The organism is Bacillus sp. LBG-1-113, from assembly GCF_020708615.1.
Classification (GTDB): Bacteria; Bacillota; Bacilli; order Bacillales; family Bacillaceae; genus Bacillus; species Bacillus mojavensis.
Genome location: NZ_JAJFDG010000001.1, coordinates 913,442 through 1,028,784, shown reverse-complemented (window position 1 = coordinate 1,028,784; position 115,343 = coordinate 913,442). Strand labels below are relative to the sequence as shown.

The following is a 115,343-nucleotide window of genomic DNA, read 5'->3' as shown; positions in this document are numbered from 1 at the left end:
AAAATGACCCGGATAACATCATTATTACCGGGACTGGCACTTGGAGTCAGGATGTCAATGATGCTGCGGATGATCAGCTTAAGGATGCAAACGTCATGTACGCGCTTCATTTTTATGCCGGTACACACGGCCAGTATTTAAGGGATAAAGCCGATTATGCGCTCAGCAAAGGAGCGCCGATTTTTGTAACGGAATGGGGGACGAGTGACGCTTCCGGAAATGGCGGGGTCTTCCTTGACCAGTCGAGGGAATGGCTGAATTATCTCGACAGCAAGAAAATCAGCTGGGTAAACTGGAACCTTTCTGATAAGCAGGAATCTTCCTCAGCTTTAAAGCCGGGGGCATCTAAAACAGGCGGCTGGCCGTCATCAGATTTATCCGCTTCAGGGACATTTGTAAGGGAAAAGATCCGTGGCTCCCAACATTCGGCTGAAGACAGATCTGAGACACCAAAGCAAGATAAACCCGTACAGGAAAACAGCCTCTCTCTGCAATACAGAACAGGGGATGGGAGTGTGACAGCAACCAAATCCGTCCTCAGATCCATGTGAAAAACAACAGCAAGACCACCGTTAATTTAAAAAATGTAACTGTCCGCTACTGGTATAACACGAAAAACAAAGGCCAAAACTTCGACTGTGACTACGCGAAGATCGGATGCAGCAATGTGACGCACAAGTTTGTGACATTACAAAAACCTGTAAAAGGTGCAGATGCCTATCTGGAACTTAGGTTTAAAAACGGGACACTGTCACCGGGAGCAAGCACTGGAGAAATCCAAATTCGTCTTCACAATGAGGATTGGGGCAATTATTCACAAACCGGGGATTATTCTTTTTCTCAGTCAAATACGTTTAAAGATACAAAAAAAATCACATTATATAATAACGGAAAACTAATTTGGGGAACTGAACCCAAATAGTTACTGTATTGACGGACATCACAATTGGTGTCCGTTTTCATTATCTAATAAGCAGCAGAACAAGGAGGTGTAAGCTGTGGACGAAACATTGAAACAGTATATGTTGCTATTCAAACAAAACAACGACCTGGTTAACGGACCGGACTATCCAAATAAGGAAAAAGATATCCAAAACCAAAAAGAACAGATTGAAGCCTATGAAAAACTTCTGCAGCAAGGTTTTACCAGTGATTACGATTATGATGAGTTTGCTGATTCGGTGATCAAATGCGCATACGGTGATATGACATTAGAAGAGCTGGAAGCCGTTTATTATGGGTTGACATCGCCATTTTAAAGTTTCTTAATAAGACTTGCTGAAGCTCAGAACATTTTTTTATTCCGTCTCACTGACTTAAGTATACTTTGTTATTGAGACGTAATTTCTTTAAAATTGATTACTTCCTAGAATATATATTATGTAAACTAAAAAAGCCCAAGTTTAAGTTTTGGTTGTATTGAAAATCACTATTACTTGGGCTGTTTTGCTGTTTAAGGTTTAGAAAAAGCTCTAAACCTTAAACCTATTATATAAACTGAACATTATCAAATCTTTCAAATTCAGTTTCTTTTAAGTTTGGAGACCATATACATAGTAGCTTTCTTGCTCGAGTGAATGCTACATAGCCTACTCTTGCTTCTTCAGACGTATTATTATGGTTCAGCCATTCTTTTATTTGTTTTGTTGTTTCGGCTATTACCAATACACATTCAGCTTCCATACCTTTTGCTGAGTGAATACTATAAATGTTTTCTTGATGCTTTGAAAGTTCATGTTCATTCACAATATCATTTATTAAATCGCTAATTTTTATTTTTGAGACCGTTCTTTTCTGGCCATTCCAGTCATAATCTAACATTTTTAACTTTCTTCCTATTCTCAATTTAAATACTTCAATAGATTGGTTGACTAAAAATGTTTTTAGAGTTTCAAATAAATTATTAGGATTTAAATTCTCTATCTCAGGATTAGTTAAAAAATGCAAAACAAAAACATTTAATTTTTTCCACATAAAAGCATCATACTTAATTTCAGATAAGCTTACATATGCTGGATGTGAATTAAACATAAGGTAGCTTAAACTTTCCGAAATATGATCCATAGCTTTATTTAAGTCATGTCTTTTTTTATAAGCTATGGCTATCAACAAATTCTTAAGGATTAAGTAGCGTCTATAATGATTTTTCTTTAATTTTTCTAAAAATGAATTCCCTTCTATATTATTTTTGTCTTGGACTATCTGTTTAATTTCCTTTAAATTTTTGTTATATCTAGTAAGTATTAAATAAGGCTTGTACTGTTGATTAGTTGTAATTTTCAGCCTTTCCTGTTGAAACATACGAATTGCTCCGTCAAAATCCTTAATGTCTTTAAAAAAGACAACTGCCTTATCTGTTGAAGTATAGGTGTTAAAAACATTTTGAATAAGATCTGATTTTAAATTTGAAAACTCAACTATATTGCGTGTACTGCGGAAATTATTTAATAAGTCGTATTTCTTGAATTTTTTATTGTTCTTATTCGAATTGAATATTTTGGGTTCTGCCCCAGTAAAACTAAAAATCGATTGATTATAATCACCTACACAAAAAAATGAAGTGGATTCTAATGATTCAAATATTTTCTCTTGAAAATAAGTAACATCTTGATATTCATCGATTAACATATTTGGGAAGCGAGAGCTAAACGCTTTCTTTATATGCTCAAATTCATTTAAAATTTTGTAAGATAGATAAATGACATCTTGTTGGTCAATTAACCCTTTCTCATGCAAAATACTTTTCCATTTCGAAGCATTTTGAGCAGATACTCTACTTCTATAGCAGCACGGCTTTCCATTTTCATCATAACCTAGACTCTCAAAATTTCGGAAATCACCTTCTGATAATTTAAATGGAGATCTATTTAAAATACTCGCTATTTCGTTTTTTAAGCCTCTTGCGAAACCATTAGTAGTTACTCTAAAAGGTTGGTTAGTTCGATTGATTAAGTGAGAGTAGGGCTTTATTAAGTTTTCATGCAAAAAAGAATGTATGGTGCCAATAAATAACTCTTTTGGTTGTATATAATTTTCTTTTTGTAGCCTTGTGATAATCTCATCTTTTGCTACATTTGTATAAGTGATGCATGCGATACCACTATGAGAGTGTCTACGATTTTCAATTATATATTTTAATCTTTCGACCAGTAACGTTGTTTTTCCACTTCCGGGTCCTGCTTGCACAATTATGGAGGTATCTAAAGCGCTTTGTGCAATTTTTTTTCTGTAGGTATCGTTATCAATTATCATCAGTTTCGTCCTCCTTCATGAGAAATTCAAATGCACTCTCAATATAAGAAGGGATATTTAAGTGTTTTCCATTATTTAATTCATCAAGAATATACTGAGCAAATTGCCCCTTCTCTTTGGAGATAATATCATAAGCAACTTTAGCAAATTCTTTAAGGTTTAAATTTGTTATTTGAGCACGTTCTTCACTTGTCCCTATTTGATATTGTTCAATCAAATCAAGAAAAAATTGTTTATTATCTTCCAAAATTAAATCATACTCAAATGTTTTAAGGTTGTAAGAAATATATACATTTTTGTTTTCCGTAAAGTCCTCTTTTAATTTTTCCGTTCTAGAACATAATGTTCTTTCTTTTTCACTTGAAGGATAAACACTTATTTTAATCGTTTTTCCGTCCTTATCCTTAACTTCCTCGCCTTTATCATTTGTTAATGGGACTGCCTCAGGATCACTATCTGTTAAGACAGCGCATTTCATATTAAGACCGTTAGTATTAAATAATTGCAAAAAAGGACGAAAGGTCACGCCGTCTACAGATATAACAGAGATACCTTCACTCTCTAGTGTATTCTCCCACTCTAAATTATCAGCCTTTTCACTATAAATCATAGAGAAAAACTTTGGTATTAACAATCTTTCTGCAATTCCTTCGACTAATAAAACCTTTTTACCGAAGAAAATATCAGATTTAGTAGCATCTAACCAACGTTTCAAGTGCAGTTTGTATTCTTTTTCCTTTTTGATATTTGTATCAAATAGTGTACCTACACGCTTGGATAAATTACGTCCAGAAGATTTATAAAATACGACTAAACTGTCTAAGTCCGCATGTGAACTTACATGGGTAGAGTGTGTGGTCATAAATACCTGACCAACAACCTCTTGTTCAAAAAAATACTTAGATAAAAATTTTTGTAAATGTGTATGGAGATGAGCTTCTGGTTCTTCTACAATTAATATAGGAAATTGATAGTCGTAACTTTTGTTTAATTCTTTTATATTAGAGAATTTAGTTAGAAGTAAACTTATGTATAACAAATTATTATAGCCTAATCCATTAATATTAACCGAGTGTGGATTTTCTCCAATTGATCCTATTAGTACTTTTAAGTCTTTAAGTAGTGAATTATAATCATTTTCCCCCATCAATATTTTAATTTCTTGTCTAGTAGTGCCGGTCAATCTTTCTAGGTAATTATTGATACTTTTTTGTATTTTTTGAATTCCTTTGCCCTTAATAATTACTTCATTGAGATCTTCTAATTTTTTAGAGATTTGCGATGCTTCTTTTTCGGAGATGTCAGATTTCTTCAATATTTGTTGTAACTGACCGGAAGATTTTTTTAATTCCAATGTGGCATCTCTAAGAGCCCCAACATATTCAATTCCAAATTTAGATAGCATATTAAAATCAAAAGCATCTGCAGTTTCTATCTCACCACCGTAAATAACCCATTCGTATTCTTCCAAGGGGAGTCTAAGTTGATTAACCGATTTAGCTTGTTGAGGTGGATTTTCTGAGATATTTGCTTTTGGTCTATATTTATAAGTGAGTTTTGCTTCACCTGGGTTCCTTGTTAACCATTTACTTGTTACACTAAGTTCGTTTTCTGACTCAATTCCTTGTAAGATAACTTCTATTTTTATTTCTGGCCATCTCTTCTCAATAATTAAGCCACTCCAAAAATCCTCTTGCTGAAGTATCCTTTTTGATAATGAGTAATTCCGATTAAAAATCAGATTTATGCACTCTAAAAAATTTGATTTTCCAACATTATTCTCCCCTATTATTATGGAAAGACCTTTGTTTAAATCGACTGTAAAATCGCTGAAATTCCTGAAATTTTCAATGTGAACTTTAGATATATACATGATTATCCTCCAATTAAATATATTTAATCAATTATTGATCTCGTCATTTATCATTATTTTGTGTGATGCAAATTTTAGGTAAGGTCTTGTTCCTTCATAAGATAGCCCTAACCCTTCAAGAATTTTGACATTTCCTGTTTGAGCGATATTAATTAATCTAGTTGCTCTAAGTGCTCTAGTGCTGATGTTATAGGAATGAAGTTTGCTTAAAATAAATGCAGAGCTAACGGGTTTATTTAATTTGTATGAGCGCCTTGTTACAAATAGATAATCACAGTTGGCCCCTTTAATAGAGTATTCTCTCCATTCTAAGTATCGGTTTAGAACTGTAGTGATTTTAACAGGAATTTCAATTTGAATAGAACGATTGGAAAAATTAATTTGGTTTGAACTTAAATCTTCTAATTTTATTCTGGAGATTTCTAAAGGTGAACATGCATAAACTAATGCTAATAAACCAATAGAAGCTTCTAAGGGGTCGCAATCAGGATGTAACCACTGTGAAATCAATTTCTTTTGATCTTCAGTCGTTAATGCCTCAGATGTCTGGTGGAAGTAATTTATATTTAAGTTATTCATAGGGTTGAAGAATACTTTTTTATTGTCGTATGCCCACTTAAAAAAAGAATCTAATTCTCGGGAGCGTGTATAAACGGTTTTTTGCGAATTTTTCTGTTTGAGGTAAGTTAAATATTCAATAGTATGGGTTCGTTGAATTTGGATAAGGCTTGAAACATCTATTTCATGAATAAATACAAAAAAATACTTTAAGTTAAAACATATTTGATATCTTGTCCAATATTTTAATTTCCTTTTCTCTTTTAAGAAGTATAAGTAATCGCGTGTGATGTTTTTAAATTTTGCAGGGATTTCTTCAACTGTTTTTAAAATTAGAGTCTCGTTCCACTCGTCTTTTAATTGAAACTCTTCTTTTAAGAATTCTATAAGGTGGTATATTGCTGTTCTCTTGGCTGCGGATAAAGGCTGTCTATAAATATCAAGTTCCACGAGGTAGCTTAATTTCCAGGTATTTTTTAGTTTTAGCGGATTTTCTTCATCTTTCAAACAACTTAGAATCGATTGTATTCTAGTCGCTATTTCACGCTTTTGGTAACCATAAACTGAATCTAGGTATAACATGAACTTATACAGGAAAGAATGTTGTGGATTTGTAGAGGCTGCGAACCTTTCTTTGAAAAGGCTGTATTTCTTTATCATTAGTTTGTCTGTTTCGCAGGTTCTGCAAAGTCTACCATAGCGTTTTAAACTTTTTCCACAAATAATGCAATTTAAGCACTTACTCATCCATTTCTCCTCCTAAAAATCCTCTTCTGGATATAGATTATTTTTGGATGTTTCATCTGTTTTTGACTTTCTAGCATAAGGTCTGATAGCACCAGAACTTCCTCCTGCAACTTGTTCATCTTGTTTGCTTTGTTGATTTGGTTTGTATTCAATTAAATCCCAAGGATTACAGTCTAATGCTTCGCATAAAGCATCTAGCGTTTGAAAGCGTATAGCTTTAGGTTTTTGCTTTATTAACTGCATGGCTGCAGTATGTGAAATTATTATTCCTGCTTTTTTTTCTAGAGCATTCAAAAGCTCTTGACCTGTCCATATACCTTTCTCTGCCATGACTTGTCTTAGGTGCCATTTAATCATTGTTGATATCTCCTATTATTTTATTGAAATTCCCATTAGTAACTTCATCAAGCTGTTCTTTCAGAAATTCTTTGCTTGGTTTTAAATAACGTTGTGTAGTTCCTAGAAGCGAGTGTCCAAGTATGTGCCTAATGGCTTCTATCTTAGTCGGATTTTCCTCGTAAAAATGTGTTGCAAATGCTCTTCTAAAATCATGACAAGTAAAGTGAGGGATAAATACTTTTTCTTGTTCACATTTTTGTAGAGCTTCAATAAGTCTATTTTTGATGGTAGTCGTACTAATGCGTTTTCCATGTTCGGATAAAAAGAGAGCTTTCTCTTTTTCTGCATTTAAGAAATGGGGTCTTACTTGTTTTAAATAAATCGAAAGAACACTTTCAAGACTATATAAAGAACCCGGTACCCACCTCTCTCTTTTGCCAGAACCGTTAGAGCCCTTTCCGTAGCGAACATGTATAGTTCCTCTTTCAAAACTAATGTCTTTAATATCAAGCATCATTAGTTCGCTTAATCGAAGTCCAGTGTGGTACATCAATCGAAACATTGCATAATCTCTATTAATAACAAGAGGTTTGACAGAATTGGATGCACTATTTCGTAAAGTTTTAAAAAAATTACGCATGTTATCTTTGGAGGGAATTGAAGTTTTCACTGCTATATCATCGGTTACATGTTTTTGAACAAACCACTTGTCTACAGGATGTATGAGTTTAACATTATACTTAATGTCAGCTCTTTCAAGTGGTTTTCCAGCTTGTAGTTCAAGAGAATTTTGTGGAATCTCTGGATGATCGATAAAGAAGTTGTAGAAATTAGTAATGTTATTAAGATAACCTCTTCTTGTAGAGTGAGAAAGACCAGCATCAATTAAGCCACTATGATAGTCATTTACATCCGTAATTGTTATTTCCCAGCAAGGTTTTCCGACTATATCAAAGAACCTTCTAAGTACACTTAACGAACCTTTAATCGTTGTTGGAGAGTGGTTTCTGAGCTTCTTTGAAATTAAGTAATGTTCAATAATTCTTTTATGGTCTCCTATTACCTCTGAATAGTCTATTATATTTTTATTCTCTGAATTTTGAGGTCGGCTAGAAGTAGAACTAATAAGTTTAAACGAGCTACTTTTACTCATAATAGCTTTTCCTCCATAATCAAACTTTTAATTGGATTATACAATCAAAAGTTTGATTATGCAATTGAATGCTGTTTCTTTCCGACAAAAAAAGACTTATGTCGATAAAATGACATGAGCCCCTTCCAGCAACAAAATGAAATTCATATTTGGATTTCTTTGTTCTTTGCCTGAAATATGAGAGAGCCGATAACCGCGTAATAGAGTTATCGGCTTTGTGTCTGTATGGCTAGCTCTTTGATATACGTTTATCAGCAACCTCTCGGTTATGTCACTTGTTGCTGGTCTTCTTGATCAAGTTCACTCCATCGTATGCCAGACTTTCCACACTTGCAGCCTTCTGCAGTAAGTAATGATCAAAAAAGTTCTTCGTATAGTCTGTAACAAGATTTCGCATCTCCATAGCATCCCGTTTGCCTCTGAGTTCCTCATTCACACTGGTAAACACGATGTCGCAGTAATCTAAATGCGCAACACGATCAACAGAGAAATAATAGGTTTCCATGCTATTGTTAGCGCCAATTATCGCATTCATGTTATAGTTAGGTTCACAAAACAGTAGCAAAAAGGGTTTCTTAAGGTCGCTGTCGAGAAGGCCGAACGCACCGCTATCCAAGCCAATCCCGCAGGCGAACCGGTCGTCGTCCCGGCAAACAATCGCCGTCGTAGGCCCTCCATAAGAATGTCCGACTATGCCCATGCCGATGTCAAGCAACAATCTGCCCTTAAAGCTGGAATTCAGCTCTCCAGAGTCCAGTTTGTAAAGATAATCGGCTACATACCTTACATCTTCTGTCTGGAATTCACTATACTCTGTTAACTTGGCAAGTATCGGCAGTGTAAGCACGTTATGGCACATCTCAATGGCAGTTTCATCGTCAGGCCGCATCTCCATCTTACCAGCCAACGCCAGCATCTCCGGATCTTCAGAAAACGCCATAATGACATCCGAAAAATCCTTTGATACATTAAACAAGCGCCCATCTTTACGTTTATACATCGTGCTATTCTGATGGCCGATGCTTACCACAATATATCCCATGCTTGCCAAGTCTGTACAGATCACTGTACCCCATTCTGGAGAACCGCCCCCGCCGCAAACATAGAATAACACCGGATAGCGCTTTTCCTTCCCGGAGAGAGCAAGGTCGTCGTAACACTGGGTCTTGATATCGATAGAGAAAAAATCCTTCTTTTTAAGATACTCAGTGACAAGTGGCTGATCATTAAGCATCTCATAGACTTCAGAAAACATGTACGTTGATGTAGTCTTCCCTTCGCTGCTGTCAGATGGATAATACACAAACGCCGTCAGTTCTCTTTTTGAGTGATCTGATGCCGTGTACTCAACATCCATCTGGGTTCGACCGACAGTATAGCCGCCAATTGGTTCTGGAAATGCGTCATAAGTTTTCACTTTCTTGTTCCCCCTTCATTAATAAAAGTGGCGAATGCTCTTATTTGCTTGCAGATATCATAGCCTTCACCGTCTGGCAGCATGATATCCAGTAAAACCAAATCTGGATTTTCTTGATGAAATTGAGCCAATCCATCACGGGCAGTAGAAGCTGTGATCACACGCTCAATACCTTCTCTTCTTAATACTGTTTTGATCAGTTCCAAAATTTCTTTTTCGTCATCTATTATTAATACTTTGTTGTGTAGCTGTTATACCCAATGTCCGTGCATTGTTAAAAAATCAACACTTCTCTTCTACCACAGAAAATAAGCCAATTTTCTTTTTCGTGTGAGAAAATTGGCTTATTGCTATGATCTATTTGAACAATCAGATGTCTTTAACGCTGTACAACAAATGTTGTCACGCTTTGAGCTGGAAGATGGGCCCAAAAATGATTGTCCGTTACATTGAGATTCGTTCCAGGTTGAAGATTGCTGCTTCCGCTCGTGATCCATCTAGATACCTGAGAAGCAGATCCATTCTGCAACACAAAGTTTTGGTTGACCCCTGTGTTGCTTTTGTTAATGGCAACGATAACGACCTTGTTGTCACCTTTATAGGCTGACACGTAAACGTTCGCATTAGGATTTTTCGTTGCATCTACCCTTATATAGCCGGGACGCACAAACTTCGAGAAATGAGCCATATTGTAACCGCGTTTGCTGATCGTACCGTCCTCTTTCATAGGACCGTAAGATCTGCGGATGTACCACCAAACATAAGTTTGAAAATCTCCCTCCACCATTGAATGGTGAATATGCTCTGAAACGCCTAATGCCTCGGGCCAGCGATCCGCTGAATTGTTGTCACTGTTTGGATAGTATACTTCCGTCATCCATAGCTCTTTCCCTGCTCCTTTTTGTTTGAAAAGCGGATAAGGAAACTGACTGACCTGAGTACCGTACAGGTGAGTTCCGAGAATATCCATGTTCCTAAGCGCCTGTGGATCGTTCAAAATGGGGTCCGATATATTTTTCAGATATTGAAATGATTCTGGTGCAATGACACGTGCATTAATGGAACCGGCATTTTCTCTCATGAAACGAAGTATTTCTTGTGGCGTCCACCACGTCCATTCGTGTGCATAATCAGGCTCGTTTTGAACAGAAATCGCATAAAGATTCACGCCATTATTCTTCATGTAGGTAACAAAATCGTTAAGATGCTGCGCGTATGCGGCGTATTTATCGTATCTTAGCCGTTTAGCTGATGCGTCACCATTATGATTGAAGGTTTCAACCATATTGCTTGGAGGATTCCAGGGAGAAGCAAAAACGATTGCTCCATGTTTGATTGCACTCTTTGCAGTCTCCACCTCTCTGTACCAATTATTTCTATTTTCATCTATATGAATTCTTAAAATTGAAAAGCCTAACTGATTCTGTCCATTACCAAAAGCGGTTTCTCTTTGAGCAGCTGTCAAATCTCCGATCCAAGCCGGGTGGTTCATTCCTCCAAAACCGCGAATCACTTGTTTTTCTGCAGATAAATTAATTGTTACATCACTTGCTGCCAAAACTTCAGTAGCACCTGGCCCGGCTAACATGACTGACAGCATAGTGAAACATACCAACAATAAACAAATTGGTTTTTTTACGCATGACATCATTTTTTCCTCTCCTTCATATGTCTTTTTCTGTCTCTTTTTATATTGCAAACAAAAGATTTTTATCTCTTTTGAAACAGCCCTTTGCTTTATGCGGTATAACAAACTTTTCATTACTTAACCCGTTATAATTACCTGAACCCTTTTTTCGCCCAAGTCGCACGCGCATTAGAGTTGACTTATCCGATCAATGGAGGGCTGCTCCGGCGTTGGTCAGTTCTGCACCCTTCTCGTTTCTTAAGCGGTGCCATTACAGGTGCTATCGTTGCGTAAACTGCCAGTAATCAAAATTAAACAAGTTTCCTGTACCTGTTCCGGTAAATACAAAGAATACTTTGTGCACACCGGTTACACCGCTTACCGCAGTTTCTATTTCTCTCCAGGTTTGCGCTCCACCTGTGGAAGGTACATTCAGGGTTCCTACAAGCTTACCGCTTGCACTGTCGAGGCGCACTTCTATTTTCCCGCCTATAGTGGATGCTACATTTGCTTTAAACGTCCTGGCACCGCCCGCCCCGAAGTCTGCATTTCCTACAGCAATCCAGTCTCCGTTATGAATACTTGTTACATGTTGATTATTTACCGGCCCGCCGGGTGCTGAGGATTTCTCTGTCAAAATGTGTCCATTCCAGGCAAACGTTTCAGCTTCTACCCGGTTATATGGATTCAAATTGGAAAGCTGTGTTACGCCTGCATAATTTGCCGCAACCTCTTGAATGGATCCATCTGCATTGTGCACCAGCTTATTAATATGGGGAGAACGGTATCCTTTGCCGGCCCCGAACAGAGCGGAACTGACAGTTTGAGTATGGTACACCACATACCACTCGTTTTTAAAATTGAAAACAGCATGGTGGTTGTTTCCGCCACCTCCGAAAAATGCACCCGGATTTTTCAGGAAGTGCCCTCTATATGTAAAGGGACCCATGGGACTTGAACTGGTCATGTAGCCAATCTCACCTGGGGGTTTATCGGCCGGGTGCGTGCCCCCGAAATTGATGCAATAGGAATAGTAATATTTTCCGTTATGCTTATGCATTCCCGAGTCTTCAAACATAAAAGGCGCATCAATTGTAGCTGCACTTCCAACAACACTGGTCATATCAGGGCCCAATTTCATGACTCTTGCTGTTTTAGGATTGGCCCATTGTCCCTGCGTTGGATTTGAACCGCCAGGAACGCCTCCCCCGGCATACAGGTAACCGGTGCCGTCATCATCTACAAATACTGCCGGATCAAAAAGCCATACAACACCAGACATTCCTGGCGTACTTGGCGTTACGAGCGCTTTTCCGATTGGGTCGGTCCATGGACCAATCGGGCTGTCTGCGGTGAGAACCCCGATACCTCCGCCGCTGTTAGCGAAATAAAGGAAGAATTTATCCTTGCCATTTATCTTTTTAACTGAGATTGACGGGGCCCAGGATGCACCTGCCCATTTCGCAATCCCCCGGCCGCCATTAGCCCCGTTGGCACCTGCTACCGGAATGGCTCCGTGGTCTGTCCAGTTCACCATATCCGCTGAAGAGATGACGAATACTCTATTCAAATTGGCGAATGAATTATCCTTAATCGTTCCGTCGCTATTATATTCATAGTCATCGCTTGACATATAGATGTAGACTCTTCCGTTATAGGTCAGCGCAACCGGATCTGCTCCCAAATGATGGTCGATAAGCGGGTTTGAATTTCCTATATGTTTTGCAATTGTAGTACTGGCAGCATACGCAGACTCCCCAAATAAGCAACTCAATAATAAAGCAAGAACCCATAAACATACGCTACACTTTTTACCCATAACTAAACATCCTCCTTTTTCCTTAAAATGAAGGGGGTTCTTTTAAAAATTGAGGACACAGGTCCAGAACGCAAAAAATAGATAATTTCTAGAGTAAACCGTTGATTTCCTAGCCTTGATTCCCTATCAGCCTCCAGTATTTGAACAGCGGAAATGATCGGCCATGCGGCATCCCGGAAGGAATACTGGTGTAATACAGTCTGGAATTGTTCGGATGCTGATCATATCGTCGAACTGTGAAAAGGCGCACTGACATTCAAATAAGTATATTTAGCTCCCTTTTCCTTCGTCATCCTGATGACACGTTTCACAGCTTGCCGATGTCCGGACAACACTGCTGCTGTCTGAATTCATGCAAGTTACATCAGCTCCTTCCGATCACAATGAACAGTGATACAATATTATACAAATTATCCTTTATATAACATCCTAGCATGATTATAATAAATGTGTATAGAATACTTTCGGAGGAATTATTGTTCGGTTTTACAAAGAAACTGGATACATTTATTCACTAAATATATAAGATGGGGCTTACACCGAAAAATCAGTCTTAAAGAGAGATGATCAGAGCCGTGATGGAAGGTTGTACCAACTCTTCTTCCTTAGACTGTGCCTTCAAGGTTTACAGGCACAAAAAACAGCCGTTCAGAGCGGCTGTTTTTTCAAGAGGATAAGAACTATTGAGCGGTATATCCGCCGTCCATGACTACGGCCTGACCTTTTACTTTGTCGCTGTCCTTCTTGAGTGTGAGAAGCCTTTATGTAATAAGCCATTCACCCCTTCCTGTAATCTGCTGTAAGTGATGACCCGTTTTCCGCCTGTTCATGGGGGCGCCCTGGGAAGCTCTCATTCTGACGCTGTAATATGTTTCTTCCTGCATCATATTCCCCTCCTTTCTTACCTTGAAAATGAATGTTAACTAAAAATTAAAGGTTAATAATTGTGCAGAATATTAGTGTTGCTCGTAAAATTCGTCAACCTAAACGATCAAACTATTAACTTAATGGATCTGCAAGGCCTCATTACTTTTTCATGTTTTGTTCATATTTTAGTAATTGTTTATTCAACACTCTCCGCTAAAGTAATCCATATCACCAAATATGACAGCAATATGCATCTTTTATGAAGGGAGGTCAAAACCGGGTGCCGTTATGTTGAAAGAAAAAATAAAAACATTAGGGCGTTTTTGCACCGTGGGCATCGGCAATACGCTGATAGATTTTGGTGTCTTCTTTTTCCTCACCGCTTGTCATATCCCTTATCTGCCGGCACAGATCTGCTCTTATTCGGCAGGTATCATCAACAGCTATGTGTGGAACCGGAATTGGACGTTTCAGGTAAAACGTAAGGCTGGCGGGAAAGAGATCGTGCGCTTTCTCATGATTAATATTGCCGCGTCGGGGATTACCTTTTTGCTGCTTTATTTGTTTCAAAGAGGCGGCTGTTCGCTTTTGGTGAGTAAGCTCGCCGCCACTATCGGCGGAATGATGATGAATTTTATCGGAAACCGAATCTGGGTATTTGGAGATTCGCTGAAAAACATACAGGATCAGGAGTGAAAATGAATGAGAACAAAAGTGAGAAAAGCGGTCATTCCCGCAGCGGGTTTAGGAACGAGATTTCTGCCGGCGACAAAGGCACAGCCGAAAGAAATGCTCCCGATCGTAGACAAACCAGCAATCCAATACATTGTAGAAGAGGCTGTAGAGTCAGGTATTGAAGATATACTGATTATTACAGGGAGAAACAAACGCTCGATTGAAGATCATTTTGACCGGTCGGCGGAATTGGAATTCAATCTGCGGGAAAAAGGCAAGATGGAGACGCTTAAGGAAATGCAGCAGATTGCCGATTTGGCCAACGTTCATTACATCCGCCAGAAAGAGCCGCTCGGATTAGGTCATGCGGTGCTGTGTGCGGAGCATTTTATCGGAGATGAGTCTTTTGCCGTTCTTTTAGGCGATGATATTATGGTGTCTGAAAAACCGGCTCTTCGGCAATTAATGGATGTATACGATGCTTACGGCACAGAGGTTGTCGGTGTACAGTCAGTTCTCCCTGAGGATGTCAGTAAATATGGTATTATAAATACATCAGGCTCTCAAGGGCATGTGTATGAAGTGAAGGATTTAGTTGAAAAGCCTTCTCCTGAAGAAGCGCCTTCGGAAATCGCCGTGATGGGACGATATGTACTGACCCCTTCTATCTTCCCTGTGTTGAAGTCGATTGGGAGAGGCGCAGGCAACGAAATTCAATTAACAGATGCACTTCGTGAGGTTTGCCGCACCCAGCCTATTCATGCGCGGCTTTTAAAAGGAAAACGATATGACATTGGCGATAAATTGGGCTGTTTTAAAGCAAGCACTGAAATCGGCTTAATGCGTCCTGAAATGCGATCTCAGCTTTTAGCTTATCTAGAAGAATTGCTCGAGCGGGAAACACTTGAACGGGAAACAAAAGAAGTGCTGCAATTAAAAAATTTGTAACCATCTTGCTCGTCAATCAGTCATATAATAGTGAAAAAGATAAGGACAGGTTGTGAAGAATGTGGGTAGTTTGATAAGCGAAATTTTAACATGGCTGACGAATATGGGATATGCGGGCATTGCGATTGGTTTGATGATCGAAATTATACCGAGTGAAATTGTATTGGCCTATGGCGGCTATATGGTATCAGAAGGCACGATTGGATTTATCGGCGCAATCATTGCGGGTGTTATCGGGGGCACCATTGCCCAGATCTTTATTTATTGGATTGGACGCTATGGCGGCAGACCTTTTTTGGACAAATACGGGAAGTACTTATTGATTAAAAAGCATCACATTGACATGTCAGAAAGCTGGTTTCAAAAGTACGGCACGGGGGTTGTCTTCTCGGCACGTTTTATACCGGTTGTCAGACATGCGATATCCATTCCTGCAGGCATTGCCAAAATGCCGTTTCTCAAATTTGTGATACTGACTGTGCTTGCTATCATTCCGTGGTCTATCCTCTTTGTTTATTTAGGCATTCAGCTCGGAAGCCAGTGGGATGACGTTGAGAACATAGCGGGCACCTATACAACGCCGATTATGATATTGGCGATTGTGGTCATTGCACTTTATTTTGTCATAAAAAAACGCACAGCCATTTTTAAACGATAGCTTATGGAAATGCATAGGGATGACTCTCCCCTATGCATCTTTTTTGTTATCTTCGATGATGATTAGAAAGCTTCATATGTTCCGCTAAAAATGCGACAAACACTTCATCCCGTACAAGAGATGCGGCATAATTCCTTTTAATAAACCTTTCTGCTTCCTCAAAAGCCGCAAAGGTTTCGTCCTGTGTCTCCCCGTTAATTTGAATATTCCATGCGTTGTCCAAAGGAAACAGGAAGAATCTCATTTGTTCTCGATTTTCGTATAATGAGCCGTTTGCAGATCCTTTCAAATTATAGAAATTACGGAATGCATCTGGGCGGACCGGTTCCATTCGGAATGCTTCAGCTACAAACAAATCGTATACTTCGTCCGTTATGGAACAGCCGGAAGCCTTCGCATGCCCCCCGCCTCTGTACCGGCCTGCTACTTCTGAAACATCAATGTAATCATGAATGGTGCGCAAGCTGGCTCGTTTTGATCCCATGCTTAAAATGGCAATGTAATCAAGATGCGGATTGTCTTTTCCGAGTCTGTTTCCGAGTTCAGAATGGTACGATTCTGCGTGAACGATACCTACACAGTGTTCGTGAACAAAGGTTTGCACCATTTCTCTTTTTTTCCTGCGAAGGTAGCGCTCGATTTTTTCTTCTTCTAGGTCAAGCAGTTTTACTTCAAATTCATCAAAGAAGAATTCGTCATGGGCAGAAAGCCGCTGGATCATTTTTTGTTCATATTCATCAATTGAAAGCAAAAAGAAAAGGTCATTAAGCCGCTTTGCCTGTTTTTGATCGTACTGCTCCCACTCCCAAGTGTCGTATTGGCGGATGAGCTCTGTAAATTGATCTAATGCGTTTGTCGGCTTCATCAGATCATTTTGGACAAGGTAGTCGTATAAAAGAGATGTAGCCGATGCAAGACGTCCGTCATCGTATTCCACCTGAACAAATCCCCACTCATGCTCATTCAAATGGAGGGCTGTTTTATGATGGTCAATCAGTTTCACTTTTCCGCCAGCATGGACATACTCGTTCAGTCTTTTTTCATTTTCTTCATTGACAGCAAGATCCGTGATAAATAAGGCATCGTGTCTGCTGGTCTCTTTTGCTTTTTCTAAGAAGTATTGGACTTGAGCATTTAAGCCGTTGACAGAGTTATAACGGACCTCAACTTCTTTCCCGAAAGCCAATTTCGCAACGATCCCGCACCCTACTCCGTCCAAGTCGTTATGTGAATATAAATGGTACATAATAAAGGCCCCTTTTTATCATACTGGAGATTGCCGCTATAGGTGTGCGGCAGCCTTTATTTACTATTGTAAAAAACAGATGGTTTTATGCACAGCTGATTAGTTTACATAATAATATTATCAAAAACAATAAAAAGAGCGCTTATTCACGCTCCTGGTGCTTCCTTTTAAACTGGATAAACCGGATGTTTTCGATTGGTGAATGTCATTTCCTTTGTCATGTATGCCCTAAGCCGTTTGTGCAATTCTTCGCGCAATGAATTGGCTGGGATTACCGCGTCAATGATCATTTCTGAAGCCAAGCGGTATATATTGATGTCCTCTTTGTACTCCTCGCGTTTGCTGCTGATAAAATCAGCTCTCTCCTCTTTTGGCAGCTCGGAGATTTTTTTGGCGTAGACAGCATTTACGGCTGCTTCAGGGCCCATTACGGCGATTTGTGCGGTTGGAAGCGCTATGCAGCAATCCGGTTCGAAAGCCGGTCCGGCCATTGCATATAATCCCGCTCCATAGGCTTTTCTTACAATCACAGAAAGCTTGGGAACGGTTGCTTCTGACATCGCTGAAATCATTTTGGCTCCATGACGGATGATTCCGGCCTGTTCTACCTTTGTTCCGATCATGAAGCCGGGAATGTCCGCTAAGAACAGCAATGGAATATGAAAAGCGTCACATAATGTGATAAATTTAGCGGCTTTGTCAGCGGAATCGTGGAACAAGACGCCGCCTTTTACTTTCGGCTGATTCGCGATAATTCCGACAGGCTGTCCGTGAATCCTCGCTAGACCTGTAATGATTTCTGGTGCGAATAAAGCTTTGATTTCAAAGAAAGAGTCTTCATCTATTACACGATTGATCAGCTCAAACATATTAAAAGGTGCATTTTGGTTTTGCGGAATAACGTCGGAAAGCGGTATGTCAAAGGGCTTTGGCGGCCGTTTTTCTTGTACAGGGGCTTTTACTTTATAATTTGCCGGAAAGTAAGATAAATATGAGCGTGCCAAGTGAATGGCTTCTTGTTCAGTTTCTGCGAGAATATCTCCGCATCCTGAAACTGAACAATGCATGCGGGCGCCTCCCATCTCTTCAAGAGACACCTTTTCGCCGATCACCATTTCCGCCATCCGCGGCGAGCCTAAATACATGGACGCGTTACCGTCTACCATGACGACAATATCGCAGAAGGCAGGAATATAAGCGCCCCCAGCTGCGGACGGGCCGAATAGAAGGCAGATTTGGGGTATGCGCCCTGACAATTTGACCTGATTGTAAAAAATTCTCCCTGCGCCTCTTCTGCCCGGGAATACATTGATCTGGTCGGTGATTCTGGCGCCTGCCGAATCGACTAAATAAATGAGCGGACAGTTTAATTTTTCTGCTGTTTCTTGTATTCTGATGATTTTTTCGACTGTTTTTGCTCCCCAGGAGCCTGCTTTCACTGTAGAATCATTCGCCATGGCGCAGACGGTTTGGCCGCCGATTTTACCGATGGCGGTTATGACTCCGTCGGCGGGAAGCCCGTCTGACATACATTCTGCAAAAAAAGCGTCCTCAAGCTCGATGTCATCGTCAAATAAGAGGGCAAGCCGCTCTCTTACAAAGAGCTTGCCTTTTTCTTGGTTGCTGCGATGATACTTCTCCGCTCCGCCTTTTTGTATTCTTTCCGCCCGTTCTGTTCGTTCTTTTTCATAATCCATAAGGCATTCCCTCCGCTCTTTATTCTCCCGTGTATACGGCACGTCTTTTTTCTTGAAAGGCTTGAAGTCCCTCTGTCCTGTCCTTTGTCGGGATCGTGTGTTCATATGCTTTTTGTTCAATTGATAATCCCGTTGCCAGATTTGTATCCAATCCTTTATTGATCGCGAATTTAGCCTGGCGGACGGCAATTGGTCCGTTGGCTGAAATGGCTTCTGCCAGTTCCTCTGCTTTGGCCATAAGCTCACTAGAAGCCGTAACATGCTCTACAAGGTTTATCTCTTTGGCTTCATGGGCCGTTATGCGTCTGCCTGTATAAATTAATTCTTTTGCCTTTCCTCTGCCAATCAGACGGGGAAGTCTTTGTGTCCCTCCTGCGCCTGGGATAATGGCTAAAGCCGTTTCCGGAAGGCCTAATGTAGCATTCTCGGCTGCTATCCGGATGTCGCATGCCATTGCCAATTCAAGCCCGCCTCCTAAAGCACTTCCGTTTATGGCTGCTATCACCGGCTGCGGTAAGGCTTCGAGTAAAGCAGCGGTTCTCTGAATGAAGGATACATTTCTGAGAACCTGATCTTGCTTCATTTTTATTCTTTCTTTTAAATCTGCTCCAGCGCAGAACGCTTTTTCGCCGGCGCCTGTCAGGATGACGCAGCGGATTTTCGGGTTGAATTCGATTTCTTGGACAATGGATTGCAGGTCTCTAAGCATTTCTGCCGAAAGGGCATTTGCCGCATGGGGCCTGTTAAGGGTGATGACAGCAATGTGTTCTGTTTTTGCAGTAAAAAGGATAGATTCTCCCATTGTTTTTTCCTTTCTTTTATAAAGATGATTTATACACCTGTAAATTTCGGCTCGGAAGATGTTTCCCGATTTTCTCCTCGATCCATTTGGCTGCAGGAAGCAACTTGGCGAGCTTTACGTTTGTTTCGATTCCCATTTGCTCAAACATGTACACGATATCTTCTGTCGCAGCATTTCCTGATGAACCTGGAGCATATGGGCAGCCGCCAAGCCCGCCCGTTGAGCCGTCAAATATTGTGATGCCCATTTGCAGTGCGGTGAGGATATTGGCGAGAGCTGTTCCCCTTGTATCATGAAAGTGGAGTGCGAGCTGGCTTGCCGGGAACCGTTTCAAAAGCGCTTCAAGTACGATTTCAACCTGTACAGGATTTGCCGCTCCGATCGTATCTCCAAGCGATAGTTCAGAAATTCCGAATTCAAATAAAGAATCTGCTAGGCGAATCACTTGTTCAATCGGTACACGTTTTTCATACGGACAGCCGAAAACTGTGGAAAGATAGGCTCTTACTGTAAGATTTGCTTTTTTTGCGTCGTCGGTTACTTGTTTGAGGACTTGGAGAGTGTCAACATTGGATTTGTTGATGTTTTTTACGTTGTGTGTTTCGCTTGCGGACATAAAGACAGAAGCTTCGTCAATACCCCCTTCCAGCGCATTCTCCAGTCCCTTTTGATTAGGGACAAGTGCTGCGTACGTGACGCCTTTTACCCGGCTGATGCCTTTTGCCACATCTAGAGCATCTCGAAGCGCGGGAATCCATTTTGGATGAACGAAGGATGTCAATTCGATATAGGAGAGTCCTGTTTGGGACAGCTGGTTGATCCAAGCGATTTTATCTTCTGTTGCAAGCCACACCGGTTCGTTTTGCAAGCCGTCCCGAGGGCCGACTTCTCTTAACATGACTTTTTTAGGATAGGACATGGTCTGGCCTCCCTGATCATTGAGTTGGATCGTTCAGTTCGAGCAGCACATCACCTTCATTCACGAAATCACCTTCATTTTTTTTGACTTCTTTTACTGTTCCGCTTCTCTCTGCAACAATCGGGATTTCCATTTTCATTGATTCTAAAATGGCGACTTCCTGGCCTTTTTCGATGTGGTCTCCGGCTTTAACATGTACCTTCCACAGGTTCCCTGCCATTTGAATGTGTATCGTCATGACAGCTGCCTCCTTTATAAGTTGTTTTTCAAAAAATCAGTTGTGACGTCTCCTTTTTTGAATGCTTCTGATGAAGCAGCCTGTAAAAGAAGCGGAATATTCGTTTTAATCCCTTCTATCCGATAATCACGGAGCGCCTCCTTTAGTCTCTCAATCGCTTCCTCTCTGTTTTGGCCTTTGACGATCATTTTGGCGATCATCGGATCATAAAAAGGCGTGACTGCGCTCCCTGCTGCTACTGCACATTCGTGCCGTACTCCCTTTTGTGCCGGGAGAGAAAAAGCGGTGATTGTTCCCGGTGACGGATAAAAGGTTTTCGGATCTTCCGCATAGATTCTGACCTCTATGGCATGCCCGTTTCGGCTTATGTCCTGCTGAGCGAATTTGAGAGTCTGTCCCTCCGCAACCCTTATTTGCTGCTCAACTAAGTCTAAACCTGTAATTTCTTCAGTCACGGGATGCTCTACCTGCAATCTCGTGTTCATTTCCAGAAAATAAAAGTTTTTATTCTCATCGACTAAAAATTCGATTGTTCCCGCATTGGCATAGCCGATCGCTTTGGCTGCTATCACTGCCGTTTCTCCTATCTTCATTCTCAGCTCATCATCAACAAATGAAGATGGGGCTTCTTCAATGACCTTTTGGTGGCGTCTCTGGACAGAGCAATCACGTTCAAACAGATGCACGGCATGCCCGTGGTGATCTGCAAGAATTTGAATTTCAATGTGGCGGGCGTGTTCAATCACCTTTTCTATATACATGGATCCGTCTCCGAAAAAATCTGCTGCGCGCTTTTTGTTTCCTTCATACGCCTTTATCAATGCTTCTTCGTTAGGAACGAGCTGCATTCCGATGCCGCCTCCCCCTGCTGAGGCTTTCAGCATAACGGGGTAGCCGATTTCACTCGCGGCGAGGCAGGCTGCCTGAATGTCTCCAAGGGATTCGGAAACGCCGGGCACTACAGGAACACCTGCCTCCTCCATTGCCTTTCGTGCTTCAATTTTACTTCCCATTTTGGCAATGACAGCTGGTGAAGGGCCGATAAACACAATGTTTTCTTCTTTGCAGCGTTGCGCAAAACGGCTGTTTTCTGACAATAATCCATATCCCGGATGGATGGCATCGGCATTTGCTTTTTTCGCTGCCTCTATGATTCTCTCAATATTTAAATAGCTCTCACTGACTCTCGATTTTCCGATATAATAAGCCTCTGTTGCTGCCTTTGTATGGAGCGCATCTCTGTCTGCTTCAGAATATACGGCTGCCGTTTTGATCCCAAGGCGGCTGCACGTACGAATGATTCTCATTGCGATTTCTCCCCGATTGGCAATCAGCACTTTTGTAAACAAATGAATTCACCCCTCATTAACTTGATGGTAAGTGAAACAGCTGAATCGTTTTTTCACGCAACTTATATTTTTGAATTTTGCCTGAGGCTGTCATAGGATACTCGTCTGTAAAGATGAAATAGCGCGGAATTTTGTGGCGGGCGATTTTCCCTTTGCAGTAGGCTTTCAGCTCTTCGGGTGAAGCTGTTTTCCCCTCTTTCAGCTTAATCCAGGCAGCAGCCTCCTCCCCGTATTTTTCGTCAGGCACACCAACTACCTGTACATCTAAAATATTTGGATGGCGGTATAAAAATTCTTCTATTTCTCTCGGATAAATGTTTTCACCGCCTCTGATGAGCATGTCTTTTAATCTCCCGGTCACGCGGCAGTATCCGTCCTCATCCATAACAGCGAGATCACCGGTAAATAGCCATCCGTCTGGGTTAATTGCCTTTTGGGTAGCATCTTCGTCTTTATAATAGCCCTTCATGACATGATAGCCGCGGGTGCAAAGCTCTCCCTGTCCACCTCTTTGAACCTCATGAAACGTGCCGGGCTCCACAATTTTCACTTCGACCTCAGGCAAGGCTCGGCCGGTTGTTTCCACTCTTCTTTGGAAGGAATCATTAGCTCTTGTTTGTGTGATCACCGGCGAAGCTTCCGTTTGTCCATAAGCGATTGTGATGTCTGTCATGCCCATTTTTTCAATGACAGCTTTCATCACTTCGCTTGGACAGGATGATCCGGCCATGATGCCTGTTCGCAACGAAGACAGATCATAAGAATCAAAATTCTGATGATGAAGCTCCGCGATAAACATGGTCGGTACGCCGTGAAGCGCTGTGCATTTCTCGTTTTCAACCGTTTTAAGGACTGTGACAGGTTCAAATTCTACAACAGGTACCATGGCTGCACCGACGGACACACATGCCAAAACGCCAAGCACGCAGCCAAAGCAATGGAAAAACGGAACCGGGATGCACATGCGGTCAGATGAGGTTAATTTCATACATTCAGCGATATTTACGGCGTTGTTGATGACATTAAAATGAGTCAGCATCACTCCTTTAGGAAATCCTGTCGTTCCTGACGTGTATTGCATGTTAATCACGTCATTTTTTTCATGGCTGTTCATTCTTGCTTCCAGCTCGGCATCTGTCACTGTTTGTGCCAGCATCTCTGTATCGTCCCAATGATACATACCAGGTAAACGTTTTTCACCGATATAAATCAGTGTTTTTAAACACGGATAGCGTTCTGATTGCAGCTGCCCTGGCTCTGCATCCTTCAGCTCAGGAATTAAGCTGTTGAGGATCCCTGTATAAGAAGTGCCGCGATAGGAATCCATGACGATAAGCGCATCCGCATCTGATTGTCTCAGCAAGTAATCAAGCTCTTGGGCTTGGTAATTCGTATTCACGGTAACGAGCACGGCCCCGATTTTTGCGGTGGCGAATTGAGCAGCAAGCCATTCCGGTATATTCGAAGCCCATATGGCCACGTGGTCTCCCTTTCCAATCCCCATCCCCATAAGCCCTTTAGCGGTTTGGCGGCACAGCCTGTTAAATTGCGCGTACGTGTAGCGGAGATTCCGGTCGGGATAGACAACCGCTTCTTGATCAGGATAGGCTGCTGCCGTTTGTTCCAGCAGCCTGCCGATTGTGCAATGGATGAGTTCGGCCATGTTTCGGTCCTCCTTTCACGAGATCGGAAAGCGTTTACATTTTATTTCAGAAGCTGTCTGGCGATCACGATACGCTGAATTTCTGATGTGCCCTCTCCAATTTCCATCAATTTTGCATCCCGCAGCATCCGTTCAACCGCGTATTCCCTCATGTAGCCGGAACCGCCGTGGATTTGAATCGCTTGGTTGCATGCCCTTGTTGCCATTTCAGAGGCAAACAGCTTGGCATAAGCCGCTTCTTTCGTAAACGGGCGCTTATGATCTTTCAGCCAGGCAGCTTTTAATACCATTTGCCGGGCCAGATCGATTTCCATCGCCATGTCGGCAAGTTTAAACTGAATGGCCTGAAAGGAAGAAATCGGCTGTCCGAACTGCTTTCGTTCTTTTGCATAGGCTAAGGATGCGTCTAGTGCCGCTTGGGCAATGCCGACTGCAAGAGCGGCAATTGAAATGCGTCCGCCATCCAGGGTATGAAGAAACTGTTTAAATCCTTTTGAAGGGTCGCCGAGCAGGTAATTTGCGGGTACACGGACATCCTCTAGCAAAATTTCCGCTGTATTTGACCCGCGCACACCCATTTTATCGTACGGGCTCGTTATGGTAAGGCCGGGTGTATCAGTCGGAACAATCAATGCGGAGATGATATTATGTCCGCTCTCATTTTTGCCTGTCACTGCCGTTACAATCACCGTACGTGCATAGCTGGCATTTGTGATCCAGCATTTTTCGCCGTTAATCACATATTCATCACCATCTATAACCGCTTTCGTTTGCGTGCCTCCTGCATCAGAGCCGGCATTTGGTTCTGTCAGACCGAATGATCCGAGTGCTTTGCCGGAAGCTAGAGGAATCAAATGCTCCCGTTTTTGTTCTTCTGTCCCGAAGTAGTATAGAGGGCTTGCACCGAGTGAAACTGCAGCTGCATAGCTTAATCCTGTACTGCCGCATGCTTTGCCGATTTCTTCAACAGCTAAGGCATAGGAAATCGTATCTCCGCCTGATCCTCCATATTCCTCAGGAAAGGGGATGCCCATCAGCCCGAGATCACCCATTTTTTGAAACGTTTGTATCGGGAATTCACCCGTTTGATCCACATGTTCTGCGTGAGGAGCAATTTCTCTCTTTGCAAAATCCTTTACCATTTCACGTACCATTTGCTGTTCTTTTGTCAGCTCAAAATTCACTTGGTTTCCTCCTTCACATCTTTGTAACATCCTATTAAGTGAATTCAGTAATCATTCCCTGACAAAAGAAGTCTGAAAATTAAAACGGAATCACTTTCTATATGACAGCAGCAATGGAATGAACAAATATATGGCGTAAGCACATACCATCCATATTGAAAAGCAATCTCTTGCCCTTCAGAAAGTGCCAGGAGGAGGAAGGCATGGTTCCAAAGGAAAAACGTATCAATAAACAAGCCGCTGCCCCCATTTTTCTCGTTTCATACATCAAAATCTGCAGAGTCAGATGTATTCCTATATATTTCTAAGTCGACAACTCCTTTGCCGGCATTACCTCTGCTTGAATTCGGTTTACGTTGACTTTTTTAAATAAAAAAGTGACCAGCATTTTGACGGCGCCAGTTGCAATGCCTTTACGCCAATAATCTTGTCCTAGAAAGTATCCTATGGTTATCATGTTTACTTTTTGGTCAAGATCCATTGCTTCAATGATCCCAACCAATGTAGTCCCTTGATACTTCTCGAAAATCCCCCATTTAATTTTGCTTTTTTTCTGATAATCTCTCTCAAAATGGTTAATCATTTTATGTATTGTCTTTATGTGATGTTTCGGAATGATGCCGCAGTATTCAAATACTTTGTCATTGTTATAGATTGAAAATACAGCTTGTAAGTGAGTCTCTTCGATCTTTTTTAATACTAAATGCTCGGATTCCAATACAGGGAAATCGGTAAAAATCATTTCCAAATTTACGTTCTTTCCTCCATTTGTATTTCTTTTATTTATTTCTCTTAGTCCTTCAGCACCGGCCATACGTTTCCTGTCTATTCATGAAAAATGGAATATAAAGAGACGGCTAGTAAATAGCCGTCTCTAAGGGCTATTGATTTATTTTTCTTTTCGAGGCCTTACTTTCGTTGTGAAGCCGATCTGCTGACGTGACATAATACGTATAGGTTTTATTTGGTTTTGCCGTGTCATCCAGGAAGGTTTGCTTGTCGTTTGTTTTTCTTGCGGTGGCCAGTAATGCTTGCTTCTGTTTTCCTTCAGATCTGTATATCGCATAATAGGCTGTTTCCTTTGTTTTTCGATTTGATGGGTGGTCTTGTATGTGCAGGAGATTTCCGTTATCGTCTGCGGTTACTTTGGTCAGTTTCGGTTTTTTTGGCGCTTTGCTGTCGAGCCAAGGCATTTCGGGTACCAGTGCGGGCTTACTGTACAGGTCGGTTATGAGTCTGTCTTTGATGCCGAGCGGATTATTATTGAGGTCTTTGAGGCTGAAATGCATGCTTCCTTTCACCAGCTCCAGCTGACGGTTGAGGTTGATTTGTCGGGCGTATTCTTCAGGATCGGACCATGGCGGGTCAAAATTGTTATTGATTTTATAAGCTGCCTGCCCGATGTATAAATGAACGGGTCTGTTTTTGACTTCGTTGCTCCACCAATCAGCCAGCACGTCATAAGCCGCTGCGTTGAAGCCGATGCTCCAGTAAATTTGCGGGGCGATATAGTCGATGTCGCCTTGCTGGATCCAATGTCTCGTATCTGCATAAAGATCATCATAATTTCTGACGCCTGCTTTGGTATTTGATCCGGTAGGGTCGTCTTCTATGTTTCTCCATACACCGAATGGGCTGATGCCGAATTTAACATATGGTTTTTCAGCTTTGATTGTTTGATTGATTTGGCTGACAAGCTGGTTTACATTGTCTCTTCGCCAGTCATCAATATCGGGAAATGTGTCTTTCCCGTATTGTTCGTACTGTTCTGAATCAGGGAATTCCTGTCCGGCTATTTTATAAGGGTAAAAATAATCATCCATATGAACGGCATCAATATCATAATGCTTTACGACTTCTTCAATGCCCTCGACGATAAAATCCCTCGCTTCAGGAATGCCGGGATTATAATAAAGCTGCTTTCCGTAAGCAGCGACCCAGTCAGAATGCTTTCTTGCCGGGTGATCCTCAGACAATTTATTGAGATCTGTATGGTTCATCGTAATGCGGTAAGGATTAACCCAAGCGTGAAATTCAAGATTTCGTTTATGGGCTTCTTCAATCATAAAAGCTAGCGGATCATAACCTGGGTCTTTTCCTTGAACACCAGTCAAATATTCAGACCAAGGCCCGTAAGCAGACGGATAAAAGGCATCGGCCGTCGGCTTAATTTGAACAATGACGGCATTCATTCCCATTGACTGAACGTCATCCAGCAGGCTGAGATACTCCTGTTTTTGCGCTTCAATCGATAACCCTTTTTTTGATGGCCAATCAAGGTTTAATACGGATGCAATCCATACGGCTCTCAGTTCCCTGTCCGTTTGTGCTTTGGCCAGATATGGAACGGTTATGATCAACGTTCCGATGAGCAAGCTGACAAGAATACGTACGATCGGCTTTTGGCAACCCTTCATTCTGTTTCTTCTCCCCCATTACATCGCTTTCACTATTTCGTTAATACGGTATTCCCCGGCTGTAAAAGGGTGCTTAATCGATTGAAGAAACCGGAATTATCACCGGGTGAACGTAAAAAAGTCCCGAAGCATCTTTATCTGCTTTAGGACTTTTTATCATTTATGAGTATTTGGACACTTTTTAACACGTCAACGAGTTTTACGCCTACGCCGACAGCTGATTCAAGAATGGCCTGTGCGCCTGCGATCGATAATATGAAAATCACCGGAACAGCGATATCAGGTAAAAAAAGATAGCCCAGCCCAATCAGGATGGCACACCAAACGCCGGCGCACCAGTAGCAATTTAACATATAGCCAATGTTTGAGGCCGGCACGTTTTTTTCATTCACATGCCCGTTTGCATCAACGGTTCTTTTCTTTTTCATAAAAGGTTTTCGGATGAATTCAGTAATTTTGTCGAATACAATTAAGTGTGTCAGCCTGTAACTCGCCAGTATCAGCATAAAAAAAGTAAGCCAAGAAAGATGTTCCATGACAAGCCTCCAAGAAAAAGGATGATGTTATCATTCCCCGCTTTTTTGCATCCATTCTTATGCGCGACTCTCTTGCAAAAAGAAAACCGGACAGAGATACGCTTCTGTCCGGCAAGTATTTGTTTAATGCTTATTTGGCAGCACTTTTTGATATGACGTAATCTTGTCTAATATATCAAGTATGATGCTTGCATTCTTTTCAGCAAATTCACCTTCCAGCATGTCTTTGTGCGCGCCGTACCCGGTGTATTCGGTATAGCCTTCCTCAGCGGCGTCTTGCCATTTCTGTAATACCATCGGTCTGCTTGTTTCCGACTGAATGCCAGCTTCAATGAAATGAATGTTTGACTTGGTGCGGCCTTCATTTATTAGCTGAGCCCAATAATCCTGATAGCACCTTTTTTTCTGCATCACTGTTTCTCTGACTGCTTCCGGCAAGTATGCGGCTGAGTCGTCTTTTTCGGTATCTGCTGTTATAGACTGATCCTTTTTGTAGGCGTCTACGATAATGAAGTCACTGACTTCAAATCCTTTCTGCTCCATAGCCTGTACGACCTCAAAAGCCAAGTTTCCGCCCGCGGAGTAGCCTAATAGAACGTACGGTCCTTCTGGCTGTATGTCGGTGATGCGGCTGACGTATTGTTCGATGCGGCTGTCTTCCTCAATAAAATGAAAGCCATATACGGCTGCTTTGTGATTCAGCTGTAGTGCCAAGTCTTTGAAATAAATCCCGAATCCTGAAATCGGCGGGAAGCAGAACAGGTTTTTTCCGCCTTGCTCGTTCAGTTGGATTACATGCTGTTCGCCAGCCGCTGTCAGCTGATTAGAATAAAGCTTTTCCGCAAGCTGGGCGATCGTCGGATTTTCGAATAAGACATCGATCGGTATATCAATATGCTGATGATGTTTAAGCATGTGTATCACTTGAAGCGCTTTTAGTGAATGTCCGCCAATAGCAAAGAAATCATCATGTATTCCGATCGTTTTGACACCGAGTACGCTTTTCCAAATTTGCATCAATTCCTGTTCGACCCAGTTTCTGGGCGGTGTAAGATCCTGACGATTTTCAGACTCGGTTTCTGGTATAGGAAGTGCGCTGCGATTGATTTTTCCGTTTCCAGTAAGCGGCATACGGTCAACCCGGACCCAGCGCTGCGGAATCATATAGTCAGGAAGCACACGTGACAATGCAGCGCGAATTTCCTTTTCGTTTCTGCTGTCATCACTAACATAATGCGTGTATAACTGCGCCTCTCCGTCTGTTTCCACCAATGTAACTGCTGCTTCACGGACCCCTTCAATTTCTAACAGCCGCGCTTCAATTTCAGCGGGTTCAATCCGTTTTCCGCGAATTTTAATCTGCCTGTCAATCCGGCTGATATATTCTAGATTCCCATCTGGCAGCCATCGCGCCAAATCACCGGTACGGTATATTCTTTCTCCAGGTATGAAAGGATCAGGAGAAAAAACGGCAGCTGTTACATCATCTCTGTTCAAATAGCCTTTTGCCACCCCGTCACCGCCGACACATAGCTCTCCGGGAACGCCTATTGGCAAGAGACGTCCTTTTGCATCTAAGATGAAAGCGGTACAATGGCTGATCGGTTTCCCAATCGGGATTGGGGTCGCATAGTCTCTTTTAATCTCAAAAAAGGTTGAGAACGTCGTGTTTTCCGTTGGTCCATAGATATTATAAAGCGAAAGCTTCGGACACGCGTGTCTGACAGCATTTATAAGCTCGGGCGACAGCGCTTCGCCTCCGACATATAGCGTATGAAGCCTGCGGAACATGTCAGCTTGAGCTTGTGCCAGCTGATTAAAAAGAGCGGTTGTCAAAAACAGCACTGAGATGTTGTTTTCAAGCAAATACGCGCCAAAACGATCTGGTGTCAGCATTGTTGATTTATCAATGATATGCAAAGTTGCTCCTTTTAAAAGGGCCCCAAACATTTCAAAGGTGACGGCGTCAAAGCTGATGGATCCTGTCAAGATAAAGCGGTCATTTACAGAAGCTGATGTGTAATTGCTGTTGCAAACAAGGGACACGACATTGCGATTGGTGATCATAACGCCTTTAGGCCGGCCTGTCGAACCGGAAGTATACATGATGTACGCGAGATCATCCGGGCCAGTGACAATTTCCAAAGGTTTCGTATCTTCTTCAATCAGCGCCTTTACATCTGCAGAAATGAAGGTTCCTGTAAACGCTGTGTTTGGCTCCAGTCCTTTTTGAACAATCAGCATAGCGGCTTTTGTCTCGTCGAGCATATAGCTGATCCGTTCAGGCGGAAGCTCCGCGTCAAGAGGAAGGTAAGTTCCCCCTGCTTTTAAAACAGCCAGTACACTAATGATGAATTCAGGAGAATGACCACCCAAAATACCGGCTGTCCCGTTTCGGCGCAGCCCGTTTTCGTACAATGTTCTGGCAAATGCATCCGATTTTTGATCGAGTTCACGATACGAGATGGACCTATTTCCGTAAGCTAAAGCCGTTTGATCTGGTGTTTTTGCTGCCTGTTCGCGAAATAGATCTATCACTGTTTTGTTTTTCGGATACTCCGTCGAAGTGTCGTTACATTGTGTTAACATCTGCTCTTTTTCTTTCGGATCAAGAAAGGAAAAGTCTGCAACGGGAATGTCAGGGTGATCTGCAGCAGCTTGTAACGCTTGTGTAAGCTGTCTTTGGATGCAGGTCATCCAGGCAGCATTATACACGTGCGCATTATAGCTGAACTTGATGACGAGTTCATCACCGGGAGCAACGACAAGGTTAAAATTGTACCCTGACTGTTCAGACACGTTTACATTGTCTATTTGCAGAGGTGAATTAATCCGATCAGCTGAGTCAGCCATTTTTTGCTGTAATGGATAGTTTTCAAAGACAATAATGTGGTCAATCAGTTCCTGTTTTAAGGCAGTGTTTGCCTGAATATCGAATAAAGGATGGCAGGTAAACGGCTCGGCGTCCAGCATATCTTTTTGACAGCGGGTGAGCAGTTCTGCTAACGTTTCTTCTTTGCCTGTTTGAACACGAACCGGAACCGTATTGATAAACAATCCGATCATTGACTCAACACCCGGGATTTCAGATGGTCTGCCTGAAACGACTGCGCCAAAAACGACATCGTCCGTTCGGTTGTAGCGCTGGAGCATGACACCCCAGACCGTTTGAATAAAGGTGGCAAGCGTGACGCCTGTTTGTTTGGCGGTCTCTTTCAGCTTGTCCGTCAGCTTTTGATGTAGAGTGAAAATTAATTCTTCGCGGTAATACCCTTCTTTTGCTTCTCTGTCCGTCACCCGAGGCAGCGGTGAGGGGGTGCTGTAGTTTTTCAGATAAGCACGCCAGTAGTCCGCTGCCGTTTCTTTGTCTTGTTTTGTCAGCCAAGAAATATAGGTGCTGTAGGGACGGACAGGCTCCATAGAAAGGTGATTTCCTGTATGGATAGATTGATAGATTTGCATAAATTCCTGCAGAATGATCCCGAGACACCAGCCGTCCATTAAGATGTGATGATGACTCCAGACACAGACATGCTCATTATCCGCTTTTTTGAGCAGAGAAATCCGCATCAGCATGTCTTTTTGCAAATCAAACCCTTTTTCCTTATCTATCTCTTTAAACTGTTCAATATATTCATTCTGTTCATTCGTTTGCAGGCTGGAAATGTCCTCATTGTGCAAATGGAATTTCCGTTCTGTCATCACGACCTGCCGAGGCCCCGATAAATTGGGGACGTGCGGCAGAAATACGGTTCTGAAGATATCATGGCGGTCGATGATGGCTTGAATACTGCGCTGAAACATCTCATAGCTAAGGTTTCCTTTTATCGTAAAGAGCGACTGCTCAACATATGCTCCCTCCTCTTTTTGGAGGAAGGAATGAAACAGCATGCCCTCCTGCATATAACTCAGAGGATATATGTTCTTGATTTTTTTGGTTTTCCCCATTTGGCCTGCACCTTTCTATACGGTTTCATTAGTGAAAACTGAGCATATCAGCGATCTCTTGGAGTGCGTCCTCGGTCAGTTCATGATCATCAAAATCACTGATGGTTTTTTCTGTTTCTGTTTTGTTCAGACAGTGATCAATCAGCTTCAGTAAGTAGTGATGGCAATTCTCACAAAGCTGTGCAATTGTTTTATGCTGGAAACGGGATGTTTCATACGTCATGTTGACTGTCATTTTTCCTTCTGCTGCCATCGCACTGATATCAAGCGTTTGCTCACGGTTCCAAGAGGTGCTGATATCTTCTCCGGTCCCGAGTGGAGAAAACGAGAAGGTGTTTTCATCAGGCGCTTCAGCTGTACGGCTGTTTTCAAATTGACCCAGATAGTTGAAGCTGATTTCCGTTGTGCCGCTGAAATCCACGTCAGTTTTCTCAGGCGGGGTCAAATACTTGAGTACACCGTAGCCGAATCCTTTGTCCGGTACACGTCTCAGTGTATCTTTTGTTGTTTTTAACACATGAACCAAGTATTCTTCTTGATCCTTGTCGGTCAAGTCTGAATCTAGTTTGACGAATAACGGATAAATGGCGGTAAACCATCCAACCGTGCGGCTGACATCTATGCCGTCTAACACACCCTCGCGTCCGTGGCTTTCTAATGACAATTTGACGGTAGATTGTTTCGTCCAATCCCGCAAAGCTAGAATCACGGAAGCCAGCAGCATATCTTGCGTATCTGTGTTATATGTGCGGTTGACGCTTTTTAAAAGCGCCTCCGTCTCTTTTGTATTGAGAGAGAATGAAACTGTATCCCGTTTTCTCTCATTTAACGTTTGATCGTTTATTTGATCAAACGGCAGTGCTTCTGCCTGATACTCTTCAGTTTCGCGCCAATAGGCTAGCTGTTTCATAAGCTGACGGCTTTCAGCATAGTCGGCGAGTTTTTCCGTATATGCTTTGAAAGAGCTAGTTTTAGGCGGCAAATCAATGCCTTCTCCCTTTACAGCCTGACGATATCCGGTTGCCAAATCCTCCAGCAGGACACGCCATGAGATGCCGTCAACGATGAAGTGATGAGCCGTTAGGAACAAAAAGTCTCCGTCATCTGTACGGAAAAGTCCGGCCTGCAATAGCGGCCCTTTTTCCAAATCTATGTTCTGTTGAATGCCACGTACATGGTGTTTCATAAGAGATTCATATGCATTGACTTCTGAACCTTTAAAATTGATGATCTGAAGGCTGTACAGCGCGTCGTCTGAATGACTGACCGGCCGATTATATTGAACCCATTTGCCTTGCTCAGACTGTGTGAACACCATTCGCAACGCATCGTGGTGAATGGTGATGGCTTTTAACGTTTTGCGCAGCGCGTCTTCTTGGACGGAGGCATTCCGATGCAGCATAACAGATTGATTAAAATGGTGTTTCTCTTTTATATCTTGAGAAAGGAACCATTTCTGAACAGGTGACCATTGTACTTCTCCCTCAACCGGAGCTTGGCTGGCACTAGTATCGGAATCACGAATATAGGCTGCCAGTTCTTTAATTGTCGGATGACTGAATAAATCTTTAACCGACATTTGCTTCCCGATTCGATGAAGCCGTGCTGACACCTGTAACGCTTTAATGGAATCTCCTCCAAGCTCAAAGAACGAAGCGTCAATTCCGATTTTTTCTGCACCGAGCACTTCACCCCATATATCTGCCAGTTTTTGTTCCATCTCGCTGTTCGGTGCATGAAATGTCCGTACTTGATTGAATGCCGGTTCTGGAAGTGCCCGGCGATCCAGCTTGCCATTTGGTGACAAAGGAAGCCTGTCCAGTGTTTGAATAAACGCCGGCATCATATATAAAGGCAGCTGTTTTTTTAATTCGGCACGCAGCATTTCTGTATTGAAGTCTTGCTCTGCCACAAGGTAAGCACATAATTCGGTTTGAGCAGGCGCTGTCTCGCGAGCAAGGACAACGGCCTCTTTTACTCCGTTTATACGGCGGATAACCGATTCAATTTCTTTCGTTTCTACACGGTGGCCTCTGATTTTGACTTGATCGTCCAATCGTCCTACGTACTCGATCGTACCGTCTGCCATCCATCTGGCTGCGTCACCTGTTCGATACATGCGTTTTTCGGGCTGGAATGGGTGCTGAACGAACGTTTTTGCTGTCAGTTCCGGAAGATTGACGTACCCTCTCGCAAGCCCTGTTCCTGCTATGCAAAGCTCGCCGGCAACGCCGATTGGCTGAAGCTGATCCCCGTTTAAAATCAGCACTTCAGTATTGTCGATCGGCCGGCCGATGCATACGTTTTTCTGCCGTTCCATATGTCTCATGGCTGTGGTTGCCACACTGTTTTCTGTCGGCCCATATTCATTTGCTAGCTCTGTATTCGGGCATATTTCCATGCTGCGGTCTATCAATTCCCGGTCAGCTGCTTCTCCTGCAAGCGTGACTACTCTAAGCGTCTTCGCATCTTCCGGCTGTATGACGTCCAAAAGCGCCCGATATAAAACAGGGACGATAATCATATGTGTAACTCGATGATGAGATAGATCATGCTTAATGGACAAAATATCTTTCGCTTCGTTTTCATCAGGCAGCACTGTCTTTGCACCTGACAAAAGCGGTGTGAACATACTTGTTAAAAAGCCGTCAAACGAAAAAGAAAAGAGCTGAAGGACTGTGTCTGTCTCATTCAAAGCATAAGCATTTCGCCGCCACTGCAGGGTGTTGGCTATTCCTTTATGCTCGACCATCACGCCTTTTGGCTGGCCTGTCGTTCCTGAAGTATAAATGATATAAGCCAAATGCTGAGGGCGTGACACTTGCGGAAGCGGTGATCCGTCGTATGTCTCCGCGGTCTCTATAGCGAATATCTCACCTTCAAAATCTTCAAGTGCTTCTTGCTCCGCAGCAGGTAAAGTGATGAGCAGTTTGGTTCGGCTGTCGCCGAGTATATAGCGTTTCCGTTCCGCCGGGTATTCCGGATCAATCGGGACATAACAGCCGCCGGCTTTCCAAACGCCCAGAATGGCTGCAATCATGCTGAACGAACGAGGCATCATAATTCCGACTGGTGTGTCCGGTTTAACCCCGCGGTCACGCAGTGCCCATGCAATGCCATTGGACCATTCGTCCAGTTCCTGATAGGTGAGCGTGTTTTCTCTGCTGACGAGTGCAGGAGCATTCGGAGTCAGCGCTGCTTGTTTTTCAAACAGGTGATCGATTGTTTGCCCTTTATGTTCATTTTCTTGGCCGCTGTTAAACTCATTCAGCAGTTTGTTTCGTTCTTCATGAGTCAGAATGTCGATATCGTTAAGAAGGGTGTTCGGGTTTTCGACGATATAGCTCAGCAAATTTGTCAGATGATATGTCCATTGTTTTACCGTTGCTTTTTGAAAAAGAGCAGACGAATATTCAAATTGTAAATGAATTTGCTCGTCACCCTCAGAAGCCTGCAATGTGATGTCAAATTTAGAAACATGATGAGAAACGCTGGCCGGCTGGAGTTGTATGTCATCCAGCTCCAAAGTCTGTTGCTCTGTATTTTGTACGACTAACATGGCGTCAAACACTGGATTTCGGCTCATATCCCGCGTTACACCGAGCTTGTCGACAAGCTCTTCGAACGGATAATCCTGATGTTCGTAAGCTTCCAATGCGGTCTCGCGAACTTCCTGCAAAAATTGCGCAAACGGCTTCCCGCCCTCCGGGCGTGCCCGAAGCGCCAGGGTGTTGACGAACATTCCAAGTATCGGCTCAAGGTCCTTGTGAGGACGTCCGGCAATAGGCGACCCGACGATGATGTCTTCCTCCTGTCCGCTTAAGCGTGACAATAACGCTGTGTAAGCTGCCAGGAGCACCATGTACAGGGTGCTTCCATTCTCGCGTGCGAGCTTGTGAAGCCCGGCTGTGAGTTCTTGATCGAGCGTAAATGAGACTTGATCACCCGCGAAGCTTCGCACCGGCGGCCGGGCGTAATCAGCCGGCAGGTCCAGTACGGGCAGCTCGCCTTCGAGCTGCTTCAGCCAGTACGCCTCCTGCGTCTTGAACGTGTCTCCTTTTTTAAAGGCCTCCTGCCATACGGCATAGTCTTTATATTGAATGTGAAGCGCAGGTAGCTCCTGATTGGCGTACAGCTCTCCGAATTCCCGAATGAGCGTATTGACTGAAACACCATCAGAAATAATGTGATGCATATCGACCAGTAATAGATGCCGCCCGTCTGATATCTTGACGATTCCCCCTCGGAACAGCGGAGCTTGGCTGAGATCAAACGGCTGGATAAACGCTGCCGCGGCTTCCTGTTCAGTTTGTCCGCCGAGCACAGAGGTGTGGAATGTAAACGGCACTTCGTCATGGATGCGCTGAACCGGCTCGCCGTCTGTGTCCGTTGTAAAGGACGTCCGCAGTGACTCGTGGCGTTTGATCAGTGCTTTAAATATCGCGTCTAATCTTTCCACATCCAAGTTTCCTTCAAGCTCCAAGACCGCCGGCATATTGTAGCCTGTGCCTCCATTCTCCAGCTGTTGGAGCACATACATTCGCTTTTGGGCAGAGGAAACCGGGTAGGTCTCGCGTTTTTCTGCCGGCTTAATGGCTTCATACGGACTTTCCGTTCCTTCGCTGATGACAGAAGCCAAACCTTCTACCGTCGGATGGGCAAATACCTCCTTCAGCGGCACCTGGACGCCGAATTCCTTGGCGATCCGGGAGACAAGCGCGGTGGCTTTTAAGGAATGGCCGCCCCGGTCAAAAAAGTTGTCGTGAATGCCGACAGGGCCGCTTTTCAGCACTTCCTCCCACAACTGGGAAAGCTTCATCTCTGTCAGGTTTCTCGGCGCCGAGTAGATTTCCCGATCTGCCGCTCCGTCAGGAGCAGGCAGCGCTTTTCGGTCGAGCTTCCCGCTCGGGGTAACCGGCCATTGTTCCATCTCAATGATATGAGCAGGAATCATGTAGCCCGGCAGCAATGTCTCAAGCTGCTTGCGCACTTCATTTCTTCCGAGCCCTTCTGCATACGCACATAATTCCGCCTCGCCGCTTTCTGTACGAACAGTCACAGCCGCTTCCCGCACGCCTTCTATGCTTCTGAGCGCCGCTTCGATTTCTCCCGGCTCAATCCGGTAGCCGCGGATTTTCACCTGGTCATCCAGACGGCCGAGGAATTCCACTTGTCCGTCTGGCAGCCAGCGCGCCAAATCACCCGTTTTGTACATGCGTTCACCCGGATAAAATGGATCATCAAGAAAACGTTCTTCTGTTAATTCCGGGCGATTCAAGTAGCCTCTGGCGACACCGGCTCCGGCGATATACAATTCCCCGATACATCCAGCAGGCAGCACCCTCTGCTTCTGGTTCAGAATATACAATCTGACATGATGAATAGGTTTGCCAATGGGAATGCGGTCAAGTTTTTCATCAACCGGGCAATCGAAGAATGCCGCTTCTACAGTAGCTTCGGTAGGACCATAGGAATTGGTTAATGTAACATCTGGCAGCAATTCACAGAACCGAGAGACAAGATGAGCCCCTAGCTGTTCGCCTCCAGAAAACACTCTCTTCAGCCTGTTCGTTTTGATCGGTACAGGGCCATTTTTTAGATATTCTAAAAACGCATGAAGCATAGAAGGCACAAAATGCATCGCGGTAATCTGCTGTTCTTCTATGACCTTCAATATCATGTCCGGTTCTTTTTCGCCTCCTTGAGGAAGCAGGTAAACAGAGGCGCCAGCGTACGGCCACCAAAACAGCTCCCATATCGAAGCATCGAAGGAATACGACGTTTTATGCAAAATGACGTCCGATTGATTCAAAGGATAGCGGAACTGAAGGGAATTCAAAAAATTCACTGCAGATTGATGCTCAACCTGTACCCCCTTAGGTCTTCCAGTAGAGCCGGATGTATAAATCATATAGGCTAAAGAATCCGGATAGACTTCAACATTTGGATTGGATACACGATGTGTCAGCCCGTTGTTTAATTGACTGAGATGAACGATTTCTCCTTTAAAAGCCGGAATGTCTAGATTGTCAGATTGAATAAGGAGAATCCCAGAATCGCTGTCCTTCAGCAAAAAGCGGATCCGTTCCTCTGGATAATCCGGGTCAATAGGAAGATAAGCGCCGCCTGCTTTTAGAATCGCATAAATCCCGATCAGCATTTCAGGGGAACGCCTTCCCATAATGGCAACAGTCGTTTCGGCTTTTACTCCGCGGTCGATCAGCTCCCAGGCTACTCGGTTCGCCCGTTCGTTCAATTCCTTGTAGGTTATCGCTCCGTCTTCAAAAATCACGGCCGGTTGGTAAGGTGTTTTTGCCGCTTGCTGTTCGAGTGCATGGTGCAAGGTCTGATTCAACGGATAGCCTGTCTCTTCAAGCGGATGGCATGAGTCAATGAAAGACCTTTCTTCTGCTATTGTCAGGATCGGAATATCGTCCAATTCCATCTCAGGACTGGAAGCCGTGTTTTCCACAAGTGTTATAAAAAGGTCGGCCCATCTTTGAACGGTATCTTTTTCAAACAAAGCGGTACTGTATTCAAACTGACAGTACAGCTCAGCTTCATGCTCCGTGACATACAGGGAAATATCGAACTTAGATATCGGATGCTGCAAATCGTTCCATCTAAGCAGCAAATCATTCATTTTCAGTGTTTGCTTTTCCATATTTTGCAGCACAAAGGTTGTATCAAACAGCGGATTCCGGCTCATTTCCCGCTGCACACCGAGTTGATCAACCAGCTCCTCAAACGGATAATCCTGATGCTCATAGGCCTCCAGGGCAGTCTGCTTGACTTCCTTCAGAAAATCCGTAAATGTCTTATTGCCGGCTGGGTGCGTCCGGAGCGCTAATGTATTGACGAACATGCCAAGGACCGATTCAAGATCGGCATGCGGGCGTCCGGCAATAGGCGAACCGATCACGATGTCTTCCTGACCGCTTAACCGCGACAAAAAAGCTGAATACAATGCCAGCAGCGTCATGTACAGCGTACTCCCATTTTTGCGGGCTAGCTGCTTCAGGCTGGACGTGATTTCTTCATTCATTTGAAATAAAATTTTTCCGCCTGAGAAATTCCATTCTGCCGATCGGCGCTTGTCTGTTGGGAGCTCAAGCACCGGCAGCTCACCGCTAAACTGTCTCAGCCAGTAAGTCTCCTGCTTTTTGTATGTGTCTCCCTTTTGAAATTCCTGCTGCCAAACGGCGTAATCTTTATATTGGATTCGTAACGGCCTAAGCGTCCGATTTGCATAGCGCTCAGTGAATTCGCGGATTAACAGCTGAACGGATACACCATCAGAAATGATATGATGCATGTCCACCAGCAGCAAATGCTTCTCGTTCGCAAGCTTCACAAGGCCAGCTCTGAATAACGGCGCTTGACTGAGGTCAAATGGACGGACAAATCCAGCAGCAGAGGCTTCCTCACTTAACGCAAACGGAACTTCACTGTGAATCCGCTGTACAGGCTCGGCGTTTTCTCCCGCCACAAAGGACGTTCGAAGCGGCTCATGCCGGCTGATCAGTTCCTTGAATACAGCAGCCAATTTTTCGCAATCAAGCTTCCCTTCCAGTTCTAAAACTGCCGGCATGTTGTAGCCGACACCGCCATTATCTAGATGCTGGAGCACGTACATCCGCTTTTGAGCTGATGATACTGGGTACGTCGGTTGTTCTTTTGCCTGTGCAATCGCCGCATAAGGATTTTCCTCTGCATTTCGAATAATAAGAGCCAATCCCTCCACTGTCGGATGGGCAAATACGTCCTTCAGCGGGACTTGCGCATGAAATTCCTTGGCGATTCGCGACACAAGCACCGTTGCTTTTAACGAGTGTCCGCCGCGGTCAAAAAAGTTATCGTGAATGCCGATTGGGCCTTCCTTCAGCACATCTTCAAACAGCTGTGAAAGCTTTACCTCTAACAGGTTCCGCGGAGCAGCGTATGTATGACTGCTGATTGAAGCTTCCGGTTCTGGAAGAGCTGATTGATCGACTTTCCCGTTCGGCGTCAAAGGAATGCTGTCAACCGAGACCCATTTGGCCGGAATCATATATTCTGGGAGCTCACTTGCCAGATATTGTCGCAAAGCCGAGGGATCCAGCCTGTGCGTACTGCTATAATAAGCGCATAATTCATGTTCTCCGCCTTGATTTTGCCGGATGAGAATAGCAGCTTCTTTTACCTCCGGATGATTCATTAACGCGATTTCTATTTCTTGCGGCTCGATTCGATAACCTCTGATTTTCACTTGATCGTCGGCTCGACCGATATATTCAAAGCTGCCATCTTCACGAATTCTCGCTACATCTCCCGTTCGGTACATGACAGCTCCGGACCTGAAGGGATCGGGTAAAAATTTCTCTCGCGTCAGTTTATCGTTATTGATATAACCTCTGGCGACACTTGAACCGGAAATATAAAGTTCTCCTGATACTCCCCGAGGCTGCAGCTGTTTTTGGCGATTTAAAATATACATATCAGTACAATCAATCGGTTTGCCAATCGGAGGAAACTCAGGAATTTGGTCACCCGGATATATGGTATATGCCGACACTACATGAGTTTCTGAAGGTCCATAATGATTATGAAAGTACATGTTGCGCTGACGCAAAACATCTTGGAGGAGACTGGAAACGATTAATTGCTCACCGGCTGTAATTAGGTGTTTTACATCACGAGGAAACGCGTTCGCAAATTCCTGTTCGCTGAAAATCATTTTGATAAAAGCTGTTGGGAGAAACACAATAGCCGTCTGATGCTCTTTTATAAATGTAAACAGCTGAGGCACGTCTCTTTTTATAGCTTCAGGTACGATATGAAGTGTGCCGCCTTCCAGCAATGTTGAAAATATTTCTTGATAGCAGACGTCAAAGGCAGGAGTAGCAAATTGCAAAACGTTATTTTGAAAGTCAATGCCAGAGCGAGTGAATTCAAACTGCAGCAAGTTCGCCATATTTCGATGTTCAAATTGAACGCCTTTTGGTTTTCCTGTTGTGCCTGATGTGTAAATCATATAGAGCAGATCGTCAGCACTATTCACTGAATGTAAGCAGCTGCCGTCTTCGATTTGAGTATCTTCCATATAGGTAACATTCAGGCCAGTCTCAAGCAAAGGTGCAAAACGCGCTTGTGAAACGACATGAGAGCAGCCGCAGTCATTCAGAATATAATGGATTCTGTCAGACGGATAATGGGGATCGATTGGAACAATGGCGCCTCCAGCCTTCAATATACCGAGAACACCGGTAATGAACTCAGCTGAGCGTTCCATCATGATTGCGACAGGTTCCTGCCTCATAACGCCTTTTTTCCGCAAATGCCGTGCCAATCTGTTGGCGGATTCGTTCAATTCTTTATAGGTCAGAGATTGTGCTTGATCAATTATAGCCTGCGCGTCAGGCGTCTTTTCTGCCTGTTTTTCAAACATGGCATGGATGGTTTCATAAGCTGGTGTGTGATCTTTGATTTCCCCAATCAACTGCAGCTTTTCATTGTCTGTTGTGATATCGATGTCTGCTGGTGAGAGATGCGGATGATCTAAGATTTGAGAAACAGTGTTCAACAGATGCTCCTTAACAGAAAGCACAAAGGATTGGTCATGCAGTGCTGCATCATAGCTCATTTTTATATGGATTTCTTCTGCTGGCGCGACCATGAGATAAAAGCTGTAATTGGTTTCATCCGCCACGGTGAAGTTATGAATCTGAAAAAGATCTGAATCGTGCTCCTGGCTGTTCAGCATTTCTATTTCTTTCTGCACCGGATAGTTTTCGAATACAAGAATGTGATCTATTAAACCTTGCTTGACTGCTGAACGGGACTGTATCTCGTATAGAGGATGGTAGCTGTACGCTTCTGCAGCAAGGCGATCCTTTTGCATGTCTTTTACGAGCTGTAAAAATGGCGTTTTTGAACCGTGTAGCCGTATGGGAATTGTGTTAATGAAAAGCCCAACCATTTGTTCAATTCCTTCAATGTCTGAGGGCCTTCCTGACATGACAGAACCGAATACCGCGTCATCACTATTGTTATATTTTTGAAGGAGAATCCCCCATAGGGTATGGAAAATCGTGCTGAGTGTGACTTCTTCTCTTACGGCAAGCTCTGAAAGCCTGCTGCTGTCTTCTTTTGAAAATGAAAATGTAATTTGCTCCTGCCTGCTTGTACTCTTTGTTTTTTTCTGCTTCGGAAGCAAGGTTTGCTGCTCATAGCCGGAAAGATAATTGTCCCAATAGGAAACAGCTTTCTCTTTGTCTTGCTCCATCAGCCAATTGATATAAGTTCCGTATGGCTGAACGGGCTCCAGTGATAATGGAGCCCCTTTTATTTTTGATGCATAAATCTGAAGGAATTCTTTTAGTACAATGCCGAGGCACCAGCCGTCCATCATGATGTGGTGAAAGGTCCAAATACAAGTATATTGCCGCTTTCCGGTTCGGATAAGTGTGATGCGCATGAGCATATCCTTTTGCAGATGAAACCCTTTGGCGCGGTCCTTTTCTTTTATTTGTTCGACAAACTCAGATTGGCCCGCTTCATCTAAATGAGCAATGTCCTCCTCCAGTACACTGACAGTCCGTTCTCTCAGGACAACCTGCTGAGGTGAAGAGACATTTTGGCTGATGAAAATCGTTCTGAAAATGTCATGTCTTGCTACTAAAGCATTGATGCTCTCTTGGAAAAACTGTAAATTAACTTCTCCCTCTATTGTAAAAGAGGCTTGTTCAACATATGCCCGTGAATCTTTTTGCAGGAGGGAATGAAAAAGCATTCCTTCCTGCATATAAGACAGCGGATAAATATCCTGAATTGAATTCGTTTTTGTCATGTTCATATCTCCCTGTCACGATTTTCTACAAGTCTTCCACCAAGCTGGATATACTGTCCAAATCCTCTGCCGTTAACGATTGGCTGCTGAAATCGCTCAGCGTCTTTTCTGTGTTCTGTTTTTCAGCACAGTGTTTCATAATGTCCTGCAGATAGCATTCAATTAGGTTGATAAGCCGCTCCATTGTCCTCCTGTGAAACCGTGCTGGCGCATAGCTGAGCTGAAAATGAAGTTGATTTTCTGCTGCCATCGCACTCATTTCAATAAGCTGCTCCCGCTTCCAAGTAGGAGTGATGTCCTTACCGCTCCCAAGACCGGACGGGCGGAAACGGTCTTGTCTTCCTATGTCGTTGAACTGCCCCAAATAGTTAAAGCCGATTTCAGGTGTTTTTGAAAACACCATACTTTTATATTCGGGAGGTGTGATATATTTCAACATGCCGTAGCCTACCCCTTTGTTCGGTATCCGGCCCAATGTATCTTTCACGGTTTTAACTGCGGTTCCAAGCTCATCCGCTTGATTTTCAAAGTCAATAAGGACGGGGTAAATGGATGTAAACCAGCCAACCGTGCGGCTGATGTCTAAATCCGGGAGAATGTGTTCTCTTCCGTGTCCCTCCATTGCCATACGGAGCTTGCTGCCCCCTGTCCAGTCACAAATCGCTAAGGAAGCCGCCGTCAATAGAATATCTTGTGTATCTGTGCCATAAGCGTGGTTTACCTTTTGCAGCAAAACCGCGGTGTCTGACTCAGTGAGTGAAAAGCGCAATGTTTCCCTTTCACTGCTGTCCATATTCTCCAGATAAGGCATTTCATATGGCAGTTCCGCTGCTTTTTCCTCTTCAACCGTCCGCCAGTACGTTTCCTCGCGAATCAGCTTGCTGCTTTGGGCATAATCTTGAATTCGCCGTGCGTATTCAAGATAGGAATCTGTTTTAGGCGGGAGCTGTATATCCTGTCCAGAAGCTGCTTGATGATATGCCGTTGACAGGTCCTCCAGTAAAATTCTCCATGATACCCCATCAACGACCAAATGATGAATCGTGAGAAATAAATAATCTCCGGTCAGCGTTTTAAACCAAGCGGCATGCAGTAATGGTCCTTGTTGGAGATTAATGCTTTGCTGAAGATTTGAAACTTCTTCTTTAATGCTCGTTTCCCAATCAATACCCGGATCTGAAACATCAGAAGTCCTTAAGCTGTACAGTTTGGATTCATGAATGTCTTGGTTGATTTGCAGCTGTTGTCCGCTATCATCCCGATAAATCATCCGCAGGGCATCATGATGCTCTGCCAGTTTTTTCAGTGACGCTCGCAGTGCATCTTCAGACAAACAATCAGGAGAAAACAGCATGACAGACTGGTTAAAATGGTGTCTATCTTCTATATCCTGAGAGAGGAACCAATTCTGAATGGGTGTCCATGGAACTGCTCCCTGAACAGATCCTTGGTCTATGACTCTTTCTGTCTTGCGGATGACTGCTGATAAATCTTTTATTTTCGGATGGCGGAATAAATCGCTTGCATGCAAGCTCCATCCATAACGCCCGAGGCGCGCGGATACTTGAAGAGCCTTAATAGAATCTCCGCCTAGTTCAAAAAACGAATCTTCTATTCCGATTTTCTGTGTCCCGAGAACCTCCTGCCATATGATCGCAAGCTGTTCTTCAAGGTCATTGCGAGGCGGGACGTACGTTTGTTTAGATGTGATATCTGGTTCAGGCAGTGCTTTTCGGTTCAATTTTCCGTTGGCAGTGAGCGGGAGAGCATCCATTTCTATCATATAGGCCGGCATCATATAGCCTGGCAGCATTTGAGAAAGGTGAGTACGCACTTGTTCAGCATTTGTACCCTCTTTTACGCTTATATAGGCGTAAAGCTCCTTGCTGCCTAATTGTCCTGTTCGCGCCAATACAGCTGCTTCTTTGACACCCTCTATATGACGAAGCGCTGATTCAATTTCACCGAGTTCAACCCGGTACCCCCGTATTTTTACCTGATCATCGACACGGCCTACGTATTCAATTGTGCCGTCAGGCAGCCAGCGTGCCAGATCACCGGTACGGTACATTTGTTCGCCGGACGCAAATGGATTTGGCACAAATTTCTCTTTCGTCAGGTCTGGGCGACCAAGATAGCCTCTTGCCACACCATCTCCGCCGACACACAGTTCACCGACAGCTCCGATCGGCTGCAGCATTCCCCATTTATTTAAGATAAATGCGGTTGAATTACCAATCGGCCGGCCGATTGGGATGGAATGATCATACGTTTTTTCAATGTGAAAGCAAGTCGAAAATGTTGTATTCTCAGTCGGCCCATATCCGTTCCAGATGGACAATTCTGGGCATGCTTGCTTGATTCGATTGACATGACTGGCTGACAGAGCTTCTCCGCCAATAATCAGATTTATGAGCCGGGAAAATATTTTCTCATTCTGTTCTGTTAAATGGTTGAAAAGAGATGCAGTCAGCCACATTGTGGTGATTCCGTTTTGTTCTATGTATCTCTTAAGCTGATGGGAATCCAGAAATGTTTCTTTATCTGTGAGATGCAAAGCAGCGCCATTTAGCAACGGTCCGAGTATTTCAAATGTAACGACATCAAAACCGAGTGAAGAAGTCAGCAGAAGCCGGTCTTCAGGTGTAAATTCAATGTAATTGCTGTTTTTAACGAGACGGATCACACTTCGCTGTTCAATCATGACACCCTTCGGTTTGCCGGTTGATCCTGATGTATAGATGATATAAGCGAGTGAATGTGGTCCTGCTGGAGATTCAAAGTTCTTCGCTTCTCCTTGTCCTTGAATCTCTTCAATGACGATTTGCTCACAATTATGCTCTAAGTCTAATTGTTGACTATTTGTTTTTTCAGATCGAAGGAGTATTTTTGCACCGCTGTCTGACAGCATATATGATATTCGGTCAGCGGGCAGATCCTTAGCAATAGGCAGATAGGCTCCTCCAGCTTTCAAAATGCCGAGCATTCCTGCTGCAAGTTCTGGAGTTCGTGTTGTCAATAATGCAACTACAGTTTCAGGTCCGACTCCTTTTCTCCGAAGAACAGCAGCAATCCTGTTTGCCCGGATGTTCAGCTCCTTATACGTTAATGTTTGTTCATCGCCGGCCACAGCTATGGCATCAGGCGTTTGTTCAGCCTGTAACTCAAACAGCCTGCTGATGGTTTCATGTCTCGGATACTCTCTTTTTGTACAGTTGAGTTCATGGATAAGGAAATGGGTTTCATTCTCGTCCAATACATGTATTGTTCCAAGTGCTGCTTTGCTGTCTTGGATGATGGCGCGTAGCAAATTCATTAAATAGTGAAGCCACATTTCGATCGTTTTTTTCTGATAGAGATCCGTGCTATATTCCATTTGAAACATCATAGATCCATTAGATTCCTCGTACGCATACAGGGTTAAATCGAACTTCGATACTTGATGTCCCATATTTGTTGCGGGCCGGAGACACAGGTCCTTCAGCTGCATGGATTCTTGGTCCATATTCTGAAGCACAAACATCACATCAAACAGCGGATTTCGGCTCATATCCCTTGTCACGCCGAGCTTGTCGACAAGCTCTTCGAACGGATAATCCTGGTGTTCGTAAGCTTCCAAGGCGGTCTCGCGAACTTCCTGCAAAAATTGCGCAAATGGCTTTCCGCCCTCCGGGCGTGTTCGCAGTGCCAGGGTGTTGACGAACATTCCAAGTATCGGCTCAAGGTCCTTGTGAGGACGTCCGGCAATAGGCGACCCGACGATGATGTCTTCCTGTCTGCTTAAGCGTGACAATAACGCTGTGTAAGCTGCCAGGAGCACCATGTACAGGGTGCTTCCGTTCTCGCGTGCGAGCTTGTGAAGCCCGGCTGTGAGTTCTTGATCGAGCGTAAATGAAACTTGATCACCCGCAAAGCTTCGCACCGGCGGCCGGGCGTAATCAGCCGGCAGGTCCAGTACGGGCAGCTCGCCTTCGAGCTGCTTCAGCCAGTACGCCTCCTGCGTCTTGTACGTGTCTCCTTTTTTAAAGGCCTCCTGCCATACGGCATAGTCTTTATATTGAATGTGAAGCGGCGGAAGCTCTTGATTGGCGTACAGCTTTCCGAATTCCCGAATGAGCGTATTCACTGAAACACCATCAGAAATAATGTGATGCATATCGACCAGTAATAGATGCCGCCCGTCTGATATCTTGACGATTCCCGCTCGGAACAGCGGAGCTTGGCTGAGATCAAACGGCTGGATAAACGCTGCCGCGGCTTCCTGTTCAGTTTGTCCGCCGAGCACAGAGGTGTGGAATGTAAACGGCACTTCTTCATGGATGCGCTGAACCGGCTCGCCGTCTGTGTCCGTTGTAAAGGACGTCCGCAGTGACTCGTGGCGTTTGATCAGCTTTTTAAATACGGCATCCATTCTTGTAAGATCCAGCTTTCCTTCAAGCTCCAAGGCCGCCGGCATATTGTAGCCTGTGCCTCCATTCTCCAGCTGCTGGAGCACATACATTCGCTTTTGGGCAGAGGAAACCGGGTAGGTCTCGCGTTTTTCTGCCGGCTTAATGGCTTCATACGGACTTTCCGTTCCTTCGCTGATAACAGAAGCCAAACCTTCTACCGTCGGATGGGCAAATACCTCCTTCAGCGGCACTTGGACGCCGAATTCCTTGGCGATCCGGGAGACAAGCGCGGTGGCTTTTAAGGAATGGCCGCCCCGGTCAAAAAAGTTGTCGTGAATGCCGACAGGGCCGCTTTTCAGCACTTCCTCCCACAGCTGGGAAAGCTTCATCTCTGTCAGATTTCTCGGCGCTGTGTAGATTTCCCGATCTGCCGCTCCGTCAGGAGCAGGCAGCGCTTTTCGTTCGAGCTTTCCGCTCGGGGTAACCGGCCATTGTTCCATCTCAATGATATGAGCAGGAATCATGTAGCCTGGAAGCAATGTCTCAAGCTGCTTGCGCACTTCGTTTCTTCCGAGCCCTTCTGCATACGCACATAATTCCGCCTCGCCGCTTTCTGTACGAACAGTCACAGCCGCTTCCCGCACGCCTTCGATGCTTCTGAGCGCCGCTTCGATTTCTCCCGGCTCAATCCGGTAGCCGCGGATTTTCACCTGGTCATCAAGACGGCCGAGGAATTCAACCTGACCATCTGGGAGCCAGCGTGCTAAATCCCCTGTTTTGTACATGCGCTCTCCCGGATAAAATGGATCATCAAGAAAACGTTCTTCTGTTAATTCCGGACGATTCAAGTAGCCTCTGGCGACGCCGGCTCCAGCGATATACAATTCTCCCGCTACGCCGACAGGCTGTACGGCTACATGCGGATCTAACACATACAGACGCGCGCCAGGCACAGGTTTTCCGATCGGAAGGCGCAAGCGATCCCTGTCAAGCTCAGGATCACACGTGTAAAATGCCGCATCAACAGTTGCTTCTGTCGGCCCGTAGCCGTGAACGAGCGATGTCTCGGGCAGCAAAGAAGCGAAACGGGCTGCCGTATGAGGGGCCAGCGGTTCACCTCCGGCGAATACACGCTTCAGGCTTCTCGGTGCTTCGATTTCCGCTTGGTCCAAAAAGCTGTTCAGCATGGCCGGGATAAAATGGGCCGTTGTAACGCCTTCCTCTCGAATGGCTTTTACCATCAATGCCGGATCTTTCTCCCAGTCGGACGGAAGCAGATAGGCCGAAGCACCTGAAAGCGTCCACCAAAACAGCTGCCAGACAGACGCATCAAAGGAAAAAGACGTTTTCATCATAATGATGTCGTCTTCCTCTAAAGGAAACTGCATCTGCATGCCGGTCAGAAAGGAAACCGCCTGGCGGTGCTCAACGGCGACTCCTTTCGGCCGTCCAGTGGAGCCTGATGTATAGATCACATAGGCGAGAGAATCGCTGTCCGCTTGATGTAGAGAGTGATATTCGGATTCTTCATTCGCAAGAGCCGTCAGATCCACTTCAAGTGTCTTTCCGGAAAAATCAGGTGCCTTTAATCCCGGCTGTGTCAGTAAAAGGGCTGCCCCGCTGTCTTTCAGCATATAGCTCAGCCGCTCCTCTGGATATGCAGGATCAAGAGGCAAATAAGCCCCGCCTGCCTTTAATACGGCGAGAACGGCTGTCAGCATGTCCGGCGAACGCTCGCTTAGAACACCGACAATGCTTTCCTTCGTGACACCGTGCGCCGTAAGGCGCGCTGCCAGCCTGTTGGCGTACATGTCAAGCTGCGCGTAAGTCAGCGAGCCGCCAGAAAAGCGCAAAGCCGTCCGATCCGGCGTCAAAGCCGCCTGACGTTCAAACAGCCCGTGCAGCGTCGGAGCTAACGCTGAAACAGCTCCCGTCGTATTATATTCAGCAACCATTTTCTGTGTTTTGTCTTTATCTAGTAACGTCATCCTTGAAACAGGAAGAGAAGGATCAGAGATGACAGCTGAAATCATATGCAGTAAATAATCTTTTATCTCAGCAATTATGCCAGGCTCATATAAACCTGTATGAAAATTGATGCGCACGAATAATGTGCGGCCTGGAATCACTTTGACGCTGCATCCATAATTAGTCTCCTCCGCCATCGCAAAGTTTTCCACTGAGAAACCGAACGATCCAGTCTGGTTTAGTCCTTCAATTTCTTCCTGGGTCGGCACGTTTTCAAACACGATAATATGATCAATGAGCTCTTGTTTAAGAGCACTCTGCGCTTGAATGTCATATAGAGGAAAATAGCTGTATGCTTCTGCTTCAGTCATTTCCTTTTGCATCCGACTGACCAGGTCAGAGAAAGAAAGAGCTTTGCTTTGGACCCGGATGGGAATAGTATTAATAAAAAGGCCGACTATATTTTCTACATCTTTCAGCTCAGAAGGCCTGCCTGAGACGACTGATCCGAACACGGCATCGTCACAGCGATTGAATTTTTGCAGCAAAATCCCCCACAAAGCTTGGAAAACGGTGTTAAGCGTTGCACCGGATGCTGCTGCGATTTTCTGCAAATCGGACGTTTCTTTTTCAGAGATAGTAAACGTGACCTGCTGTAATTCACCTTCTGATACTTGCTCGTTTCTTTTTGGCAAAGAAGAAGCTTTCTCGAAGTGCTGCAGTCGCTTTTTCCAATACGCAGCTGCCTCTTCACGATCCTGCTGCATTAGCCATTTAATATATGTTCCGTACGGCTGAACTGGCTGCAAATATGGAAGCCGCCCTTCTCCCAGCGCTTGATAAATGTGGAGAAAGTCTTTAATGATAATGCCTAAGCACCATCCGTCCATTAAAATATGGTGATGGCTCCAAATGCACACGTAACGCTCAGGCGCCCATTTTAAAACGGATATTCTCATCAGTACATCCGACTGAAGATCAAAGCCCCTTTTTTTATCTTGTTCCTTGAATGCTTCTGTACAATGTTCTTTCTCTCTCTCATTAAGATGAGAAATATCTTCAAAATGAACACGGATAGAACGGTCTTTAAGCACCACCTGACGAGGTTTGGCTACATTTTTGTAGATAAAAGTCGTTCGAAAGATTTCATACCTGTCAAAAACAGCGTCCATACTTTTCTGGAAACGGTCTAAGTCAAGCTGCCCCTTGATTGTAAAAGAAGCCTGTTCAAAATAAGCTCTCGACTGTTCATCATACAGCGAATGAAAAAGCATCCCCTCCTGCATAAAAGACAAGGGATATATATCCTGTATTTCGGGTTGCTGCGGCATCAATGAATCTCCTCTCCTATAGTTTGTTGACGGCTCCCATAATTTCACTTAAATCCTCCAGCGTTAATTCCTCATCAGTAAAATCAGCGGCACTCCATTCACGGTTTTCTTTGCCCGCGCAATGCTGAATCATGTTTTCAAGCGCATGTTTAAAATGATCGGCTAATGCCTGAATGGTTTGTTTCTTAAATTGAAGTCCGTTATAAATGATGTGCATGTGCAGGCACCCTGATGAAACGGCTCCGCTGATATCAAGCACATAAGGCCGCTCCCAATCCGGGCTGATTTCATTTCCTGTCTTAATATCAGAAATCTCGAAAGCTTTTGATTGAACATCCTGATCAAACTGGCCTAAATAATTAAAGCTGAATTCTGGGTCACTGTACTTAGCATCCCATATCTTGTTGATATATTTCAGCACTCCATAGCCTGCGCCTTTATGCGGTATGCGGTGCAGCATGTCTTTTGTCTGTTTAATGTATCGCCCCAGCCGCTCACCTTCATCCTTATAGTCAGAATCACTCATATCAAGCCATACAGGATAAATTGAAGTGAACCAGCCTACAGTTCTGTTCATGTCAATATTGTCAAGATAATCTTCTCTGCCGTGGCCCTCCATACTAATTTTGAAATGGTCAAGTCCCGTCCATTCCTGCAAAGCTAGGCCTAAAGCAGTCAGAAGGATATCATTTGTTTCCGTGTTGTATGCGTTGTTAGCAGCAGTTAACAGCAATTCTGTGTCTTCACGGGACAGCTCGAAATCAATTACTTCTGTATCTTTGAATGAGTTCGAGGTGATCGAATGATCTTTGGCAATAGGTTCAATATGCCGATCCTCCCGCTCTTTCCAATACGCGATTTCACGCTGCAGACGCCGGCTTTTTGAATAGTCAGCCAAAGTTTGTGCATAGGTGAAATATGAATCTGTTTTTTCCGGCAGTTCGATGGATTTTCCTGAGACTGCCTGTTCGTAAGCAATCGAAAAATCCTCAAATAAAATGCGCCATGAAACGGCATCAATGACTAAGTGATGAATCGTCAGAAACAAATGGTCTCCATCTTCGGCTTTAAACAAACCAGCATGAAGCAAAGGGCCAGTCTCCAATCGAATGGTTTGCTGAATTTGGTTTGCCATTTCTTCAATCTGTTTGCGTGCTTCGGCTGATAAGCCCTGTGAATCACCTGCTGTATTTGAGTGATGATCTCTTACATCAAACAGTTCAAAGGCATATAGCTCCTCATCTGGAAGATCTGGTCCTCTGTTAACCTGTACAGGCTTGCCATCTTTGAAACGGCATATGATTCTCAGTGCGTCATGATGAGTCACCAAGCTTTTCAGTACCTTTCTGAGTGCAATGTCATCAAACCGTTCAGCCCGGTAGAGCATAACGGATTGATTAAAATGATGGGCTTCCAATGATTGTGAGAAAAACCACTGCTGTACGGGTGTCCAAGGCAGCTCGCCTTCAACGGGCGTTTGGTCAATTACGCGTACAGCTTTTCGAACGCGAGCCGACAGTTCACCAAGCGCCTGATGCTCAAACATCTCACGCACTGTCGTTTCATAGCCTCGCTGCTTCAGCCGCGCACACACCTGCAACGCTTTTATTGAATCCCCTCCAAGCTCAAAGAAATTCGCGCTGACACCTATCTCCTCCGCTTCGAGCAGTTCTTCCCAAATGTCAGCCATCGCCTTTTCAATCTCATTTCTAGGGCTGATATCATTCTCAGCTTGAGCGCGCTTATCTGGTTCCGGCAGGGCTTTCTGGTCGAGCTTGCCGTTAACCGTCAGCGGGATGCTGTCAATCTGGATCAAGCGGGCAGGCACCATAAAATCAGGCAGAACGGCTCTCAGGGCAGTCCTGATATCTGCTTCATTTACGACCTGTCCATCTGCCGCAACCAAGTAAGCATATACAGCGGATCGGCCTTGTTCATCAGCTCTTGTAATGACAGCCGCCTCTTTAATTATTGGTAGCTGAAGCAGAGACGCCTGGATTTCACCGAGCTCGATGCGGTGTCCTCTCACTTTTACTTGATCATCAATGCGGCCCATATATTCCAGCTCTCCATTTGCCAGACGCTTTGCAAGGTCTCCGGTTCGGTATAATCTGTCTCCCGGAAGATAAGGATTAGGTACAAATCGGGCCCCGGTCAAATCATCTCTGTTCAAATACCCCCGGGCTACCCCTTCTCCGCCAATATACAGCTCTCCTGGAACTCCTGTAGGCTGAAGATTCATATGAGCGTCCATCACATAAGCCTGAAGGGTTGCCAGCGGTTTTCCGATATTGCTTTTATTTTTTTCTATATCAGCTGAGGACAATTTCTTATATGTCACATGTACAGTTGTTTCAGTAATGCCGTACATATTGATCAGATCAGTATCAGGGTATTTCTCGTTCCAAGTTACAAGCATGCCGGGCTGTAAAGCTTCTCCGCCGAAAATAACGTATCGCACATGTAATCGGTCCGTATGGTTTTCTTCTTCATGAATGAGTCCGTAAAAAGCAGTTGGAGTCTGATTGAGTACTGTGACGCCTTCTTTTTTTAACAATAAGCGGAATGCATTCGGATCGCGGGCTGTTTCTTTGGAGACAACAACCAGCGTACTTCCATTCAGCAACGCTCCGAACATTTCCCATACTGAGAAATCAAAGCAATATGAATGGAATAAAGTCCAAACGTCCTCACTGTCAAAATCAAAAGGCAAATCCTGATGCTTCAATAGACTCATCACATTGCGGTGCTCGACAACGACGCCCTTTGGCTGCCCAGTGGTTCCAGATGTATAAATCACATAAGCTGGCTGGTCTGCTAATATTTCTTGAGCTTTCAAATCAGGCGAAATCAATTCGTTTTCGGCGTCATTCAGATATAAAATTTGCCCATGGTAATCCGCCGGTTTGTTGTGTCCGGGCTCTGTCAGGAGAATTCTTGCCCCGCTGTCATTCAGCATAAAGCTGATGCGTTCTTGAGGATATTCAGGGTCAATCGGCAAGTATGCTCCTCCGGCTTTTAGGATAGATAAAACGCCAATCACCATATCAGGCGATCGATCCAACAATAAACCGATGATATCCCCGGATTGGATCCCTTGTTTCATCAGCATAGCCGCTGTCCGTTCTGCTTTTTCATTCAAGTCGCGATAAGTCAGCCGTATATGATCGCATACGACTGCGGTATGTTCGGGATGTTCAGCTGCTTGTTTTTCAAATAAACGAACGATGCTTTCATCTCTTGGATAGTCAGCATACTGACCCATCGTTTCAAGTAGCAATTCGCGCTCTGGAGCAGACAGCAATTGCATTTCCGATAGCTTCATATGAATGTCAGAGGTTATTCCTTTCACCAGCTCAATAAAATGAGAGGCCCATCTAGCAATGGTTTCTTCTTCAAACAGCGCGGTACTGTATTCGAAGCGGCAGCGAATGCCATCGGAATGCTCCTCAGCGTGTAATGTCAAATCGAATTTAGACACATTGTGTGACGGGGTTACAGACGAGATAGATAAGCCGGGCACTTCAAACCGGAAATCTTCGCTGTTTTGAAGCACGAGCATCGCGTCAAACAGCGGATTGCGATTGATCTCCCGTTTCGTTTCAAGCTTATTGACGAGATCTTCAAAAGGATAATCCTGATGCTCGTATGCAGTCAGAGCAAGTTCGCGAATTTCCTGCAAATAAGAGCTGAACGTTTTGCGGCCCTCAGGCTGGCATCGCATAGCTAATGTATTGACAAACATCCCGATGACTCGCTCCAGATCAGCGTGCGGTCTCCCGGCAGCAGGCGAGCCGACAACGATATCCTCCTGCCCGCTCAGTTTGGAAAGCATGATGGAATAGACAGCCAGAAGGAGCATATACATCGTCGTTCCCGTTTCAAACATCAAGCGGTGCAGTTCTTCCGCCGTTCTTTTATCAATGTTTACTTCAAATGTTCCGCCGCTGAAATCAGGCAGAAGCGGCCTCGTTTTATCAAGAGGCAAATCCAATACTGGAAGGCTGCCGCCAAGCTGCTTCAGCCAGTAGGCCTCCTGTTTGCTGTAATGCGTTTCCGGGAACTTCTCTTGTTGCCAAACCGCAAAATCCTTATAGTGCAGGTTTAAAGCTGGAAGCTCTTTTCCGCAATAAAGATCAGTGAATTCTTGGACGAGTGTACTCATAGAGATTCCGTCAGCAATGATGTGATGCATATCGAGCAGCAAATAGGCTCTTTCTTTTTCAAGAGATATCAAGCTTGCTCTAAAAAGCGGTCCATCCGTTAGATCAAACGGTTTGATAAAGGACGAGATCGCAGACTGCAGCATTTGTTCTGATTCAATTTCAAGCTCTTTCAGATCAGCTGTCAGCGCCGGATGAATCCTTTGCACTGGCTCACCGTTGTTCAGTTCAAATGCAGTACGCAATGAATCATGCCGGTTCACAAGCTCTGTGAGAACTTTTCTCAATCTCCCGCGATCCAAATGTCCTCGCAGTTCCAGTACTGCCGGCATGTTGTAGCCTGTGCTGTCATCTGCCAGCTGGTAAAGAGCGTATAATCTTTTTTGCGAGAAAGACAGCGGATAGACATCTCTATAATCCGCGGGTTCAATCTGCGTAAAAGCATGCTCATGTAAACTCATCAGTTTGGCTGCCATGCTTTCCACGGTCGGATAAGAAAAAACGTCGCTGAGCGGCAGCTCGATATTCAGCCGTTTATGTATTCTCGATACGAGTGTGGCTGCTTTTAAGGACTGTCCGCCTAATTGAAAGAAATCATCGCGAATACCGATTTGATTTCTGTTCAGCACCTCTTCCCAAATGCGTGCCAGTTTAGTTTCCATTAAAGTGTGTGGCGGCATGTACGTTAAGCTAGTTGTGTTTTCTGGTTCCGGAAGTGCGGAACGGTCGAGCTTCCCGCTGGATGTTAACGGCATTTGAGTGACTTTGATGATGCTTGCTGGAATCATATAGGACGGCAATGTACCGGCTAGATGCTGGTGCAGATTCGGAAGGCCGTTTCCCATTTCCGGAACGATATAAGCAACGAGTTCCTTTTCCTCATCAGACACATCACGGGCAAGCAACGCAGCTTCCTTCACTCCAGGTGCTTGCCGAAGAACAGTTTCAATCTCACTCAATTCAATGCGATATCCCCTGATTTTTACCTGATCATCAAAACGTCCAACATATTCAATCGTGCCATCAGGCAGAAAGCGCCCTGCATCTCCGGTTCGATATAAGCGTTCCCCTTTGAGGAATGGATGGTCTGTGAATGCTTTCTCTGTTAGCTCTGGCCGCTTATAGTACCCCCGTGCGAGACCCGCGCCTGAAATACACAGCTCACCCGCCGCGCCTATCGGCTGCAGCTGATCTCCTTGTAAAATATATACTTTTGTATTGGCAATCGGGCGTCCGATCGTGATTTTCTCTTTTTCGTTCAGATGACGAAGTATTGTTGTTGCCACACTGTTTTCTGTCGGTCCATATTCATTTGCAAGTTCAGCGGAGGGGCAAATCTTTCTGCTGGTCTCAAGCAGGTCGGGAGTCACTGCTTCGCCCGCAAATGTCACGATACGAAGACTTTGTGCATCTTCAGCTGTCAGCACTTCTAATAACACCCGGTACAAGGAAGGAACAATAAGCATATGACTGACCTTGTATTGAGCTATTTTCCGTCTAAGGGCGAGCACGTCCTTCGCTTCGTTATCTGTTGTCAGCAGCACGCATGCACCGGACAGAAGCGGAGTAAACAAGCTCGTCACGCAGCCGTCGAAAACATAGGAAAACAGATGAAGTGCTGTACCCCCTTCGCTCATGCCGTACTCTTCCCGTCTCCACTGCAAGGTATTTGCAATTCCTTGATGGTCAACGAGCACACCTTTTGGCCGTCCTGTCGTTCCTGACGTATAGATCAGGTAGGCAAGCTCACCAATCGATACATCAGGAGAGTCCGTTTTGTAATGTGCTGTGTGTTCTGATGTCACAATACTGCCCTCAAAGCCTGACGGGATGGAAGAAATAAGTTCTTCTTCTGTCAGTAAGAGAGCTGCTTGACTGTCATGCAGCAGAAAAGAAAGCCGTTCTTTCGGATAACTTGGGTCAAGAGGCAGATAAGCGCCGCCGGCTTTCCAAATTCCAAGCAAGGCAGCAACCATGTCCATTGACCGTTCCATCATCACAGCGACAATCCCGTTAGGTCCAGCTCCCTTTTCTATCAGGGCGTGCGCAATATGATTGGCTCTTTCATCTAATTGCCGATATGTCCGGCACTCATCTCCCATTCTCAAAGCAGCCGCATCAGGTGTTTTGAGAGCCTGCTCCTCAAACAATTGAGATACCGTTTTGTTTGGATAATGGCACTCCGTTTCGTTAAACGATTGAATGAGCTTTTGTTCTTCAGGAGGCACAATGTTGATGTTTCCGACAGCAATATCCGGATTTGACAAAATACAATCCATTGCCTGCATGAGGTGCCCCTGAATCCGAAGCACCTCTTCCCGTTCATAAACGGCGGCATTGTAGCTGAATTTAATATAAAATGATTCACCTGGAACGATGACAACGTTAAAGTCATAGTTGGTTTGTTCTGACATAGAAATGTCATCAAGCTTCAATGCGTTTTCGTCATTTTCGCTTTGCCTATTGACTGCCTGCTGAAGCTGTACGGGATAATTTTCAAAGACAAGAATATGATCAATCAATCCTTGCTTCAAAGCACTGCGGTTTTGAATCTCATAAAGCGGATAATAACCATGCTGCTCAGAATGTAAAGTATCCTCCTGCACGGATTTGACAAGCGTAGAAAACGCCATTTTCTCTGCAGATCGAATACGCACCGGAACCGTGTTAATAAACAAGCCGACCATTGACTCGATCCCGTCAATTGCAGACGGACGTCCGGAAACAACAGAGCCGAAGACCGCGTCATCGGTTCCGTTGTACCGATGGAGAAGAACACCCCATAGACTCATAAATAAAGTGTTTAATGTAACACCCCAATTTTGGGCAGCTGCTGTCAATTTCTGAACGATAGCTTGATCCAAAGAAAAACGGATATGTGCGGGTTCATATTCCCCGTTCGCTGAGCGGCTTTTTAGCTTGGGAATAGAAGCGGTCTTGCCGTACTCCTGCAGATAATCTCTCCAGTATGCAGCGGTTTCTTCTTTATCTTGTTCTCCGAGCCATTCAATATAACGGCTGTACGGCACCGTGCTGCCGAGCTGCACAGGCCTGTTATTTTTAAGTGAGTCATACATGCTGAAGAATTCTTTGAGGATGATGCCCAAGCACCAGCCATCCATGATGATATGGTGATGTGTCCAGACACATGTATATGTGCTGTCTCCTCTATCAAAAAGCGTAAGCCGCATTAACGGATCTTTTTGCAAGTGAAACCCTTTTTCCCGGTCCTGCTGCATAAAGTCTTCTATCAGAGCAAGCTGCTCACCATGTTTCAGGTGAGAAAGATCTTCCCTTTGTACGGTTAATTCACGGTTTGTCAGCACAACTTGCTGCGGCCCAGTGAGATCCGGCACCTCCTTAATGAAAATGGTTCTGAAAATATCGTATCGGGAAACAAGAAGATTTAAGCTCTTTTGAAACGAATCGATACACAGGCTGCCTGTAATGGTAAACGAGGTTTGTTCCACATAAGCTTTAGAACTGAAATCAAGCAGTGAATGAAACAGCATCCCTTCCTGCATGTACGATAACGGATAAATATCTTGGATCTGTGTTGCTTGCGTCATCAATTCCACACACCTTTTCCAAAAGTTAAAGACCTTTAACGAGATTTTCGATGCTAGATAATGCGGATGGCGTTAATTCTTTGTTGCTGAAATCGCTCAGCGTTTTTTCTCGTTCTTTTTTCTTTGTACAATGCTCAATGATCTCGATAAGATGACTGTGAAAGCTGTCCATCAAACTCTGAATGGTGTTTTCGTGGAACACCCGGGTGTAAACTGCTTTGACTTGCAGACGCCCATCTGTTATCAAAGCATTCATATCGAGCTCATACTCTCTTTCTCTCTCCCCAGCTATTTCGTAACGAGGCTGATAAGAAGACAGTTGAAACAAACCCGAACTCTCATCTTCGCTGAATTGTCCAAGATAATTGAAGCTGATCTCAGGCTCTTTATGCTGTATGGCTCCCTTTTGGACTAATAAGCCGTAGCCCGTTCCCTTATGCGGCACTCTTCTCAGCCTATCCTTTGTCGCTTTGATTCTGTAACCGAGCTGATCTTCGGATGAATGCGGTACACTCATGTCCAGAAGGATAGGATAAATAGAAGTGAACCAGCCTACTGTTCGTGAAATATCAATATTCGGAACATGTCCTTCTCTTCCATGGCCCTCAGTGCTGATCACAATTTGTTCGTGTCCGCTCCATTCGTAAAGCGCCATTCCTAAGGCAGTCAGCAAAAGTTCGTTGGCATCAGTCCCATAGGCTTGCTGCGTTTCAAACAGCAGTTTTTTAGTCCAGTCACTGGCTAATACAAACGCAGCTGTTTCAGCACTGCTTTGATGCCTGTCCGATTCAGCCCTGTCCTTAGGCAGAAAAACGTTATGAGCATCCAAAATCGTTTGCCAATATGTTATTTCTGATAACAATGACCGGCTTCCGGCTATCTGTGCCAGACCATTGGCATATGATAAATAAGAATCGCTTTTCGGCGGCAGTTTGATCTCTGTTTGCTCCAAAGACTGTTGGTAGGCTGCAGCTACATCTTCAAGCAGAATCCTCCAAGAAACGCCATCTACAGCGAGGTGGTGGATCGTAATCAGCAAATGGTCTCCCTCTATCGTTTTAAACAAGCCTGCTTGCAGCAAAGGTCCTTCTTTTACATTCATATTGCTTTGAAGCACGATTTCCTCAGCAGCAAATTTTTCTTCCAAGAGTGTGCCTTTTGCCTGTTCTTTTGTCCAATCTGCCACGTGTAATCCGAACAGTTCGTTTTCAGTGATCTGAATGCCGCGATTGTACTGAACGACACGCCCGGCATGATTCTGTGTAAACACCATGCGAAGCGCGTCATGATGCTCAGTCAATTTGCGCAGCGCTTGACGAAGCGCGTCGGCATGAAACCCCTTTTCGCTGAAAAGCATGACCGATTGGTTGTAATGATCACGAAAAGCATGACGCTGATCGAAAAATTTGTTCTGAATCGGTGTGAGATCCGCTTCACCTTCGATAGGCCTCTGTTCAGCCTGATATGTCAATGGTGTGATATGGCCGCTCAGCTCATGAACTGTTGGATAACGGAATAAATCCTGTATAGTCATGCTCCAGCCTTCAGCTGCCAGCCGGGCAGACACTTGCAGTGCTTTAATAGAGTCTCCTCCAAGCTCAAAAAAGGAGTCGTGAATGCCAACTCGAGACACGCTCAGCACGTCCTCCCAAATCTGCGCTGTCATTCCCTGCAATTCGTTGACCGGTGCAGTATACGGCCGCGAGAAAGCTTCATTTGGTGCCGGTAAAGCTCTTCTGTCCAGCTTCCCGTTTAATGTCAGCGGCATCTTTTCCAAAGGAATGATATGCGCAGGAATCATATATGCCGGCAGCATTTTTGATAGAGCACCGCGGAGAACCGTTGTATCGGCATCTGAAGGCAGAATATAAGCTGCCAAACGAGCCTGTCCATTCGTATCACTTTGAACCGTAACAACCGCTTCATTCACAAGTCCTGTTTGGAGGAGCACACTTTCAATTTCTTCTGTTTCGATTCTGTACCCGTTTATCTTTACTTGGTGATCTATCCGGCCAAGAAGTCTGAGAGTGCCGTTTGGAAGCCAGCAGGCCAGATCCCCTGTTCTATACAGTCTTTCTCCAGGCACAAATGGATTCTCTGTAAATTTCTTATCCGTTAATTCAAATTTTCCGTGATAGCCCTTGGCAACGCCGGCTCCGCCGATGCAAAGCTCGCCGGCAATACCGATCGGCTGTATATGATCAGTCTGGCTGAGTACGTACAGTTTTACATTGGGAAGCGGGATGCCGATCGGTACGCTGTCTCCCGAATACTCTTCACCCATATTCATTTCATAGTAGCTTGAATCGATCGTGGCCTCTGTAACCCCGTAACTATTGATTAACCGCATGTTGCCTCCGAAACGCTCCGCCATTGTTTGGAAGTCATGAGCTTTCACCATATCCGAACCAAGAATAAGAATGTCTAAGTCAGAAAGACTAAGCTGATTGCGGTAGACATATTCCATAAATGGGACAATGAGTGCCGGCGTTGACTCCATGATCGTGATACGCTGGCGGTTCATCAATGCATATAATTCAGCAGGCTCAAGCCTTGTGTCATCAGGGCAAATGACTAGAGTCCCTCCGTTGGCCAGCGTTCTCGCCAAATCTCCTGAAAAGACATCAAAGGAGAAGCTCGCCATTTGAAGCAGCCTGACAGGCATTTGATCGAGCTGATATATGCTGCGCCAAGCAAGAACAGCATGAGCAAAGTTTCGGTGCGTAACGATAACGCCCTTAGGCGCACCGGTTGTTCCTGACGTATAAATGATATATGCCGAGTCCTCCGGGACAGGAGACGAAGCAAGATTGCAACTTTTTGCTTCATAGGAACTTTCATCATCAAGACAGACACGAGAAATATCACCTATATCTGAGCCTGAAATCAAATGCTTTACTTCATTCTGCAAAAGAAGAATTTCAGCCCCGCTATCTTTGAGAAGATATTCAATCCGGGCTTTTGGGTAATGAGAATCTATCGGAATATACACGCCGCCGGCTTTCATAACGGCTAAAATACCAACAATAGCATCAATGGATCGCTCCGCTAAAACAGCAACGATTAGCTGCTTCTCTTTTCCTTTTTCTTGCAGTGTGCGCGCCAGACGATTGGCTTTTTCGTTGAGATGGCGATAGCTGATCTGTTTTTCACCGTCAATAACAGCTATATGCTCCGGTGTCTCTTCAGCCCTCTTTTCAAACATGCGATGAAAAACGGTATCAGTTTGAGAACATTCAACGTGAGGTTTGTTGAGTTCTATCAAAATCTTTTGTTTTTCTTTTTCGCTAAGTATATTCACTTGTGAGAGAGTGGTATTAGGATTTGACGTGGCAGCACGCAAACATTCGGTAAAATGAGCCGCCCAGCGTTCAATTGTCGTTCTCATAAATACGTCGGTACTAAATTCCATGTCACATTTGATGACTCCATCTGATTCAGCTGCAATCAACGTCATGTCAAATACAGAAATTTGATGAATGACATTTGCAGGCCGGGCTTTTATGTCTCCAAGATGAATGTCTTGCTTGTCCATATTTTGAAGAATAAACATTGTATCAAACACTGGGTTTCGGCTCATATCCCGCGTTACGCCGAGCTTGTCGACAAGCTCTTCGAACGGATAATCCTGGTGCTCGTAAGCTTCCAAGGCGGTCTCGCGAACTTCCTGCAAAAATTGCGCAAATGGCTTCCCGCCCTCCGGGCGTGCCCGAAGCGCCAGGGTGTTGACGAACATTCCAAGTATCGGCTCGAGGTCATTGTGAGGACGTCCGGCGATAGGTGACCCGACGATGATGTCTTCCTGTCCGCTTAAGCGCGCCAATAACGCTGTGTAAGCTGCCAGGAGCACCATGTACAGGGTGCTTCCATTCTCCCGTGCGAGCTTGTGAAGCCCGGCTGTGAGTTCTTGATCGAGCGTAAATGAAACTTGATCACCCGCGAAGCTTCGCACCGGCGGCCGGGCGTAATCAGCCGGCAGGTCCAGTACAGGCAGCTCACCTTCGAGCTGCTTCAGCCAGTACGCCTCCTGCGTCTTGTACGTGTCTCCTTTTTTAAAGGCCTCCTGCCATACGGCATAGTCTTTATATTGAATGTGGAGCGGCGGAAGCTCCTGATTGGCGTACAGCTCCCCGAATTCCCGAATGAGCGTATTGACCGAAACACCATCTGAAATAATGTGATGCATATCGACCAGTAATAGATGCCGCTCGTCTGATACCTTGACGATCCCCGCCCGAAACAGCGGAGCTTGGCTGAGATCAAACGGCTGGATAAACGCTGCCGCGGCCTCCTGTTCAGGTTGTCCGCAAAGCACAGAGGTGTGGAATGTAAACGGCACTTCGTCATGGATGCGCTGAACCGGCTCGCCGTCTGTGTCCGTTGTAAAGGACGTCCGCAGTGACTCGTGGCGTTTGATCAGCTTTTTAAATACGACATCCATTCTTGTAAGATCCAGCTTTCCTTCAAGCTCCAAGGCCGCCGGCATATTGTAGCCTGTGCCTCCATTCTCCAGCTGCTGGAGCACATACATCCGCTTTTGGGCAGAGGAAACCGGATAGGACTCGCGTTTTTCTGCCGGCTTAATGGCTTCATACGGACTTTCCGTTCCTTTGCTGATGACAGAAGCCAAACCTTCTACCGTCGGATGGGCAAATACCTCCTTCAGCGGCACTTGGACGCCGAATTCCTTGGCGATCCGGGAGACAAGCGCGGTGGCTTTTAAGGAATGGCCTCCCCGGTCAAAAAAGTTGTCGTGAATGCCGACAGGGCCGCTTTTCAGCACTTCCTCCCACAGCTGGGAAAGCTTCATCTCTGTCAGGTTTCTCGGCGCCGAGTAGATTTCCCGATCTGCCGCTCCGTCAGGAGCAGGCAGCGCTTTTCGGTCGAGCTTTCCGCTCGGGGTAACCGGCCATTGTTCCATCTCAATGATATGAGCAGGAATCATGTAGCCTGGAAGCAATGTCTCAAGCTGCTTGCGCACTTCGTTTCTTTCGAGCCCTTCTGCATACGCACATAATTCCGTCTCTCCGCTTTCTGTACGAACAGTCACAGCCGCTTCCCGCACGCCTTCTATGCTTCTGAGCATCGCTTCGATTTCTCCCGGTTCAATCCGGTAGCCGCGGATTTTCACCTGGTCATCCAGACGGCCGAGGAATTCCACTTGTCCATCTGGCAGCCAGCGCGCCAAATCACCCGTTTTGTACATGCGTTCACCCGGATAAAATGGATCATCAAGAAAACGTTCTTCTGTTAATTCCGGGCGATTCAAGTAGCCTCTGGCGACGCCGGCTCCGGCGATGTACAATTCTCCCGCTACGCCGACAGGCTGCACGGCTACATGCGGATCTAACACATACAGACGCGCGCCAGGCACAGGTTTTCCGATCGGAAGGCGCAAGCGATCCCTATCCAGTTCAGGATCACACGGGTAAAATGCCGCATCAACAGTTGCTTCTGTCGGCCCGTAGCCGTGAACCAGCGATGTCTCGGGCAGCAAAGAAGCGAAACGGGCTGCCGTATGAGGGGCCAGCGGTTCACCTCCGGCGAATACACGCTTCAGGCTTCTCGGTGCATCGATTTCCGCTTGGTCCAAAAAGCTGTTCAGCATGGCCGGAATAAAATGGGCCGTTGTAATGCTTTCCTCTCGAATAGCTTTTACCATCAATGCTGGATCTTTCTCCCAGCCGGACGGAAGCAGATAGGCCGAAGCACCTGAAAGCGTCCACCAAAACAGCTGCCAGACAGACGCATCAAAGGAAAAAGACGTTTTCATCATAATGATGTCGTCTTCCTCTAAAGGAAACTGCATCTGCATGCCGGTCAGAAAGGAAACCGCCTGGCGGTGCTCAACGGCGACTCCTTTCGGCCGTCCAGTGGAGCCTGACGTATAGATCACATAGGCGAGAGAATCGCTGTCCGCTTGATGAAGAGAGTGATATTCGGATTCTTCATTCGCAAGAGCCGTCAGATCCACTTCAAGTGTCTTTCCGGAAAAATCAGGTGCCTTTAATCCCGGCTGTGTCAGCAACAATGCTGCCCCGCTGTCTTTCAGCATATAGCTCAGCCTCTCCTCTGGATATACAGGATCAAGAGGCAAATAAGCCCCGCCTGCCTTTAATACGGCGAGAACGGCTGTCAGCATGTCCGGCGACCGCTCGCTTAGAACACCGACAATGCTTTCCTTCGTGACACCGTGCGCCGTAAGGCGCGCTGCCAGTCTGTTGGCGTACATATCAAGCTGCGCGTAAGTCAGCGAGCCGCCAGAAAAGCGTAAGGCCGTCCGCTCCGGCGTCAAAGCCGCCTGACGTTCAAACAGCCCGTGCAGCGTCGGAGCTGCAGGCGAAACAGCTTTCGTTCTGTTAAATTCATACAAAACTTTTTCTTTCTCACGTTTTTCTGCCATATCTAATTCTTTTATAGTACGATGAGGATTTTGAAGCGCGTTTTCCAGCAACGTAAGCAGGTGGTGCTGAATCCGTTTAATGTCCTCAAGAGAAAATAATATATGTTGATAGTCGAAATTTAATTGAATGGCTCCAGTGTCTATCCGCTCCTGTATTTGAACAGAAAGCTCGTTCGCGGTGTATCCGCTGAAATAAAGCGCCGTCTCATAGTTCAAATCATCCGCTTTTTTCCATTGAAGCGGATGGTACTGCATAGATATACCAATCAGGTTGTGTAAATCCTTGTGTTCTTTTCTTAATTCATTCACCAGCAAATTATAAGGAAATCTTTGATGGCGCATGACTGAAAGCTGTTCTCTGCCGACACTGCGCACAAAGGAAAGAAAATCGGCGTCAGAATCAACCGTTTTTCTGATTGGAAGGGAGCTGACAAACATGCCAAGCATTTCTTTCTCCGCCTTTGACCCCCTGTTTCCATAGTAGGTTCCGATTGCAAGGTCCGTTTTAGAGGTGAGGCGGCTGATACATATGTAAAATGAAGCCATAAATAAGGAAATCATACTGATTTTCTGTTCTTCGCAAAAAGCTTGGATGGAATGTGCTAGGTAAGGTGAAAGTGTGATGGTATCTCTCGATGCGGAGGTACTCTGCTTTTGTAAAGTGCTCTGTCCGGTTAGTGAGTGGTACACCGGCGGCTGTTGGTAGGTTTGCGTCCAAAATAAATGGTCTTTTTCAAAACGTGAAGATTGTAAGTACTGCCTCTCTTTTTCTATGTAGCTAAGGTAAGACGGCTCTTTTTGATCGGGTATAGGCTCCCCTTTTTTAATTTTTTGATACAGATCAATAATTTGATTTCCCATCAAATTTAAAGAGATGCCGTCCATAATAATGTGATGGAATTTCGCATATAGCCAAATCTCATGAGGGTGGATTCTAAGGAGATAAAATTGATACAGAGGCGAGTCAAGCAACGTAAACGGAATTCTGGCTTGATCATGAATCCATTGCTCTGTTTCTGTCATTTCAGTATTTGTAAAATCTATTATTTCAAGTGATAATTCTTTGTTTTCTGCAAGGTACAGACGAGGCTCTGACTCCGATTCAATTCCTTCTGTCAGCTGGAACCTGATTGCATCATTACGGGAGATTGAAAGGTTCAGAGCCAACTGAAGAGCATCAAGATCAACATCACCCCTGAATTTTACACAGGCGGTCAGATTACAGATGCTTGTACCAGGCTCTAACAGTTCAGTAAACCAAACTCTCCTTTGGGCATGAGTTAAACCATAAGTATATTCTTTCAACGAATTCCCTCCAATTCTCATTATAAGAGGATAAGAAACTGAAATAATTACAATAAAAAGAAATTATATGTCTATATCATCCATATATGCATTATATTAACCGAATTTTTTTAAAGTACAATAAAAAATATAAAATTTTTATAACATTTTTTTGAATATAGTATTAATTATTTATTTTTCTTGATTAATTTTATGAGGATTCCGAATGTAAAGTTATAAAAGTAGCTTTTTTTAATAGTATTTCATCACTAGAATTTTTCTTCATTCTTTTTGATTTTATATGACTAGTGTTAAATCGTTCTCCACCTCAGTGTCACATAGATAAACGGAATAATGTAAAAACATATAAAAAACCTGTTTTCATGGAAAACAGGTTTTTTATTGATTTGCCAAAATAACAGCAATTTGATCTTCAATGTCTTTTCCATCCGATTCATCAATCAAACCGTTTAGAAGAATAGAGAAAACCAGCGTTTTTCCGCTCTTTGTTTCTGCGTAGCCAGTCAGAGAGCTGACAGTGCTTAACGATCCGGTCTTTGCCTTTATCTTTCCTTGTGCTGGGGTGTCTTTCATGCGGTTTCTCAGCGTTCCGCCTATCATCCTGTCACTGTTGCCCGCTTCCGGAAGAGCATGTAGATAAGTTTGAAACCACTTTTCACCCTGGATGTCATATAACAGCTTTGTGATTTGGTTTGATGATACGGCATCGATATGAGAAACCCCGGAACCGTCTCTCAAAATAAGTGTTTTGGGATCAACGCTGAAATTCGGAAGCGTACTGTTTAGCACTTCAAGCCCCTTTTCCCAGCTGCCCTCTCCTTTTTCCACTTTCCCCATCTCTTTGACAAGTACCTCGGCATGTCCGTTATTGCTTAATTTCATAAATGGAAGAAATAGCTTTGACAAAGGCATTGAGTAATGAGTGGCCAGTACGGCAGAAGAGTCGGGCGCTGTGCCCATTTTGATTTTCCCTTTTACTGTAATGCCTTGTTTTTTGAGGGCTTGCTTAAATAAATCTAAAGCATATCCTGTCGGCTCCCAGACGGAAATCCACTCTTTTGTCTTGCTTGCATCAACTGGTATGCTCCCTTTAATTGAAATAGTATTGGTTCCGTGTTCTCTATCGATAGAAAGCTCTTTCTTTTTTCCCGCCTCAACTGTTTTCGCCTCATTCTCAATTGCTACATAATCCGTTTTTGGTGAAATTGATATTGCTGGCTTTTGTCCTTCTTTCTTTCCCGGACTTGCTTCTACTATCACAGTGCCTGCATCATAGTCCTCATTTGGAGACGCTGTCAGTGCTGAAATTTGGGCGCCGTAATAAGTGTATTCATCGCTCCATGGCAAATCTGGCGAATAGCGGATATGATCATACCATGAGTCATCGCCGATAAGATTGCCTTTAATGACCGTAATACCGGATTTTTTCAGCTTTTCGGCCATTTGATCAAAATCCGATGGTAAAAGTGTTGGATCTCCTTTTCCTTTCAGATAAAGGTTGCCATTCAGTTTTTGACCTTTGAGGCGGCCGTCTGTCCGCACTTCTGTCGTGAAAGAATAATCCTCACCGAGAACAGAAAGTGCCGCGGCGGCTGTAAAAAGCTTTAGAGAAGAGGCGGGTCTCATCCGGACATCCCCTAAATGCTCGTATATGACGTCGCCTGTTTCGGCAGAACGGATGGTAATGCCGGCCGTTGCGCCTTTTAAAGCAGGTTCATTGGCTAAAATGTTTTCAATCTGCCCGGCAAGTGTATCCTGTTCTTCAGCCGCTTGTGCAGCATGGTGCATATATGGAACGGAAGCAAAGGTGAAAAGCAGCAATATCACAAAATAAAGCTTTATGCTTTTTCCCATTTTCTTATCCCGCCTCTCCTGATGGCTATTGATGATTGCGTTCAATCGTGATGCTGCTTTTGACTGTCGTCTCTTCACCGGGCTCTAACACTTGTAAGCCAGTGAGTGACGAAGGGAGATCAAGGTTAACTGCGTTTGTCACCCATGTATAAGGCTCTGGGCACAAATACCCTTGTGATCCATCAGCATTATACACAACCCAATGCTTAAATTGTTCATCCGCCTTGTAGATCATATTCAGATGTACATGCTGATGGTAAATGACAGCCTGATTTTCTCCCCCTCTCTTCTGATAAGAAGATAAATAGACATCATCAAGCTGCTGCCGCAAGAGCATTCCTTCGTGTAGTTCTTCCTGATTCGGTATATCTACTAGCTTTCCGGTCGGCAATAAACGTTCATCCAATTCCCATTGCTGATCAGCTGTGAGAGAAAATAAAGAGCTCTCTTCCGGGAAAACGAAGGTCGTATGGTAACCAAGTCCCCAAGGAAATGCGTCCTCCCCTTTATTCATGATCGTTGCATGCTTATGAAGAGTGTTATCATTTAACATGTATCTCATCCGTACAACGGCATGATGCGGAAATTGTTTATACACATGGGGAATGTCCGATAGATCAATTTCAGTTTCTATAATTACTACTTCGTCTGTTTGTTTCATCGTAATGATGTCCCACTTTTTATCATAGAGAAAGCCGTGAAGGTGATGGTGTTTATCTTTTTCATTGATATCAAAATGATAGGTTCTGCCCCGGAAGCTGAACGTTCCGTCACTTATGCGGTTAGGCGGAAACAAAATAGGGATTCCATACAGTGTAGGTGTGTCATGAAAGCTATTGGTTGTTTCCGGTTCACGTAAAAGGTGCAGCTTTGTTTCTTTGTCTACGAGAGAAATGACGTTGCTTCCCCACTCAGGCACAACTATCATTTCCAAATGCTCATTACCCGCTTTGACAGCTGGTGTTCCTAAATACGTCATCTTTTCAATATAATTTGTCATATGTACTCAACCTCCTTAGTTCAATGCTTATATAATACATTCAATTCTGTTCGCAATATTTCCTCCATTTTATGTTTTCCCTTTAGTCTTTACGTAAACAAAAAAACACTGCTCAAAATGAACAGTGTTTTTTGGAGTTTATTGAATCAGACGTGTGATCTGCTTCTTTTTCCAAATGAATTGATAATACCCGTAAATCAAAAGCAAGCTGACGGCAAACGCAGCCGGATAGCCAACCCAGACGCCGAGTATTTCAAGCTTGGTGTAGTGGGACAGAACAAACGCAACCGGCACCTCGATTCCCCAGATGGCGAAAATACTGATGAGGGTCGGCCATAAAACCGTTCCGCTTGCACGCATCGTCGCAGAAATAATTTGTGCATTTCCAAACAGCAAATAGCTCCATAATGTAATCATTAAAAGCTTGTGTGCAATATGAAGTGTATCTTTCTCGGTCAAAAATAACGCTAAAATCTGATGTGCAAAAAGATAGATAAGGACAATCAACACACCGCCAATGATATAATTCAGCCAAATGCCGACTCGGATTACTTGCTTTAACCGGTCAAACTCATTCGCTCCAATAGATTGAGCAGCGAAAATAGATACCGCGATACCCAGACTGACAGCCGGCATTTGCACATAGCTGGCTACCTGGTTGACCACGCCATATGCTGCTGTCGCATCCGAACCATAATGATTGACGAATGAAATGACCGCTATTTCCGATAGCGACACGAGAATCATGTTGATGCTTGACGGAATTCCAAGACGCAGCAGAAGCGCCAGCAGTTCCTTATCCATTTTCAAATAACGCCGCACTGTCTTATCAAATTGCAGCGGATGTTTCGTTTTCCGCAGATACACCAATAATACGATAAAGGTCACAATTGTAGAAATAACGGTTGCGTAAGCAGAGCCGTAAATGCCCAGCTTCGGTAAACCGAACATGCCGAGAATGAAGATCGGTAAAAGTGCTATATTGATGACTGTGCTTACAATCAATGTATAAAACGGTGTCTTAGAATCGCCTGTTCCCCGCAAGAATGTGGTATAGGCAAAATATAAAAACATAAATGGCATTGCGTAAAATAAGATACGCGCATACCTAACACTTACATCAATTACATTTTCTGGGGTTCCCATGAGACGCAGAATATCTAAGGTGAATATACTGCCGATCACAGCTAACACAATTCCTAATAAAAAGGTGAATGTCAGTGTTGTTCCGACAACGGCCTTTAAGCGTTCCTCATTTTTTGCCCCATAGGCTTGCCCGATGAGAATGGAACTGCCGGAACCGATTCCGATCGTAAATGAAATGAGAAGAAAAAACAGCGGGAAAAAGGATGAAACAGCTGCAAGCGCATCTACGCCAAGCCATCTGCCCACAGCGACCATCCCGACTAACTGGCCGATTGATTGCAGCACATTGCTCAGAAGGAGCGGCACTAAAAATAGTGACATGGACCGCCAAACAGATGGATTGCTCTTCTTCTTAGATACGGGATTTTCTTGTAATGTTTCCATATGTAATGACTCCTTTATTTAAACTCGTTTCACTAACGCGCTCCCGTTTCTTTTGAAATGAACACGACACGCAACATGTAACTATTCACCACAGTACTTATGAAACCCTTCCCGATTCTCCTATTTTTACACATTTTGAAGCATCAAGAATAAGCTAGCACGATACAGCATAGTCTTTTGGTGAGATGAAAGAATAAAAAAATAATTTATGCAAAAGTATTGTAATCTAAACGTAACTATTGTAACATTTGTAACATAAGAGAAAGAGATTTTAAAGGAGAGAGCCACATTGAAAAAATATCTTCTGTTTCTAACCACTATTGCACTTATTCTGTCATTAAACACAAATGCATTTGCAAAAAACACATCCGGGGATTTATCACAAAAACAAGCATTGCAGCTGGCCCTAACAGCTAGAGAGCATTTTTGGAATACAATGAGCGGACACAATCCAAAAGCGAAGAAAGCAGTTTGCCCATCAGGCACATTTGAGCATCAAAATCTTCAGTACGTATACATGTGCAGTGACCTTGGCACAAAAGAAAAAGCTGTGAATTACTTAACACCTATTTTCTCAAAATCAGCGATTGAAAAAGGCTTTAAAGACTATCATTTTATTGTTTCAAAAGGGAAACTGGCTGTTCCGATCGGTGACGGAGACAATCTCTTAAATTGGAAAAAATCAACCGCTAAACTCATTTCTAAAAAAGGCGGCACAGTCACATATGAATTTACCGTTCCTACTTTGGACGGATCACCTTCAGCAAAACGGAAAGTGACATTTGTAAAAGAGAACAAAAAATGGAAAGTAAATCGCTTTGACGCAGTTATATAAGAAAAAACGCCCGTTTCCCGGGCGTTTTTTTATATTGAGAATAAAAAAGACAATGGACGTATCAACCACCATTGCCCTTTTGTTTTTATTACGCTCTAGGAGAGATTCGAACTCCCGACCTGCAGTTTAGGAAACTGCTGCACTATCCGCTGTGCTACTAGAGCTTTTTTGATATCTATATAGTAGCTCCGATTGTCACGATTTTCAAGCCATTTGATTTACAGCCCTCCAAATACCTTATAAGCAGCTCTTGTTGTATCTTCATCGATTCCAATATAACGCATTGTAATTGAGGGTGATGAATGATTAAGAATTCTCTGCAGCTCAGCGATATCTTTTGTCCGCTGGTAGAAGTGATAGCCAAATGTTTTCCGGAGCGTATGGGTCCCTATTTCCTCAAGTCCGCACGCTTCGGCTGCCTCTCTTAAAATTCTGTATGCCTGAATGCGTGAAATTGGCTTTCTGGTTCGGACAGATTTAAATAGGTATTCATTTTCTTTCATATCTTTCGTATACTCGTGTATTTCTGCTTTCAAAGATTCTAAAATGAGAATCTTCCTTTTCTTTTTAGTTTTGCTTTCAGTCGCCCATAAATGGTCTTTATTTCTGACATCTTTCACTTGAAGCGGCAAAATATCAGAAATTCGGAGCGCGCTGTTAATGCCGAAAATAAACAAAAAATAATCACGCTTGTTTTTGCTGCGTAAATACTGTTTTACATCTTGAATTTTCTCTAAACTGCGGATCGGCTGTACAATATGCATCAAAAAACTCCTTAAAAACCGTTATGTAACGTTTTGAGGTCTATGTTACTATTATAGCGGAAAAACGTTGAATGTCAAAGTCCGGGAGCGCTTATGTAACATAATATACATAGTGTTACATAAGCAGGAAGAAGATCTCTTGAAACACCCTATCCTCTTAAAAGGTGTTTTCAGACTTATATGGAGCTTTTCTGATCATTGAGACAAATTACTCTATCCCTTCCTAAAAAGGTCCTTAAAACGCAATCTGACGCTTCACTTTTTGAGATGCTCTTAAAAAAATATACAAAAAAAGACACAATTTGAAATTGCGTCCTAGTCTTCATCCTTCACATCGACATCTTCCGGAATCGGCTCATTTAATATTTCCTGCACGAGCGCTTTATAATTTTCCAGCTGTTCAAGATGTGTTTTGAATTGTCCTTTATAAATTAAAAATTGATCACCGTCATGTACGGCGCGTATTTTTCCTTCCAGTACCAAATTTTTAATATAATCCTCTGAAAGATTTGTATATTCTGCTGTTTCTTTAATGGTTAGATACATATGGGGGGTCCTTTCTGTTTCAATGATCCAATCGATGGTTCTACTATAGCACATGACTCACCCCAATATAATCAATTTCACACAGAAATATGGCTGAATGCTATAGATAATATACCATTTGTCACTTGTGAAACCGCTGTATTTTTTTTACGCTAAGATTGTAACATAACAGCTTAATAGGAGGGAGAACATGAAAAAAACATGGAACGTCTGTTTAGCAGCCCTGCTTAGTGTTCTGTTAGTCGCTGGAAGTGCTCCATTTCACGCGGAAGCTAAAAAGCCGCCCAAAGGCTATGACGAGTACAAGCAAGTAGATGTAGGCAAAGACGGAATGGTTGCAACTGCGCATCCTCTCGCTTCAGAGATCGGGGCTGACGTCTTGAAAAAAGGCGGAAATGCCATTGACGCGGCGGTTGCCATTCAGTTTGCGCTTAATGTCACAGAACCGATGATGTCAGGCATTGGCGGCGGCGGTTTTATGATGGTGTATGACGGAAAAACAAAAGATACGACGATCATCGACAGCCGCGAACGCGCTCCCGCAGGCGCAACTCCGGATATGTTTCTCGATGAAAACGGCAAAGCGATACCTTTCTCCGAACGTGTCACAAAAGGTACTGCCGTTGGTGTTCCGGGTACTCTGAAAGGGCTGGAAAAAGCTTTGGATAAATGGGGAACCCGTTCGATGAAACAATTAATTTCCCCCTCTATTAAACTCGCTGATAAAGGCTTTCCGATTGATTCAGTGTTAGCAAATGCGATTTCTGATTATCAGGAAAAATTATCACGGACTGCCGCAAAGGATGTATTTCTGCCGAATGGCGAGCCGCTTAAAGAAGGTGATACTCTCGTTCAAAAAGATTTGGCCAAAACCTTTAAGCTCATTCGTTCGAAAGGCATAGACGCCTTTTATGAAGGCAAATTCGCCAAAGCCCTTTCTGATACTGTTCAGGATTTCGGAGGATCAATGACCAAAAAAGATTTAGAAAATTATGATATTACAATTGACGAACCGATTTGGGGGGAATATCAAGGCTATCAAATTGCAACGACTCCTCCTCCAAGCTCTGGCGGCGTTTTCTTACTGCAAATGCTGAACATTCTCGATGATTTTAACCTTTCACAATATGATATCCGCTCATGGGAAAAATACCATCTGCTCGCTGAAACCATGCATTTGTCTTACGCTGACCGTGCGGCTTATGCAGGCGATCCCGAATTTGTAAATGTTCCTCTCAAAGGTTTGCTTCACCCCGACTATATAAAAGAGCGCCAGCAATTAATCAGTTTAGATGAAGTCAACAAAAAACCAAAAGCCGGTGATCCTTGGAAATACGAAGAAGGAACCGCAAACTATAAGCAAGTCGAACAGCCGAGTGATAAAGTAGACGGCCAAACGACACACTTTACCGTCGCGGACCGCTGGGGCAATGTTGTTTCCTATACCACAACAATTGAACAGCTGTTTGGAACAGGCATTATGGTTCCTGATTACGGGGTCATTTTAAACAATGAACTAACAGATTTTGATGCGGTTCCAGGCGGAGCCAACGAAGTTCAGCCGAACAAGCGGCCTTTAAGCAGCATGACTCCGACGATTTTGTTTAAAGATGACAAACCAGTTCTCACCGTCGGATCTCCTGGAGGGGCAACGATTATTTCTTCCGTGCTGCAAACCATCCTCTATAATATCGAATATGGAATGGAATTAAAAGCAGCGGTTGAAGAGCCGAGAATTTACACAAACAGTATGAACTCCTACAGATACGAAGACGGAGTTCCAGAGGATGCACTCAGCAAATTAAAAGACAAGGGCCATAAATTCGGCACAAGTCCAGTAGACATCGGAAACGTGCAAAGCATTTTTATAGACCGAGAAAACGGCACCTTCAAAGGAGTAGCCGATTCAAGCAGAAACGGCGCAGCGATCGGAATTAATTTGAAACATAAATAAAAAAGAAAAACTGTACTCATTTTAGCCGAGTACAGTTTTTTCTATGGACGATTAATCATGCTCGCGGTCCTCGCAAACTCTTTAAGGTACGAATACCGTTCAATATAACATCCAGACATGTGCCAGACAACAAATCGAATCGCATAAAGGTTTATCAGCTAATCAATTCAAATCCCTTAATGCCTTTTTGAAAATAGTTTCCAGCTTACGGAAACAAAAATCTATCCAAGCATCCCTCTGAATCTTCTCTTTTTGATTAGACTGATGGAATAAATTCGGTCTCATTCAATTCTGCAATAAACCGCTGAAATGCACTGGTCATAAAAAAGTCTTTTCTGTAAATAAACACGATCGTCATATCCTGATATGATGCGGGAAGCTGGTGAACGTACACCCTTTGGCGATAGGCTGAGCAGGCAATGGCCGACTTTGGCAGCAGCGCCGTTCCCAAACCAGCGGAAACACCTCTGATAACAGCTTCCAATGTGCCAAATTCTATGATTTTTTGCTGTTGAATACCTGCTTCCTCTAGTAATCTTTTGACTCTATCGCGATGAGAGCAGCCGGTTCCAAAAAAGAGCATTGGCAGCCGAAGCATGTCCTCTATCGCCCCTTCCTCCGGTGATATTAACACCAATTCCTCACGGGAAACAGGAATTTGTTTGATATCCGTGTATTCAACAGGACCGTACACAAAAGCGCCATCCACCTTATGATCTAGAACTTGCCGAACCAAACTGTGCGTATCACCTGTGTTCACTGATAAATCAACTTCAGGAAAACGTCTGAGGAATGAAGCTGCATGTTCAGGCAGGTGAGTGACCGCTGTTGTTTCCAATGCTCCAAGCCGCAATGGCCCTTTCGGATGCTGATTTAATTGTGCTGATTTCTCAGCTTCGTCTAATAATGATAACACTTGATCTGCGTATTGTAATAGGTTTTCCCCCGCAGCCGTTAACTTCATTCCACGATTTGTCCGGTGAAATAACTTGATATTCAGATCTGTTTCAAGCTTATGGATTCTTGCTGTTACATTAGATTGAACATAATTCAGCTGCCGGGCTGCTTTTGATATACTTCCTTCACGGGCAACAGCCCGGAATATCTTTAATTCTCCACTTTCCACACGCTGTCACCTTCTTGCTATGATTAAAAGTGATACCGACAATCATTTTTGTTCATTTTACTTGAAGAAAACCGCTGTGTAAAATATGTGAAGGTCATAGATTACGAGGGAATTAGGAGGCAGACGGCATGAAAGCGGTTGTTCATAACGGAAAAAGCGGACTTCGGGGGTTAGTGTATCAAGACATCCCTTCTCAAAGTCCCGGATACGGAGAAGTGAAAGTAAAGTTGAAAACGGCGGGATTAAATCATCGGGACCTGTTTCTCATGAAAAATAAAACCGAACAAGATCCTGAGTTTATTCTGGGCTCTGACGGTGCTGGCATGATTGAAGCGGTCGGTGAAGGTGTAAATGATCTGGCTGTTCATACAGAAGTGGTGATTTTACCGACATTGAATTGGGAAGGAACAGATGATGTACCTCCTGTTCCGGATATTTTGGGAGGCCCTTCAAACGGAACACTTGCTGAATATGTGATCATTCCTTCACAAAACGCAGTGAAAAAACCTTCTTATCTATCCTGGGAGGAAGCAGGCGTTTTGCCATTATCAGCTCTGACCGCATATCGAGCACTTTTTACAAAGGCCCAATTAAAAAAAGGCGAACATATTTTGATACCCGGAATTGGAAGCGGCGTTGCAACCTACGCGCTATTAATGGCTAAAGCAATTGGAGCAACTGTAAGCGTGACTTCTCGAAGCCAGGAGAAAAGAAAAAGAGCAATACAATTAGGAGCTGACCATGCTTTTGACAGTTACAGCAATTGGTCTGAACATCTTCAAGGACAAAAAGCTGATGTCATTCTCGACAGCATAGGGCCGGCCCTCTTTTCAGAATACTTTGATCATGTGAAACCGAACGGCCGTATTGTCAGCTTTGGTGCAAGTTCGGGTAATAATCTCAGTTTTCCACTGCGGTCTTTATTCTTTCCGCAAATCAATCTATTGGGAACGTCAATGGGAAGCAGTGATGAATTTCATGAAATGCTGCATTTTATGGAAAAACATAAACTTCGGCCCGTGCTTGACCGGACATATCCTATAGAACAAGCACATGAAGCATATACCAGAATGCAGGAAGGCAGCCAATTTGGGAACATCGGGATCACAATAGATTAAAAAAGAAACCGGCTGACAAACAGTCCGGTTTCTTTTTTTATATAATCCCCTTTTTTTACGGCAGAACGGAACTCCCCATCAAATACCGATCAACTTCACGCGCCACTTCACGGCCTTCATTAATCGCCCATACGATTAAACTTTGCCCTCTTCTTGCATCCCCTGCGGCGAAAACACCATCGATATTTGTTTTATACTCCCCATATGCTGCGCTGATTTTGTTGTTATTAGAATCAACACCGAATTGTTTTAAAAGCGGCTGTTCTGTGCCTTCAAAGCCGATAGCGATAAAGACGAGCTGAGCAGGCCATACTTTTTCAGTTCCAGGCAGTTCGCGGAACTCGTATTTTCCATGCTCATTTTTCACTTTCTCCATTTGAATCGTATGGAGCTCTTTCAATTTGCCGTTTTTATCGGCAACCAATTTTTTTGTTTGGATTGAATATTCTCTCGGATCTCTTCCGAATTTTGCTTCTGCTTCTTCATACGCATATTCAAGCGTAAAGACGTGCGGCTGTTCAGGCCACATATTATCATTCGTGCGAGCTGGAGGTAGTTTCGGGTGTTTGCCGAATTGGTGCACGCTTTTGGCTTTTTGGCGCAAAGCGGTAGCCACACAGTCAGCTCCTGTGTCTCCGCCTCCGATTACGATAACATCCTTCCCCTTCGCATCAATGAATCGCTTGTCTTTAAAGTTAGAATCTAAGTAGCTTTTTGTAGCAAGCGTCAAGTAATCCATCGCGTAGTGAACACCTTTTGATTTGCGTCCCTCGATTAATAGATCGCGCTGTTTTTGAGCTCCTGTGCAAAGGATCACGGCATCAAATTGCTCTTTCAGCTCATCAGCCGTTATATCAACGCCAATTTCCGTATTTGTAACAAAATCGATTCCTTCTTGCGTCAGCAACTTAATGCGGCGGTCGACAATTCCTTTTTCAAGTTTCATGTTTGGAATGCCGTAAGTTAAAAGTCCGCCCGCTCTGTCTGCGCGTTCAAATACAGTGACAGAATGTCCAGCCTGGTTCAGCTGGTCAGCACTCGCCAGTCCGGCTGGGCCCGATCCAACGACGGCAACTTTTTTGCCTGTTCGTTTTTTCGGAATTCTAGGCTGAATCCAGCCATTCTCAAACCCTTTATCGATAATGGTCCGTTCAATATTTTTAATCGATACGGCCGGGTCGGAAATTGCTAGTGTACATGAGCCTTCACAAGGAGCGGGACAAACCCGCCCTGTGAATTCAGGAAAGTTGTTTGTTTTTAAAAGCCTTTCTAATGCTTCTTTCCATCTGCCTCTGTAGACAAGGTCGTTCCATTCAGGAATTAAGTTGTAAATCGGACAGCCGGATGTAAATCCGTTAATGTCAGCACCGATCTGGCAAAACGGTGTACCGCAATCCATACACCGCGCCCCCTGCCGTTTCGACGCTTCTTCTGAAAAAGGAGCAGAATATTCCTTCCAGTCCTTTAAGCGAGTGAGAGGGTCTCGCTCAGCTGGTTTTTCTCGTTTGATTTCCATAAATCCAGTTGGTTTCCCCATGTTCCTCTCCCCTTCCTTACTGCACTACCGCTTGTTTTTGTCCCGCCGGCGCTGTTTTCTGTTTTGGTTTCGTATTGGCTTCAAACGCGTACATAACGGCTTCTTCCTCAGATAAGCCCGCAGCTTTTTGCTCTTCGATGCTCGCAAGCATTTGTTTATAGTTTTTCGGAATCACTTTAATAAATTTTTTCACACTGTCTTCCCACTGTTCAAGCAGGTCTGCAGCTTTTTGGCTGTTTGTATACGCAGCATGCTTTTCAAGCATTGCTTTAACTTGTTGAATTTCTTTTTCATCCTCTAAAGACTCAAACAAAATCATTTCAAGGTTGCATTTGCGTTTAAATGCTTTTACATCTTCGGCCAATACATACGCGATTCCGCCGGACATACCAGCCGCGAAGTTTTTGCCGACATCACCCAGTACGACAACACTTCCGCCTGTCATGTATTCACAGCCGTGATCACCGATGCCTTCAACAACAACATTCACACCGCTGTTCCGAACGGCAAAGCGTTCACCTGCACGACCGTTAATATATGCTTCTCCGCTCGTCGCGCCATAGAATGCCACGTTGCCGATAATCACATTTTCATGTGATGCGGAGTTGAATCCTTCCGGTGATTTGACAATGATTTTTCCGCCAGACAGACCTTTTCCGACGTAGTCATTTGAATCTCCGTCTAAATAAAGCGTCATGCCTTTAGGAACGAACGCTCCAAAGCTTTGGCCGGCTGATCCTGTGAATTGCAGCTTAATCGTATCTTCCGGAAGTCCTTCTTCACCGTAACGTTTCGAAATTTCACTGCCTGTTACAGTGCCTGCTACACGGTTTGTGTTATTGATTTCGACTGAAATATCAGCTTCTTTCCCAAATTCAATGGCATCTTTTACAGCAGGAAGAATCGTTGTGATATCGAGCGATTGATCAATTTTATGGTTTTGCGGTGTTTGGAATGTCCGTACGCCTTCCGGCTGATAAAGAAGAGTGGACAAATCAAGCTGGCTCGCTTTCCAATGCGCCTTTGCCCGCTCACTCACGTTAAGTGCGTCAGTGCGGCCGATCATTTCATCGAACGTTTTAAAACCTAATGCAGCCATGTATTCACGGACTTCTTCAGCAATAAACAGCATGTAGTTCACAATATGATCAGGATCTCCCATGAACTTTTTGCGAAGTTCAGGATTTTGAGTCGCTACCCCGACAGGACATGTATCCAAATGGCAGGCGCGCATCATAACACATCCGAGAACAACTAACGGAGCAGTTGCAAAACCGAATTCTTCGGCGCCGAGCAATGCGGCCATGACAACGTCCCGGCCTGTCATAAGCTTTCCGTCTGTTTCTAATACAACACGATCGCGAAGTCCGTTCAGCATTAAGGTTTGATGCGCTTCTGCAAGGCCAAGCTCCCACGGAAGCCCTGTATGTTTAATGCTTGTTTTAGGTGAAGCACCTGTACCTCCGTCATAACCGCTGATCACAATGACATCTGCAGTTGCTTTAGCAACACCCGCAGCAATCGTTCCGACACCCGCTTTCGAGACCAGCTTCACGCTGATTCTTGCATCACGGTTCGCATTTTTCAAATCGTGAATCAGCTGGGCTAAATCCTCGATTGAATAAATGTCATGGTGCGGAGGCGGTGAAATCAATCCGACCCCTGGTGTTGATCCGCGGACATCTGCAACCCAAGGATACACTTTATTGCCCGGCAGCTGTCCGCCTTCTCCCGGTTTTGCGCCTTGCGCCATTTTAATCTGCAGCTCATCGGCGTTGACTAAGTAATGGCTTTTTACACCAAATCGTCCGGATGCAATTTGTTTGATCGCACTTCTTCTGTCATCGCCGTTTTCATCCGGCACAAAGCGTTTTGGATCTTCTCCGCCTTCCCCGCTGTTGCTTTTTCCGCCCAAGCGGTTCATCGCAATCGCTAATGCTTCGTGGGCTTCCTTACTTAATGATCCAAATGACATCGCACCTGTTTTAAAACGTTTGACAATTGATTCAGCAGATTCTACTTCCTCCACTTTTAGAGGCTTGCGGTCTTCATCAAATGAGAACAGGTTTCGCAGGAATCCGATTCGTTCTTCATCTGCCGCTTTCGTATACTGTTTAAACAGATTGTAATCATTTCTGCGGCACGCCCACTGCAAGGTATGAATCGTTTTCGGGTTAAACGCGTGATGCTCTCCGCCGTTTCTCCATTGGAAGTCACTTCCCGGTTCAAGCGTTTTGCTGTAATCATCTTGATACGCTTCCTGGTGGCGGCGCTGCGCCTCTTCCGCAATGGTATTTAAGTCAATGCCGCCGAGCTGTGATGCTGTTCCCGTAAAATAACGGTCAATTACGTCATGGCTGATTCCTACCGCTTCAAAGATTTGGGCGCCCCTGTAGCTCTGTACAGTAGAAATCCCCATCTTCGACATCACTTTTACGACACCTTCGGTAATGCTTTTTCCATATTTGCTGACCGCTTCTTCATAGCTGATATCCAAACGGCCATCGTCAATCTCCTGCTTGTAGGTTGCATATGCCAGATAAGGATTGACAGCATCAGCACCATAGCCGATTAGAGCTGCAAAGTGATGAACTTCACGTGCTTCTCCCGATTCAACGATAATGCTGACTTTCGTGCGCAATCCTTTTCGGATTAAATGCTGGTGCAGTGCGCTGACTGCTAACAACGGCGGAATTGGCGTTAATTGATCATTCATTGCTCTATCGGACAGAATCAAAAGACTTACGCCTTGGTTGATTGCTTTCTCAGCTTGGGTGAACATGTCTTTTAACCCGCGTTCAAGATCTTCTGAAAACAGCACATTAATTTTTTGGCTTCTTAAATCTGGATGGACGATTGTTTTCAGTGCATAAAACTGCTCATTTGATAACACGGGTGTATACAGCTTGATTCGGCGAACGTTTCGTTCATTTGGATGAAGGAGATCGCCTTCTGCTCCGAGCCAAGTCATTGTTGAAGTCACGAGCTGCTCGCGAATCGCGTCAATCGGCGGGTTGGTAACCTGCGCAAACAACTGCTTAAAGTAATTAAACAGCGATTGCGGTCGATCGGACAAAACAGCAAGCGGCGAATCGTTCCCCATTGAGCCGAGAGGATCTTTTCCTTCTTTAATAACAGGAATTAAATATTTTTGAATATCCTCATATGTGTATCCAAACGCTTTCTGACGCGTAAGAAGATCCGCGAACTGTTCTTCCTCTCTTGTTTCCGGATCAGGATTCACTTGCACGAGCTCTTCCTCAAGCCATTTTTGGTATGGATATTCAGTTGCGATTTGTGTCTTTATTTCTTCATCAGAAATGATGCGGCCTTCTTCCAGGTCAATTAAAAGCATTTTTCCTGGTTCAAGGCGGTTTTTATATAAGACGTTTTCTTGTTCAACTTCAATAACGCCGACTTCAGATGAGAAAATAATATAATCATCCTTTGTCACATAATAACGAGCCGGACGTAAACCATTACGGTCAAGGATTGCACCGATTTGTTTTCCGTCAGTAAATGAAATGGCAGTCGGACCGTCCCAAGGCTCCATTAATGAACTGTGATACTCGTAGAACGCTCTTTTTTCTTTAGACATGTGCGTATTTTCTGTCCATGGCTCAGGAATCAGCATCATCGCCGTATGTGCCGGCTTGCGTCCCGCCATAACGAAAAACTCAAATGCGTTATCCAAAATGGAAGAGTCACTGCCGTCAGCATTCAGAATCGGAAGAATTTTATTGAGATCCTCACCAAAGCTTTCAGACACAAATTGCTGTTCACGTGCTCTCATCCAGTTGATATTTCCTCGAAGGGTGTTAATCTCACCATTGTGAACCAAATAGCGGTTTGGGTGTGCCCTTTCCCATGTAGGGAAGGTATTTGTGCTGAAGCGTGAATGAACTAGTGCAAAAGCGGATACGAATGCCTCATCTTGCAGATCGGAATAAAACGCATCAACCTGTTCAGGTGTTAAAAGGCCTTTATAAACAATAGTTTGGCTTGAAAGACTGGCAAAATAAAAATCTAGACCTTCCGTTACTCCCCAGTTTTCAGCCTGTTTACGAATGACATACAATTTTCGCTCAAACGACAAATCATCCTTCAGGTCAGAACTTGCGCCAATGAATACTTGACGGACAAAAGGACAGCTTTTTTGTGCTACTGTTCCGATTTTTCCGACATTTACAGGTGCAGTTCTCCATCCAAGCACTACTTGGCCTTCCTGTTCAATCAGTGCATTGATTTGCTTTTCGATTTTTTTTCTTTCATCTTCCTTCTGCGAGAAAAAGACCATTCCTACCCCGTAACGTCCTTTTTCAGGCAGATTGATATCTTTGCACTCTTTCTTAAAGAAAGCATCAGGGATTTGAACCAGTAAGCCGGCGCCGTCTCCCGTATCCGGATCACTGCCTTGGCCTCCTCTGTGGTCGAGCTGGCAAAGCATCTGCAGCCCCTGTTTGACGATGTCATGTGTCGCCTTGCCTTTTAAGTGCGCATATAGGCCGATTCCGCACGCATCATGTTCAAATTCAGGACGGTAGAGACCTTGAGCTTTTGGCATTTGATTGTAAGTCATAATTCCTCTCCCCCGATCAGTTTCCGATAATACCGGTCATAAAATCTAACAACTCTAATATTATTGTAGGTTTTCAAAACGATATAAACAATATATAATTTAGATCAAAAGAATCTCAAAATGAGATAGATGGATGTGAAACATACATGGAGCTGCGCCAACTGCGCTATTTTATGGAGGTTGCTGAGCGAGAACACGTTTCAGAAGCCGCTGATTATCTGCATGTGGCCCAATCAGCCATCAGCAGACAAATTGCAAACCTTGAAGAAGAATTAAATGTCACTTTATTTGAGCGTGAAGGGAGAAATATCAAACTCACTCCGATTGGAAAAGAATTTTTAATTCATGTCAAAACAGCGATGAAAGCCATCGATTATGCAAAAGAACAAATTGATGAGTACCTTGACCCGCATCGCGGAACAGTAAAAATTGGTTTTCCTACAAGCCTCGCCAGTCAGCTTCTGCCGACTGTCGTTTCGGCATTTAAAGAAGAATATCCGCACGTCGAGTTTTTGCTGCGCCAAGGCTCATATAAGTTTCTGATTGAAGCTGTCAGAAACCGCGATATCGATTTAGCGTTATTAGGCCCTGTGCCGACGAATTTTCCAGATATAGCAGGAAATATCCTATTCACAGAAAAAATTTACGCGCTTGTACCATTAAATCATCCGCTTGCCAAACAAAAAACGGTGCATTTAATTGATTTGCGCAACGATCAATTTGTGTTGTTTCCGGAAGGGTTTGTGCTCAGAAAAATGGCGATTGACTCTTGCAAACAGGCCGGGTTTGCCCCTCTTGTCTCTACGGAGGGTGAGGATTTGGACGCTATCAAAGGATTGGTGTCCGCAGGTATGGGTGTCACCCTCCTGCCGGAGAGCACTTTTGCTGAAACGACACCCCGATTTACAGTGAAAATTCCAATTGAGTTTCCTCAAGTTAAACGGACTGTCGGAATAATTAAGCCGAAAAACAGAGAGCTTGCACCGTCAGCGCAGGATTTTTATGAGTTTGTCATACAGTTTTTCTCGAAATTGGAACAGTATCAATAAAAAAAGAACCCGAGCTTCTGTGCGGAAGTTCGGGTTTTTTTCGTGTATGTCTTCTATTTAATATACAGGTAAAGATAAATCCAAATGGCATACAAACGCTTCCGGATCAATCACAGCTTTGTTTTTCATATCTTTATTTTTTTCGGGTGTCTCAAGCTGCGCGGAAGAATAATTGACGATCCCGAGGCCGATGTCTTCACCATGAGAATCAGTCAGGCGGACAACAGCGCCGCTTTTAAATTTTCCTTTAATCTCCCTTACACCATCTGGGTAAATACTCGATTGACCGTCAGCTATTTGGCCGGAACAGTCATCTGATAACACAATTTCACCTTCTGGTCCGGAATTAAAAGCGATCCACTGCTCTTTTTGATTCAACGGAAGCATTCCCTCAGCTTCAAAATAGGTGCCTTCCGCCTCTCCATGAACAGCTTGATATAATATATCGGCGGTGTCTGCCTGGCCAAGAAATCCTTTAATGCCAGATGCCATCACAATTTTAAACGCATCCAGTTTGGATCTCATGCCTCCGGTGCCGACTTCGCTGTCTGTATCGCCTGCGCACGCTTCAATTTCCGGTGTAATCTCACTGACCCGCTGCACCCTTTTCGCTTTTGGATTCTTTCGCGGATTGCCGTCATATAAACCGTCGATATCCGATAAAATCACAAGCAGGTCCGCATCGATTAATCCGGCGACTTTCGCTGCGAGTGTATCATTATCGCCAAACTTAAGCCGATTGACGGTCACTGTGTCATTTTCATTAATTATCGGGATAATACCGCGTTCAAGCAATACATTCATTGTGTTCCGAACATTGTGATATCGGTATTCATCAGAAAAGTCACTTCTCGTAATTAAAATCTGGGAAGCCACGTAACCGTGCGCCAAAAACAGCTTTGAATAAGCCTCCATCAGCAATCCTTGACCGATTGAAGCAGACGCTTGTTTTTCAGGCAGATTTTCTGGTCGCTGAAGAAATCCGAGCTTGCGATATCCTGCAGCTACTGCGCCGGAAGAAACCAGGATCACTTCATATCCGGCGTCTTTTAGTTTGGCGACCTGGTCCACTAAAGCTTCCAGTTTCCGAATGCTGATTTCCCCATGAAGACTTGTTAATGAACTGCTGCCGATCTTCACGACAACTCTTTTCATTTCTGTTTCAGACGTCACTTTATCACTCCTGTTTTATAGCGGTGCCGCTGTTTTTTCGAGATCATCGCTAATTTCCTTTGAACGCTTAGCTGCATGTTTAATGGCTTGGGAAATGGCTTCTCCGCCGCCGCTCTTCTTCAAAGCCTGCAATCCGGCAGCAGTCGTTCCATTTGGCGAGGTGATATTGTCTCTCAGCACCTCAGGCTGTTCTCCTGTTTCCATCAGCATTTTTGCAGCACCAAAGAGTGTCTGTGCACCGATGCTTCGTGATAATTGTTTATCGAGTCCCGCTTCTTCGCCCGTCTTTTCGATGAATTCCATTAAATAATAAAAATAAGCAGGGCCGCTGCCGGCAATTCCCGTGAAAATGTCCATTTGATTTTCCTGGATGGTATACACTTCACCCATACAGCCGAGCAAAGCCGCCGTCAGTTTTTCTAAATCATCTGTCACATGCCTGCCAAGCGCGATGGCAGTTGCAGAAGCGCCGATCATACTGGATGTGTTAGGCATTACTCTGACAACCGGCTGTTGATTATGCAATGATTGTTCAATATAAGAGGTGGTTATGCCGGCTAGCACCGACAAAATTAATTGATGGGGTTGGATACGTGTTTTTAATGATGACAGAGCGTGTTCGGCATCTTTTGGCTTCATCGCCAAAATGAGCACATCCATGTCTTCAATACATAAGTGATCCGGCGCCACGCCTTTGATTCCATATTGAAGTTCAAGCTCAGCTAATCGCTCCGTATTGCTGCGGTTTGTAACGCAGATGTTTTGTTTTGGGATTTTTTTGGCACGAACGATACCTGATATCATTCCTTCCGCCATAGATCCGGCTCCAATAAAAGCTACCTTTTTTTGATCAAAGATCGGTAACATCTCCTTTGTTCGCTTTTTTGTTCGTATTTTCACACGTTTAAAATGTTACCACGTGAGGAAATGATGTCAAGTTTGAAGGTCACTATTGATTTGTATTGTTTCATTTCGACAAATATGTATAATGAAAAACAGAAAACACCCGATACTCGTGGCTATACCGGGTTTTTCTATGTTAAAAATTATCTGACAGTGCTTTTTCAATCAGTTTTTTGCAGCGATCCAGCTCCACTTTCAGCTGTTTTTTATACAGCTTGGCTGCCTCGTAATCTTTAAATTGATAGAGGACAACTTCTTGAAGCTTAGCCCCTTCTTTCTTTACTTTGATTTGTTTTAATATCCCATCATCAAGGAGCTCATGCAAAGACCGGTAAACCTCTGTATGGTTTGGTTTAAAACCAATCTCTTTAAATTCTGATCGAAGCACTTCCAGAAGCTTTAATCCGTAGAGTCTTTTCTGCTCAGTCATGGTAATCATATAAAGTTTCAAAAATGCGCGCTGTTTGACCAAAAATCCAGTGGAACTTCTTTTTTCTTCTTTCATCGTCTGCACCCCTTCTCTGTAAACTGAGAATACTATGTACTAAATATTCAATTTTTCCTATTGTTCTCCTGCTTTCTATTAAGGATCTGGTTAATCGAGTTATTTTGTGATTGATGTTTATATGGCTAGAGAGAATAAAAGATATATTGAACATTTGGTACATAGTTTGTTTTGTTCATTATAACTTATTTTCACTATTATCTTCAATTTAAAACTATTGTCCGATTCACATTTTCTTCAATATATGTCCGTTGAATTGAAAAACAGCCTTTGATAACGTATGGATAAAGGAGATGATAAAATGACAAAGCAAGCAGCTCGTCCTGCCAAAGATGAACGTTACGCCAACTTAATCCCCATGAAAGAATTACAATTCGAAAAAGACCGTCTTTTCCCCTTCCCGATTTATGAGAAGCTTCGGAAATTGTCTCCTGTCCGCTATGACAAACAGCGTGATTGCTGGGATGTTTTTAAATATGATGACGTTCAATTCATCCTGAAAAATCCCAAACTTTTTTCATCTAAACGCGGCATACAGGCAGAAAGCATTTTAACAATGGACCCTCCGAAACATACCAAATTACGCGCACTCGTCAACAAATCGTTTACTCCAAAGGCAGTGAAACAAATCGAAACCCGCATAAAAGACGTTACAGCATTCCTCTTACAGGAGGCGCGGCAAAAAGACAGAATCGATATGATAGATGATATAGCAGGCCCCCTTCCTGTTATTATCATTGCTGAAATGCTTGGAGCACCGATTGAAGACCGGCACATCATCAAAACATACTCCGACGTACTCGTGTCCGGAGCGAAGGACAGTTCAGACAAAGCTGTTGATGACATGGTTCAAAAACGCCGGGACGGCCACGCATTCTTAAGCAACTATTTTAGAGACATTCTATTAAAACGACGAGCTCACCCAAAAGAAGATTTGATTACAATGCTTTTGCAGTCAGAGGTGGATGGAGAATATCTAACAGAAGAGCAGCTGCTCGGTTTTTGCATTCTTCTTCTTGTCGCGGGGAACGAAACGACTACTAACTTGATCGCGAATGCTGTTCGCTACATCACGGAAGACACAGCCATGCAACAACAGATAAGACAAAATACAGACTATATCCCTAATGTAATAGAAGAAACGCTCCGCTATTATCCGCCTGTTCAAGCCATCGGACGAGTTGCAGCAGAAGATATAGCGCTTGGCGGAGCATTGATAAAGAAAGGATCTTCCGTTATCAGCTGGGTCGCGTCAGCCAATCGGGATGAAGCTAAATTTTCTGAACCTGATCGTTTTATCATTAACCGCCCCTCCTATCCCCATCTCAGCTTTGGGTTCGGAATTCACTTTTGCCTCGGGGCACCGTTGGCCAGACTCGAAGCAAACATCGCTCTTTCCTCCCTCTTGTCTATGTCAGCTTATATTAAAAAAGCTGATGATGAACAGAAACTTGAAGCGGTACCAAGTCCTTTCGTGTTTGGCGTTAAACATTTACCTGTGCGTATTGAATTCAAATAAAAAAAGCCTGTCACTAGACAGGCTTTCGTTTTACGGATTTGTAGACCATAATCCTGCAGATTTAATGAAAATACGCGGATCTAATTTCAATTGAGCCACCATATATTCAGCAAGATCCTCAGGCTGCATAACCTTTTCAGGATTACCGTCTGTCAGATTCAGTTCAATCGACATATCACTTGCGACAGTGCTCGGCGTTAACGCGCTGACTCTGATATTATGCTTTCTCACTTCTTGCATGAGAGATTCCGTTAACCCAAGAACGGCAAATTTAGATGCGCTGTAAGCGCTTGTGACAGCTGCTCCTCTTTGGCCGGCTGTAGAAGAAATATTAATAATGTCACCAGCTTTGCGTTCAATCATTTCAGGAAGCACCGCACGAGTAACATGGTATACACCCATTAGGTTCACTTGAATAATATTTTCCCACTCATCAGCGGATAGATCTAAGAATCCGCCAAATTTGCTGATTCCGGCATTGTTAATAAGAATATCAATCTCGCCAAGCTCCTCTTTAATAGAAGCCACAGCTTGATCAACCTGTGCTGCATCCTTTACATCCGCAGCAGCAAACGCAGCTTTTACACCAAGTGCTTTTATTTCTTCTGCGACTTTCTCAACATTAGCGGCAGTGCGTCCGATTAAACCGATATTTACGCCTTCTTTCGCAAGCGCAAGAGCTGTAGCGCGTCCAATCCCTCTGCCTCCGCCTGTGATAAGAGCAGTTTTATTTTGTAAACTTTGCAATTGAAGCACCCTTTCTTTGTTTACATATGTACGATAACACATTATAAGCACAAGAAAACCAATACGCAAATCATATGAACTGCGCAGAAAACATTTCAACTGATTATAATAGGCGGAATAGGGTATGACATTAGAAAAGGGGTGAACATATGGTTATCGTTTATATCAGTATTGCAGTAATAGCCATTTCAATCATTTACTTAGGGATAAATGTGATTCAAAACAAGAAAAAAATCAATCCCGCCATGAAGGAACTCACTGCAGTTACGCAATCAATGCAAAAACAAGTTGAAGTGGTAAAAACGGAAGCACAGCAGCTGTCTCAAAAGCAAAAAATGATTCAATACGATGTTGAAATGAAAAAAAACGCGTTGCAGCAGACTGCTGCTGAAGTGAAAGAAGCGCCTCAAGCAGTTAAAGAGGTGTGGCATGCTGGACATTTGAATAGAGGTTAAATATGAATGATACCCCGTTGTTACGTTTAAAATGGACAATGGGATATCATTTTTAGGGAGGTTAAGCCATGATTGAAAACCGCAGCGGTTTGGCAACATTTGCAGAGAAACTACATACTCTTCCGGTATCAAGACCGCTTTCGAAAACAGATTTGTTTACTCCCCCATTTCGCCTAAACCAAAAAAACGCGCTAGAAATGTACTATTCACCTCATAATGAATATATCAATCAAGCTGCTTCGATTGTGATTTCAGGCATAACGCCGGGTTTTTCACAAATGAAAACAGCTTATGAAACAGCCATCGAAAGCTTGCACAAAGGCCGTTCTCTAGAACAGATGGCTTTAGACACCAAAAAAGCGGCAGGACTTTCTGGAACTATGAGACATAACCTGATACGATGCTGGATCAATGCGGACTGCCGCAGGTTTTAGGCATTCAAAGCGCCGCACAGCTTTTCGGCAACTTGCGCCATATGCTTCACACCACTTCTGTTATCAAATACCCTGTTTTCATTCAGCAGAAAAACTATACAGGACATAGCCCTGTTATCCCCCGCTCATCTATGCTAAGCACTTATGCATATAAGTATTTCCCCGCTGAACTTGAAAAGCTATCGGGCCCTGTTCTTCTTATCCCGCTAGGCAAAGCAGCCGAAACAGTCTGTGAAACACTGATCAGGCAAAACAGCAACTGGCAGCTGACCTGCCTTCATGGCTTCCCTCACCCATCGGGCGCGAACGGTCATCGAATGAAACAATTTAAGAAAAACAAAGATGATTTAGAAAAACAAATTCGATCCTTTGCTTCATCAAATTCGCTTTCCATATAGAAAAGAGGAAATAAAAGGGATATGATAAACCTACATACATCATTAGGGAGGGATTTGGTGTTTCCTGTATTAGAAACCGACAGGCTTATTCTAAGAGAGATGACAGAGAAAGATGCGGAAGCCATTTTTTCTTGTTTTTCAAACCATGACGTCACACGCTACTACGGACTTGATCCCCTTGAAAGTATGGATCAGGCAAAAACAATGATTCATCAGTTTGCCGACAATTATCAAGAAAAGCGAGGAATACGGTGGGGAATTGAAAGAAAAGACACCAAAGAACTCATCGGTACGATTGGATTTCATGCTTTGGCTCCTAAGCATGAACGTGCAGAAATCGGTTATGAAATCAGCCGGGCGAATTGGCGAAATGGCTATGCGTCAGAAGCCATTTTAGAAATTGTGTCTTACGGCTTTGGCATCCTTGGACTAACGCGAATCGGTGCAGTTGTTTTTAGGGAAAATGAAGCGTCAAATCGTTTGCTGCTAAAAATGGGATTTGAAAAAGAAGGCGTATTAAGACACTATATGTACCAAAGCGGTGTGCCTTATGATACAAATGTTTATTCTATTATAAAATCATGAAAAGCAAGAGAATGATAAGACATTCTCTTGCTGCTCTTCCCTACTAATCTCTCGTCTGCCTTTCCCTCTTCAAGGTTGCCTTCCAAAATAGCATAGCTGAAAATACTTACAGCAACGGCAATCAAAAAGACTACATATCATCGCGGCATTGACGAAGACAAAGCCTTGTCATATAAAAAAAGATTCGTAGCGCTCTATACATCTAGGGACATTCATTAATAAATCCCTTTTTTTGTCCTGCTTCTTGAAATAAAGCCTCCAAAGACATAAAATAATGCCGACCAAAGAAAGATATAAAAAAGCTGAAATTTGAATTCCCGCACTGTCTGCCCCATATCTATTCCATGGATTAAGGTCATGAATGCTTTTTGCGGCAAAATGGTACAGAGTACATCTAAGACGGGGAGATTAGGCGTAAAAGAAATAAAGCAGCCTGACAATACAGACGTAACCACACTGATTCCGCTCGTCACCAAGCTTAAGTTTCGATCCATAACTGAAGACATAAAAATAGCGAATGACGCTGCAAGCACTGCGAGAACAGCCAGCAGTTCAGCAAAAATGTCCAAGCGAAAGCCAATATCCACATGAAATAATAATGTTGTCATCACAATGGCCAGATAGGTTGGTATATATAGACATAAAAATGTAAAGGTAAACTGAACAATCAGATATTTGTTCTCGTTTACAGGTGACACTAAAATCCGCCTGAAGGTTTTAAGCATCCGATCTTCAGGATACAAGGCAGTGAGCGCGACACCTTGCATAAAAACAAGCATCACGATAAATCCTAAAATATTTGTGCCTGTCCCCCTTTCAGTCCTTATTTTATCCTCTCCTTTATAGCTGATCGGCATTTTCCCAGTCTCAAAAAGCTCCCGAATCATTTTTTCATCAGCTTTACTTTTCAAAGTGGTTACCTTATAGTCTTGATGATTTTTTTCTACAACTGCTGCATATTTTCCTAACACAAGATCAGAGAACCTCGGGTTTTGATGGACCATAACCACTCGAAAGGCAGGATCTTTGGGGAGATTTTTCATCTCATCCTGCTCCGTAACAAATGCAATGGTTTCTTTTAAGACCGGTTTACCGGAAAAAAGAATGGCTGCCCCAACCATCAGCGGAATGATGATCACTGCAATGATAATAATGGCTTTCTTGGCCAGTATTCGTTCCCACCTATTTCGGAATAGATTCAGCATACATATCCCTCAGGCTTAAAAACAACATGGGAAACGGCAATACAAACGACTGAAGCCAAGAGAAGAATGGATACCACAGGCAGCAAAATACTGAAATCATGATCATAAATGAGGCGAAATGAGCATTCCGCTACCCATTTAACCGGAGAAAATACGGAAATTTCATTTACGGTATCTCCAAATCTATGAATCCCGAAAAAAACGCCTCCTAAAAAAACAAAAAAAGCAACTGGAATTTGCATGATGCTATTCGCCCGTTCTTCATTTTTGAAAATGCAGCAAAACATGGTGCCGAAACAGCAGCCAAAGAACAAAAAGAAATGCAGTAAAAGCAAGATATACGGAAGATCTTCACCGCCAAAGTTCAATTTAAAAATCGTTTGAGCCATCCATACATTCATGGTGTACAAAATCACACTGAATATGTAAGTTGATAGTAATTTTGAAAGATAAATACTTGTCTTTGAAACGGGTGCGTATACAAGGCGGATGTTTCCTCTCTTCACCTTTTCTTCCATAAATGTGTTGGACGCGGTCATCGCGATCAGAGCCGCTGAGAAAATCATCATATTCACCCCGTAATAATCGTAGGAACTGATACGGCCTGCCCCAAAGCTATTTTTTGTGACAAAGCCCATGATCAGAATAAGAATGAAAGGAAAAATCGTATTGGCTAAAATGAGAACCGGATTCCTTAAAATATTCCTAAAATCAAATGACATTACTTTCACTAAATTCATGATGCCTCTCCTAATCTCTTAAATTTCTTCCCGTCAGCTCTAAAAATACCGTTTCTAAGGATGCCTCTTGACTGCTCATATGCAGAATGCTACATCCTTGAACACTTAATTCTGCTATGATTTCACCTAGGGGATCTTGGTTCTTTCGGACTGTAACTTTCAATTCATTCTCTATAAAGAGCACTTTTATAACCCCTTTGATATCCTTTAGAATGTTTTTGTTTAATTTATCTGCATTCGCCAGCTGAAAAGAATAGGTCCTTTCTTTATTTACTTTTTTGTATAATTCCTCTTTCGTCCCGTTAGCAATGATTTTTCCTTCATTCATAATCATAATCCGATCAGCAATAGCCTCGGCCTCTTCCATATAATGTGTTGAGTAAATGATGCTTGCTCCTTTTTCTTTCAGCACTTTAATAGACTCCAGAATGTGGTTTCTGGATTGAGGATCTATTCCAACAGTCGGTTCATCCATAATAATCAGTTTCGGCTGATGGGCAATAGCACAGGCAATGTTTAATCTTCTTTTCATCCCACCTGAAAAAGTCTTAGGCTTATCATCTTTACGATCATATAGCTGTACGAGCTCCAAAGCCTCCTTAACCCGGGCTTTCAGACCTTCTCCTTTAAGAGAGTATAGACTGGCAAAAAAGCGAACATTTTTCTCAGCGGATATATCCTCATAGATGGCGATATCCTGAGGGACAATTCCAATACCCATCTTCATTTTTTTTGCGCCGTTTTTTACATTATGGCCCAATATCGTAACATTTCCGGAAGTGGCCGACAGTACTCCGGATATAATATGAATCGTTGTGCTTTTTCCTGCTCCGTTTGGGCCAAGAAGCCCAAGAACTTCACCCTCCTTTAATTCAAATGAAATGCCGTCTACCGCAGCTTTGTTCGTGTACTGCTTTTTCAAATTTTCAATTGATGCCACGCTGTTCATACGTATCTCCTTTTACATTCTCCGTTTTGCGAATTCCTGAAGAACTTTTATTTTCAGATCATCACGTTCTTGTTCAATTTCAAAGTCACGAGCGTCTTCTTCGAAACCATCCTGCTCTTCTCCGTCAAAACTGTATAGCTTTTTCAATAAATTCCACAGTGTCTCTAATTCTTCCGTCGAAAATCCTTGAAAAATATCTGCCATAAAGTACACAGCTTTTTCACCGCATTCCTCTAAAACGCGTTTTCCAGAATCGGTAATTTTCACATTAACCGCACGCTTGTCACGTTTACTTGGCACAGTAACGGCATATCCTCTTTTTTCAATACTGCTGACCAGCCTGTTTATGTTCTGTTTCGACGTACCTAATTTTTTGGCAATGTTGTTGAAAGTGGTTTCTTCTTCCGGTAAATGCAGTATGGAGACCATTGTCATAAATTGCCTAGTCGTTAAGCTTTCATAGTACTCATCACCTCGTGATTGAATTTTGTTTAAAACAGAAAAAAGTGTAGCGTAAGACTGCTGCATTAAAAATAAATCTTTTAGTTCCTTAGAAAAATCCATTATAACCCTCCTCAAAAAGACAATTAGTTGTCTTTATCATCATAGCACTTTTTGTCACTTTGTCAACTTATTGTCTATTTTTATTGCGAATCATACGACAATATCATATTGATCAATATGAAAAAGGTATATCATGGTTCGGTAACGTAAATTTGATAAGGAAAAAGCATTGGAATCCGCTTTTTTGAAGATTTAATTGAAGAGAAATACAGAAAACCATTAAATGCCGCGACATTACTACAATGGTTGAACGCGCGCCCTACAAAGATACATTTGAAGAAAATAGACATACAATCAGGAGAGTTAAGAAGCGATCGCTCAAACTATCATTCTTTATTGGGTGGACTGGTGATGATGAAGCCCCTTTTCAGACCAAACATTTCGGAGCACTCTGTACAAAAACCATTGCTGAAAAAAGCGCCCTATTCCAGGGCGCTTTTCATCAGGATGCATATTGAGGGGAAGTTTCTTTCTGTCCTTCTTTTTCTTCAGGTATCTTAATACATTTCGTCATGACTGCACTTGCAAGATAAAGCACCGCAAAAATCCAGACAACGCCTTGTGCACCGACGAGTCCGATGAACATCCAAGCTAAAGCAGGTCCGACAAATGCCGATAAGCCGGCTGCCAGGTTCAAAACGGACATGGCGGCTCCTTTGTCTTTTCCGGCAACTGTCGGCACAATCGCACCAATCGGCACGTAGCCTGCCAGCAAACCGCCCCATACAAAGCCGATGATACTCACAACCGCTATATTCCCGCCTGAAAAAACAGGCGCATAGTATAATAAAACGGTGAAAATGCCGCAGCCGACACCGCCAAACCAAATGACGGTGTTTTTCCATCCGAATTTATCACCGACAATTCCAAAAATGAGGTTAAATACAATATTGCCCAGAAAAATCGTTCCCCAAATCTGCAGCCACACATGAGTTGAAATGCCATGCTGAGCCATGTGCATCGGCAAAAACACAGGAAAACCATATGTGCCGATGCTGTTGATGATTCTAATCACTCCTCCTGTCAGCACCCGCGGATTGGTAACGAGAATGGTAACGCCTTTTAAAAGCTCCTCAGCCGTTTCTGATCTTTTTCTTTTCTTCTTTTCAAATCGGTCTTTATTAACAAACAACGCGAAGACTGCGCCGAGGCATACCCAGAAAATAGAACTCCACAGCGTATTTAAATAACCAAACGTTTTAATGGCATAACTTGAATACCAAGCACCGAAAACAAACATGCCCAGACAATATGCAATCCAGAACCAGCCGACAGCTGTACTGAGCCTGTTCTGCGGTGTTCTGTAGATGACCCATGTCAAGAAGGAATAAGCAAATAGCGGGTATCCTAAGCCTTTAATAAAGTAAGTCACATACATGACAGGCAGATTTAGCTGTTCAAATCCGAAGATGATAAAAGCAGCTGTACCGATCACATAAAACAACAACCCCATAAACATCGTTCGCTTTGCCCCAAATGCTTCCAGACATACACCTGAAAACCATGAAGCAATGGCCAGTGAAATGCCGTATATACTGAAAATCGAAGCGGATTGCTGAACGGTGAGCCCATTTTCAATCAGAAAAGGACTGAGCCATCCTTGTTCAAGGCCGTCTCCCATCATAAACAGCACAACCCCTAAAAACCCCCAGGCCAGCCGCTTTGGTATACCAATTTGATCTAACATATCTGTATCCTCCTTAGATGCTTATCTCAATTACCGTATTACCTCGATAAAGTAAGAACATGTATAATTCCTCAAACGGCGGCAAATTCCGCCTTATGCTAATACCTTGTTTCCCGATGACGGCTCTAATCCTGAAAAGAAGCGCTGGACCTGCTTCCACTCCTCGTATAAAGCCATTTCTATCCGGCAATCCTGTGGCTCTATCACCCGAACACTTCCAGACATTTCTTCGGTCAAACGAAAGGCCTCATTGCAAACCACCGCAGCACCTACGACTGATGCCTGACTGTATCCTTCTTTGACATAGATTTTTTTCTGAAGAAGATTGGCGATATATTGTGTAAATGCTCTGCTTTGGAATCCGCCTCCGCATCCCCACACATAGTCACGATTAAACGGAGTGATCTCTGTTAAAATGTCAAAGTTCCATTTGATTGAACATGCAATCTCCTGTAATGCCGCACGTACAAAATGCGCTCTGCTTAAATGGGCTGAAAGCGGTACATCAAAGAGAAAGCCGCCTTTCGCTAGATTGTTTTTTTCTGCCGATAAATATGAACCGAGGGACGACACACAGGAATGATCTTCCTTAGCTATTGCAGTAATTTCTTGTTCCATCACATCGTACGGTTCATTCGGATAGAAAATATCCTTTAATTTTTGAAAATTTAGACCTGTTATCCCGGGATTCGTCTCTGCAAGCCACTGTCCTTTATCTGTGTGGCAGTTCAGCCAGGCTTTATGATGTCTGTCTTCATGAGTTTCATCAATCATTTTGGTAATCGGTGTTGTCGTACCTGATACAATGACTGCGTCCCCCAAAGCAGCACCAGTGCTTTTGACAGCAAGCTGTGTATCTCCGCCACCCGCTATAACCTTCGCATGATGTGGCAGCCCCAATTCTGCAGCATACTCATCTGTTATTGATCCAATGACTGTTCCCGCTCTGACTAAAGGCGGAAGAATGGATGGCGAGAAACCGAATATATCGCACATCTCTACTGACCATGTATTTTGATTTACATCAAACAGCAGCGTTTCCGTCGCCTGTGACGGTTCATATGTCAATACCCCGCTCAGCTGATACGTCACCCAATCACTGATGCTTGTGAAGCTTGAAGTCTTTTTCCATAAGGAGGGCTGCCGGTGCTTTAAACCATAAAGCTTGAGCGCTGAAAAAAGCGCAGTCGGCAGACGGCCTGTTCGGCTGTATACTTCTTCCTGATTCGGTATGTTTTCCTCCCACTCCCTGCCCCGATTGTCAATGTTGGGCAGACCGAGGAAAGGCTCACCATTTTGATCAAGCAGCACGATCCCCTGTCTTTGACTTGTTGAAGTGAGACCAATAATTTCAATATGATGAGAACGAGACATCGCACGTTTAGCCAGATTCATGATTTGATTCCACAGCGCCTGTGGAGAAAAATAGCGGCTGTCCGGGTAAAGCGGCTCGGTCGTATATACAATGTCCTCCCGTTCAACCGATTGAACGCTGCCCGACACACTTACGACTGCAACTCTTGCATTGCCAGTGCCAATGTCAAATACGAGATAACCTTTTTGTTTCGTCATCCTGATGCCCTCCTTTTTTCTTACACCTCTGCTGTAAGATCGTTTCTGTTATATAAGGTCGGAATATTGAGAGTTTTTTCATCCCTCCACTTTTTAAGCGCTTCGTTCAAAATGGTAACGTGATGATCCTCCACTTCAAATGTTGCCCCTGCTAAATGAGGTGTTGCCAGAACATTAGACAATGAAATAAATTCATAATCCGATTGCTCAGGCGGCTCATGATAAAAAACGTCTAATATTGCACCCCTGATTTTACTTTCTTTCAGTACAGATAAAAGATCCTCTCGGTTTACCACGACAGCTCGTGATGTATTCACGAAAATGGCGCTCTCTTTCATCAAGTCAAAATACGAACGATCAATGAGGCCAAGCGTATCATCTGTACGCGGCAGATGAACAGAAACGATATCACTATCTGAAAAAACCTTCTCCAGAGATACTTTTTCATATAGCGGATGATCGTGGTGTACGTATGGATCGTAATACAAAACCTTGCAGTCAAATGCAGTCAGCAGTTTTGCGATCCTTTGCCCAACCGCTCCGAATCCCACCATACCCACGGTTTTTCCTGTTATTTCATTACCTTTGAATTTGGCATACGCCTGCAAATAATCGCTGTTCCATTTTCCATCCTTTAGCCATTGATTAGAGGTATTCGTATGCCGGAGAAATGAAATCACATTTCCAATAAACATTTCAGCAACAGCTTGTGCGTTTCGCCCAGGCGTATAGAAAACCGGAATGTCTCTGTTTGACGCTGCTGTCACATCAACATTGGAAGGCATTCCCCTGCATACTCCCACAAATGAAAGTTCCGGCATTGATGCAAACACGTTTTCTGTCACTTGATCAAGCTCAGTAATCAACCCCGTCGCATTTGACTCTTGTAATAGCTGAATCAATTCTTCTTCTCTATATGCCCGGCCGTTTTCTTTCCAAGACTGATAAACAACGGAACCGAACAATTCTTCAAGCTCTTTTCGTCCTTCTTCGTTGTACGGTGCTGTAATCAAAACCGTCATGATGCAAAACATCCTTTTCATCGTTATTTTTCACACAAAAAAATCTCTCTCCAAAGATGGAAAGAGATTCATGTATAGGCGCACTCTGCCACAGACAGAAGCCGGTATAAACCTTACTTTCCTATCTTTCAAGCTGTCGCTTGCTGGAATTGGCACAATAATGTTGCCGAGGTTTCATAGGGCCAGTCCCTCCACCTCTCTTGATAGAAAATGTTTTGTATGTAATTTTCAGAATTAAGAATACGTTAATCATAAAGAAGACCCAGATTGATGTCAATGTCTTTTTTTCAGAATTGACGTTATCATTCGAAATGTTATAATTCTTACAATATATCTAACTAGGGAGAGGAACTGGGCTATGAAATCGTTTGCCACTCAACAAAACGGCATTTTTAAATCCGTTTGCTCACTGGACTGCCCGGACCAGTGCGGATTACTGGTACATAAAAAAGACGGGAAAATTGTGAAAGTGCAGGGTGATCCTGATCATCCCGTGACAGCCGGAAATATATGCAACAAAGTACGAAATATGGCTGAGCGCATCTATGATGAGAAGCGGCTGAAGACTCCGCTGAAACGAATAGGTATGAAGGGCGAGGCAGAGTTTAAACCAATTTCTTGGGAGGAAGCGATTGACACCATCACATCTCGCTGGAAACAGCTGATTGATGAAGAAGGAGCTGAAAGCATATTGCCTTACAGCTTTTACGGCAATATGGGAAAATTAACGGCTGAAGGAATGGACCGCCGCTTCTTTTACCGTCTGGGCTCAAGCCAGCTTGAGCGGACGATTTGCAGCAAAGCCGGTTCAGAAGGCTATAAATATACCATGGGTGTGAGTGCTGGAATCGATCCTGAAGAAACGATTCATACAAAACTGTTTATCTTTTGGGGAATTAACGCAGTCAGCACAAACATGCATCAAATTACAATCGCACAAAAAGCACGGAAAAAAGGCGCAAAAATTGTTGTAATTGATGTGCATAAAAATCAGACAGGACGACTCGCAGATTGGTTTATTCCTATAAAACCCGGTACCGACAGCGCGCTTGCCCTTGGAATCATGCACATATTATTTAAAGAAAACCTTCACGATGAAGCGTTTCTATCAGAATATACAGTCGGCTATGAAGAATTGCGCGAGCATGTGAAACAGTATCATCCAGAAAAGGTATCGCTGATCACTGGTGTCAGTACCGACGATATCTATCAGCTGGCAAAAATGTATGGTGAAACCTCCCCTTCCTTTATCAGAATCGGAAACGGCCTTCAGCATCACGACAACGGTGGGATGATTGTTAGAACGATTGCCTGTCTTCCGGCGATTACCGGTCAATGGATGCATACAGGAGGCGGCGCCATCAAGCATAACAGCGGAATTTTAGAATATAACACCAACGCGCTTCAGCGTCCTGATTTACTGAAAGGCCGCACACCGAGATCGTTTAATATGAACCGGCTGGGCAGAGTCCTTCTGGAAACAGACGCTCCTATTCGCTCCCTCTTTATTTATGGGACGAACCCAGCCGTTGTGGCGCCAGAAGCGAACAAAGTCAGACAAGGCCTCCTGCGGGATGACTTGTTCACCGTGGTTCATGATTTGTTTTTGACAGAAACAGCCAAATATGCGGACATTGTACTGCCTGCTACATCTTCTTTTGAAAATACTGATTTTTACACCTCATACTGGCACCATTACATTCAGCTTCAGCAGCCGGTGATTGAGAAATACGGAGAAAGTAAGTCTAATACCGAGGTATTCCGGTTATTGGCTGAGGCAATGGGTTTTACGGATCAGGAGCTGAAAGATTCAGATGAAGACTTAATCCGCCAGGCGCTTCACCATCCAGATAACCCTTATTTGGCAGAGATTCGTTATGAATCACTCACTGAACGTTCGTTTATGAAGGCGAAGCGTGAAAAGCCGCTGTTCCCGGGTAAACTGCCGACACCGAGCGGAAAAATAGAATTATATTCAGAAAAAATGAAACAAGCCGGTTTCCCGCCGTTACCGACACATACGCCGCTTGCGCCGGATCAAGAATTCCCGTTTATGTATGTTCCGGGGCCGAATCATAATTTCTTAAATTCAACGTTTTCCAACAATGCAAAGCACGTCAAACTTGAAAAAACACCGAAACTCTTTATCAACACGATAGATGCCGAAGAACACGGCATCACTGATGGTGAAGCTGTACGGATTTGGAACAGCCGAGGTGAGTGTGAACTAACCGCGGCAGTCGGAGAACAAGTGCTGCCCGGTGTTGTCGTCAGTCAAGGATTATGGGCAGATGAACCAGGCAAAAATCAGCTTGTTAACGCCCTGACCCCAGACCGCTTGTCTGATATGGGCGGAGGCGCCACTTTTTTCTCAGGCCGAGTGCAGATTGAGAAAGCATAGAAACCGTCCAGAGCTTGCTCTGGCGGTTTTTTGTGTACACAATCAAAAAAATGAAACCAATGATATGGATTGACCGTATAACATGACGATTACATAATGGAGGCAGACACATGGACGTTTTTTTAGGAATCGGTATTGCATTGGCTGGATATTTTATCGGAGAAGGATTAAAGCATATTAACAACCCAAAAGCTAACGGAAAAAATGACATCATGCTGATTAAAGAACGAGATATTCACTTTTACATCGGGCATTTTTTAGGCATAACCCAAGCGGAGGCGAAACACTTAGCGAAGGATCTCACAGACCTCCCTCATATTGAAATAAACGGAAAAAGATATGTGCAAAAACATATCTTAAGAGAATGGCTATTAACATTAGGAGAGGAACACCAAGCGAAAGATTAATACGACTTTTTACAGGAGAGCGGTTCTTTCAGGCACCGCTCTTCCCCATTCAGCTGTCTTCCAGCCAGTAATAATTCTCAACAGTATAGATTGGCCACCACCAAAACTTCGCTCCTCGGACTAGGATAACCGGTCAAACCACAATTCAAATTCATGCACAACTTGATTGATTCTTCGTATGACTCAATACAGAAAGGGCTTTATTATTGTACAGGTAACAACGATTAGTCCAATAAAACGAACTATGATGTTCAGTTTCCATAAAAATAAAAAGCAGGATCGGTAACCTGCTTTTCATGAATTTATTTTCTGATTTTTCTTATAACCTGTTTTATTCAGGAAACTGCACATGCCCAGGAACTGTGTATGACTTAGATGTTCCGTTTTCAGGAAGCTTTGGAATCGTGTCTTTTACAACTTTTCCGCGAATGTCAGTGATTCTGACTTTAAGAGAGCCCGTTCCTAAATTGGTGCTGAGGAAATGATTATAGTCCGTTTTCTCCATGTTGATCCACTTTCCGTCTTTGTAGTATTCCATTTTCATAACGGGATACTTGTGATTTCTGACTTGAATTGCTGCCCACCACTGGCTGCTGCCTTCTTTAATCCGGTATGTGAAATTGCCAGTGATTGGCGCTTTGACCACACGCCATTTGATTTTAATTTTTCCATCTTTCATAGCACCGATTTTGCTGAATGCATTTGGTGAAAGATCAAGGGCTCCTGGGGCGCCCTCAGGGTATAGATCGGTAACATAGACGACCGTCTTCCCCTTTGGCCCTTCCACTTCAAGATAAGAGCCGGCAAGAGCAGCTTTCACACCGCCGTAATTCAGGTCCTTTGGGTTAATTGCCGTAATCTCCATGTCAGATGGGATTGGGTCAAGAAGGAAAGCCCCTCCTGAATAGCCTGATCCGGTATAGGTTGCATAGCCTTCGTGCAAGTCGTTATAGGCTGCTGAAGCTTGCGGGCAAAAGCAAAGGATCATCAGCATAACTACGCTAATTACAGCACTCATCTTCTTTTTCATAGACATCCTCCTAATCCAAGCTTTAAATGATAATCATTATCATTGTAATACTCATCAATGTGGATTAAAAGAGGACATAGATTCATAGATTGATTTATGTCTAATTCACTATTGTATATATATCAAAGGGTGCACTTTATATGACAATGCAATCCTTATGTTCTGATGCACATATGAACCAAAATTCTTATTTCATTCATAGTGTATAAGCTCAAAAAATTCCCATCCCCGCTTCCACAAGCGGGAAAATTTTACTTTACTTTTTGCAACTTGATCAGAGCAGTAAGTATAATACCTAAAATGAGCACAATCGGAGCCCAAATAATGATGTAATGAAAATGCGGCTCTGCAAAAGCTACAATAATAGCCCCGACACAATATAATATGATGGCCAGCGCCCTTAACACAGCATCTCTTAAGAATGTTTTATTCTGTTTGGAGAAAAACAACCGGCCGGAAAGATCCTCTAAAAGAGAAGCCAATGTCCCGGTTAAAACAGTTGAAGAAATGCCTGCAATCCCCAGTCGTTTAGCTGCTATTGTTTGTATTCCCATGGCAATACTCAAAAGGATAATAAGGATGTACACGGGAACGAAAGCAGAAGATATTGAAAGACAAGCAAAAACAAATAAAATGAATGCCTCAATTGCCAGCGCTTTTGTTACAGGGGATGGCCAAAATGTTTTCTCTGCCTTTCCAACAATGATCGTGGAAACAATTACTCCCACGATAAAACCGATTAGCGCAGTTAAAGAATGAAAAACAGTGACTTGAAGAGATTTTCCGATCGCTAATCCCAATAAAACGATATTTCCCGTCATATTAGCCGTGAAGACGTGTCCTAGGCTTAAATAACCGATCACATCCACGATTCCCGCTGTTAAACAAAGAAGAGAAAGCAAAATGTTTCGATATGCTGCAGCAGTCAATGGTATATCAATCCTTTCGTGTGGTTCCATTTGTAACTCTTTTATTTGCATCAAAAAACATATAAAATCCCGGTTTTGATCAGGAATATAGACTCTATTCTTCCTTTTGTCCAACTGTAATAATAATCCATATGCAATTTATTTAAATTTGAAAGGAAGCTGAGTGGCTTTGAAACGTTTTTCTTTATTATTTGCCATGTTAAGTTTATTATTGCTTCTCTTGCCTGAAAAAGCTTTAGGCGCCGTCGATTTTCCGAATACTTCGACGAATGGCATCTTAGGGTTTGCCGGAAATGCAAAAAATGAAAAAGGAGTCTCTAAAGCGAGCACAACCGGCGGAAAAAACGGTCAGATCGTCTATATCCAAAATCTAAGTGATTTAAAAACCCATCTGAGCGGGTCAACACCTAAAATTTTAGTGCTTCAAAATGATCTAACCGCTTCTTCAAAAACAACGGTAACCATTGGTTCAAATAAAACACTGGTCGGTTCTTACGCTAAGAAAACGCTGAAAAATATTTATTTAACAACATCATCTTCATCCGGCAACGTCATCTTTCAAAATCTGACCTTTGAACACAGCCCGCAGATTAACGGAAATAACGATATTCAGCTTTATCTAGATTCAGGCTTCAACTATTGGATCGACCATGTGACATTTTCAGGACACAGCTATAGTGCTGGCGGAAGTGACCTGGACAAGCTGTTGTATATCGGTAAATCAGCTGATTATATCACCATCAGCAACTCAAAATTCGCAAATCATAAGTACGGTTTGATTTTAGGATATCCTGATGATTCCCAGCACCAATATGACGGCTATCCGCACATGACCATCGCCAACAACTATTTTGAGAATTTGTATGTAAGAGGCCCTGGGCTGATGAGGTATGGCTACTTTCATGTCAAAAACAATTACAGCAACAATTTTAACCAAGCGATTACCATCGCGACAAAGGCAAAAATATACTCTGAATACAATTATTTTGGAAAAGGCAGCGAAAAAGGAGGAATCCTTGATGACAAGGGCACCGGCTACTTTAAGGATACAGGAAGCTATCCGTCCTTGAACAGGCAATCCTCTCCGTTGACAACGTGGAATCCAGGCTTCAATTACAGCTACCGGGTTCAAACTCCGCAGTACACAAAAGAATTTGTCACAAAATATGCCGGATCACAAAGTACAACACTGGTTTTTGGCTATTGACATAAAGAGGGGCTTGCGTAAAATGTCAAGCCCCTCTTTTATGGCTATGTATTGTGTGTCTTGCTTGTGTCTAAAACTCACACATGCGTCATAATGTTGCTTGTTTCCTGAACAAGTTAAACATGCTCTTCATTCATTTTTCTTACATGAATACATGGACCTCTCAATTGCTTTTCACATTATACAACAGGAGTCATTATTGATTCATCTCAAACAAAAAGAATCCATCTCCAAAATGGATTCTTTTTGTATTCTATCATCTATAAACCAGGCCGCCATCAGTTAAAATAGCTTGACCGGTAATGTAATCTGCATCATCTGAAGCTAGAAATGAGACTAAATTGGCCACATCTTCAGGTGTTTGATATCTTTTGAGAGCAATGTCTGCACAGAATTTTTCAAATGCTTCTCCTGGTTTGAAATCATCACGATGTTTAACCATTTCTTCATCAATGCGATCCCACATTTTTGTTTTTGCAACACCAGGACAATATGCGTTTACTGTTATTTTATATGTGGCTAACTCTTTAGCAGCTGAATGAGTAAAAGATTTCACAGCATGCTTCGTCGCGGAATATGTTCCAAGCATTTCAAATGATTCGTGCCCTGCTATACTGCATGCGTTAATGATTTTGCCTTTTGTTTCTTGTTTAATGAATTGGTCGGCAGCTGCTTGAGTGCCAAACACAACGCCATTGACATTAACCTTGAACAATTGATTCAGTTGGTCTTCTGTTATTTCTAAAAATGGAGAAACTGCCTCAATGCCAGCATTGTTTACAAACACATCCAAACGACCAAAGGTATCTGCCGCTGCTTTAACTAAATTGAATTGGTCTTCACGCTTGGATACATCCCCTTTTATTCCGATAACATGAAAGCCATTTTCTTTGAAGTCTGAAACAGTTGCATGCAGCAGTTCCTCGTTAATGTCATGCAGAACGACACTAAAACCATCCTTGCACAACCTCTCTGCTATCCCTCTTCCTAAACCGCCTGCGGAACCAGTAACTATTGCTACCTTGGTCATAAATATTCCCCTTTCGAAATGAGGTATAGTGGCGATATATTTATTTTAACAAATCAGTGTTTCTCCACACCGTTTAAACTGCTGTCTCAAAAGATAGCTAGTATTATATAGTTAATTCAAAAGTTGAAATCACTTCAGAATTGATCCATAATTCACAGATTATCTATATGACGTGTGTAAACATGACAACACCATTGGTAACGATATGTACACCGAGCTCTTATCCGTTTTCTTTAGTCATCATGCGCTGTACTACATTGTATTAGTAATACTTTAAAGCGGTTCCCAAGAGCTATTATGTCATCGTTATGGTCATACTTCTCAATGTAGTTTCTCTTGCTTAACATACATACCATTGAATTTCGTATGGTGTAATGCCATTTTGGTCTTGATTCCAAAGAATGCGTGATGAAGTCGTTTTTTTAAATGATGAAGAGGAGCTCATCGACCTGGTTCACTTTTTCATCATTCAAATAGAGTTATCCCTATTCAATTCCTTTTTTTATTATCAGATTCTTAATGTTGGTTTTTATTATGTGGTGTAAAAGAGGAGAAAGTCCCCTCTTTTACACTTGTATTTCTCCATAACATAATCTGTCACATAACTCATAGTTACCGCCAGTTTGATACATGCAACGTTGATAACATCGTTGTGGTTCATAAGAGATTGTTAGGTGTTGAGGCACATGATAGTTCAGATCGTAAGGCGAATACCAAACTGGATATTGTCTAAACACATCGAACCCTCCATTCGTTCCTCTGGTTTTACTGTATTGTATTTGCCTCACAGCCAAATGCGTTTGTCCATACGAAATTAGGCTTTCTTTAAAAGAACGCCCCTTTTTGAAAGCAATTAAACACATTGCATTCTAGATAAAAGTCTTCTAATATTGTAATCTCAATCTCTTTCCTAATTATAGATCAAAAAAGAAATCGTGGTGTATTTATGCTTGACTCAACTTTTCTCTTGATATTCATGTTTGTACTTTATATTTGTTATATTCTTTATAGAATTATGAAACGATTTATATATAAGAAAGAACCAATGGCCATTTATAAGGACCTTGTTATTTTTTGTTTATTTGTTTACTTCTTTGAACTGATAAGTGTTACAATATTTCCTTTACCTATAGATCGCGATTTAATTGCGAACTTGAGGAACGATTCCTATCATCCGTTTTTGTATGGAAATAACTTTATCCCGTTTTGCTTCGTGGTAGATATTTATCATCTGGGTTTGCAGTTTTATGTGATAAGATCTCTTGGTGGAAATCTAATTTTACTGCTGCCAGTTGGCTTATTGTTCCCTCTTTTATTTGACAAGTTAAGGAACCTAAAACGAATTTTATTAACTGGTTTTTTTATCTCATTGTTTATAGAACTAACGCAACTTTCGATTTCTATGTATTTAGGAAATTCTTATAGAAGTTTTGACGTTGTTGATTTAATCCTTAATACGTCAGGTACTGCACTAGGATACGGGCTGTTTTGTATTCTTCCGTCGTTATATAAAAAATTCCGATTCTTTCATAAACATTGAATCACTTTCTGATGAAGACATGTAACTCCCTCAAGCACACAATATGATCGAAAAGGTGTCAATTAATTGTTCAATCAAAAACCATCACTAGCAGGAGAAATGATGTTTATTGGAAGATCGCAAGTGAAAGGATATAATTAACATAACTAATCATTTTAAGGTGATACGAAAATGGACAGTATAATGAAATCTCATTTTGAACATTTAGAAGCAAAGGACAAAAGCCTGCAATTAGAAGCCTTTCAGCATATTATTAACGCTACAAAAGAGAAAGTAGACTGGGCTTATGAAGTGTGGGACCAATTAATAGGATGGCTGACCGATCCGGATAACCACAGGCGAGCGAGAGCAGCACAGTTTCTTGCTGGTTTAGCAATCAGTGATCCGGATAAACGGATGCTACGCGACTTTCCAGCATTATGGGAAGTGACCAAGGATTCAAAATTTGTAACTGCTCGGCATAGTTTACAATCAATTTGGAAGGTTGGCTTAGCTGGGCCAAAACAAAAAGAAATGGTGCTTACTCATATTATTGATCGCTTTAAAAATGGAATAAACGAAAAACATTATACATTGATTCGCTACGATATGATTGTAGGATTAAAAAAATTATACGATGAAGATAAAGATGAGTACATTAGGGAAATAGCAATAGAATTGATTGAGCTCGAGAAAGATAGCAAATATCGAAAGAAATATTTGTCAGCCTGGAAATAACCCTTTTATGCAATGTTCCGCAAACGTTAAAACAGCACTACGTCTTCGTGTGAGTGCTGTTTTTCATGCTATATTTATTACTCTTCAAATTGTTATATATGGTTTGGAGAGCTTTTTATGAAATGATCATATGTGGGGGATGCCAACTGTTATAACCTTTTAAATTTTTTAATTATTGTTTTTGGAGGATCAGATTCTTTAAGAGTGTTGAACCACACCTTCATTTTTTTACCTGTCACAAGGTCTTCTTTGTTTTCAATTTGACTTAATCCCAATATCACAACATGACTTTTATATTTTTTTATTAGTCTATCTTGAGACAATTGAAAGTCTTCTTTATCAGGAGTATGTTTGCCCTCAAGAAATATGGCTGACTTTTCATTCTTAATAAGGATAAAACCAACAAGGTTCTGCATCTTTGGCGTTTTTATTTTATTTTCTTCCTTATCATTGCAGCCTGAAATAAAAGCAAAGAACGCTAAGACCAGTATCGCGATTTTATGCATTTTTCTCTCCCTTTTTGGTGTATATCTTTATAATAACGTGACACAAAAGTGCTGCACCCGTCACGACAGGACAAATTTATAGATTTGCAGAACAGATGTACACGGTAAACTCCCTTCAATTCAGCTTTACATTTCCGTTACACATCATTCCCTAGTGCCTGCACACAAAAAACAATTGAATATTTAGTACATAGTACAATAAGATAAATTAACTATTTAGTTGAACAATAGACTCATTTACTGACATCGCATTGTGCCTTTTGTGAAAAACTTGTAAACTTTTTGGGTAACCATAAAATAAGGAGCGATTTTTTGTCTAAAAACTTAGCATTTTTTCTTTTCATCTTATGTGTCATCTTTGAGAAAGTCACGAAAAATATTGATGTAATAAGCACTGCAGCATCCTTTTGCTCTTTCGTTCTCGTTTTCATTTATTTTAAAGATGAGTTTAAAAAGCTAAAAACAAAAGCACGGATCATTCTGTTTTCATGCTTTTTAGTATTAACAGGAATCGTAGCTTTTATCATTATAGAAGGACAGGTATTCATTAAAAACCACGATTTCTTTAACGGCTGGGAGATCACAGCAGTGATTATTTTGTTTGCAGTCCCTTTGATATCTGGTACTGTTTGCTTTAGATTGCTTTACGAGCATTTAAAAGAAATGTAAGCATCTTATGTACAGGGAAGGAGCTAAACTTGCATGTTTTTATTTTACTTGGATAAAAACATGCCTCTATCCTGACATGTACTTATCAATCAGATGTTTTTGAAAGCAAACCTATATGTTGGACGTTTCATCCCTAAACTCGCCATTGCAGATTTATCTTTTATACTATGGTTTCTCTTGTAATCTCATTTGATCTGTATGTTTCTCCTTTCCAGTCTTCCACTCCACCTTAACAACTACATCATGTCCGATTACTTCATCTTCAGGCATAAAATCAAACGTAGCAATGTGGTCTTCCATTTGTCCTCCGCCAGGCATTTCTTCACCTGTGTACTCTGATAAATCATAATTCTCTCTGTCATCATACTTTTTACCATCTATGTACAATGTGATTTTTTCAACAATGGTTCTTTTCGCTTCTTTCTTATTCCCCTGCCAATATAAATTCAAGAAGTAATTAGGCCCAATCGAAGTTTTATCTGATTTTTCAATGGTAGAAACCCACAATCCGTTCCTGCTGCTTCCCTCATATTTCACTTTGTCTCCTGCTATCATGGCAAAGAACGTTACTAAACAAATCAATAATGGCGCTGTAATGATTAGTACTTTTTTGATTTTATTCTTGCTTCTCATGTTTTCCCTCGCTTTCTTCATTTTAATTAGTAGAACAAATGATCAAAATGTTACTTGAAAATGAAAAAGAGCTGCTGTTGAAGCAGCCCAATAATTATCTTTTCAATTTTGCAGCTATATTAGACTTTCTTGGTTGTTCTCAGCTAATATGATTCGCAGCGCATCTATATCTGCCTTAAGACTAATCAGGTGTTGATTATCTGCGTATTAGCCCAAATGGAAACAACATTCAAACAGCTTTAATACTCAAGCTCCTATGTAGGTCACTATATTGCCTAATTAACCTCTTCTAACTGAATGTAAAGGTTTGTTTTAATTGGCGTCCTTCTTTTCCTTTTTGTGTCCAAATAATAACAACCTCTAATTCAGATGCCTTTTCAGCCACCATAAAATGGTTAAACTTCAGCGGTGCACCATCGTTTAAACTTTTGGCTAAGTTTATTAAATCCTCCTCCTGTCTCACACAATTTTCGTTGGGACAGCCAAAAAGTGAAAACCTCGTGGTTGAATCAGGATCATTTCTATACAATTGTACATCCACTGTAGCTGCGGCTTCCCCTATATTTTTGATGTCCATTGAATAGACGTGATATTCCCCCTTTTTTGGACTCGCTAATTCCTTTGCATTTTTTGCTTCGGTTATCTCGACTGACCATTGCTCTGTTTTTTGTTTAATTGGCAACTCTGTAAATGTCAGGGCTTGAGTCTTTGTTTGAACAAAAATCAATGCAAATATTAAAACACATAAGGAAAGTAAGTGCTTCTTCACTTCGTATCTCCTTCTTTCTTTTTCATTAGCTTACCCAATATAAGTTTTCGGTATCTTTAATTTTGAACGCATAATAAAAAGCCCTCCCTTATGCTTCGAATAATTTCAGGCAATTCAGCTGAACATGTTCTATTTCTATTATGTTATGGTTTCGAAACCTTTTTGTGATATTTGAATATTGATCAAGAGCTTGTACGTGTTAAGATCAATTACATTCACAATAAATAGCGATATCAGTATAATGAATGTTGATTGATTGACTTAGAAACAGAACATAAATTCTAGAAGGTGAAATGGAATTGAAGAAAGCAATGGTATGCTTTAGTCTATTAGCTTTGAGTTTTTCGTTGGCAGCCTGCGGATTAAATGATACTGCTGAAAAAAGCAATTCAGATCTTAAACAGCCAGTTGCCAAGAATTCTCAACCTGAAGCAAAAAAGGCTTGGTGGATGCTGTGTTAGAAAGGCCTGTTGACGGAGATACGATCAAAGTTAGCTATAACGGCAATATTGACACAGTTCGCTACTTGCTCATTGATACTCCAGAGACTAAAAAGCCAAATTCATGTGTTCAGCCATATGGCGAGGATGCATCTAAACGAAACAAAGAATTGGTTAGTGGCGGCAAGCTGCAATTAGAATTTGATAAAGGAGAGCGCAGAGATAAATTCGGAAGGCTGTTAGCTTACGTTTATGTCGATGGCAAGTCTGTTCAAGAAACACTGTTAAAAGAAGGATTAGCCAGAGTAGCATATGTTTATGAGCCAAATACGAAATACATAGACCAGTTTAGAAAAGATGAACAGGAAGCACAAACGCAAAAACGTTCTATTTGGAGTAAAAACGGTTATGTGAATACCAGAGGATTTAAAGGCTGTGTTAAGCAGCACTCCACTGAAAAACACAAGTGAAAAAAGGATATAGTTCGTGATAGACACCCTTTTGAATGAATATAATGCAATAAATCAAAAAAGAGGGTGCCTCACATAAATGAATGCTCCACTAAAGAACGAAGACATGATTGCGATTATTAGAAATGGTCTTAACTCATCACAATACCCAAAGCACATTATTATCGTTGGCGCCGGGTTGGCTGGGCTTGTTTCTGCATCTTTACTGAAGAACGCAGGACATAAAGTGACGATTCTGGAAGCGAGTGATAGAGTCGGGGGCAGAGTTTGCACGTTGCGATCTCCCTTCAGTGCCGGGCTGTATTTCAATGTTGGACCAATGCGCATTCCGGAGAGCCATACTCTAACCTGGGAATATATAAAAAAATTCAGCCTGCCAACCAATGTATTTTTGAACAGAACTCCAATGGACATCATTTACGCCAATGGCATTCAAACACGTCTTCATCATTTTGAAAGCAATCCGGGTATCTTAAGATACCCAGTTGCAGAAAATGAACAAGGAAAAACGGCCGAAGAGCTGATGCTTTCTGTATTGCAGCCTATCCTCAATTTTATTTCTGTAGATCCCGCGAGAAATTGGCGGGTTGTTGAAACACAGTACAGGAACCATTCGTTAGCCTCTTACTTGAATACTTATTTTTCAAACGGTGCAATCGATATGATCGGCGTACTGTTGGATATGGAAGCATATATGGGGATGTCCCTTGTTGAAGTGTTACGGGAATCCATCTTCTATACGTCGCCAACTCGCTTCTATGAAATAACAGGCGGCATGGATCGGCTTCCTCAAGCATTTCTTCCCCAATTAAAAGAACATATTGTCTTCCATCATAAAATGGTGAAAATATCTCAAAATCAAAACAATGTTACGATCAACTGCATTCATCAACAGACAGCAAACCATTTGGAAGTGACAGGCGATCTCGCTATCATAACCATCCCATTTTCAACATTGCGTTTTGTCCAAGTCGAACCATATGATTCATTTTCTTATTATAAACGGCGGGCCATTCGTGAACTCAACTATATTGCCGCAACCAAAATCGGAATAGAGTTTAAGAGTCGTTTTTGGGAAAAAGCTGGGCAGCGCGGCGGCAAATCGATCACTGATCTTCCGATAAGATTTTCATATTATCCCAGCATTGACATTGGCTCGAATGGTCATGCTGTTATTGTAGCGAGTTACACATGGGCGGATGAGGCGCTGATATGGGACAGTCTTTCAGAGGGAGAGCGCCTCCGCTATACTTTAATGAATTTATCAGAAATATATGGTGATATAGTGTGGTCAGAGTTTGTGACCGGCGCTTCTTTTAGCTGGACCCTCAACCCTTATTCAGCCGGAGGGTTCACAGCTTTCGAACCAGGACAGGAATTACAGCTGTATCCATATATCCCTACCCCTGAAGGGAAAATACATTTCGCTGGAGAACATGCCTCACTTACTCATGGATGGATGCAAGGAGCGATTGAATCCGGAATACGAACGGCGTATGGAGTGAATCGTATCACTTAAATCCTCCGTTTTTATATCCCTTTTAGTGACTCCTTTAGATAGATTTGATATTGCTTTTTCATGACGGACATTGATGTTGTTGAATACTAGAGAAACAGCAATTAGGATAGTATAGCTAATTTTAAAAAACCCTTCACATGACTGTGAGGGGTTTTTTGTGCGTAGACAATACTTCCGATTTGATCGTAAATCAAGAGTTTGAACGGTTACCAAATCAGGATGATTTATTGCTTACCGCCAATAGTCAGTACATTAGTAGTTACATTAGCACTGCCATTACTTTGATATCCCTCTACCGTAAGCGCGGTTTCATACATTTTACCCATTGGCATTCCTAAGCTTTCCCACTTCTTGAAGTGTTCGCTGACAGATACGGTTCCGCTCGTGCGTTTTGTCTGTCGGACACTCCAATATTGTTTAAAAGTCGCGATGCCTATAATGGAGGGTTGGTTGATTCGAGTGGTCTCATAAATGTCATATGTCCCTCCATCAACAGTAAAAGTACCCTTTGGTATTCCGGTCGGTCTATAGGTGCCCCAATTATCGACGATATAATATTCTACGAGTGGATCTTTCGTCCATCCATAAACACATAGATAAGAATTTCCTCCCGGATTGAAGGTTGCGTTGTAACGAATTGATATGTTTCCAAGTTGTGAGTGAGTCTTGGTTGTATCGAATTACTTGCCTTTTCTAAATAAAGCATTCCCAATGTTACTCCACTGGGCACTAAACGCGCCGCCGCTATTGAGCGTCATACTGGTGTTCCCATCATCCTTCCACAATTCGTAGTCATAGCCATCTTGGGAGCCAGTTTGATTTGAGGTGATTGTAGTTGCCGCCTGTGCGGACCATGCAGGTAATGTCAGCACTAGACTAAATAAAACCGCTAAAAAAAACTTCATTCTTTTTTGTTTCATTTGGTATACCTCCTGTTTGATTAGATTGTATTTGAGTCTTACCGTAATGTTTGTTCTCACCACCTTTCAAAAGAAAGCAGCCTAGTAGCTATAATATTCTTCCTGCTATGCTATCCCCCTAAAAATTTAGCTTGGTAATGTAATAGCTTTGTGTTTTTTGATTATCAATAGAATTGCACTAAAGATTCTTTGATACCGCTTTCAATTTTGTTAACAGATATATAAACCCAACTTCTATGATGCAGCTGTAGTTATGTGATTAAAGGGGCTTATGATCATGATGAGCCGTTAATTGTTCTTTCATTGATCTCCTGGAAAAAATAAACGCTTACCGGCCCTCACTAATCATTAGTTTGTTCGAAAGCTCTTCAAAGCTGTATTGAGATCCTTAGTGTGAGTGTAAATTTTCTTATATAAATCGAATAGCGTTTTATATTGTTGAACATTTTGTTCCTTGGGATAAAATGTAGAAGCCTTGTGAATAAACTGCTCTGCACATTCTTCAAGGGATTCAAACCACCCACTTCCAAAGGCAGCTAGCATAGCAGCCCCCATGGCTGGGCCTTGTTCATTTTCTAACTTAATCACGCTCGCATTGAAAATATCAGCTTGCATTTGCAGCCACGTTTCATTTTTAGCTCCCCCACCGATAGAAATAACAGTATTTACTGATTTTCCCGCTTCGCGGAATAGCTCAATTGATTCATGTAGAGAGAATGTGATGCCTTCCATTATTGCCCTCAAAAAATGCTCTCTTTTGTGGGCTCCATCCATTCCGATCAAGCTTCCCCGAATAGAAGAATCAGCATGTGGCGTTCTTTCACCAACCAAATAAGGAGTGTATAGCAGGCCATTGGCTCCTATCGGAATAGATTCCACTCCCTGCAATAATTGCTTAAACGATTCGTTTGGTGCAAATGTTCTTTTAAACCAGTCCAAGCTGTATCCTGCAGCGAGTGTGACTCCCATTGTATAAAAAGAATCCTTTTTCCCATGATTAAAAAAGTGCACTTTTCCTTTATAGTCTCTTTCTTTGTCTTCTTCGTGGGAAAGTATGACCCCTGACGTTCCAATACTGCATAGTGTTTTTTCGGAAGAAAGAATACCCGCTCCAATAGCACCGCAAGCATTATCAGCTCCCCCGGCGTATACTTTTGTTTTTTCCAATAACCCTGTCTCCGCCGCAACGTGCGGAAGCAGCGATCCTACACAATCATGAGATTCAACAAGCGGAGGACAAATATCTGCAGAAATACCAAATCGATTGCAAATATCATCGCTCCACTCCTTGCGAGTAATATGTAAAAGCAACGTTCCTGCTGCATCGGAGTATTCGGTGTGAATGGCACCAGTCATACGAAATCTCACATAGTCTTTCGGAAGCAAAAAAACAGCTGTTCTTTTAAAAAGTTCAGGCTCATGTTCCTTCACCCATAAAATTTTAGGTAATGTAAACCCTTCTAAAACTCGGTTTTTTGTGATATCAAGCAGATAATCGCCGGAATTTTCAGTCATCGAAATACATTGAGGCGTCGTTCTGGTGTCATTCCAAAGAATTGCATGACGCAACACCTTTAAGTCTTGGTCAAGCAGGACTAACCCATGCATTTGTCCTGAATAGCTTATCCCGTCAATATCCTTGGCTTGAACGTTGGATATGGAAACCAATTCAGCCAATGCATCAATTGTTTGCTGCACCCAGTCTTCGGGATTTTGCTCACTATACCCTGCCTTCTCTTGAATGAGCGGATAACTCTTCGACGTTTCTGCACAAACCTTGCCGTTTTGATTGACTAAAATCGTTTTAACAGCACTCGTTCCAAGATCTACTCCAATGACATACTTCATTTTTTCACCCCTTACCCTTATAAAAACCACTCACTTAAAATAAAGCCCAATTATAGAAAGTACCCGTC

The 115,343-nt window shown here is 43.2% G+C and carries 67 protein-coding genes, 1 tRNA gene, 8 pseudogenes and 1 riboswitch (1 of these 77 cut by a window edge); of the genes and pseudogenes, 21 read left to right on the top strand and 55 right to left on the bottom strand.

The genetic code is table 11. The features are described 5' to 3' along the window. Window positions 1-922, top strand: a pseudogene (locus LJF29_RS05450) (cellulase family glycosylhydrolase) (it extends 577 nt beyond the left edge of the window). Between the two features lie 76 nt (window positions 923-998). Beyond that, window positions 999-1,259 (top strand): YnfE family protein, encoded by a 261-nt coding sequence (locus LJF29_RS05445; protein ID WP_168747957.1) that lies wholly within the window; start codon window positions 999-1,001, stop codon window positions 1,257-1,259. 229 nt (window positions 1,260-1,488) lie between these two features. On the opposite strand, the gene LJF29_RS05440 is transcribed toward LJF29_RS05445, so the two are convergent. From LJF29_RS05440 to LJF29_RS05390, 11 genes and pseudogenes are all read right to left on the bottom strand, one after another. Then, window positions 1,489-3,252, bottom strand: a complete 1,764-nt coding sequence (locus LJF29_RS05440) for an ATP-dependent helicase (RefSeq protein WP_229147429.1) — start codon at window positions 3,250-3,252, stop codon at window positions 1,489-1,491. Continuing rightward, window positions 3,242-5,125, bottom strand: coding sequence for an ATP-dependent nuclease (locus tag LJF29_RS05435; protein ID WP_229147427.1), 1,884 nt, complete (start codon window positions 5,123-5,125; stop codon window positions 3,242-3,244). Before LJF29_RS05435 ends, LJF29_RS05440 begins: the two co-directional genes overlap by 11 nt. Window positions 5,126-5,152: 27 nt before the next feature. Then, window positions 5,153-6,430, bottom strand: coding sequence for a hypothetical protein (locus LJF29_RS05430; protein WP_229147426.1), 1,278 nt, complete (start codon window positions 6,428-6,430; stop codon window positions 5,153-5,155). 12 nt (window positions 6,431-6,442) lie between these two features. After that, a complete protein-coding gene (locus LJF29_RS05425) occupies window positions 6,443-6,787 on the bottom strand; it encodes a helix-turn-helix domain-containing protein (RefSeq protein WP_229147424.1) in 345 nt (114 codons plus the stop codon). After that, window positions 6,780-7,922 (bottom strand): tyrosine-type recombinase/integrase, encoded by a 1,143-nt coding sequence (locus LJF29_RS05420; RefSeq protein WP_229147423.1) that lies wholly within the window; start codon window positions 7,920-7,922, stop codon window positions 6,780-6,782. Before LJF29_RS05420 ends, LJF29_RS05425 begins: the two co-directional genes overlap by 8 nt. Before the next feature lie 271 nt (window positions 7,923-8,193). Continuing rightward, a complete protein-coding gene (locus LJF29_RS05415) occupies window positions 8,194-9,339 on the bottom strand; it encodes a choline esterase (RefSeq protein WP_229147420.1) in 1,146 nt (381 codons plus the stop codon). Between the two features lie 38 nt (window positions 9,340-9,377). Further along, a pseudogene (locus LJF29_RS05410) lies at window positions 9,378-9,569 on the bottom strand (response regulator); the annotation flags it as partial. A gap of 149 nt (window positions 9,570-9,718) precedes the next feature. After that, on the bottom strand, window positions 9,719-10,990 hold the full coding sequence (locus tag LJF29_RS05405; RefSeq protein WP_229147419.1) for a glucuronoxylanase: 1,272 nt from the start codon (window positions 10,988-10,990) through the stop codon (window positions 9,719-9,721). 256 nt (window positions 10,991-11,246) lie between these two features. Next, complete coding sequence (gene xynD / locus LJF29_RS05400) at window positions 11,247-12,785, bottom strand: alpha-L-arabinofuranosidase (RefSeq protein ID WP_229147417.1); 1,539 nt, start codon at window positions 12,783-12,785, stop codon at window positions 11,247-11,249. A 143-nt stretch (window positions 12,786-12,928) separates the two neighbouring features. Next, window positions 12,929-13,154, bottom strand: a pseudogene (locus tag LJF29_RS05395) (malonyl CoA-acyl carrier protein transacylase); the annotation flags it as partial. Between the two features lie 367 nt (window positions 13,155-13,521). After that, a pseudogene (locus tag LJF29_RS05390) lies at window positions 13,522-13,669 on the bottom strand (6-carboxyhexanoate--CoA ligase); the annotation flags it as partial. Window positions 13,670-13,889: 220 nt separating this feature from the next. On the opposite strand from LJF29_RS05390, the gene LJF29_RS05385 reads away from it, so the two are divergent. The 3 genes from LJF29_RS05385 (at window position 13,890) to LJF29_RS05375 (ending at window position 15,933) form a co-directional block, all read left to right on the top strand. Then, window positions 13,890-14,348 (top strand): GtrA family protein, encoded by a 459-nt coding sequence (locus LJF29_RS05385; protein ID WP_229147416.1) that lies wholly within the window; start codon window positions 13,890-13,892, stop codon window positions 14,346-14,348. Between the two features lie 6 nt (window positions 14,349-14,354). Beyond that, window positions 14,355-15,275, top strand: coding sequence for a UTP--glucose-1-phosphate uridylyltransferase GalU (galU, locus tag LJF29_RS05380; protein ID WP_229147415.1), 921 nt, complete (start codon window positions 14,355-14,357; stop codon window positions 15,273-15,275). A gap of 61 nt (window positions 15,276-15,336) precedes the next feature. Further along, window positions 15,337-15,933, top strand: a complete 597-nt coding sequence (locus LJF29_RS05375; protein WP_168747963.1) for a DedA family protein — start codon at window positions 15,337-15,339, stop codon at window positions 15,931-15,933. 46 nt (window positions 15,934-15,979) lie between these two features. On the opposite strand, the gene LJF29_RS05370 is transcribed toward LJF29_RS05375, so the two are convergent. The 19 genes and pseudogenes from LJF29_RS05370 to LJF29_RS05275 form a co-directional block, all read right to left on the bottom strand. After that, window positions 15,980-17,179 carry a DHH family phosphoesterase gene (locus LJF29_RS05370; RefSeq protein WP_229147413.1) on the bottom strand — a complete coding sequence of 400 codons (1,200 nt, stop codon included), beginning with the start codon at window positions 17,177-17,179 and terminating at the stop codon, window positions 15,980-15,982. 167 nt (window positions 17,180-17,346) lie between these two features. Further along, a complete protein-coding gene (locus tag LJF29_RS05365; RefSeq protein ID WP_229147412.1) occupies window positions 17,347-18,876 on the bottom strand; it encodes an acyl-CoA carboxylase subunit beta in 1,530 nt (509 codons plus the stop codon). 19 nt (window positions 18,877-18,895) lie between these two features. Further along, window positions 18,896-19,678 (bottom strand): enoyl-CoA hydratase, encoded by a 783-nt coding sequence (locus LJF29_RS05360; RefSeq protein ID WP_229147411.1) that lies wholly within the window; start codon window positions 19,676-19,678, stop codon window positions 18,896-18,898. A 16-nt stretch (window positions 19,679-19,694) separates the two neighbouring features. Then, the gene (gene ldeG, locus LJF29_RS05355; RefSeq protein ID WP_229147408.1) at window positions 19,695-20,597 is read right to left on the bottom strand and encodes a hydroxymethylglutaryl-CoA lyase; all 903 of its coding nucleotides are present in this window, start codon (window positions 20,595-20,597) and stop codon (window positions 19,695-19,697) included. Between the two features lie 16 nt (window positions 20,598-20,613). After that, complete coding sequence (locus LJF29_RS05350) at window positions 20,614-20,835, bottom strand: acetyl-CoA carboxylase biotin carboxyl carrier protein subunit (protein WP_010334445.1); 222 nt, start codon at window positions 20,833-20,835, stop codon at window positions 20,614-20,616. Between the two features lie 14 nt (window positions 20,836-20,849). Continuing rightward, on the bottom strand, window positions 20,850-22,184 hold the full coding sequence (locus LJF29_RS05345; protein ID WP_229147402.1) for an acetyl-CoA carboxylase biotin carboxylase subunit: 1,335 nt from the start codon (window positions 22,182-22,184) through the stop codon (window positions 20,850-20,852). A 16-nt stretch (window positions 22,185-22,200) separates the two neighbouring features. Next, the gene (locus LJF29_RS05340; RefSeq protein ID WP_229147401.1) at window positions 22,201-23,847 is read right to left on the bottom strand and encodes an AMP-binding protein; all 1,647 of its coding nucleotides are present in this window, start codon (window positions 23,845-23,847) and stop codon (window positions 22,201-22,203) included. A gap of 41 nt (window positions 23,848-23,888) precedes the next feature. Further along, window positions 23,889-25,031 carry an acyl-CoA dehydrogenase family protein gene (locus LJF29_RS05335; RefSeq protein WP_229147399.1) on the bottom strand — a complete coding sequence of 381 codons (1,143 nt, stop codon included), beginning with the start codon at window positions 25,029-25,031 and terminating at the stop codon, window positions 23,889-23,891. A 310-nt stretch (window positions 25,032-25,341) separates the two neighbouring features. After that, window positions 25,342-25,773: pseudogene (locus LJF29_RS05325) on the bottom strand (GNAT family N-acetyltransferase); the annotation flags it as partial. 139 nt (window positions 25,774-25,912) lie between these two features. Beyond that, complete coding sequence (locus tag LJF29_RS05320; protein ID WP_229147398.1) at window positions 25,913-27,448, bottom strand: glycoside hydrolase family 10 protein; 1,536 nt, start codon at window positions 27,446-27,448, stop codon at window positions 25,913-25,915. A gap of 143 nt (window positions 27,449-27,591) precedes the next feature. After that, a complete protein-coding gene (locus LJF29_RS05315; RefSeq protein ID WP_229147395.1) occupies window positions 27,592-27,984 on the bottom strand; it encodes a DUF1360 domain-containing protein in 393 nt (130 codons plus the stop codon). Between the two features lie 123 nt (window positions 27,985-28,107). Then, a complete protein-coding gene (gene fenB, locus LJF29_RS05310) occupies window positions 28,108-31,932 on the bottom strand; it encodes a fengycin non-ribosomal peptide synthetase FenB (RefSeq protein WP_229147388.1) in 3,825 nt (1,274 codons plus the stop codon). A gap of 28 nt (window positions 31,933-31,960) precedes the next feature. Further along, window positions 31,961-42,760, bottom strand: a complete 10,800-nt coding sequence (fenA, locus tag LJF29_RS05305) for a fengycin non-ribosomal peptide synthetase FenA (protein WP_229147386.1) — start codon at window positions 42,758-42,760, stop codon at window positions 31,961-31,963. Between the two features lie 25 nt (window positions 42,761-42,785). Then, entirely contained in the window at window positions 42,786-50,450 is a 7,665-nt protein-coding gene (gene fenE / locus LJF29_RS05300; RefSeq protein ID WP_229147383.1) for a fengycin non-ribosomal peptide synthetase FenE, read from the bottom strand. 16 nt (window positions 50,451-50,466) lie between these two features. Next, window positions 50,467-58,182, bottom strand: coding sequence for a fengycin non-ribosomal peptide synthetase FenD (fenD, locus tag LJF29_RS05295; RefSeq protein ID WP_229147381.1), 7,716 nt, complete (start codon window positions 58,180-58,182; stop codon window positions 50,467-50,469). Between the two features lie 25 nt (window positions 58,183-58,207). Then, the gene (gene fenC / locus LJF29_RS05290) at window positions 58,208-65,890 is read right to left on the bottom strand and encodes a fengycin non-ribosomal peptide synthetase FenC (RefSeq protein ID WP_229147378.1); all 7,683 of its coding nucleotides are present in this window, start codon (window positions 65,888-65,890) and stop codon (window positions 58,208-58,210) included. Between the two features lie 378 nt (window positions 65,891-66,268). Further along, window positions 66,269-67,744: a D-alanyl-D-alanine carboxypeptidase/D-alanyl-D-alanine-endopeptidase gene (gene dacB, locus LJF29_RS05285; RefSeq protein WP_229147375.1), complete on the bottom strand. Its 1,476-nt coding sequence runs from the start codon at window positions 67,742-67,744 to the stop codon at window positions 66,269-66,271. 25 nt (window positions 67,745-67,769) lie between these two features. Further along, window positions 67,770-68,744 carry an aldose 1-epimerase gene (galM, locus tag LJF29_RS05280; RefSeq protein ID WP_229147372.1) on the bottom strand — a complete coding sequence of 325 codons (975 nt, stop codon included), beginning with the start codon at window positions 68,742-68,744 and terminating at the stop codon, window positions 67,770-67,772. Window positions 68,745-68,882: 138 nt separating this feature from the next. Further along, complete coding sequence (locus tag LJF29_RS05275) at window positions 68,883-70,274, bottom strand: MATE family efflux transporter (protein WP_229147370.1); 1,392 nt, start codon at window positions 70,272-70,274, stop codon at window positions 68,883-68,885. A 289-nt stretch (window positions 70,275-70,563) separates the two neighbouring features. On the opposite strand from LJF29_RS05275, the gene LJF29_RS05270 reads away from it, so the two are divergent. Further along, on the top strand, window positions 70,564-71,109 hold the full coding sequence (locus LJF29_RS05270) for an IseA DL-endopeptidase inhibitor family protein (RefSeq protein ID WP_029441305.1): 546 nt from the start codon (window positions 70,564-70,566) through the stop codon (window positions 71,107-71,109). Between the two features lie 91 nt (window positions 71,110-71,200). On the opposite strand, the gene LJF29_RS05265 is transcribed toward LJF29_RS05270, so the two are convergent. From LJF29_RS05265 to LJF29_RS05255, 3 genes are all read right to left on the bottom strand, one after another. Further along, window positions 71,201-71,273 (bottom strand) — tRNA-Arg (locus LJF29_RS05265). Window positions 71,274-71,327: 54 nt separating this feature from the next. Next, window positions 71,328-71,873, bottom strand: a complete 546-nt coding sequence (locus LJF29_RS05260) for a site-specific integrase (RefSeq protein ID WP_229147369.1) — start codon at window positions 71,871-71,873, stop codon at window positions 71,328-71,330. Window positions 71,874-72,188: 315 nt separating this feature from the next. After that, a complete protein-coding gene (locus LJF29_RS05255; protein ID WP_168747982.1) occupies window positions 72,189-72,419 on the bottom strand; it encodes an excisionase family DNA-binding protein in 231 nt (76 codons plus the stop codon). Window positions 72,420-72,609: 190 nt separating this feature from the next. Between LJF29_RS05255 and ggt the strand changes: the two genes are divergently transcribed. After that, window positions 72,610-74,373, top strand: coding sequence for a gamma-glutamyltransferase (ggt, locus tag LJF29_RS05250; RefSeq protein ID WP_229147368.1), 1,764 nt, complete (start codon window positions 72,610-72,612; stop codon window positions 74,371-74,373). A gap of 256 nt (window positions 74,374-74,629) precedes the next feature. Here the strand turns inward: ggt and LJF29_RS05245 are convergent, their stop codons facing one another. Next, window positions 74,630-75,499, bottom strand: coding sequence for a LysR family transcriptional regulator (locus LJF29_RS05245; protein ID WP_229147366.1), 870 nt, complete (start codon window positions 75,497-75,499; stop codon window positions 74,630-74,632). A gap of 128 nt (window positions 75,500-75,627) precedes the next feature. Between LJF29_RS05245 and LJF29_RS05240 the strand changes: the two genes are divergently transcribed. Further along, a complete protein-coding gene (locus LJF29_RS05240) occupies window positions 75,628-76,617 on the top strand; it encodes a zinc-binding dehydrogenase (RefSeq protein WP_229147362.1) in 990 nt (329 codons plus the stop codon). Window positions 76,618-76,672: 55 nt separating this feature from the next. Here LJF29_RS05240 and gltD read toward each other — a convergent pair whose 3' ends face one another. Beyond that, entirely contained in the window at window positions 76,673-78,154 is a 1,482-nt protein-coding gene (gene gltD, locus LJF29_RS05235; RefSeq protein ID WP_229147360.1) for a glutamate synthase small subunit, read from the bottom strand. A 16-nt stretch (window positions 78,155-78,170) separates the two neighbouring features. Further along, on the bottom strand, window positions 78,171-82,733 hold the full coding sequence (gltB, locus tag LJF29_RS05230) for a glutamate synthase large subunit (protein WP_229147358.1): 4,563 nt from the start codon (window positions 82,731-82,733) through the stop codon (window positions 78,171-78,173). 146 nt (window positions 82,734-82,879) lie between these two features. Here gltB and gltC point away from each other — a divergent pair, with 146 nt between their 5' ends. Continuing rightward, complete coding sequence (gene gltC, locus LJF29_RS05225) at window positions 82,880-83,782, top strand: glutamate biosynthesis transcriptional regulator GltC (protein WP_024121635.1); 903 nt, start codon at window positions 82,880-82,882, stop codon at window positions 83,780-83,782. Between the two features lie 57 nt (window positions 83,783-83,839). On the opposite strand, the gene proB is transcribed toward gltC, so the two are convergent. The 3 genes from proB to rtp all read right to left on the bottom strand — a co-directional run bounded on the left by proB (window position 83,840) and on the right by rtp (window position 86,363). After that, window positions 83,840-84,955 (bottom strand): glutamate 5-kinase, encoded by a 1,116-nt coding sequence (gene proB / locus LJF29_RS05220; RefSeq protein WP_229147352.1) that lies wholly within the window; start codon window positions 84,953-84,955, stop codon window positions 83,840-83,842. A gap of 15 nt (window positions 84,956-84,970) precedes the next feature. Then, window positions 84,971-85,849 (bottom strand): pyrroline-5-carboxylate reductase, encoded by an 879-nt coding sequence (gene proC, locus LJF29_RS05215; RefSeq protein WP_229147586.1) that lies wholly within the window; start codon window positions 85,847-85,849, stop codon window positions 84,971-84,973. A gap of 145 nt (window positions 85,850-85,994) precedes the next feature. After that, a complete protein-coding gene (rtp, locus tag LJF29_RS05210) occupies window positions 85,995-86,363 on the bottom strand; it encodes a replication termination protein (protein WP_010334473.1) in 369 nt (122 codons plus the stop codon). A 301-nt stretch (window positions 86,364-86,664) separates the two neighbouring features. Between rtp and LJF29_RS05205 the strand changes: the two genes are divergently transcribed. Then, on the top strand, window positions 86,665-87,882 hold the full coding sequence (locus LJF29_RS05205; protein ID WP_229147351.1) for a cytochrome P450: 1,218 nt from the start codon (window positions 86,665-86,667) through the stop codon (window positions 87,880-87,882). A 30-nt stretch (window positions 87,883-87,912) separates the two neighbouring features. On the opposite strand, the gene LJF29_RS05200 is transcribed toward LJF29_RS05205, so the two are convergent. Next, entirely contained in the window at window positions 87,913-88,629 is a 717-nt protein-coding gene (locus tag LJF29_RS05200) for a 3-ketoacyl-ACP reductase (protein WP_229147349.1), read from the bottom strand. Between the two features lie 149 nt (window positions 88,630-88,778). Between LJF29_RS05200 and LJF29_RS05195 the strand changes: the two genes are divergently transcribed. The 3 genes and pseudogenes from LJF29_RS05195 to LJF29_RS05185 all read left to right on the top strand — a co-directional run bounded on the left by LJF29_RS05195 (window position 88,779) and on the right by LJF29_RS05185 (window position 90,501). Beyond that, window positions 88,779-89,084, top strand: a complete 306-nt coding sequence (locus LJF29_RS05195) for a DUF948 domain-containing protein (protein ID WP_229147348.1) — start codon at window positions 88,779-88,781, stop codon at window positions 89,082-89,084. A 68-nt stretch (window positions 89,085-89,152) separates the two neighbouring features. After that, window positions 89,153-89,930 (top strand): annotated as a pseudogene (locus LJF29_RS05190) (hypothetical protein). 43 nt (window positions 89,931-89,973) lie between these two features. After that, window positions 89,974-90,501, top strand: coding sequence for a GNAT family N-acetyltransferase (locus LJF29_RS05185; RefSeq protein WP_229147345.1), 528 nt, complete (start codon window positions 89,974-89,976; stop codon window positions 90,499-90,501). 215 nt (window positions 90,502-90,716) lie between these two features. On the opposite strand, the gene LJF29_RS05180 is transcribed toward LJF29_RS05185, so the two are convergent. The 7 genes from LJF29_RS05180 to LJF29_RS05150 form a co-directional block, all read right to left on the bottom strand. Beyond that, window positions 90,717-91,706, bottom strand: a complete 990-nt coding sequence (locus LJF29_RS05180) for an ABC transporter permease (protein WP_229147344.1) — start codon at window positions 91,704-91,706, stop codon at window positions 90,717-90,719. After that, window positions 91,700-92,446, bottom strand: a complete 747-nt coding sequence (locus LJF29_RS05175) for an ABC transporter permease (RefSeq protein ID WP_229147343.1) — start codon at window positions 92,444-92,446, stop codon at window positions 91,700-91,702. Before LJF29_RS05175 ends, LJF29_RS05180 begins: the two co-directional genes overlap by 7 nt. Window positions 92,447-92,456: 10 nt before the next feature. After that, window positions 92,457-93,395: an ABC transporter ATP-binding protein gene (locus LJF29_RS05170; RefSeq protein ID WP_229147340.1), complete on the bottom strand. Its 939-nt coding sequence runs from the start codon at window positions 93,393-93,395 to the stop codon at window positions 92,457-92,459. A 12-nt stretch (window positions 93,396-93,407) separates the two neighbouring features. Beyond that, window positions 93,408-93,959, bottom strand: a complete 552-nt coding sequence (locus LJF29_RS05165; protein ID WP_010334482.1) for a MarR family winged helix-turn-helix transcriptional regulator — start codon at window positions 93,957-93,959, stop codon at window positions 93,408-93,410. Window positions 93,960-94,401: 442 nt separating this feature from the next. Further along, window positions 94,402-95,646, bottom strand: a complete 1,245-nt coding sequence (locus LJF29_RS05160; protein WP_229147337.1) for an MFS transporter — start codon at window positions 95,644-95,646, stop codon at window positions 94,402-94,404. A 93-nt stretch (window positions 95,647-95,739) separates the two neighbouring features. Then, on the bottom strand, window positions 95,740-97,218 hold the full coding sequence (locus LJF29_RS05155) for an FGGY-family carbohydrate kinase (protein ID WP_229147335.1): 1,479 nt from the start codon (window positions 97,216-97,218) through the stop codon (window positions 95,740-95,742). 20 nt (window positions 97,219-97,238) lie between these two features. Further along, the gene (locus LJF29_RS05150; RefSeq protein WP_229147334.1) at window positions 97,239-98,261 is read right to left on the bottom strand and encodes a 2-hydroxyacid dehydrogenase; all 1,023 of its coding nucleotides are present in this window, start codon (window positions 98,259-98,261) and stop codon (window positions 97,239-97,241) included. 97 nt (window positions 98,262-98,358) lie between these two features. Next, a riboswitch (SAM riboswitch) is annotated at window positions 98,359-98,450 on the bottom strand. A gap of 148 nt (window positions 98,451-98,598) precedes the next feature. On the opposite strand from LJF29_RS05150, the gene LJF29_RS05145 reads away from it, so the two are divergent. Next, entirely contained in the window at window positions 98,599-100,641 is a 2,043-nt protein-coding gene (locus LJF29_RS05145) for a molybdopterin oxidoreductase family protein (protein WP_229147333.1), read from the top strand. A 110-nt stretch (window positions 100,642-100,751) separates the two neighbouring features. Continuing rightward, entirely contained in the window at window positions 100,752-101,048 is a 297-nt protein-coding gene (locus tag LJF29_RS05140) for a hypothetical protein (protein WP_168748001.1), read from the top strand. A 331-nt stretch (window positions 101,049-101,379) separates the two neighbouring features. Here LJF29_RS05140 and LJF29_RS05135 read toward each other — a convergent pair whose 3' ends face one another. After that, the gene (locus LJF29_RS05135) at window positions 101,380-102,078 is read right to left on the bottom strand and encodes an expansin EXLX1 family cellulose-binding protein (protein WP_229147329.1); all 699 of its coding nucleotides are present in this window, start codon (window positions 102,076-102,078) and stop codon (window positions 101,380-101,382) included. 251 nt (window positions 102,079-102,329) lie between these two features. Continuing rightward, on the bottom strand, window positions 102,330-103,007 hold the full coding sequence (locus LJF29_RS05130) for a YoaK family protein (RefSeq protein WP_229147585.1): 678 nt from the start codon (window positions 103,005-103,007) through the stop codon (window positions 102,330-102,332). Window positions 103,008-103,203: 196 nt separating this feature from the next. On the opposite strand from LJF29_RS05130, the gene LJF29_RS05125 reads away from it, so the two are divergent. Next, window positions 103,204-104,214, top strand: coding sequence for a polysaccharide lyase family 1 protein (locus tag LJF29_RS05125; RefSeq protein ID WP_420709686.1), 1,011 nt, complete (start codon window positions 103,204-103,206; stop codon window positions 104,212-104,214). Between the two features lie 256 nt (window positions 104,215-104,470). On the opposite strand, the gene LJF29_RS05120 is transcribed toward LJF29_RS05125, so the two are convergent. Beyond that, complete coding sequence (locus LJF29_RS05120) at window positions 104,471-105,244, bottom strand: acetoin reductase (RefSeq protein WP_229147326.1); 774 nt, start codon at window positions 105,242-105,244, stop codon at window positions 104,471-104,473. 946 nt (window positions 105,245-106,190) lie between these two features. Here LJF29_RS05120 and LJF29_RS05115 point away from each other — a divergent pair. Further along, window positions 106,191-106,784, top strand: a complete 594-nt coding sequence (locus tag LJF29_RS05115) for a VanZ family protein (protein ID WP_324255111.1) — start codon at window positions 106,191-106,193, stop codon at window positions 106,782-106,784. Window positions 106,785-106,955: 171 nt separating this feature from the next. After that, entirely contained in the window at window positions 106,956-107,501 is a 546-nt protein-coding gene (locus LJF29_RS05110; protein WP_229147322.1) for a hypothetical protein, read from the top strand. A 149-nt stretch (window positions 107,502-107,650) separates the two neighbouring features. Here LJF29_RS05110 and LJF29_RS05105 read toward each other — a convergent pair whose 3' ends face one another. Then, window positions 107,651-108,007, bottom strand: a complete 357-nt coding sequence (locus LJF29_RS05105; protein WP_229147320.1) for a DUF3221 domain-containing protein — start codon at window positions 108,005-108,007, stop codon at window positions 107,651-107,653. Window positions 108,008-108,319: 312 nt separating this feature from the next. On the opposite strand from LJF29_RS05105, the gene LJF29_RS05100 reads away from it, so the two are divergent. Next, a complete protein-coding gene (locus tag LJF29_RS05100) occupies window positions 108,320-108,676 on the top strand; it encodes a YoqO family protein (protein ID WP_229147319.1) in 357 nt (118 codons plus the stop codon). Window positions 108,677-108,841: 165 nt separating this feature from the next. Here LJF29_RS05100 and LJF29_RS05095 read toward each other — a convergent pair whose 3' ends face one another. Next, entirely contained in the window at window positions 108,842-109,309 is a 468-nt protein-coding gene (locus LJF29_RS05095) for a DUF4944 domain-containing protein (protein ID WP_229147315.1), read from the bottom strand. Between the two features lie 289 nt (window positions 109,310-109,598). After that, window positions 109,599-110,078 carry a hypothetical protein gene (locus LJF29_RS05090; protein ID WP_229147314.1) on the bottom strand — a complete coding sequence of 160 codons (480 nt, stop codon included), beginning with the start codon at window positions 110,076-110,078 and terminating at the stop codon, window positions 109,599-109,601. 299 nt (window positions 110,079-110,377) lie between these two features. On the opposite strand from LJF29_RS05090, the pseudogene LJF29_RS05085 reads away from it, so the two are divergent. Beyond that, window positions 110,378-110,988, top strand: a pseudogene (locus LJF29_RS05085) (thermonuclease family protein). 79 nt (window positions 110,989-111,067) lie between these two features. Beyond that, window positions 111,068-112,507, top strand: coding sequence for a flavin monoamine oxidase family protein (locus LJF29_RS05080; protein ID WP_229147312.1), 1,440 nt, complete (start codon window positions 111,068-111,070; stop codon window positions 112,505-112,507). 224 nt (window positions 112,508-112,731) lie between these two features. Here LJF29_RS05080 and LJF29_RS05075 read toward each other — a convergent pair. Both LJF29_RS05075 and xylB read right to left on the bottom strand, forming a co-directional pair. After that, window positions 112,732-113,427, bottom strand: a pseudogene (locus LJF29_RS05075) (glycoside hydrolase family 11 protein). Between the two features lie 348 nt (window positions 113,428-113,775). Next, the gene (gene xylB / locus LJF29_RS05070) at window positions 113,776-115,275 is read right to left on the bottom strand and encodes a xylulokinase (RefSeq protein WP_229147311.1); all 1,500 of its coding nucleotides are present in this window, start codon (window positions 115,273-115,275) and stop codon (window positions 113,776-113,778) included. Between the last annotated feature and the right edge of the window lie 68 nt (window positions 115,276-115,343).

What these genes read in the sequence shown, in the direction of transcription:
- ldeG (WP_229147408.1), bottom strand. Translation starts at nt 20,597, where the DNA reads ATGTCCTATCCTAAAAAAGTCATGTTAAGAGAAGTCGGCCCTCGGGAC.
- LJF29_RS05145 (WP_229147333.1), top strand. Translation starts at nt 98,599, where the DNA reads ATGAAATCGTTTGCCACTCAACAAAACGGCATTTTTAAATCCGTTTGC.
- LJF29_RS05120 (WP_229147326.1), bottom strand. Translation starts at nt 105,244, where the DNA reads ATGACCAAGGTAGCAATAGTTACTGGTTCCGCAGGCGGTTTAGGAAGA.
- LJF29_RS05255 (WP_168747982.1), bottom strand. Translation starts at nt 72,419, where the DNA reads ATGTATCTAACCATTAAAGAAACAGCAGAATATACAAATCTTTCAGAG.
- fenA (WP_229147386.1), bottom strand. Translation starts at nt 42,760, where the DNA reads ATGACAAAAACGAATTCAATTCAGGATATTTATCCGCTGTCTTATATG.
- galM (WP_229147372.1), bottom strand. Translation starts at nt 68,744, where the DNA reads ATGACAAATTATATTGAAAAGATGACGTATTTAGGAACACCAGCTGTC.
- fenE (WP_229147383.1), bottom strand. Translation starts at nt 50,450, where the DNA reads ATGCCGCAGCAACCCGAAATACAGGATATATATCCCTTGTCTTTTATG.
- LJF29_RS05435 (WP_229147427.1), bottom strand. Translation starts at nt 5,125, where the DNA reads ATGTATATATCTAAAGTTCACATTGAAAATTTCAGGAATTTCAGCGAT.
- xylB (WP_229147311.1), bottom strand. Translation starts at nt 115,275, where the DNA reads ATGAAGTATGTCATTGGAGTAGATCTTGGAACGAGTGCTGTTAAAACG.
- LJF29_RS05080 (WP_229147312.1), top strand. Translation starts at nt 111,068, where the DNA reads ATGAATGCTCCACTAAAGAACGAAGACATGATTGCGATTATTAGAAAT.
- LJF29_RS05105 (WP_229147320.1), bottom strand. Translation starts at nt 108,007, where the DNA reads ATGCATAAAATCGCGATACTGGTCTTAGCGTTCTTTGCTTTTATTTCA.
- LJF29_RS05365 (WP_229147412.1), bottom strand. Translation starts at nt 18,876, where the DNA reads ATGGATTATGAAAAAGAACGAACAGAACGGGCGGAAAGAATACAAAAA.
- LJF29_RS05170 (WP_229147340.1), bottom strand. Translation starts at nt 93,395, where the DNA reads ATGAACAGCGTGGCATCAATTGAAAATTTGAAAAAGCAGTACACGAAC.
- LJF29_RS05095 (WP_229147315.1), bottom strand. Translation starts at nt 109,309, where the DNA reads ATGAGAAGCAAGAATAAAATCAAAAAAGTACTAATCATTACAGCGCCA.
- gltB (WP_229147358.1), bottom strand. Translation starts at nt 82,733, where the DNA reads ATGACTTACAATCAAATGCCAAAAGCTCAAGGTCTCTACCGTCCTGAA.
- LJF29_RS05240 (WP_229147362.1), top strand. Translation starts at nt 75,628, where the DNA reads ATGAAAGCGGTTGTTCATAACGGAAAAAGCGGACTTCGGGGGTTAGTG.
- galU (WP_229147415.1), top strand. Translation starts at nt 14,355, where the DNA reads ATGAGAACAAAAGTGAGAAAAGCGGTCATTCCCGCAGCGGGTTTAGGA.
- fenB (WP_229147388.1), bottom strand. Translation starts at nt 31,932, where the DNA reads ATGGGGAAAACCAAAAAAATCAAGAACATATATCCTCTGAGTTATATG.
- dacB (WP_229147375.1), bottom strand. Translation starts at nt 67,744, where the DNA reads ATGGGAAAAAGCATAAAGCTTTATTTTGTGATATTGCTGCTTTTCACC.
- LJF29_RS05385 (WP_229147416.1), top strand. Translation starts at nt 13,890, where the DNA reads ATGACAGCAATATGCATCTTTTATGAAGGGAGGTCAAAACCGGGTGCC.
- xynD (WP_229147417.1), bottom strand. Translation starts at nt 12,785, where the DNA reads ATGGGTAAAAAGTGTAGCGTATGTTTATGGGTTCTTGCTTTATTATTG.
- LJF29_RS05340 (WP_229147401.1), bottom strand. Translation starts at nt 23,847, where the DNA reads ATGGCCGAACTCATCCATTGCACAATCGGCAGGCTGCTGGAACAAACG.
- LJF29_RS05420 (WP_229147423.1), bottom strand. Translation starts at nt 7,922, where the DNA reads ATGAGTAAAAGTAGCTCGTTTAAACTTATTAGTTCTACTTCTAGCCGA.
- LJF29_RS05180 (WP_229147344.1), bottom strand. Translation starts at nt 91,706, where the DNA reads ATGCTGAATCTATTCCGAAATAGGTGGGAACGAATACTGGCCAAGAAA.
- LJF29_RS05205 (WP_229147351.1), top strand. Translation starts at nt 86,665, where the DNA reads ATGACAAAGCAAGCAGCTCGTCCTGCCAAAGATGAACGTTACGCCAAC.
- gltD (WP_229147360.1), bottom strand. Translation starts at nt 78,154, where the DNA reads ATGGGGAAACCAACTGGATTTATGGAAATCAAACGAGAAAAACCAGCT.
- fenD (WP_229147381.1), bottom strand. Translation starts at nt 58,182, where the DNA reads ATGACGCAAGCAACACAGATCCAAGATATTTATCCGTTATCGTACATG.
- LJF29_RS05110 (WP_229147322.1), top strand. Translation starts at nt 106,956, where the DNA reads ATGGACAGTATAATGAAATCTCATTTTGAACATTTAGAAGCAAAGGAC.
- LJF29_RS05320 (WP_229147398.1), bottom strand. Translation starts at nt 27,448, where the DNA reads ATGAAGGGTTGCCAAAAGCCGATCGTACGTATTCTTGTCAGCTTGCTC.
- LJF29_RS05165 (WP_010334482.1), bottom strand. Translation starts at nt 93,959, where the DNA reads ATGGATTTTTCTAAGGAACTAAAAGATTTATTTTTAATGCAGCAGTCT.
- gltC (WP_024121635.1), top strand. Translation starts at nt 82,880, where the DNA reads ATGGAGCTGCGCCAACTGCGCTATTTTATGGAGGTTGCTGAGCGAGAA.
- rtp (WP_010334473.1), bottom strand. Translation starts at nt 86,363, where the DNA reads ATGAAAGAAGAAAAAAGAAGTTCCACTGGATTTTTGGTCAAACAGCGC.
- LJF29_RS05425 (WP_229147424.1), bottom strand. Translation starts at nt 6,787, where the DNA reads ATGATTAAATGGCACCTAAGACAAGTCATGGCAGAGAAAGGTATATGG.
- LJF29_RS05115 (WP_324255111.1), top strand. Translation starts at nt 106,191, where the DNA reads ATGCTTGACTCAACTTTTCTCTTGATATTCATGTTTGTACTTTATATT.
- LJF29_RS05160 (WP_229147337.1), bottom strand. Translation starts at nt 95,646, where the DNA reads ATGTTAGATCAAATTGGTATACCAAAGCGGCTGGCCTGGGGGTTTTTA.
- LJF29_RS05125 (WP_420709686.1), top strand. Translation starts at nt 103,204, where the DNA reads ATGTTAAGTTTATTATTGCTTCTCTTGCCTGAAAAAGCTTTAGGCGCC.
- LJF29_RS05315 (WP_229147395.1), bottom strand. Translation starts at nt 27,984, where the DNA reads ATGGAACATCTTTCTTGGCTTACTTTTTTTATGCTGATACTGGCGAGT.
- LJF29_RS05140 (WP_168748001.1), top strand. Translation starts at nt 100,752, where the DNA reads ATGGACGTTTTTTTAGGAATCGGTATTGCATTGGCTGGATATTTTATC.
- LJF29_RS05155 (WP_229147335.1), bottom strand. Translation starts at nt 97,218, where the DNA reads ATGACGAAACAAAAAGGTTATCTCGTATTTGACATTGGCACTGGCAAT.
- LJF29_RS05430 (WP_229147426.1), bottom strand. Translation starts at nt 6,430, where the DNA reads ATGAGTAAGTGCTTAAATTGCATTATTTGTGGAAAAAGTTTAAAACGC.
- LJF29_RS05350 (WP_010334445.1), bottom strand. Translation starts at nt 20,835, where the DNA reads ATGACGATACACATTCAAATGGCAGGGAACCTGTGGAAGGTACATGTT.
- LJF29_RS05135 (WP_229147329.1), bottom strand. Translation starts at nt 102,078, where the DNA reads ATGAAAAAGAAGATGAGTGCTGTAATTAGCGTAGTTATGCTGATGATC.
- LJF29_RS05360 (WP_229147411.1), bottom strand. Translation starts at nt 19,678, where the DNA reads ATGGGAGAATCTATCCTTTTTACTGCAAAAACAGAACACATTGCTGTC.
- LJF29_RS05195 (WP_229147348.1), top strand. Translation starts at nt 88,779, where the DNA reads ATGGTTATCGTTTATATCAGTATTGCAGTAATAGCCATTTCAATCATT.
- LJF29_RS05275 (WP_229147370.1), bottom strand. Translation starts at nt 70,274, where the DNA reads ATGGAAACATTACAAGAAAATCCCGTATCTAAGAAGAAGAGCAATCCA.
- LJF29_RS05405 (WP_229147419.1), bottom strand. Translation starts at nt 10,990, where the DNA reads ATGATGTCATGCGTAAAAAAACCAATTTGTTTATTGTTGGTATGTTTC.
- LJF29_RS05175 (WP_229147343.1), bottom strand. Translation starts at nt 92,446, where the DNA reads ATGAATTTAGTGAAAGTAATGTCATTTGATTTTAGGAATATTTTAAGG.
- ggt (WP_229147368.1), top strand. Translation starts at nt 72,610, where the DNA reads ATGAAAAAAACATGGAACGTCTGTTTAGCAGCCCTGCTTAGTGTTCTG.
- LJF29_RS05150 (WP_229147334.1), bottom strand. Translation starts at nt 98,261, where the DNA reads ATGAAAAGGATGTTTTGCATCATGACGGTTTTGATTACAGCACCGTAC.
- LJF29_RS05440 (WP_229147429.1), bottom strand. Translation starts at nt 3,252, where the DNA reads ATGATAATTGATAACGATACCTACAGAAAAAAAATTGCACAAAGCGCT.
- LJF29_RS05370 (WP_229147413.1), bottom strand. Translation starts at nt 17,179, where the DNA reads ATGTACCATTTATATTCACATAACGACTTGGACGGAGTAGGGTGCGGG.
- LJF29_RS05260 (WP_229147369.1), bottom strand. Translation starts at nt 71,873, where the DNA reads ATGCATATTGTACAGCCGATCCGCAGTTTAGAGAAAATTCAAGATGTA.